The 115343-nt window shown below is 55.1% G+C and carries 95 protein-coding genes and 6 pseudogenes (2 of these 101 cut by a window edge); 57 read left to right on the plus strand and 44 right to left on the minus strand.

The features are described 5' to 3' along the window. Positions 1-33 carry the 3' end of a VOC family protein gene (locus JOE33_RS25950; protein ID WP_275574511.1) on the plus strand. It extends 306 nt beyond the left edge of the window, so 33 of the gene's 339 nt are visible here — the last part of the coding sequence; its start codon lies beyond the left edge, outside the window; it ends in the stop codon at positions 31-33. Further along, the gene (locus tag JOE33_RS25955) at positions 30-329 is read left to right on the plus strand and encodes a VOC family protein (RefSeq protein WP_275574512.1); all 300 of its coding nucleotides are present in this window, start codon (positions 30-32) and stop codon (positions 327-329) included. The genes JOE33_RS25950 and JOE33_RS25955 overlap by 4 nt, the downstream gene beginning before the upstream one ends. A 76-nt stretch (positions 330-405) precedes the next feature. On the opposite strand, the pseudogene JOE33_RS00540 reads toward JOE33_RS25955, so the two are convergent. Beyond that, positions 406-786: pseudogene (locus JOE33_RS00540) on the minus strand (transposase); the annotation flags it as partial. A 115-nt stretch (positions 787-901) separates the two neighbouring features. Further along, positions 902-1234, minus strand: coding sequence for a transposase (locus tag JOE33_RS00545; RefSeq protein WP_010434651.1), 333 nt, complete (start codon positions 1232-1234; stop codon positions 902-904). A gap of 668 nt (positions 1235-1902) precedes the next feature. On the opposite strand from JOE33_RS00545, the gene ltrA reads away from it, so the two are divergent. Both ltrA and JOE33_RS00555 read left to right on the plus strand, forming a co-directional pair. After that, positions 1903-3189, plus strand: a complete 1287-nt coding sequence (gene ltrA / locus JOE33_RS00550) for a group II intron reverse transcriptase/maturase (RefSeq protein ID WP_024670769.1) — start codon at positions 1903-1905, stop codon at positions 3187-3189. A 147-nt stretch (positions 3190-3336) separates the two neighbouring features. After that, entirely contained in the window at positions 3337-3594 is a 258-nt protein-coding gene (locus tag JOE33_RS00555) for a hypothetical protein (RefSeq protein ID WP_010434655.1), read from the plus strand. Positions 3595-3767: 173 nt separating this feature from the next. Here JOE33_RS00555 and JOE33_RS00560 read toward each other — a convergent pair whose 3' ends face one another. Beyond that, positions 3768-4022: a DNA-binding protein gene (locus tag JOE33_RS00560; protein ID WP_080009277.1), complete on the minus strand. Its 255-nt coding sequence runs from the start codon at positions 4020-4022 to the stop codon at positions 3768-3770. Positions 4023-4189: 167 nt separating this feature from the next. Here JOE33_RS00560 and JOE33_RS00565 point away from each other — a divergent pair, with 167 nt between their 5' ends. After that, entirely contained in the window at positions 4190-4564 is a 375-nt protein-coding gene (locus JOE33_RS00565) for a histone-like nucleoid-structuring protein, MvaT/MvaU family (RefSeq protein ID WP_010434657.1), read from the plus strand. A gap of 681 nt (positions 4565-5245) precedes the next feature. Here JOE33_RS00565 and JOE33_RS00570 read toward each other — a convergent pair. Next, positions 5246-6442, minus strand: a complete 1197-nt coding sequence (locus JOE33_RS00570) for a hypothetical protein (RefSeq protein WP_050788910.1) — start codon at positions 6440-6442, stop codon at positions 5246-5248. A 449-nt stretch (positions 6443-6891) separates the two neighbouring features. Between JOE33_RS00570 and JOE33_RS00575 the strand changes: the two genes are divergently transcribed. From JOE33_RS00575 to JOE33_RS00585, 3 genes are all read left to right on the plus strand, one after another. Next, positions 6892-7512, plus strand: a complete 621-nt coding sequence (locus JOE33_RS00575) for a hypothetical protein (RefSeq protein WP_010434662.1) — start codon at positions 6892-6894, stop codon at positions 7510-7512. Continuing rightward, positions 7512-9407 (plus strand): caspase family protein, encoded by a 1896-nt coding sequence (locus JOE33_RS00580; protein ID WP_010434665.1) that lies wholly within the window; start codon positions 7512-7514, stop codon positions 9405-9407. Before JOE33_RS00575 ends, JOE33_RS00580 begins: the two co-directional genes overlap by 1 nt. Positions 9408-10266: 859 nt before the next feature. Then, positions 10267-11304, plus strand: a complete 1038-nt coding sequence (locus JOE33_RS00585; RefSeq protein WP_010434669.1) for a hypothetical protein — start codon at positions 10267-10269, stop codon at positions 11302-11304. Between the two features lie 84 nt (positions 11305-11388). Here the strand turns inward: JOE33_RS00585 and JOE33_RS00590 are convergent, their stop codons facing one another. From JOE33_RS00590 to JOE33_RS00605, 4 genes and pseudogenes are all read right to left on the minus strand, one after another. After that, entirely contained in the window at positions 11389-13236 is a 1848-nt protein-coding gene (locus JOE33_RS00590) for a UvrD-helicase domain-containing protein (RefSeq protein WP_010434671.1), read from the minus strand. Then, positions 13233-15587, minus strand: a complete 2355-nt coding sequence (locus JOE33_RS00595) for an AAA family ATPase (protein WP_010434673.1) — start codon at positions 15585-15587, stop codon at positions 13233-13235. The genes JOE33_RS00590 and JOE33_RS00595 overlap by 4 nt, the downstream gene beginning before the upstream one ends. A gap of 233 nt (positions 15588-15820) precedes the next feature. Next, on the minus strand, positions 15821-17869 hold the full coding sequence (locus JOE33_RS00600; RefSeq protein WP_010434675.1) for a PIN-like domain-containing protein: 2049 nt from the start codon (positions 17867-17869) through the stop codon (positions 15821-15823). 385 nt (positions 17870-18254) lie between these two features. Next, a pseudogene (locus JOE33_RS00605) lies at positions 18255-18671 on the minus strand (PfkB family carbohydrate kinase); the annotation flags it as partial. 491 nt (positions 18672-19162) lie between these two features. Between JOE33_RS00605 and JOE33_RS00610 the strand changes: the two are divergent. Further along, positions 19163-19414, plus strand: coding sequence for a hypothetical protein (locus JOE33_RS00610; RefSeq protein ID WP_157769320.1), 252 nt, complete (start codon positions 19163-19165; stop codon positions 19412-19414). Positions 19415-19582: 168 nt separating this feature from the next. Here JOE33_RS00610 and JOE33_RS00615 read toward each other — a convergent pair whose 3' ends face one another. After that, the gene (locus tag JOE33_RS00615; RefSeq protein WP_010434683.1) at positions 19583-20593 is read right to left on the minus strand and encodes a tyrosine-type recombinase/integrase; all 1011 of its coding nucleotides are present in this window, start codon (positions 20591-20593) and stop codon (positions 19583-19585) included. Between the two features lie 196 nt (positions 20594-20789). On the opposite strand from JOE33_RS00615, the gene JOE33_RS00620 reads away from it, so the two are divergent. Both JOE33_RS00620 and JOE33_RS00625 read left to right on the plus strand, forming a co-directional pair. Further along, positions 20790-21851 carry a DNA-binding protein gene (locus tag JOE33_RS00620; protein WP_010434685.1) on the plus strand — a complete coding sequence of 354 codons (1062 nt, stop codon included), beginning with the start codon at positions 20790-20792 and terminating at the stop codon, positions 21849-21851. A 290-nt stretch (positions 21852-22141) separates the two neighbouring features. Continuing rightward, complete coding sequence (locus JOE33_RS00625) at positions 22142-22834, plus strand: ImmA/IrrE family metallo-endopeptidase (RefSeq protein ID WP_010434688.1); 693 nt, start codon at positions 22142-22144, stop codon at positions 22832-22834. Positions 22835-22887: 53 nt separating this feature from the next. Here JOE33_RS00625 and JOE33_RS00630 read toward each other — a convergent pair whose 3' ends face one another. The 6 genes from JOE33_RS00630 to JOE33_RS00655 form a co-directional block, all read right to left on the minus strand. Then, entirely contained in the window at positions 22888-23904 is a 1017-nt protein-coding gene (locus tag JOE33_RS00630; protein WP_010434690.1) for a hypothetical protein, read from the minus strand. 145 nt (positions 23905-24049) lie between these two features. Beyond that, positions 24050-25330 (minus strand): Y-family DNA polymerase, encoded by a 1281-nt coding sequence (locus tag JOE33_RS00635; protein ID WP_209924005.1) that lies wholly within the window; start codon positions 25328-25330, stop codon positions 24050-24052. Continuing rightward, a complete protein-coding gene (locus tag JOE33_RS00640) occupies positions 25320-25751 on the minus strand; it encodes a S24 family peptidase (protein WP_010434693.1) in 432 nt (143 codons plus the stop codon). The genes JOE33_RS00635 and JOE33_RS00640 overlap by 11 nt, the downstream gene beginning before the upstream one ends. A gap of 541 nt (positions 25752-26292) precedes the next feature. Next, positions 26293-27480: a hypothetical protein gene (locus JOE33_RS00645; RefSeq protein WP_245227863.1), complete on the minus strand. Its 1188-nt coding sequence runs from the start codon at positions 27478-27480 to the stop codon at positions 26293-26295. Between the two features lie 95 nt (positions 27481-27575). Then, the gene (locus tag JOE33_RS00650) at positions 27576-27740 is read right to left on the minus strand and encodes a hypothetical protein (RefSeq protein ID WP_080009278.1); all 165 of its coding nucleotides are present in this window, start codon (positions 27738-27740) and stop codon (positions 27576-27578) included. A gap of 172 nt (positions 27741-27912) precedes the next feature. After that, entirely contained in the window at positions 27913-28227 is a 315-nt protein-coding gene (locus JOE33_RS00655; RefSeq protein ID WP_010434695.1) for a hypothetical protein, read from the minus strand. A 114-nt stretch (positions 28228-28341) separates the two neighbouring features. Here JOE33_RS00655 and JOE33_RS00660 point away from each other — a divergent pair, with 114 nt between their 5' ends. Next, complete coding sequence (locus tag JOE33_RS00660) at positions 28342-29163, plus strand: NADPH-dependent oxidoreductase (RefSeq protein ID WP_010434696.1); 822 nt, start codon at positions 28342-28344, stop codon at positions 29161-29163. Between the two features lie 124 nt (positions 29164-29287). Here JOE33_RS00660 and JOE33_RS00665 read toward each other — a convergent pair whose 3' ends face one another. After that, on the minus strand, positions 29288-29818 hold the full coding sequence (locus tag JOE33_RS00665; RefSeq protein ID WP_010434697.1) for a hypothetical protein: 531 nt from the start codon (positions 29816-29818) through the stop codon (positions 29288-29290). A gap of 270 nt (positions 29819-30088) precedes the next feature. Between JOE33_RS00665 and JOE33_RS00670 the strand changes: the two genes are divergently transcribed. Next, a complete protein-coding gene (locus JOE33_RS00670) occupies positions 30089-31324 on the plus strand; it encodes an MFS transporter (protein ID WP_275574513.1) in 1236 nt (411 codons plus the stop codon). Between the two features lie 407 nt (positions 31325-31731). On the opposite strand, the gene JOE33_RS00675 is transcribed toward JOE33_RS00670, so the two are convergent. The 3 genes from JOE33_RS00675 to JOE33_RS00685 form a co-directional block, all read right to left on the minus strand. After that, positions 31732-32613 carry a restriction endonuclease gene (locus tag JOE33_RS00675; RefSeq protein WP_010434704.1) on the minus strand — a complete coding sequence of 294 codons (882 nt, stop codon included), beginning with the start codon at positions 32611-32613 and terminating at the stop codon, positions 31732-31734. A 403-nt stretch (positions 32614-33016) separates the two neighbouring features. Further along, positions 33017-35749 (minus strand): ATP-binding protein, encoded by a 2733-nt coding sequence (locus JOE33_RS00680; RefSeq protein ID WP_157769321.1) that lies wholly within the window; start codon positions 35747-35749, stop codon positions 33017-33019. A gap of 111 nt (positions 35750-35860) precedes the next feature. Beyond that, a complete protein-coding gene (locus JOE33_RS00685; protein WP_010434708.1) occupies positions 35861-36592 on the minus strand; it encodes a hypothetical protein in 732 nt (243 codons plus the stop codon). A gap of 180 nt (positions 36593-36772) precedes the next feature. Between JOE33_RS00685 and JOE33_RS00690 the strand changes: the two genes are divergently transcribed. Continuing rightward, positions 36773-37945, plus strand: a complete 1173-nt coding sequence (locus tag JOE33_RS00690; RefSeq protein ID WP_157769322.1) for a hypothetical protein — start codon at positions 36773-36775, stop codon at positions 37943-37945. Between the two features lie 202 nt (positions 37946-38147). Here JOE33_RS00690 and JOE33_RS00695 read toward each other — a convergent pair. After that, a pseudogene (locus JOE33_RS00695) lies at positions 38148-38315 on the minus strand (aminotransferase class I/II-fold pyridoxal phosphate-dependent enzyme); the annotation flags it as partial. Between the two features lie 7 nt (positions 38316-38322). Here JOE33_RS00695 and JOE33_RS00700 point away from each other — a divergent pair. The 9 genes and pseudogenes from JOE33_RS00700 to JOE33_RS00740 form a co-directional block, all read left to right on the plus strand. Then, positions 38323-38679, plus strand: a pseudogene (locus JOE33_RS00700) (IS21 family transposase); the annotation flags it as partial. Continuing rightward, positions 38662-38778, plus strand: a pseudogene (locus tag JOE33_RS00705) (AAA family ATPase); the annotation flags it as partial. The pseudogenes JOE33_RS00700 and JOE33_RS00705, both read left to right, overlap by 18 nt. Before the next feature lie 177 nt (positions 38779-38955). Continuing rightward, complete coding sequence (locus JOE33_RS25685; RefSeq protein ID WP_275574514.1) at positions 38956-39171, plus strand: Mu transposase C-terminal domain-containing protein; 216 nt, start codon at positions 38956-38958, stop codon at positions 39169-39171. Between the two features lie 187 nt (positions 39172-39358). Then, entirely contained in the window at positions 39359-40468 is a 1110-nt protein-coding gene (locus tag JOE33_RS00715) for a hypothetical protein (RefSeq protein ID WP_010434718.1), read from the plus strand. Between the two features lie 273 nt (positions 40469-40741). Then, positions 40742-41980, plus strand: coding sequence for a hypothetical protein (locus JOE33_RS00720; RefSeq protein ID WP_010434720.1), 1239 nt, complete (start codon positions 40742-40744; stop codon positions 41978-41980). A 437-nt stretch (positions 41981-42417) separates the two neighbouring features. Beyond that, positions 42418-42873, plus strand: a complete 456-nt coding sequence (locus JOE33_RS00725) for an RES domain-containing protein (RefSeq protein ID WP_010434723.1) — start codon at positions 42418-42420, stop codon at positions 42871-42873. A 162-nt stretch (positions 42874-43035) separates the two neighbouring features. After that, a complete protein-coding gene (locus JOE33_RS00730; protein ID WP_010434724.1) occupies positions 43036-43728 on the plus strand; it encodes an ImmA/IrrE family metallo-endopeptidase in 693 nt (230 codons plus the stop codon). A gap of 29 nt (positions 43729-43757) precedes the next feature. Further along, on the plus strand, positions 43758-44834 hold the full coding sequence (locus tag JOE33_RS00735) for a DUF4062 domain-containing protein (RefSeq protein WP_010434725.1): 1077 nt from the start codon (positions 43758-43760) through the stop codon (positions 44832-44834). 221 nt (positions 44835-45055) lie between these two features. Further along, positions 45056-46714 (plus strand): RNA repair transcriptional activator RtcR family protein, encoded by a 1659-nt coding sequence (locus JOE33_RS00740; protein WP_010434726.1) that lies wholly within the window; start codon positions 45056-45058, stop codon positions 46712-46714. 96 nt (positions 46715-46810) lie between these two features. Here JOE33_RS00740 and JOE33_RS00745 read toward each other — a convergent pair whose 3' ends face one another. Then, positions 46811-47878, minus strand: coding sequence for an HNH endonuclease signature motif containing protein (locus JOE33_RS00745; protein WP_010434728.1), 1068 nt, complete (start codon positions 47876-47878; stop codon positions 46811-46813). 737 nt (positions 47879-48615) lie between these two features. Between JOE33_RS00745 and JOE33_RS00750 the strand changes: the two genes are divergently transcribed. After that, positions 48616-48873 (plus strand): hypothetical protein, encoded by a 258-nt coding sequence (locus JOE33_RS00750; RefSeq protein WP_209924006.1) that lies wholly within the window; start codon positions 48616-48618, stop codon positions 48871-48873. A gap of 221 nt (positions 48874-49094) precedes the next feature. Here the strand turns inward: JOE33_RS00750 and JOE33_RS00755 are convergent, their stop codons facing one another. After that, positions 49095-49331: a hypothetical protein gene (locus tag JOE33_RS00755; protein ID WP_209924007.1), complete on the minus strand. Its 237-nt coding sequence runs from the start codon at positions 49329-49331 to the stop codon at positions 49095-49097. A gap of 73 nt (positions 49332-49404) precedes the next feature. Then, entirely contained in the window at positions 49405-49737 is a 333-nt protein-coding gene (locus JOE33_RS00760; protein ID WP_004404656.1) for a helix-turn-helix transcriptional regulator, read from the minus strand. A gap of 161 nt (positions 49738-49898) precedes the next feature. On the opposite strand from JOE33_RS00760, the gene JOE33_RS00765 reads away from it, so the two are divergent. From JOE33_RS00765 to JOE33_RS00805, 9 genes are all read left to right on the plus strand, one after another. Further along, on the plus strand, positions 49899-51026 hold the full coding sequence (locus JOE33_RS00765; RefSeq protein ID WP_209924008.1) for a phage/plasmid replication protein: 1128 nt from the start codon (positions 49899-49901) through the stop codon (positions 51024-51026). Beyond that, positions 51023-51253, plus strand: a complete 231-nt coding sequence (locus tag JOE33_RS00770) for a hypothetical protein (RefSeq protein WP_209924009.1) — start codon at positions 51023-51025, stop codon at positions 51251-51253. Before JOE33_RS00765 ends, JOE33_RS00770 begins: the two co-directional genes overlap by 4 nt. Before the next feature lie 87 nt (positions 51254-51340). Then, positions 51341-51595, plus strand: a complete 255-nt coding sequence (locus JOE33_RS00775; protein ID WP_209924010.1) for a hypothetical protein — start codon at positions 51341-51343, stop codon at positions 51593-51595. Between the two features lie 11 nt (positions 51596-51606). Beyond that, complete coding sequence (locus tag JOE33_RS00780; RefSeq protein WP_209924011.1) at positions 51607-51918, plus strand: propanediol utilization protein; 312 nt, start codon at positions 51607-51609, stop codon at positions 51916-51918. A 271-nt stretch (positions 51919-52189) separates the two neighbouring features. Beyond that, positions 52190-52423 (plus strand): hypothetical protein, encoded by a 234-nt coding sequence (locus tag JOE33_RS00785; protein WP_209924012.1) that lies wholly within the window; start codon positions 52190-52192, stop codon positions 52421-52423. A gap of 74 nt (positions 52424-52497) precedes the next feature. Then, a complete protein-coding gene (locus tag JOE33_RS00790; RefSeq protein ID WP_209924013.1) occupies positions 52498-53964 on the plus strand; it encodes a hypothetical protein in 1467 nt (488 codons plus the stop codon). A 10-nt stretch (positions 53965-53974) separates the two neighbouring features. Next, the gene (locus JOE33_RS00795) at positions 53975-54322 is read left to right on the plus strand and encodes a DUF2523 family protein (protein ID WP_209924014.1); all 348 of its coding nucleotides are present in this window, start codon (positions 53975-53977) and stop codon (positions 54320-54322) included. A gap of 16 nt (positions 54323-54338) precedes the next feature. Continuing rightward, entirely contained in the window at positions 54339-55649 is a 1311-nt protein-coding gene (locus JOE33_RS00800; RefSeq protein ID WP_209924015.1) for a zonular occludens toxin domain-containing protein, read from the plus strand. Between the two features lie 273 nt (positions 55650-55922). Further along, positions 55923-56180: a hypothetical protein gene (locus tag JOE33_RS00805; protein WP_209924006.1), complete on the plus strand. Its 258-nt coding sequence runs from the start codon at positions 55923-55925 to the stop codon at positions 56178-56180. Between the two features lie 221 nt (positions 56181-56401). Here JOE33_RS00805 and JOE33_RS00810 read toward each other — a convergent pair whose 3' ends face one another. Then, positions 56402-56638 (minus strand): hypothetical protein, encoded by a 237-nt coding sequence (locus JOE33_RS00810; RefSeq protein WP_209924007.1) that lies wholly within the window; start codon positions 56636-56638, stop codon positions 56402-56404. Between the two features lie 73 nt (positions 56639-56711). Then, positions 56712-57044 carry a helix-turn-helix transcriptional regulator gene (locus JOE33_RS00815; RefSeq protein ID WP_004404656.1) on the minus strand — a complete coding sequence of 111 codons (333 nt, stop codon included), beginning with the start codon at positions 57042-57044 and terminating at the stop codon, positions 56712-56714. 161 nt (positions 57045-57205) lie between these two features. Between JOE33_RS00815 and JOE33_RS00820 the strand changes: the two genes are divergently transcribed. The 9 genes from JOE33_RS00820 to JOE33_RS00860 all read left to right on the plus strand — a co-directional run bounded on the left by JOE33_RS00820 (position 57206) and on the right by JOE33_RS00860 (position 63485). Then, the gene (locus JOE33_RS00820; protein WP_209924008.1) at positions 57206-58333 is read left to right on the plus strand and encodes a phage/plasmid replication protein; all 1128 of its coding nucleotides are present in this window, start codon (positions 57206-57208) and stop codon (positions 58331-58333) included. Further along, positions 58330-58560, plus strand: coding sequence for a hypothetical protein (locus JOE33_RS00825; protein WP_209924009.1), 231 nt, complete (start codon positions 58330-58332; stop codon positions 58558-58560). Before JOE33_RS00820 ends, JOE33_RS00825 begins: the two co-directional genes overlap by 4 nt. Positions 58561-58647: 87 nt before the next feature. Further along, positions 58648-58902: a hypothetical protein gene (locus JOE33_RS00830; RefSeq protein WP_209924010.1), complete on the plus strand. Its 255-nt coding sequence runs from the start codon at positions 58648-58650 to the stop codon at positions 58900-58902. A gap of 11 nt (positions 58903-58913) precedes the next feature. Next, on the plus strand, positions 58914-59225 hold the full coding sequence (locus JOE33_RS00835; protein ID WP_209924011.1) for a propanediol utilization protein: 312 nt from the start codon (positions 58914-58916) through the stop codon (positions 59223-59225). A gap of 271 nt (positions 59226-59496) precedes the next feature. Further along, positions 59497-59730: a hypothetical protein gene (locus JOE33_RS00840; protein ID WP_209924012.1), complete on the plus strand. Its 234-nt coding sequence runs from the start codon at positions 59497-59499 to the stop codon at positions 59728-59730. Positions 59731-59804: 74 nt separating this feature from the next. Further along, positions 59805-61271, plus strand: a complete 1467-nt coding sequence (locus tag JOE33_RS00845; protein ID WP_209924013.1) for a hypothetical protein — start codon at positions 59805-59807, stop codon at positions 61269-61271. Between the two features lie 10 nt (positions 61272-61281). After that, positions 61282-61629 (plus strand): DUF2523 family protein, encoded by a 348-nt coding sequence (locus tag JOE33_RS00850; RefSeq protein WP_209924014.1) that lies wholly within the window; start codon positions 61282-61284, stop codon positions 61627-61629. A 16-nt stretch (positions 61630-61645) separates the two neighbouring features. After that, positions 61646-62818: a zonular occludens toxin domain-containing protein gene (locus JOE33_RS00855; RefSeq protein ID WP_209924016.1), complete on the plus strand. Its 1173-nt coding sequence runs from the start codon at positions 61646-61648 to the stop codon at positions 62816-62818. A gap of 409 nt (positions 62819-63227) precedes the next feature. Beyond that, positions 63228-63485: a hypothetical protein gene (locus JOE33_RS00860; RefSeq protein ID WP_209924006.1), complete on the plus strand. Its 258-nt coding sequence runs from the start codon at positions 63228-63230 to the stop codon at positions 63483-63485. A gap of 221 nt (positions 63486-63706) precedes the next feature. On the opposite strand, the gene JOE33_RS00865 is transcribed toward JOE33_RS00860, so the two are convergent. Next, a complete protein-coding gene (locus JOE33_RS00865; protein ID WP_209924007.1) occupies positions 63707-63943 on the minus strand; it encodes a hypothetical protein in 237 nt (78 codons plus the stop codon). Between the two features lie 73 nt (positions 63944-64016). Next, positions 64017-64349: a helix-turn-helix transcriptional regulator gene (locus JOE33_RS00870; protein ID WP_004404656.1), complete on the minus strand. Its 333-nt coding sequence runs from the start codon at positions 64347-64349 to the stop codon at positions 64017-64019. Between the two features lie 161 nt (positions 64350-64510). On the opposite strand from JOE33_RS00870, the gene JOE33_RS00875 reads away from it, so the two are divergent. From JOE33_RS00875 to JOE33_RS00920, 10 genes are all read left to right on the plus strand, one after another. Continuing rightward, positions 64511-65638, plus strand: a complete 1128-nt coding sequence (locus tag JOE33_RS00875; RefSeq protein WP_209924008.1) for a phage/plasmid replication protein — start codon at positions 64511-64513, stop codon at positions 65636-65638. Next, positions 65635-65865 carry a hypothetical protein gene (locus JOE33_RS00880; RefSeq protein WP_209924009.1) on the plus strand — a complete coding sequence of 77 codons (231 nt, stop codon included), beginning with the start codon at positions 65635-65637 and terminating at the stop codon, positions 65863-65865. The genes JOE33_RS00875 and JOE33_RS00880 overlap by 4 nt, the downstream gene beginning before the upstream one ends. Positions 65866-65952: 87 nt before the next feature. Beyond that, the gene (locus JOE33_RS00885) at positions 65953-66207 is read left to right on the plus strand and encodes a hypothetical protein (protein ID WP_209924010.1); all 255 of its coding nucleotides are present in this window, start codon (positions 65953-65955) and stop codon (positions 66205-66207) included. An 11-nt stretch (positions 66208-66218) separates the two neighbouring features. Further along, entirely contained in the window at positions 66219-66530 is a 312-nt protein-coding gene (locus JOE33_RS00890; protein ID WP_209924011.1) for a propanediol utilization protein, read from the plus strand. 271 nt (positions 66531-66801) lie between these two features. Then, the gene (locus tag JOE33_RS00895; RefSeq protein WP_209924012.1) at positions 66802-67035 is read left to right on the plus strand and encodes a hypothetical protein; all 234 of its coding nucleotides are present in this window, start codon (positions 66802-66804) and stop codon (positions 67033-67035) included. Between the two features lie 74 nt (positions 67036-67109). Further along, positions 67110-68576 (plus strand): hypothetical protein, encoded by a 1467-nt coding sequence (locus tag JOE33_RS00900; protein WP_209924013.1) that lies wholly within the window; start codon positions 67110-67112, stop codon positions 68574-68576. 10 nt (positions 68577-68586) lie between these two features. Further along, positions 68587-68934: a DUF2523 family protein gene (locus tag JOE33_RS00905; protein ID WP_209924014.1), complete on the plus strand. Its 348-nt coding sequence runs from the start codon at positions 68587-68589 to the stop codon at positions 68932-68934. 16 nt (positions 68935-68950) lie between these two features. After that, positions 68951-70261: a zonular occludens toxin domain-containing protein gene (locus JOE33_RS00910; RefSeq protein ID WP_209924015.1), complete on the plus strand. Its 1311-nt coding sequence runs from the start codon at positions 68951-68953 to the stop codon at positions 70259-70261. A gap of 920 nt (positions 70262-71181) precedes the next feature. Next, complete coding sequence (locus JOE33_RS00915; protein ID WP_187625759.1) at positions 71182-72564, plus strand: gluconate:H+ symporter; 1383 nt, start codon at positions 71182-71184, stop codon at positions 72562-72564. 149 nt (positions 72565-72713) lie between these two features. Further along, a complete protein-coding gene (locus JOE33_RS00920) occupies positions 72714-73160 on the plus strand; it encodes a GNAT family N-acetyltransferase (RefSeq protein ID WP_122578267.1) in 447 nt (148 codons plus the stop codon). Positions 73161-73306: 146 nt separating this feature from the next. On the opposite strand, the gene JOE33_RS00925 is transcribed toward JOE33_RS00920, so the two are convergent. Next, complete coding sequence (locus JOE33_RS00925) at positions 73307-73771, minus strand: DUF3429 domain-containing protein (RefSeq protein ID WP_010434732.1); 465 nt, start codon at positions 73769-73771, stop codon at positions 73307-73309. 331 nt (positions 73772-74102) lie between these two features. Then, positions 74103-74216: pseudogene (locus JOE33_RS00930) on the minus strand (glutathione S-transferase); the annotation flags it as partial. 349 nt (positions 74217-74565) lie between these two features. On the opposite strand from JOE33_RS00930, the gene JOE33_RS00935 reads away from it, so the two are divergent. Beyond that, positions 74566-75636: an alpha/beta fold hydrolase gene (locus JOE33_RS00935; protein WP_122591170.1), complete on the plus strand. Its 1071-nt coding sequence runs from the start codon at positions 74566-74568 to the stop codon at positions 75634-75636. 211 nt (positions 75637-75847) lie between these two features. On the opposite strand, the gene JOE33_RS00940 is transcribed toward JOE33_RS00935, so the two are convergent. Then, positions 75848-76234: a DUF4260 domain-containing protein gene (locus tag JOE33_RS00940; protein WP_054994113.1), complete on the minus strand. Its 387-nt coding sequence runs from the start codon at positions 76232-76234 to the stop codon at positions 75848-75850. Between the two features lie 98 nt (positions 76235-76332). On the opposite strand from JOE33_RS00940, the gene JOE33_RS00945 reads away from it, so the two are divergent. Continuing rightward, complete coding sequence (locus JOE33_RS00945; protein WP_235810018.1) at positions 76333-77253, plus strand: LysR family transcriptional regulator; 921 nt, start codon at positions 76333-76335, stop codon at positions 77251-77253. A 176-nt stretch (positions 77254-77429) separates the two neighbouring features. Here JOE33_RS00945 and JOE33_RS00950 read toward each other — a convergent pair whose 3' ends face one another. From JOE33_RS00950 to JOE33_RS00970, 5 genes are all read right to left on the minus strand, one after another. Next, the gene (locus tag JOE33_RS00950) at positions 77430-78344 is read right to left on the minus strand and encodes an SGNH/GDSL hydrolase family protein (RefSeq protein ID WP_054994111.1); all 915 of its coding nucleotides are present in this window, start codon (positions 78342-78344) and stop codon (positions 77430-77432) included. 369 nt (positions 78345-78713) lie between these two features. Continuing rightward, positions 78714-80039, minus strand: a complete 1326-nt coding sequence (locus JOE33_RS00955) for an FAD-binding oxidoreductase (protein WP_096138979.1) — start codon at positions 80037-80039, stop codon at positions 78714-78716. A gap of 40 nt (positions 80040-80079) precedes the next feature. Continuing rightward, complete coding sequence (locus tag JOE33_RS00960; RefSeq protein ID WP_187625758.1) at positions 80080-80748, minus strand: haloacid dehalogenase type II; 669 nt, start codon at positions 80746-80748, stop codon at positions 80080-80082. Positions 80749-80939: 191 nt separating this feature from the next. Then, positions 80940-82295 carry an aspartate aminotransferase family protein gene (locus JOE33_RS00965; protein WP_122529502.1) on the minus strand — a complete coding sequence of 452 codons (1356 nt, stop codon included), beginning with the start codon at positions 82293-82295 and terminating at the stop codon, positions 80940-80942. A 26-nt stretch (positions 82296-82321) separates the two neighbouring features. After that, positions 82322-83407, minus strand: a complete 1086-nt coding sequence (locus JOE33_RS00970; RefSeq protein ID WP_187625757.1) for a phosphotransferase — start codon at positions 83405-83407, stop codon at positions 82322-82324. A gap of 298 nt (positions 83408-83705) precedes the next feature. On the opposite strand from JOE33_RS00970, the gene JOE33_RS00975 reads away from it, so the two are divergent. After that, positions 83706-84389, plus strand: coding sequence for a GntR family transcriptional regulator (locus JOE33_RS00975; protein ID WP_010434739.1), 684 nt, complete (start codon positions 83706-83708; stop codon positions 84387-84389). A gap of 154 nt (positions 84390-84543) precedes the next feature. After that, the gene (locus JOE33_RS00980) at positions 84544-84984 is read left to right on the plus strand and encodes a TspO/MBR family protein (protein ID WP_187625756.1); all 441 of its coding nucleotides are present in this window, start codon (positions 84544-84546) and stop codon (positions 84982-84984) included. 131 nt (positions 84985-85115) lie between these two features. Here JOE33_RS00980 and JOE33_RS00985 read toward each other — a convergent pair whose 3' ends face one another. From JOE33_RS00985 to JOE33_RS01010, 6 genes are all read right to left on the minus strand, one after another. Further along, positions 85116-86294, minus strand: coding sequence for a DUF2252 domain-containing protein (locus JOE33_RS00985; protein ID WP_010434742.1), 1179 nt, complete (start codon positions 86292-86294; stop codon positions 85116-85118). Positions 86295-86511: 217 nt separating this feature from the next. Beyond that, positions 86512-87249, minus strand: coding sequence for an NUDIX domain-containing protein (locus tag JOE33_RS00990; RefSeq protein WP_010434744.1), 738 nt, complete (start codon positions 87247-87249; stop codon positions 86512-86514). Between the two features lie 222 nt (positions 87250-87471). After that, entirely contained in the window at positions 87472-89100 is a 1629-nt protein-coding gene (locus tag JOE33_RS00995) for a methyl-accepting chemotaxis protein (protein ID WP_010434746.1), read from the minus strand. A 468-nt stretch (positions 89101-89568) separates the two neighbouring features. After that, positions 89569-92601: an efflux RND transporter permease subunit gene (locus tag JOE33_RS01000; protein ID WP_187625755.1), complete on the minus strand. Its 3033-nt coding sequence runs from the start codon at positions 92599-92601 to the stop codon at positions 89569-89571. Beyond that, entirely contained in the window at positions 92598-93701 is a 1104-nt protein-coding gene (locus JOE33_RS01005) for an efflux RND transporter periplasmic adaptor subunit (RefSeq protein WP_187625754.1), read from the minus strand. The genes JOE33_RS01000 and JOE33_RS01005 overlap by 4 nt, the downstream gene beginning before the upstream one ends. Then, positions 93698-95128 (minus strand): efflux transporter outer membrane subunit, encoded by a 1431-nt coding sequence (locus JOE33_RS01010; protein ID WP_187625753.1) that lies wholly within the window; start codon positions 95126-95128, stop codon positions 93698-93700. The genes JOE33_RS01005 and JOE33_RS01010 overlap by 4 nt, the downstream gene beginning before the upstream one ends. 276 nt (positions 95129-95404) lie before the next feature. Here JOE33_RS01010 and JOE33_RS01015 point away from each other — a divergent pair, with 276 nt between their 5' ends. Next, entirely contained in the window at positions 95405-96739 is a 1335-nt protein-coding gene (locus tag JOE33_RS01015) for a diaminobutyrate--2-oxoglutarate transaminase family protein (protein WP_187625752.1), read from the plus strand. A gap of 216 nt (positions 96740-96955) precedes the next feature. Here the strand turns inward: JOE33_RS01015 and JOE33_RS01020 are convergent, their stop codons facing one another. The 3 genes from JOE33_RS01020 to sypC all read right to left on the minus strand — a co-directional run. Further along, on the minus strand, positions 96956-98917 hold the full coding sequence (locus tag JOE33_RS01020) for a MacB family efflux pump subunit (RefSeq protein ID WP_054994104.1): 1962 nt from the start codon (positions 98915-98917) through the stop codon (positions 96956-96958). 2 nt (positions 98918-98919) lie between these two features. After that, entirely contained in the window at positions 98920-100077 is a 1158-nt protein-coding gene (gene macA / locus JOE33_RS01025; RefSeq protein WP_010435601.1) for a macrolide transporter subunit MacA, read from the minus strand. Between the two features lie 63 nt (positions 100078-100140). Beyond that, positions 100141-115343 carry the final stretch of a syringopeptin non-ribosomal peptide synthetase SypC gene (sypC, locus tag JOE33_RS01030; RefSeq protein ID WP_209924017.1) on the minus strand. It continues 25399 nt past the right edge of the window, so 15203 of the gene's 40602 nt are visible here — the last part of the coding sequence; its start codon lies off the right edge, out of view — the gene reads right to left on this strand; it ends in the stop codon at positions 100141-100143.

Below are 115343 nucleotides of genomic sequence, written 5' to 3' on the forward strand. Positions count from 1 at the left end.
TCGCAGAGGTCGTCGGCCATGTGCAGACGATGAGCCGAGGCGAACTGTGCTGGGATATTACAATTTTAGCGGACGGCAGACTGCCTTTGGAGGGGGCCGCTCCCAGCCTGATTCACTCGGGACAGCCGGTGCACCTTGCGACGATGCTTGAAGATAAAGGCTGCTCATTGCAGGTGCTCGATATCTTTCATCCTTCGCCAGAGAGGGTTAGCCACCTGCTTGACACCATGAATTTTTCGGGGCCAGTTCGACTCCATAGGTGCGATAGCATTGAGGCGTCACGCTTGGTTTCCTATATCGAAACTCCAAGTGGCCTCAGGACTTTATAGGGCAAACATCGCACGCGAGGGTTAGTTGTAATCGATTCACGCTGAATGGTAGCCCGCCTAAATCACCTCGCTTACGTCAGAAAGGCACCCACCGATGCGGCAGCAGTTGATCAATCTCACTGGCACGATGCGTCGGCAGCCGCGTCAGCACATCCTTGAGATAGGCATACGGATCGTGCCCATTCATACGCGCCGACTGGATCAGACTCATGATCGCCGCCGCCCGCTTGCCGCTGCGCAGCGACCCCGCAAACAACCAGTTCGACCGCCCAAGCGCCCATGGCCGGATCAAGTTCTCGATCTGGTTGTTGTCGATGGGCACAGCACCATCTTCCAGGTAGCGCGTCAGCGCTACCCAGCGTTTGAGGCTGTAATCCAGGGCCTTGGCCGTGGCCGAACCTTCGGGCACAAGTTCACGCTGGGCCAACATCCACTCATACAGTTTTTCAGCGATGGGTAAGCACAGTGCGGCTGAGCCGCACCGAATACCGCGATCACCCTGGCCAATGCCGTCTCGGTACCGGCGCGCATGTCCATCGGCTCGGTGGCGAGCCAGATGGAGTCGATGCGAATCATCGCAGAAGGTCTCGAAGAAAGGTCGCGCAGGCAGCAGCATCTTCAGTGGGCCAGTTCACTTTGACGGCGCCGCGCGGGTGCTGGATTTCAATACAGATATTCGAGGATGCTGGGTGCAAGTTTTGCCCGGCCAGCGGCATGGGTAACGGAATGAAGGCAGTTTGCAGCACTGTGCTTTTCTGCGCTTGCAGCCGAATCCATTTGTGGACGAGGTTTGCGTTGAGGCTATGGTTGAGTGCGATGCTGGCAATCGAAGCACCGGGCTGGGCACACTCTTGCATGACTTGGGCTTTGAAGGACTTGGAATAGGAACGGCGTGTTGGCTGCATGAAATACCCGCTCAAAAGGCTAGAACTGGTGCCCACTTAAATTTAAGTGCACACCATGTCTTGGCTTTGCGGGGATGGGTAGATGACTTGGCCGGACGCATAGTGCGCCAGTTAAAGCTGGCAGAGGATAGTCGATGAAAGTTCGATACTGGTAAGAAATGGCGAATCAACCTGACCCCGAGTCATGCATGTTGCACCGCGAGGTGCAGGGTGAAGCGTTGACAGGGGAAACCGATGGGCCAGCCATTGAGCCGCGTAATCAGGAATTCGGGATGCCGATGCTGTTATGCGAAGCAGAAGGCAATACGGAGCATGGCGTTATACGCCAGTCATGCTCTGATCCCGCGCGGTCGGAGACCCTGTGCACGTCGGGAAGTCCTTTGCACAGAAACTGGGAGATCTCAGCGGTGCCCGGTGCGCAAGCACCGGGCGGAGCAGGAAAGGCCAAAAGCCGTAACCCTGCTGCCTACGCCGCTGAGAAGTCGGATACGTCCGTAGTATCTGAGAAGCCGTCGAACAAAGGGCCTAGCCCTGCGGAGATAGTGGAGGAAAGGGACGTAGCCAAGGGAAACACCGACAGGCCTCCCGTGCCCCGGACACAGAGCCGGATCAGTTGCGCGTCGATGGGACTTGAAGGTGTACGTGAAGCAGCCCGCAGGAACAAGGGCATGCAGTTCACGGCATTGCTGCACCACATCACACCACAGTTATTGGCGCAGAGCTTTTATGCGCTGCGCCGCGATGCTGCGGTGGGCGTGGACGGCCTGTCGTGGCGAGACTATGAGGAAGGTCTTCTCCAGCGTGTGACCGAGTTGCACGGAAGGCTTCACAAAGGAGCTTTTCGAGCAACGCCATCGCGGCGGGTCTATATTCCCAAAGCTGACGGCAGGCTGCGTCCGCTGGGCATTGCCTCTCTGGAGGATAAGATCGTACAACAAGCAGTAGTCACTGTTCTGAATGCGATCTATGAAGAAGACTTTCTTGGATTCTCGTATGGGTTTCGGCCGGGACGTAGCCAGCACGATGCGCTGGATGCATTAACGGTCGCGCTGAAAAGCCAAAAGGTGAACTGGATACTTGATGCGGATATCACGTCGTTCTTTGATGAGATCGACCATGAATGGATGCTGATGTTTCTGGGACACCGAATTGCAGACCGGCGCTTGCTCGGGCTTATCTGCAAATGGCTTCAAGCGGGCGTTGTGGAGGATGGCCGTAGGGTGGCTGCGACCAAGGGGACGCCCCAAGGCGCAGTGATATCGCCGCTGCTGGCAAATATCTATCTTCACTACGTGCTGGATCTATGGGCAAGGCAGTGGCGCGAGCGCCACGCCCGCGGCGATGTGATTGTCGTGCGCTACGCGGATGACAGTGTGGTGGGGTTCAGGACGAAAGTGCAGGCTCAGCAGTTTCTGGTGCAGTTGCAGGAACGGTTGGCCAGGTTCGGCCTATCGCTCAACGCCTCGAAAACACGACTGATCGAGTTTGGTCGTTTTGCTGTGACGAATCGCAGGAAACGAGGTTTGAGAAAACCGGAGACTTTTGATTTCCTGGGTTTCACCCACTGTTGTAGTGTCAGCCGACGGGGTGACTTCCAAGTACTGCGACTGACCGTCAAAAAGCGTATGCGTGCGACGCTTCTTGCTATCCGCGAGGAGTTGAGTCGCCGGCGTCATGACTTTGTCCGGGTTCAAGGGCAATGGCTCAAACGTGTGGTAAGCGGTTACTTCAATTACCACGCGGTACCGGGGAACCTGATACGTCTTGGTGGTTTTCGTTTGGCGGTGTGCCGTCTCTGGCGGCAAGCCCTTAAGCGTCGCAGCCAGCGTAATCGGCTTCAATGGTCACGTTACGGACGCCTTGCCGATCTCTATATCCCGAGACCTAGAAATGCACACCCTTACCCTGAGGATCGCTTTGCGTCACATACCCGAGGCAGGAGCCGTATGCGGTAGTTCCGCACGTACGGATCTGTGCGGGGGGCGGCAGGTAACTGCCGTTCCTACCGCGACCCTCTCAGGCATTCTCAAAAGCGATTTAATAGCCGCCATTGGCTTTGAATGGATGCTTCGTTACCCTTCGAACACGGAAGAGGAATCAAGATGACAACAGGTGCTACAAACGCCCAGGTGATACGCGATCTTGTAGGGATCAGCTCTGACCTTAAATGGTCATCAGTTGAGCTTTCGCGAATCGCTGACCGCCTTGAGGCTGCTGGAAACTCTGCTGATGCCCAAGCAATACTTCGTATGATCCAAGTCTTCCAAGACGGTGAACAGCGCTTGGCGCTGATAGCCAAAAAGGTGAAGTCCGGCGCGGTCGGATTTCCACCTGAGGAGCGGCTTTACGTCGAGCGGTGAAGGAGAATGTCGGGGCTCTTGTATGGCGTTACAGAGTCCCGCAGGTGCAAACCTCTTACTTAGTTAATGATTTACATAGCACTCCACCAGGGACGACCTGATTAAGGGCTATCACGTTCTTCCTCCTAGTCGTAAGTGGCAACGCGTTGGCCGGTTGCCACCTCAAAAACAGATCAATGCATCACGGTTGGCTTCGACAGGTTTGGGCCAGAAACGCATTGTGGTAAGTCCTCGTTGGACAGGTCTGGCTTGATGCCAAGCGCAACCGCTGCCTGATGAGCCTTGCCTCGCAATCCCTTTTTTCGTCCATCAAGCACTTGATAGCAAGTAGCTGCGTCCAAGTCATGTGCGAGCGCAAAAGCCTGTACTGATATTCCATGGTTTTGTAACCAAAGCTTGGCTTGCGCAGGTGTGCGTAACCTGTTCATATTTATTACTTCCATGTGGTGATAGATTTAAAGTAGTTGGGGATTTAGATTTTGCCGAGTGTCGCGATGAAAGGCGGGCCGATAGACCTATTTGGAATAAATGACTGGACTCGTGGTTATGATTTAGTATCTATTAATAGGCTATAGCCCACCATCTAAGGAATACTATGTCTCGTTTAGCTGAATACCGAAAACTCGAACAACAGTTAGCCGCTCAGCTCGCCGAGCTGGATGCCATGAAAAATGACTCCGGTCTCAAGGCCGAAATGGAGTTTGAGACCAAACTGCGCGGCCTGCTCGCTGAGTATGGTTATAGTCTGCGTGACGTGGTCAACTTGCTGGATCCTGCGGCTGCGAAACGCGGTAAGTCAGCACCGCCGGCGCCGTCAGAGAAGGGCACACGGAAGGCGCGTTCGTTGAAGGTCTACAAGAATCCGCATTCAGGCGAAATCGTCGAGACCAAGGGTGGCAATCACAAGCTTCTTAAGGCTTGGAAAAATGAGCATGGCTCGGATGTTGTAGAGTCTTGGCTCTCCAAGTAATTCGGGCGATGCGAAAAGCCGCTTTTGGCGGCTTTTTACTGGCGTGAAGAAATCTCTATTCTGAATCGCGCAAATCATTGCAACATCAGCTTTTGCCTTGTCGTGACCGCTCTAAATCAAAGGCTGGGTAGGTATAGATACAGGTAACCCTGCGTGTCGGCAATGAGTTTGAAGGCAAAACGTTTGAGCTGATCCACGAAGCCGACACGCTCAGCAAGCTTTTGGCAGAGCAAGACGCAGTGAAGGCGGCCAAGAAGAAATACCGATATGTCCAGGTCGTGTCGGTTAAGTCTATGTGAGAGGACGGCCCAACAGTGCTGGATGGGACTCAATCTCGGGCCGTTACAAGTTATCCAGAAGCTGATTTTGGGCAACCACACGAATCATCAGGGCATGTCCTGTGCGCCCTCCAGGCATTAGAACAGGCCTAAAAAAAGGCATGTTCTACGGATGGCTTAATTCCTGTTGCTTCAGGGGGGCGACCAACGTCGCCACTGTACCATCTTCAAATTTGAGCACTTCACACCAAGATGCGATGGTATGTAGTGCTTCGACTGCCGACCAGTCATTTTTTGAAACGTAACTGACGGCAGCAGATCCCCCGCATGAGTCTGCAGTACTCAATCGAAAGTCATTTTGGGCACCTGGGCAATCGTACGGCCAGTCGTGATCTCACTCGTGTCACCTGTCGCCTTCAGTCGCTTTATCGGCCCGGGCGTTGATCTTTCGGGTGAGCTCGTCAGGGGTAGGGGGTAAATGGATGCTCAACACTTTGAGCTTTTTCACCACAGGCGAGCCCATGACGATTTCGTTGACGGAAATACGCCGCTCCTCACATGGTTCGTCAGCGGCCTTCCAGGCATCATCAAACGCGATCTTGACGGTGTAGACATGTGAAACCTCGCAGGAAACTCGGTAACTGCGTTCCTGTTGCTTCCAAAAGTCCGACTTTCGAAGGATTTCGACTTGTGAGGGATTCCAACCTTCTTGAATTGCTCGTTGTTTGAAGGCTTCTTCGATGCACGTCGTTATGGGTTGAGACGTCTCACTTAAAGCTGATTGAAATGCGACCTGCCACTGCTCATATGGTGGAGAAGGGCAGGTCAATTCTGCGGCGTGTTCTGTGATGCCCTTTTTATAATTTTGTGCAAGAAGTGCGTCAGAGGAGCCGCCAGGGTCGCGAGAATGCTTAGCCGCTGAAGCCTCCAATTGCTTAAGTGTGCTATTGGCGAGGTCAAGGGGCTGTACCTGGGTCGATTTCAATTTTTGAGCGACAGCGTCTGGCGCCTTCTCATCGAAGATATCCACCGAAAGTGACTGCCAGGTTCGTTGCAACATGAGCCCCAGACTGCTCGGCAACTCCTGCTGTCCTAACAGGCTTGAAAGCTTCAGGTTGTAGTGCTGGCTCTGAAGCCTGGCCAAAGTTGACTCCGCTGTCATCGCCTCCGCGACAGCTTTCTTTGCCCGAGCCTTGGCATCACGCTCGGATTTTTCAGACGCTGCAATTTTCTGGTTTAGGGCAAGAATCTGGCCCTCAATGGCAGACCTCTCATCAGCCAGCGCTTTGTTTTTGGCTTCACCGGCCAACAGCGAATCTGTTTGCTTCTCCATCTGTTGTTGAAGCTTGCGCTGATCAATTTGTAGACGGGCAAGATCTTCGGAAATGACTTCTTTCTGGAAGACTGGCCTAACGGTGTAGACGTAGCCGACCACTACGACTGCCAACATGAGCACCTGGGAAAGGTTGGCTGCCAGGCTTGAGTACGACACGCTTTTTGTTAGCGTCGAAGAGGAATGCGCTGGGAGGGAAGCCTGGCTCTGTACCGCCGCATTTGTTTTTTTGTGGAAAAAGCGAGCGTACCGATTACGAGTTGCCACAGAAAATCCTGTTCAGATAAGTGGTAGTGAATGTATGGGTGTCTGCATAAAGCGGCTGAATGGTACAAAGATCTCGTGAAGTTGCTATGGGCTGTTCAATCGCCGGACGAGATGTGTTTCGTCTGGCGTACAGCGAAGGCCTCCACAAATGCTTCTCCTAAATATTTTGCCACTGCAGTCAGTAGCCTGGGCATGGATTCCATCGGTTGCCGGTCTGGTGCATGTCATCCACCTGCAAAATCCGGCGCTTCAGGCCTATGGAGTAAGGACGGCGCTTCAGCAATAGATGCCATACTATGGCCATCCCGTACCAAAATATCTTTAGGAGATCGTGGAAGTGGCGAGTCCGCAGTCGCGCTGGGCTTGAGGTAGAGGCCGCGGCGGATCCCTTGCGATCGTGTGAAATAATCTTGCTGAGCGGGCATAGGTTGATCAATTAGGAGTGAGACATGAGGGGTAAAGCCCATCCTTTCCCGTTTGATGCGCAGGCGGAGCTGGTCATGAGAGCGTTCATCAAAGCAACGGGGGAAAGGCTCGATCAAGCGCGCAAACAACTGGGTGGTGGCGATGAAGTCCAGCGCTTCAGCCACGGAGGATCGTGGCAGTCACATCACAGCTATGCTCCTGACCGCGTCGACCAGATGCAGACCATTGAGCATGAAACAAGGTTGCGATTTGAGGACATCATGGAGGGCCGCCTCGACGTCATTGAGCGCACGGTAGATGAAATTTCTAACGGCATGGCGAACAGCTTTGCCAAGGCGTTTTACCAGATGATTTCCGATACGTGCGAAGAGAGCGGCAACGTCATAGATGGCTCAACAGGGAGCTTGGGCGAGCAGATGCTCAAAGCCATCGAGCGAGTCGCATACTCGGTGGGTCGGGATGGGCAAGTATCGCTTCCAGAGTTTCGCATGCACCCTAGCCTTGCCTATAGTCTCCATTCTGATCCGTCGCTCCAGGAACCGGAACTGCTGGCGAGGGTAGATGAGGTCACGAAGCTTAAAACAGCCCAAGCGTTGTCAGAGGAAGCCACGCGAAAATCCAAATTTCGTAGCAGGGAGCAGTGATGTCCAAGGTTTTGCTGTGCATCGGTTGTGACGATTATCAGTCTCTCGATAAGCTATCTGGAGCCGAGCGTGACGCGCTTGCTATCCATACCGCGCTTTCCACGGGGCCATTGAGCAATATCAAACCAGCGGACGCCTATTTGCTTGACTCTCCGGCCCGGCATCAGCTGGATGCTACGCTGCTTGATATTCAAGATCGGTACGATGAAATCGAGAGTTTCACGCTCTTTTTTGCAGGCCACGGCGGAGAAGCCAATGAAAGTTATTTTCTTTGCCTGAGCGATACTCGAGCCGATCGCCTTTCAACCACTGGGTTTGCGCTCAGTCGTTTGTTCGAGTTTTTCAACGAGCTCAAAGCAGCGCACTGTAACGTCATCATTGATGCCTGCAATGCAGGCGGTATGGTTTCTAATTTGGGCATCCTGCTAAAACCCGAAGTGATTGGTAAGGCCAAGACATTCGGCGTTTCTTTTTTTGTATCGTCTGCGGCTGATCAGTACGCGGGCGAAACCAGTCGTGGTGGGTATGGCACCCTAGCATTGCTGAAAGTGCTGGATGGAGAGATCGACACGGGTTCTCGGGCGAGGATGCTTGATCTGGTCGATATCGGCCGACCCGCAGCGCAATATGTGGCAGAGCAGACCCAAGGAGGGCAAATGCCGTCCGTATGGGGCGTCAACCTCTACGGTCATATGCCGCTGTTTGGCAATCCGCACGCTACTGACAATCCAACATCCTCTTTGCTAGGGCTCACCGGGATATCACCGGCATCCCTAGGTGGGCAAGCCATCAGCAGTCAATCTGCCGAGCTCTACGCGCTCATGTTCGCCCCGGAGCACGAGCTCACTCCGGAGAAGCTTTTTCCTGTCCTCACCAAGTTTGTTGATCGATTGGCCGACATACCCAACTCAGTTGCGCCCTTCATTGGCGGGATCTGGCAATCATTGGAAAAGAGTACAGGGCGTCACGCTAATAGTTTCTCACGGGTAGAGCTAAGCGCTACTTGCATAGCTCTGCTCCTTGGTACATCGCACAAGTACAGCACCTCGCGCGACGGCATAGAGGGGCTCGCGCACGAGATCGTAGGGGAGGTTGAGCATCTGCTCCGCGACATCGTCCAAGGACTTCAGGAAAACCCCAGCTCGTTGTGCCGTCATGGCATTCCAGATCTGTTCTACCTTCCGCAACGCATATCGCGAATATTGGGTTGGGCCGGCGCAGCGGTGCATCTGGCTCGGGAGCTCGGCATCAGTAATGCTCCACTCAGAGAGGCACTGGAGCAACTCAGCGTTTTTCTGATGGAGCACTACGCAAGTGTGTGTGCTGGCATGAGCGAAGACGAAGCGCCGTACTGGGCCGCGTTCCTTACAGCCATCAAAACCGATGACCTGAATGGCCTTGGCGAGCTGGTCGTCAGCACACTAATCAACGCTCTCGTGGAGCATGAGGGCCGGCTTGCCAGGCCCTTGCTGCCGGGGAAGGATGCGTACGCGTATCTCAAGGCACGCGCTGATAAGGACTCGGCTGCCTTGAAACCCTTGTGCAACTCGCCTTCTGAGACATTATCGCTTGTCTTTCTCATGAGTGGACGACATTCGCTGGAAGAGGAATTGGACTACAACCTGACGAGTCTCGATCACGCGCGCCTCAATATCTTCATTCCCCAAAGTTACCTAGAGTTCAGCCAGCCGTTCGTTCCTAATGGGATAAACCATGTTTTCCAGATCGGCCATAAGGTCTGGACGGTGGCAGATGTTGCCGAGCGTTGGAAGACTGCGTGCATCCCGCAAATGGAAAACGACACATCGCTGCGCCATGCTACAACGAGAATCGGCGCGCTTTGCGCGTCGCTAATCTTTCCGGATCGTGTGCCTTGGTTCCTTCTCAGAGATTGAGGCAGGAACGGGCGGCCGTGCCGACTACTCGACTGTGTGGCTGGTCAGCCTCAATCGGAGCTAGAGTCTCATCGGAGCACTCCTGCCACAGATGGTTTGATAGTTCTGAAGAAACAGTCCATTACTCCAACAGCCCTCATTCTTACGATCGGCGCATGGGATAATCACCGCATCCTAAATGTCCTTCGAGATCGATATGAAAACTGCTATGGGAGTAAAGATTGCTGTTGGAGCATCATTGGTGTTTTCGATCTTCGCAGCGGTTGCGTTCTCTAACGCTGTGATCCTGAAGGGCGCGACCCCAGCAGTTCAGGCGTTCATGTATCAGGCCAGCATTCTGCTCGTATAAGTTGGAGTAGAGTCGTGCCGTAAGGCAATCAACGTCAACGTAACGCTCAAGGTCTTCTACAGTGAGCTATCGGAGCCGGTACAGACCTGTTTTCCTTGCTGAAATAACCGCCCGGTGAGCTTCGCGTCACAGCTCTTCGCTGGAGGCGCGAAGCCGCTAGTATCAGTTCTCGCAACCCAACTGGTGAAGCGCCATGACCGTAATGCTGTGTCCGAACCACATTGCGGGGCCTGGGCACAGCGACCAAAACGTTGCCGATCTCATCCGTCAGAACCTACCCGCAGATGGATGTCACCAGATCGACCATGGGTTGCGCCCCTCGCATGTCCGAGATGATTTCCGACCGCTACTAATCAAGAATCGGCGCGGTGAACCGCGTAAAGTCTTGCTCCATCCCCGGTTCGTATGCTGAACGGGGTTCGTGCAGGGCTAAAACCGAATGAGGCGCTCTAGGTCAAAGGCTGCGGCTCCTCTTGAACAAACAAAATCCATCAGATCATGGAACCATGCATGTCAAAACCTCCTGAGGTACACGAGCCGCTTTCAGTCACGGTGTGCAATCCCTACATCCCGCCTAGTGAGTATCGCGAAGAGATGGTTAAAGCTTTGGAGTGCATCGGCCAGCATCTGACCAAGTCAGAATTTGAAGACCTTGTGCTCAAAAAACTCCGCCTGGAAGATTCAAAGCCTAGCGAAGCGCAATACCTCCAAGCGGCCGTTGAGCTCACGGTTTGCGCACACTACGCACGATTTTTTCCTGAAGGGTTCTTCTACGAAGACAAGGTAGCGCCGCCTAGAGATGTCGACTGCTCATTCCAAAACGAGGGCTACAAATTCAACGTTGAAGTGAAGTGCGCTGACTTCACCGCGAAGCAAAAAATTGACGAGAGTGGCGCATTCATCATGAGAGCGGTCGGCCGGATGCCCGACTACAACGACGCTGCTGCTAAGCTAAAGGAGACCTTTGCAAGCGGGGGCAATGAGCTTGTGAAGGGGCTCCATATGGACAACAAACTTAAGGCGTATCTGATGGACGCCCATGACAAATTTCCTGATCCGACCCGGCAGGACGAATATAACGTCTTGGTTGTAGGCTGCGATGATCAAAATGACATCATGCAATGGGAAGGTTATCTCACTGGAGCTCATGGGCTTTTCACTGAGCAGTCCTATGCGCCTACGGATGACTACGACAATGTCGACATGGTCGTCCTTACCAACCTCTATCACCGTCATAAGTCGGTAGAAAAAAAAGACAAGTTGACTGGCCATTGGTGGTTCGGCGAATCGTTTTCGTTGCTGTACCAAAATCCTCGCTCCACTAAGCCTCAAGAGATGGCGTTAGCGTTTGCCAAGACCTTGCGGTTTTACAACAATGAGATTACGCAGCATCGAATGGAGGGGGATGCCCCCGACTGGCTCAAGAAACGACTAGCTATACCGCACTATGTGGGAGACGTCCTGATGCGCAACGGTCAGTACCTATTTCAACCGGGCAAGAAAGGGAAGTCGTCCCCAGGCAGCGAGGCCATGCAAATAGAAGTCTAGATACTCCTGATTTCGGACTCTCGATAGTACTATGCACCCACAACTTCCGAGACCGCTCACGAGCGGCCTCAAAAACAAGCAGTGCTACATGATCGATATCTCATGCTCATGCAGCCAGCCTGCTTTGACGATACTGGTCATGGCTGCCTCAGGATCAGATGTGTAAAACACGATTGCCAAGCTTTCCTGAGCGCGACTGCAGGTTACGTAAAACAGTCGGCGAGTACGGGTCAAAGCGTTGTCCTCGCCATCTGCTTCTTTTTGGCGGTCGCCTGGCGAGGGCGGTACAACCCCGAGGGCTTTCTCATAGCTCCATAAGAACCCAGCGGCCTCTTTATCGTCGATGATGACCATTACTCTCGGAAACTCGAGACCCTTCACCCCTTGATGGGTGCCGTAAGGTGAAAGCTCGCTACAGTATCTCGCGTAGGCCGCGAGCTGTGAGAAAGGGCTTCGAATCAGCAGGCGGTAGGCATGGACTTCAAGCACTTCCCGGTCGCCAGTGTCTGGGAAGTCCTCCTCGGTCGGCCCCATATCAAGCGCTGTACGGAGCCGATCCGGCAACTCCAGAAAATGTGTATTAGCGATCACTCCTACGACATCGCTGATGGTTGGATCAGCGTCTGCAAATAGAGCGAGGAGTGCGTCGGCGCCTCTACCGGCCTGCGCTATCGTAGATGCTTGATCGAGCGACGCTGCCAGCCGATCGCGGGTCAGTAAGGGCGAACGAAGCCTCACGGCTTCCATCAATCTGAAACTGTCTACTTGGGCTGCATCCAGGATCGGCATCACGCCTTCAACAAAAACTCGTAATGCCGGGAGGGTGCCATCGAGCAGACCGGTTTTGAGGTGTTCTACCTGATATAACGGTACGAATACACCATCGAATCCCATCCGACGGCTAGCCATCTTGTGTTCCAAGATCAGAGTCTTCCTACCCTCCATCCCTGAACTCCAACTACTGTCGCCAGTCAGTTCGGCCATGCGCTTGGCAACTTCGTCTTCTGTCTGAAAGGTAGATGTCGGTTCGCTTCTGATGCAGTACATCCGCACCGTTCCCAATGGAGCATCGTCACGGGGCTTTTGCTGGTGCGTATCCGCCGGGGCTCTTATTGCGTTGATCAGCTCAACTACGCGTATCGGGCATCGCCTGTTCAAAACTTTCTCAGGTTTAGCCCAATCCATCGGCACCGCTGACGCAAGATTTTGCATGCCGTGACCATAGATGCTTTGCATTGTGTCCCCTAGCAATCCAAGGCAAAAACGATTAGATGCCTGAGACTGCACTGCTAGGAAAGCTTCCATCAACCGAGCCATGGTGTCTTGGCTTTCATCGATTAGCAGTACCGGGTGTTTATCCACCAGAACGTCGAGGAGAGGGCGCTTTTGTATAAAGTCAGCAGCTAACCCAATCACATCAGAGTGATTGAGCGCCTGATGGCCTCGGTTGTCGCCTGTTGGGCTGTATGTGAAATTGAAAACATGCTGAATGTTCTCAAGCCGCTTAACTTTGCGATCCCGGTCGGCCTTATTAGCTCGATAGGTCTTGTTCTCCCCACGAGCCTTGGCTAATTTTTTCTCCAGCTCAGCAATGTCAATTGCCAGCTTGATCTTGAGCCATGCCCGAATGTCGTCATTGAATCCTTTGATCATCTCCCATGCGAAGGAGTGAATTGTGGATACCCAAACCAACGGGTCATGCTCCAGTCGTCGCATGACCTCTTCCGCTGCGGCATTGGTGTAGGTGATGACCGCGATCTGCCGACCTTCAACAGCTAAGCGCTCGGAAAACCTTGCTTTGAAATTTCTTACTGCCTCCACAAGCGAGTAAGTTTTACCCGACCCAGCGCCCGCGTATAGGAAAAAACTCGTGGGGTTATCGAGATTCAGGCATTGCTTGATCACCTGGTCGGCGTCTGGCAGTGAGCTCATACGATCACCTCTGCGGGAGTGGTCGTCACGAGCACTAGCTCTGACTGTTTCTTACGCAGCTTTGATTCAAGCCATTCCAAGCCTTCGCGAATATATTCGGGCACGGTCAATGAAGGGAAGTCACTCGCACCGAGTACCTCCAGCGCGAACTCCGCCTTATTGCCGTCTCGCAGCGCGTCGAACATGGAGTCTCCAAGTTCCTCAGAAGTCTTGGCCGACTGGAGAGCCCGGGCGAATTGGCCGACCAAGCCGCGACCGGAGCGTGAAGCAAAATGATGCGCATTGGTGAGTACCAAGCTGTCTTCAAAGGTGTTCGCCAATACCTCAACGGGTGCTCCCCCTGCCGCAGAAAGAATGACTGAAATGGGAGTCTGGTAGGCGAGTCGAATAGCAAAAAGCTGATCAAGCTCTTGGCATTTCAGCTCATCGGCCATCTCAAGGAGATCGTCCACTTTGGCCGATGCATCTTTCATCCTAAGCCAATGTTTCAAGGTGGGGTTGTTGGTCGAGAGATCGGCACCGCGGCGAACCGGCCTAGCTGCTTTGGCCTTTCCAGCATCAAGGTCGGTGATGACCAAGGTGACGATGCCAAGTGCGTCTATGAGCGGACGGAGCCTATGTGCGTGACTCCCCCCAATGTCGAGGATGCTGATGTAGCACTGATCAAGAAACTTGAATTGGGCGCGCATAAATTGCGGCAGCAGCATCCGCTCGGCAGCTCCCTCCACCAAGATTACCGCGTCGGCAAAGAAGAGTTCTGCATGCTGAGCTCGAAGATAGCGAGTCACAAATTTCTGAGTGTACGAACCCTCTCCAAACACCGAAGATAAATTGGAAACAGTGGACACCGGTACCTGCACACCGTCCATACCAGCTGGTAGGCGCCGGAAATAGCGAAGATGCTGGTACTCAACCTCGTGGGTGACGTGGCTGGAGTGGGTGCTTACGAGCAGTTGTGTTTTTAGGTTTGGATAGCGGGTGATCAAGTCGTCTTCACAGAGTACTTGATAGGCGTGCCGCACAAAAACCTGCTGGACTTGCACGTGGAGATGCGCTTCAGGTTCTTCAATCAACACAAGGTGAATTGGCTCGATCCCTGTTGTGGTTTGTTCATCAGGATTGCGGTGTTTTTTGAGCCAGTCGTCTCGAAAACTCATCAAACGAAATATCATCCAGATGAGATTTTGATACCCCAATCCATTGGATGTCTCCGGAAGCCGCAGCACGGCTGACAAAGAGTTTGTGCGTTTGGAGTCAACCTCGAATAGAACCGCAGCCTCGTGGTTCAGTCCATCTGTCGCAGCGAGCTTAGCTTGGAGGGTGATAGTGGGATCGCTACGCCCGGGATATCCCAGCGTCTGGACTTGCAAGAGCGCCGGCCCGAAACTTGTACTTAGTCGGGTATTGAATACCGACTGGGCGGTCTCGATTGCGCGCAACGCTTCCAGGTCTGACACCTCTGGAGAATCACCAGGGTCGAGATGCTTTTCGTAGTAGCTGCGAAGCTGTTCGGAAAGCTTTTTGCCCCCTGATGACTTGGAGTCGTTCTGCCCTTCATCCCCATGATCTCCAAATCCGCGCTGAGCATTAATCTCGTGGATCTTGATCAGCCCTTCGATAGGGTTTTTTTCGAGAGGGATCGCGTGCTCTGAAAGCCTCTGAGGTGATGCCCTGCGCATCATGCCACCTGGTGTATGCAACTTTACCGGATCCAGGCGGTACGGCCGTATTGTGAATAGCTTACCAAGCCGTCGACTGAGGTAGTCGGTCAGATTTTGAGGCCAGAGACTCAAGCTCACTGGGTGTTGTCTTGAGTCGCCGCTCTCAGCATTCCTACTCTGAGGATTGTCGTTGTGGGGAATTTTCGCATCCGCATCCGCTGCTAGGACGGCGATCAACTCCTGCACGCGCTCGCGCTGTTTTCGGTAATCCATGAAAACCTCTGCGACATCCTCTGGCTCTAATCGAAACCGCATGCCGACTAGACCTCCATCCCATTCGAAATTTGGGATCAAATCTCGAACGTAATGGTACTCACCTGATTCTGCGCTGATCCAGATGTCAAGGTGAGGAAGCCAATCATCCCAGTCGTTAGCTGTTGGGAGTAGATCGCCAGGACTGGCCATCTCCCATGAATGGCCGATCTCGTCTATGCGATCGAAGTGACAGAGCGTGAGATCCTGCAGTCGAATTGCAGACGCCTTGCCGCCTAAAAATTTGCGCAAAGCGAGCATGGCAGATGACTTTCCGCTGTTATTAGCACCCACAAGCAGGGTGGTCTCAGCGGATAAATCTATTCGTACGGAGTGGAGCTTGCGGAAATTGGCTATTTCCAAGTGTTTGATTTGCATTCGTCTTCCCTGAACAGTGAAGCGGAGATGTTACGGTACAGGCGAATGTAGCTCGAAAAACGCTAGTGACCAACCTGTGACCCTGTGACCCTGTGACCGACTGAGGGTGAGTCACAGGTGTCCTTAAGTCACCTGGGCCGCATCCGCAATATTATCGGTTTCCCGAACATACGAAGCGCGCTTTGCTGGGGGCGGCGCAGATGGCTTCAAGCTGGAAAAGTCGCACCTGAATGTCAACCGTCCGACTGAGCCTCCATGTCTTCCACGGTCACAATCCCAGGCTGCAGCCAATGATCATCCGGGATGACAAATCGAACGTTAGATTCCGTCTCTGGGTTCATCTCCAAACTCAATGCCCAGCGAGGGATCGACAAAGCAGAGCTCACGTCAGCCACTACATCCGCGGCAGAGTAGGACGTTCTATACCGAGTCAACCAACGATCCGATTCCGGTGGCACATCCACAAGAATCTGGCGTCCTTCCAGCGTGACCGCGGTTAACTGGCGGCGCTTATCTGCATCCATCAGATCTTCAGTTTCGAGGGGTACAGACTCAATAACGAGGGCGTGCTTGCTCTTGTCCCCTGGAGTGAAATACAGACGGGCGCCTGCTGCCACCAACCGCGCCCTGATGAACACGGCGACATCTGAATATTCGTCATTTGCGAGGAGGGCGAGAGGCTTGGCCAGGTAGCCTGCTTTGGGGGAGTCTCGCAAAGTGCCTTGGGCGTCGAAGTAGATTTCGTACACCATACCCGCGAGTACATATCGTGCAACAGGATCGGGGAAGCGCTTTAGGCGTGTCTCTAAGTTTGCCATGAAGTCCATGGCTTTTTGAGCGTTACCACACGCGGCCTGATAGATGTTGCGCCCGAGGACAAACCAAGACGTTGGAGGAAACTCCTCATCGACTATTGCCCTGAGCTTCTCGATGGCCGGATTCTGAACATACCAATTGTGGGACTGAAGTGAACTAATGATCTCATTGAGTTGGGTAGGTGCGTCAGCCTGGTAGGTTGCGTCATGGTAACCCTCCCGCTCGATAACCGCTGCAATATGATCTTCAATCGCGGATTGAGGCGCGTGAGCGTCGGGTTGAATATCCTTCAGCGGATTTTGCTGAGCGTCTGCAACAGCTTCTTCTGGAGCTTCAACCGCCTGGCCAGTCTCCTGCGCGTGGACTGGCTGCAAAGATGGATCTTCCTCTCTAGCTCCTTCGGGCTGCGGCGGTGGGGGTGCCTCTTCAACTACAAGGGGAGATCCATCAGGTGCAGCTACGGAGTTTAGTTCCGGCGGCGTAACAGTTTCGGTTGAAGTGGGGAGTTCGTCATTAGCCACCAACTCGATCTGAATCGCTGCTGCTAGCTCAGTGACAATCGAAGGATCGGTTTTCGATAATCCTTGCACTAGTAGGGAAAGAGTGCAGATCGAGACATTCGCATGACCGATTAGCTGGTCAAACTCAGAAATCAACCGAGGGTCAATAATCTTCAGTTTGGGATTGATATTACCAACTGGGATGGTACCCCTGCGGGTATGTTCAAGACGCTTCGCAGGAGCATAGACCCAATCGGGTTTCTCATCATTGGTCAGGAAAAGTACCTGCTTGAAATCAGCCTTTCGGGTAAGGCTGTACTCAAGTATCTCCATCCAAACGATGAGATCTCCGAGGCGATTTTCGGGTTTTCCATCATCCCGAAAACCTGGTGGCAAACGATGCTCTATTCGTGAGGGGCCCTCTTTTGCTGCACGATCGCATAGGGATGCTATCGCAGACTGAAGCACCGCTGGCCCTAGATGCTCTTCAATCTCAGCGTGGATTTTGTCTGGATCAAACTGGTGCTTGAATGCTTGGGTGTACTGCTTGAGTCCATCTATCGCCACTCGAAATCCCGAGAGGTAATCGTTACGTGAACCTAAAAAACTGGTCGATCTGAGCACTGTGTCGTCGACGAACAATGCTGCTGTATCCAACATCGCCTCAAGGGCTTTTCTCGGTTGGTCGTCACCTTTGCTCTTCGGGGTGTAGGAGTGCAGGGAGCTCTCTCGAACCTTGGCCAGGTACTCTCCCGCGCACCATGCCGGTAGATACAGCCGCTGCTGATTTATCGCGGACACTGCCCAATCGAAAAACTCTTGCCGGGCACCTGCATGAAGCTTGAAGAGGTATGCCAGTATGTTCGTATCAATGAATATTAGAGTTTCTGGGGACTTGGCGAGATTGGCTAGATCCGTGAGAAATTCGTCCTTGGTCTTCTTTAACAGATTGAGCCCGAGCAGCATCGTCTTTCCTTAGCATGTGCATGTGAACATGGAGCTTAGCTCCAGGGCAAAAAGGAGTCTATAGCAATGAATGGCTCCACATGTGTTGTCGATTCGGGCTTCCTAAGTGTCTGGTGAATACACGCTCAGAATCCCCTGACTGCGGGCAATGGTTTCCGCGTCAACGAAGCTCTGATCCAAAACCCTCTAAAGCCCTAGCCATGAAGGAATGCCTATCCGGATCATGTCCAAAACTGCTGACTACGGTTAGTACTGCCACCTGTTCGCTCCGAATAACCGCTGATTACAAGGTGGAAGGGATGGGTGGCGGTCTCACTCCGTTTCGCTCGGCTACTGTGGACGGTGGAGGCGGACAGTCACAACGTGCCGCGTACCCGAGAACTCCTCACACTCCGCCGGACAGCAAATCTGTCACCTTTTCACGGCTTGGCGCGTAAGCCCCGGAATGCATGCAAGACACCGACGCGCAGGCTTCCGAAAACTGCAGACGTGCCTGGGGTTGCTGAATCCCTAAGAACTGCGAGGCCAACCAGCCGGCCACGCTCGCGTCGCCAGTGCCCACAGTGTCAGCAACCTGAACGGCAATCGCTGCCTGTTCAACCTTGGCATTGTCTTCATACAACACCATGCCTTCAGCTCCGCGGGTAAACAAGATCTGCGCAGCGGAGTTCATAGCCCGCAGCTCCTCGAGCGCTTGTTCCTCATTCAGCCCGGGATAGATCTGGCGCAGATCTTCATCGGAAAGCTTGATGATGTCGGCAAGCCCCACCATGGCGGGGAACGTCACCTCGCGGTAGCGGCTACCGGAGGCGCCCGGGGCTCGACGACCCTACGCGAATTTATCAGTCCAGCATGGAGTCATCAGCCTTTCAGGCGTTAGCTCGCGCGTTCATAGCCAATGATCACTCCGGCCTTTGCCTGGAGAATGGCTACATCGAATGCGGTCAGGGCTTCGCTGGCATCTCAGCCGGCGTTTGCAGCAAATTCTCATCGAAGACCAGCATGCAACAGACGCGATGCGTGACAACTACTTCTCGGCAGACCTGGGGCTGTAGGGCGTCATCTGCCGAGCTCCGTTCGTCCTATGGCCGCTATCGTGGCCTCCGAGTCATATCCGCTACCTACGGAGCACCATCCAAACCACGCCCATGACTTGCCTGCGGCACCCCCCATGGCTTCTACGTAATGCTGTTGAAAAGGACTCCACAAGAGGAGAGGCGCGTGCGTCTCTGGCCTGAAGGGGAGAGGGTCAGCTCTGGAGTGCACGCACGCATACACACTCACGACAGTCACGTGAATAGCCGTCTCTTGAAAGGAAAGCTTACCAACGTCAATTACCACGCTCCAGAGGTAAGCACAGGAGGCCATCCGCTGTATGAGGTTTCATATGGTGGTGACAAATATGTCAAAGGCACTGCTAACCTGCTGCGTCGAACAGGCTCCCGGCTGCACATCGAGGAAGCAACACGCCTCGAATTGATTGCGGGTGACCGCTACATGGTCGAGCGGCAAACCTTTCACGAAGCGATCGTACCTGCCAACTAAGTCACCATCACCTTGATCCGCCTGCATGGTCATGAGGCTGGGCCCGTCAAAGTGCTGGGCGTCGATGGTCACCCTGAGGAGATTCAGTTTGAGCGCACCGACGTTCACCCTCATGACCTGCTGTACGCTTTCTAATCCGCCCCGTGCACAAGTGCCAACCCGCACTTTTCAAATCTGCTGCTGTTTGCCCTTGGGCTCGGCTCCACGTTTGACTCCATCCAGCGCGGCCTGATCCGAAGCCTCCAATCGCGAGGGGGCAGCCCGCACAGCCAAACCGCCAAACGAAATGCCTGCATCCACATAGCGCAACGCCGACTTCATATCCTTCCATCCCACATAGCTCATCAGCCCCTTGATGTCCCACCCGTTGGCCGACGCCCAGGTCGCAAAGCCTCGTCGCATCGAGTGGGCGCTGTACAGCTCTTCAGGCAGCCCAGCCTCCTTGAAAATGCGGCGAAGCATGGGAATCAAGCTATGAGGTTGGATGGCCTTGTCCGCCAAATTTCCCCACCGATCCAAACGGCGGAAGACAGGGCCCTTCGCGAGGCCTGCCACGGTAATCCAGTTGATATAGGCCTCGACCGGACAAAGCATTGTCAGCGCCGGCGTCTGAAAGGTTGTCCCCTCGTGCAGGCGATCACCCTTGGTGTGAGCCAAGAAGAAAGTAATGCCCTCACCGCTATAGGCTTTTGTGTTCTCCACCGTGAGCCTGGCCAACTCATCTCCGCGGAACCCCCGCCAAAATCCGATTAGCACCATGGCAATCGACCGGCGGTGGCGCAGCAGCGTCTTGTAGTCGCCCCGGTCAAGCGCAGCGGCCGCCTCAGATTCCAGCCATTCAACCGCCTGCTCGAGATGTCTGATCAAAAGGGGGGCGGCTTGCTTCACTTGAGCGGGATGCACGACGCGGATGCCCTTGATCATCTGGCGCACGTTGGGCGTCTTGGTTGGGTCTGGGAACCCCTGGGTGATATGCCACTGTGCGAGCGCCGCCAGACGCTGCTTGAGCGTGCTGATCGCATGCTTGTCGGCGTACTCCGCTAAGTAGCGGACGATGCCATCCCCAGTCGTAGGCAGGTAGCCACCCCAAGTCACTTCGAAGTGCTCGACCGCAGCTCGGTAGCTTTTGCGGGTGTTCTCCCTAGTGCCTGCCTTGAGGTACCGATCAGCCTTTTCCATCGCCTTTTGCCTTCAAAATCTGCGTGATTTCAGCATTCCACACTTTCGGCGGCAGCTAAACGCCTTTTTGAAAGTCAAGAAGCCATAAGACATTATTATAGCTTTTCAGAATTAGCATTATAGAACAGTTTATTTTCTGATAATGTGTCACGTAAATACATGACACGTAACACACCACGAAATCGTAGGAGCTCCCATGGCGCGCGGCGGCATAAACAAGGCAGTAGTGCAAAAAGCTCGGCAGTCCTTGCTCGCCAAGGGCATGTACCCGAGCATTGACGCCGTGCGCGTTGAGCTGGGTAATACCGGCTCGAAGACCACGATTTCCCGGTATTTGAAGGAGATAGAATCCTTCGATCCGCGCCCGCAGTCCTCCCGGGAACGGATGGGAGAAGAGCTCTCAGCGATGGTTGCTAGCCTTCTGGATCGGCTAATGGAGGAGGGCGACGAGTCGATTGAACAGGCTCGATCAGCTTTCGATTTGCAACGCGTCGCGCTCGAGGCACAGATCGCTAATCTGCAATCTGAGCTGACATCTGCGCGTCGGCAGCTGGACACTCAGCAAGCCGCTATTGAGGCTCAAACAGCTGACCTTCAAACCACGCAGTCTTCGCTTCAGGCCGAGCTCACGCGCAATGCCGGGATCAGCCAGCGCTGTACTGATCTTGAGGCTTTGGTCGGTGACAGGGATAAACAGATCCAATCCCTCGAGGAGAAGCATGTTCATGCGCGTGGCGCCCTGGAGCATTACCGGGAGTCCGTGAAGGAACAGCGCGATCAAGATCAACGACGCCATGAATCCCAGCTGCATGAGTCTCAGGTGGAACAGCGCAAGCTCCAGGAGACCCTGGTGCTGAAACAGGATGACCTAACGCGCCTGAACCGTGACAACGAGCGGTTGCTGGGAGAGTCCCGTCAGCAGGTCAAGACGCTCCACGCACATGAGGCCCGCATTCAGGGTCTGACGGGAGAGATTCAAGGTTTGAAGTTGGCCGAAGCGAAATACGCCGGCGTCAACGAGCAGCTTCAGGAGCAGATAGCTGCACTTAGGCAGGACGCAAAGGCTCTCAATGAGGCCGCAGCCAAAAGTAGCGAGCGCGAATTAGAGGTAAGGCTGCTGCTTACGTCTGCTCAGGCTGAAAATCAGCAACTGCGGCGTGATCTGACCATTGCGGAAGAACGGAGGGAGATCGATGGGGCAGCCGCTTCTACACCTCCAAGACCAAGCAACAGGCCCTCAAAGACACCGAGGAAGTGAGCATGAATGTATACGCGTCGAATCTCAAAAGTGCCGAAGCCATTACGCTGAAGCACGCCCATCAGCAACTGGCAGGCATGGTATCGAATGGTAGATTTCCGTCAGTGTTCATGTCCTGTGCAAGCCGCATTAAAGCGGGGGGTGAACGGCCAGCCTGCATTGAGCTTCGCGCGTATAAGGTTGAGTAGCTGGGGCCCAGAGATCATTCTCGGCAATATGCTCACAAAACGCTTGTAAACACCACATCTAGGGTTATGATTAAGTCGTAGCCACTACATGCGGTGATTTGCATGGGCATGACGAATATCGAAAAAGAAGCGTCCGAGCTGCTGCGCATGCTGTGGCGCGACCGATACCATCTGTGGGGGGATCGGGAAATTACCCCACTGCAAGCGCGTGATCCAAGGAAGGCAGCACTAGCTTACGGCTTTGAGTATCGTGAGTTTGCTGATCTGGGTGATCCCAAGTTCATCCGAGGTGGTTCTGGCCCCAAGATTGCCGGTTTGATTGATCGCCAGGCCAATCGCATTGCTATCTCTCAAGAATTCTCGCCGACGGTAAAGCTCTTCACAGGGGCGCATGAGATCGGGCACCTCTTCCTGCATCAGGGTGAAGTCATGCATAGGGATAGGGCGCTAGATGGCCGCCCTGTGAGCGGGCCCCGCGACCGAGAAGAGCGCGAGGCAGATTTCTTCGCTGCTTGTTTCCTGATGCCAGCGAAGCTAGTTGCTGACCGTTTCCGACGCCAATTTCTGTGCGGTGAACGCCTGCACTTCAACGATACAGTCGCTTACCACCTCGACCCCCATAATATCGAGGGTTTGCTGTACGCGTCTGCTGACTCTCTGGAGCGTGAGCTCGCGCTGGCGCGATGCCAACGCTTCAACAATATGAATGTCGTTTCGCTGGCCGCGCAGTTTGGGGTGTCTGACTCGGCTATGGCGTTAAGGCTCAAGGAACTGGGTCTGGTTCGGTGGCCGTAGCTCCGAACGGCTTTCCCGATTGCTGGTGAACAGCGCGTCAGGACTTGGGGATGTCATAGAGGAAAACGCACTTTCATTGACGCACCAAACGCCGCAAGCTTGTCATAGCAATCGCTTTTGAGTTTGGAGCGATCTGTTTCTGCAACAAATGATGAAGCCCGGCTGTGCCCCAGGAGCACGCTCACGAAGGCAAGGAATACCAACATGATGAACAGCCGATAGAAGTTGATTGGCTTGTTGAAATCCATGGACAAACCATGCAGAACGCTATGCCGGTTCATATCGATGGCCCCCTCGACCTCAGAGGTCTTTTCGTAAAGACGGGTAGTGAAATACTCTCTGAAGTTATCAACCAAGCAAAGTTGTTCGTCAAAGCCCAGCATGTACTCTTTGAGCCGCATGAACCCTGGCACCTCAACACCTGGGTAGGCCTTGGCCACCAGTAAGTCTTCGATTTTCGTCAGGACGTTTGTGAATTGATCCTTGCTGGTGATCCCTTCAAATCTGCTGTCAATCTTCGCGCCGATCTCTCGCAATATGCCCTCGGAGGCTAGGATAAGTCCGGAAACCGCAACGGACACATAGCCGAACAGATACGCTCGGATGCATTCGTCAATGTGTTGCATGTAGGGCCTGAATGAATCGATCTCGCTGAATAGCGACTCGAAGTACCTGCCCATGTCGCCGGGCGTGTAGATGCTGGCCAAGCAGAAATCTACGGTTAAGCCGTCGGGTTTTGTCTCGTTCGCCCTGATCGCGTCGCAAATCAGCATCATGTGGCGGGGCATCAGCAGCGGGGGAACAATTAGATCCTTGCTCGCCAGCAGAGGCGCAAACGGAAATGGGCCAATAGAGGAGGGAGGCGTCTTGCTCTGCGGTATGAAACAGGTGACACCCTCCCTGATAAACCTGTAGCCCAAAATCGAGCTGAAATGACTCAGGGTGTAGGGGGCGGCTCCACAGTTCTCACCGTAATGTGATTTCAAAATGTTCACGACAGCCGCGGGGCCTTTGAGAAAAGCCCCTGTGTGTTCGCACTGGTAGAAAACGGCCTCAATGGATTTTTGCATGGGCACCCCTGTAGTACGTCCATCGGTATTCTTACCACGTTGAGGATGCGACTGACACCGCCCGCCAAAAGTAACGTGGCTGGTTGACCAAACCATAGGGATGCTCGGCTCTCGACTGATCTCAGTGGTACCGACGGCAGACCGGTTAAGTAGCCTGAAACCGCATGAGCTGGTCGATACTGGTCGTGTAGCTCTTGCTCATCATTTCGCGCTTCATCGCCCACGCCGCTTCGATCGGCATCCGCCCGGAGTGCAGGGCATTCTTTCCGAACCTCACGTTGATACGATCCAGCACGCGCATCAGCTCGTCCGACCTGGCTGGCTGTGAAGGGGTAAACAGGTCTCCTGTAAACTCGCCACGCTTGCGAAGATCCATCAGCAAGATCTCCGCCTTGCTGTATCGGTACCCATCGCGCCAGATGACCTCCAATCCCTCCATCGCGGCGCGGGTCAAAAGCAGCACATCGTCGGTCGGGTAGGGTGGATAACACATCACCGAGTTCGCATACTTCGGCCCGTCACCGAATGGCGATGTGAGTACAGCGACCCGGAACACGGCCGTCAGGGACTGTTGCTTGCGAAGTTTCTGAGTCGCTCGGTGCATGTAGCTGGCCACTGCCTCCCGCATAGCCTCAAGCGTCGTCACGCGCTCCCCGAACATTCGAGAAGTACAGATCGCCTGGCGATCGGGCTCGGCTTCCTGCAGCTCGATGCACGGCTCACCGGTGAGCTCGCGCACCGTGCGTTCGAGCACAACGCCATACCGCTGGCGAATCGTCTTGGGATCGGTGTTCGCGAGCTGCCAAGCTGTCGTGACCCCATCAGCCTCGAGCCTCACAGAGATCCGTCTCCCCACGCCCCAGACCTCTTGCGTCGGCATCCGTTTGAGGAGCCATTCGACCGCGTGATCTGCGCGCAAGTCGACCACACCGCCGGTGCGCTCTTTGTATAGCTTGCTCGCGTGTTGTGCAGCCTTGGCCAAGGTCTTGGTGTGGCCAATACCGATGCCCACCGGCATTCCCGTCCAGCTCCGGACACGCGCCTGGATCTGCCGCGCGAAGTCCCCAAGCGGCTCCGCAATGCCAGTGAGATCCGCAAAGCTTTCATCGATTGAATAGACCTCGACCCGCGGGGCCAAGGATTCAATGGTGCGCTGCACGCGTGAAGAGATATCACCGTAGAGCTCATAGTTGCTGGAGAAGGCGACCACGGCCTTTGCTTTCAAAGCATCCCGGATCTTGAAGAACGGATCGCCCATCTTGATCCCGAGCGCCTTGGCCTCGGGTGTCCGGGCAATCACGCAGCCGTCATTGTTGCTGAGTACCACGGCCGGGACTTGCCGAAGCTCGGGACGGAACAGCCGCTCACACGAGCAGTAGAAGCTGTTGCAGTCCACCAACGCGTAGGTCGGCCTTTTAGGGGACATGGAGGGTCAGACTCCAGGTCACCACACCAAAGACTTCGATCTCCTCGAGGCCCTGGATCGGGGGGTACTTGGGGTTGTCGGAGCTCAGCATCCAGCCACCATTGAGCTGTCGATCGAGACGTTTGACCACGGGTTGATTGTCGATGTAGGCGACGACCACATTCCCAACCTGGGGCGTCCGTGCTCTGTCGATGACGAGCTTGGTACCGTTCAAGATGCCCGCCGGCGACATGCTGTCACCCTCCGTTTCACCGAGCCAGACGTGCGGGGCTCTAAGGTCTACCAGGTCGTCTAGGGAAATCGGGGCTTCGTAGTGATCGGCCGCTGGGCTGGGAAAGCCGCCCGAGGCTCGGCCTGACAGAACCTGGAGGAGGGTGGGGAGCTCAGATTCGGTGATTTGGCGTAGTGAAATGAGGTTCATTGGGAGTATTTCTTGTGATACTGGATAGATATACAGTACACGGGAAAAAGGCTATCAGCCACTTTCGAACGACGGCTGGACGACCTTGCTCCAGAGGTGCCGTGTGCGCAGAAGGTGGTTGCGCATCACAAACCTGCCAGCGTCCTGGAAAAATTCTATCGGACTACATCGCCGTTATTCTGATCTGAACCAATGTTTCCGGTGGGTAAGATCATCGGATCAGCAAAGTCGCGCTCAAAATTTCTGCTGTTGTCCTCGAAGCATTTGCGAAATGGCGACCTCCCTATTGCGGTCATGCGAGTTGCGGATGTGTCTACGTGGTAGCTGAGTCACGTGGCAGCTTGGTGCGCAAATTTGGCGGAGGAGTACATTTGTACTCCAAGGATTGCCCACCCCCAAACCGACATCACCCCATATAGCGCCGATCTCAATCCGCTGCGGATGGCGTCAGACATTTTTTGGGGGGGACTGCCTTGAAGTCGTTCGCCTCAAAACACTGGCGCCCCCACCTCGACTCAAGGCGCCGCAACGGCTGGGTAGTCTAGATACCCTTCCTCTCCCTGCGTGAACCACTTGCCCATCCAAGCGATCGCACGAGTCTCGATGTGGGGTCATGGTAATCCGTTGACCCACTTCGATTAAGGCGGGCATCCGACCGAACCCTGGCTGCGTAGGCACCGTAGTGACTCTCAATCCATTGAACGACGTCGTCGGGGACGTGGCCGTCGTCATCTCTGTGGCTCAGCAAGAGCTCGCTCGCATTGTGGCGTTTGCTCTCAAAAAAGGCCCAGAAATCTGGGGCCGTCTTTATCCCAAGCTCTACCCGTTCAAATGCTTCGGCCTGACCTCTTTTATCTGTTCCCACTTCCACAAGATGATGGGCCAGTCTCGACGCGACCTCTTCGTTGAGCTGGCTCATGTACGCATTGATTTCAGCCCTTATCCAGCCGTAATAGAGTCGGATTTGGCTGAGGATATTGATCAGGTATTCGGTGCCCAAGTGCTCCTTGATATCTTTCGAAACGCATGTGGTGATCCTTGCGATAACGGCGCAGGTCACAATACCGTCTTGAAGTCTTCGCTCGACGGGTCTCCCGATCGACGACAAAGCTTGGAACGAATCCTCCAGGATGCTCACAAGCGTCGGCACAGATGGCAGGTGCTGTCCGTTTTTCCAACTCCTCACCGCCCGCTCATTCTGCTTAAGCTTCGTCGTATCACCGGCCACACCAATTGGATCATGGAAAGTGGCCAGGGTGAGACCGCAAGAGGCGTAAGCCCAGGCGAGCACTTTATCCAACGGAGTTGAAAGCTTGCCCTCGACGCTGGAAGGAAGATACCAGCAGGGCTCCATAGGCTGGGGGGCTGCATAGATATAGCCTTGGAATACCACCCAATTGCGCGACAGTGACCTCACCGCAACGTCAACGGCATAGCTAGTCAGGAAGAAGCGCGTGGTGTCCCGTTTAGTCATCATGGTACCCATGTTTTTGACCATGGACGCGTATGACCAATACAGCTCATTGAGGAGGCCTCGAATCTGCTCGGCCCAAAAGGGGCAACGAATATAGCGCCCCAACGAATCGGTCAGCAGTTGAGCAATGTCTTCAAAGGCTTCTTGTAGGTTGCAGTCCTCCTTCGCCAGCCGCTGCATACGCTTCTGATAAGTTTTGGCCGTGCTTTCATCAAACTCTGTTTCGTCATCTCGGTTACGGGCTTTACGGGGCATTACGCCGCAAGCCGCCACGGCGTATCGAGCAACATCGCCAAGGGTAGGGGAGGTGTACTGTCGTTCCATCGATAATGCCCCGAAGCCGCTATTACTTATTGCTGGTTAGGGTTGAGTTGCTTGCCCCGATTGCCATGCACTCGAGAGTTGGTGATGTTCGACCCGCTCGTTCCTTTGTTAACGTTCAGGGCATCCGAACGATGGTTCGCCTGGGTACGCTGGGACGAAGACTGCTGTGAGCCTGAGGTTTTCTTAGTCATGGTGAAGCTCCTGAGAGGAGCGCTTCAGGCTAGCTGCATGCGCTCTATGGTTGGTGCACTCAGGTTAACCAGCGAGCGAGAACGTCTCTAGGTCGAAATTGGCGACGTGTTTTTCTGATAGCCGCGGCGGCGAGGTATCCGACAGCGCTTCCAGCTCTAGTCGGGCGGCCAACTACAGTTTGCTGACCAGCTTTTCCAGCTGAGCATGCTCCCAGGTGCTTAGAAGCTCTAAAGGGTCAGTACCAAATTGCTGCGATGAGTCGAAAGTGTACGCACGACCGTCTGGGCAATAGCAGCTATCGCAGTAATCCAGCGACTCGCAGTCGTTGTAGAACGTGATGACCCAGCCATCGGTTTCAACGGTCATCATGCCGCTGTACATTTCAGTCCATGCCTTCTCACCCAAGCGGCGCATGGTGCGGACGCCCAAAGCGATGTCGCGAAGCACCTGATAGGCCTCGCGGGCAGTAAGCTGTTTTGCTGACAATCTAAACGTGCCTTTGGGGGACTCTGTGGGCCCCATGGTATATGAAACTTCGCGCGGGAAGCGTGTCGCACTGCTGGCGATTTGGTAGCCTCGGGCTCTATTTGGAGATCTCGAATGACAGTCAACGCACAATCAAAACTGGCTTCCCGCTACGGCGCCGCGGACATCTCGCCTCTCATGCCCTGGAACGAGACGATCGATCAGTTGCTCGACCATCGCAGCGTTCGTGCTTTCACTGATCAGCCACTGCCTGACGGCACCATCGAGACTCTGGTCGCTGCGGCGCAATCAGCGTCGACCTCGTCAAACCTGCAAGTCTGGAGTGTTGTCGCTGTCCAGGACAGTGATCGGAAAGCGCGCCTCTCGGCACTGGCAGGAAACCAGGCCTACATCCGGCAGGCGCCTCTGTTCTTTGTATGGCTAGCCGACCTGTCTAGGGTCACCCGCGTTGCTGAGCAGCAGGGTGCAGAACTCGAAGCATTGCCTTACTTGGAGAGCCTGTTGCTCGGTACTATCGACGCGGCCTTGGCCGCCCAGAACGCCGTGGTTGCTCTGGAGTCTCTGGGACTTGGCAGTGTTTACATCGGCGCAATCCGAAACGACATTGAAGGCGTGGCCAAGGAGCTTGGTCTGCCTCCACAGGTCTATCCGGTTTTCGGTCTCTGCGTAGGTTATCCATCTACCGAGCGACCAGCGCAGGTAAAACCACGCCTGCCCCAAGGCGCAGTGCTTCACCACGAGACATGCTCGGCAGCGGCAGATGTGGAAGCAGTGGCTGAATACGATGAGCGCCTGGGCGCGTTTTACCAGCGTGAGGGCATGAAGGCTTCCGGGTGGTCGGAGCAGGTGGTCAATCGGCTTCGCAGTGTCTCGAACCTGCACGGGCGGGAAGAGCTGGTTGAGGAGCTGAAGCGGATGGGGTTTGGGCTGCGCTGATCGGCTCCGTCCTGCTTTTGAACGTGCACGGCTCACTGTGAAGAATGTGATTACTGTAGGTGCTTGAGCACTCAGGGGGCTAGGGCCGCCGCGGCCCGTTTGCGTGCGGCGGCTCCTTCGAGTTTTAGGCGGGCGAGTGGTCAGGGCTCTCGAGTTTGAAAATCAACTGGGGCCGGTCAGGGCTGCCGACATAAGCGCAGATGTTGAACTCAGCGGCATCGTCGTAGGCGCTAGCGCTAGAAGCCCATTGCGTGGCTTCCTCGTTAAAACCCGGGCTACAGAAATCGGTGTTGGGCCAGTAGTTGTGCAGATCGCCGTAATCAAGCTGTTTGGCGATAGCTCGCTCATCGGCCCCGATAACGCACCAAGCGGCAAGCATTCGGGTTTTCCAGTTCGGGGCCGTGAGAATGTGAACCGGGTCATAGCGGTCGAAACCCAAGGCTGCAACCTCGCCATCAAAACCAAATATCGCGCTGATTGAGCGACCTGGATCTGATTCATCTTCCGCGAGCGCGTCTACCCAACACAGTAGATAGCCGAGCGCCTGAAATCTGCTGAGCTTGCGGCTCTCTTTTTTCTCGATCAAATGATCTGCGACTTCATAGTCGCCCTTCCTGGACGTTGCGGTGCGGAAGGTGAATGTTGTCTGGGCCATCTTGTGCGTCCTTTTTATTACTGTTTTTGTTGTTTTTATTTTTATCAGTATACGAAGGGAGCAAGGGCTGTTACTACCTTTTAATAAATTAACGAATCTATCTAAGCGATGCTTTTTACACTCGTGAGTTTGTATATCTCGAACGCTGCCATTGGCAATAGCAAACAATACGCGCTAGATATCAATCAGGTCGAATAGTATATTGGATTGATCGTTTCACCCCCTATACCCTTCAGGCTATCTTGAGCCTGAAACTTCTGAGGTATCCCATTGAAACCCGCAACCGCAACATTCGGGGACGCATCTGCATCGTTCATCGAAAAAGGAACAGCTGAGTTTATGCGCACGGCCTTGGCGTTGTTTGCCGGCGGATTCGCAACCTTCGCACTGCTCTACTGTGTGCAACCCCTGATGCCAATCTTGTCCCACGATTTTTCACTAAACGCCGCCCAGGCGAGCCTCTCACTTTCCATCTCCACGGGGCTTATGGCGATCGGCATGCTGGTCACCGGCCCCATTTCCGATGCGGTCGGACGCAAGCCAGTCATGGTCGCCGCACTCTTCAGCGCGGCCTTGTGCACGCTGCTCAGCGCCGTTGTGCCTACCTGGACAGAAATTTTGATTATGAGAGCGCTGGTCGGGTTGTCGCTATCGGGACTGGCGGCGGTTGGGATGACCTACCTCGGCGAGGAGATCCATCCCAAGCACACTGGCCTGGCGATGGGTTTGTATATCGCGGGGAACGCCGTAGGCGGAATGAGCGGCCGACTCATCAGTGGCGTATTGGTCGATTTCACCACTTGGCGCGTAGCCGTGCTGATCATCGGCGGGATCGCGCTAGCCTCAGCCATCCTATTCGCCAAATTCTTACCTGCATCGCGTAATTTCCGCCCGATCCGTCTGAACCCCAAGGCATTGATCGATGGGTTTTCTGTGCATTTCAAGGATGCAGGCTTGCCATGGTTGTTTCTCGAAGCGTTCCTGCTGATGGGAAGCTTCGTGACAATGTTCAACTACATTAGCTATCGGCTATTGGCCGAGCCTTATCACATGAGTCAAGCGTTGGTAGGGTTGCTCTCCGCGGCCTACCTGGCCGGCATCTACAGCTCCGCCAAGGTCGGATCCCTGGCTGATAAATACGGCCGCCGCTCGATGTTCATGGTATCGATTCTGGTCATGGCCGCGGGGCTAGGGCTGACCATGGCGTCGCCGGTGGCCGTGATTTTACCAGGGATGGTTGTGTTCACATTTGGCTTCTTCGGGGCTCATTCAGTTGCAAGCAGCTGGATCGGCCGACGCACCGTCCGCGCGAAAGGGCAGGCATCGTCTCTGTACCTCTTTTCCTACTACGTCGGGTCGAGCGTCGTAGGTAGTCTTGGTGGCTTTGCTTACCACGCAGGCGGGTGGAATGGGGTGGGCGCGTTCATGGGGGCATTCCTGTTGGTCGCGCTGGTGATTGCACTCAAACTGAAAAAACTACCAACCACCTCAACCGATTTGGGTTGATCAGTCTAAAATCTGGCACGTCCTTCACGGAGGGACACTCCTACGTAATGCCAAGGCTCATGCCGCGAACAAAGCGGAGCTATGGGCCTGGCTAGCTGGCAACCGCGTCATGCGAAGGTCAAATCCCAGCGGCTCATGTGCAAGGCCACAGGCGCATGAGAAACGCTGGTGGCTTGCACGTTCGCATTTCTACGTCGAGCTTGGTTATCGCCTGCAGCTGCTCATCAGCAACTATCTGTTGAGTACGATTTTTCTTGAACATCAAAGCGAATCGGCTCAGAGGGAGCTCTCGTTTCCGGCGATGTAAGCTCGTAAAAAATGGCACTGCGGAGCTGTTTAGAGCCCCGACTTCACTCGCGATCACCGCCCCCATTGAGACTGTTTGAACCGTCCTGATCTTCCCCGCGTCACTGCGTTACTGGTTTGCCTCTTTTCATTGCGCCTGGCATCACCCGCCGAACTTGAAGCTGCTCTTTGTACAGCTCACAGTATTCATCGATGAGTATCTGTCGGGGCATCACGCTGAACATGTTGCTGTCGTCCGCCAGTTCGTGATTGGGCGGAGGGGCGGTCACAAAGCTTCCGTTCATTGCATCAACGACAAGGATGTAGGAAAAGAGATGGCGCGCCTCCAGCCCACGAATCTGCCAGTTCGCTGCTAGTTCATTGCGAGCCTGGTATTTGGCGGCTTGGTTTTTCGACCAAAATAGGATCGCATGGACATCTTCCTGATGCCCTAACCCAAATGGTGCTCCGGTCTCTAGGTCGAAGAAAGTCCAGAAAGGCATTCCCACGTTTAGCTCCGTCGGTATTGTGTTGTGACGGAGCCGCATTCCCAGCAGTTGCCCAATTGAAGGGATTTCTTCGATACTCAAGGCAGTAATTCGGTTCCGCTCCGCAAAGTCCTTGGCGCCTGACTGGAAACCGCTCGCAGAGACAATGACTCCGATCACATCAGAAAACTCACCAACCTTGGCTTTGAAGGCCAGCATGTCATTGCGTTCCAGGCGTCTTTTTTTATTCTTACACTCAATGGCAACTCGATGGCGTATCCCTGCCACTTCAAACTCGTAATAAACGTCAATCTGATACTCAGCGCCCTCTCTGCCCATCAAACAAGCATCCTTCGCGACGACGATGTTGTGGCCGCCAAGATTCAGAAGCGTCTGATAAACGTATTGAACGTGATCCTCAAAATCCTTCCAGTTTAGTTTGTTGGGGGGCTCGTTACGTTGCTGCTCAAGGGTTTCTATTAGGCCTAGGATTGACGGTTGGGTTGTCTTGGGCATGGCGGTTAGGGTTCGAGTTGAATACCATTGAAAGCCGACGCAAACACGTCGACGCGCAGGCCCGTATCCTATCTGAAGCACTTCGAATGAGCATGTATAGCGTGGAACGCCAGCTGGCACGGGTACGTACCAAGGAGTCCCCCTGATCAACACATGCCATCGTGCATTCGGCAGCGTGAGGTACTTACGCTACGCCATCCGTCTATGTCTGCCTAGGGCCGTGTGAAGAGGCATGGCCGAAAGAGATGGTTTGTTCATACAAGCAGAGCTGTTGCCAGCTTTCAACGTGGGGGATACACGCCTGCTCAAACGCAGAGTTGACTGGATTCAAGTCGATCGCGTCGGCAGGCCCTCGCTGGAATGGTCAGCTCACCGGCGATGAGTATAAAAAGCACGCCATACTCTACTCCGACGTACCTCCGACTTGTTCGTGATACCTCGCGAGTTTGAGATTGAGGCGTTGTTGCTCTTGTCCAGCCTCACTCAGGGCTATTGCGGCGATTAGCTCAGGTTCGGGGTCTACCCCCTCAATTGCTGACATGAAATCAAATCGATGCTCATGGAAAACGCATCGGAACTTCTCATGTTTAGGCTCGAGGTTTTCAAATGCCTTCGACATCCAGAACAAAGCCTCGTTGGGATTCCCCATCTGGTGCTCGGCCAGCGCCATTAGTCGTTGAACGAATGGGGCCGATGCCAGATCACCTCTAACCTCCAGCAGTTGCTTCGCTTCAACAGGCCTATTCATCAGCAGTAGAAGCTCGGCATGTCGCTGCTGGTGGAAAGGCTTAGGTGGTAAGCTCTCAAAATACACCAGCGCTTCCGACTGCAGTCGCAGGGCGGAGTCGCCAGCAGTGCGTGACGCCTCTAAAAGCGTATCACCCCAATCGAAGCGCTTATCGGATTGAGGAATGTCATCGATCAGAGGGCGTGGAATCTTTCCCAATAGCCGGCTTAGAAACACGGGTGCTTCCCGAGACAGGTAGCGTGCAATCGACGAAAGCGTCTGTACCGCCTGAGGCATCTCTCGAAGCGCCGCCTCTACCAGCCATTTTTCAACGGTACGCTCATAGCGCAAGAGCAAGTCGCCGCGTCCGAGCCAGGCAGCATGCTCAACGGCAGCAAAAAGTACCGAGTGCGATACAGGTTCTGCAGATTCTGCGGCACATAGGATGCGTTCGACTATTCGTGAGGCCTCCACCTTCTCCTCGGCGGTGCGGTGTCTGAGCAGTCTCATGATCTGAACCTCACTTTCGGCAAGTGGATGTTCGCCAGCCATGACAGATCGGAAAATACGGAGAGCCTCACTCTTTTGCTCGAGTCGATTTAGGGCTTTGCCTTTATGGTGAAGAATTTCCGAACGCTGCTTTAACATCAGTCCGGGAGCATTTTCTAGTTCGTCGAACATCGGCATTCGTAGGGTCAACTGATCTTGAGCGTATTGCGTCCCGGTGATTTTGTCGCACAAATACAGCTTCTCGACTGTTTCAAGCAGGGCCATTGTTGTGATGATGGGAGTAGGGGCTGTTCCTGCCCTGACGAGCCCCGCTAGCTTCACTGGATCACCAAGAAGCGCGGGTTGTACTTCTGCAGGTGACCAAACCAGGGCAATGGCGTAGATGAAGGCTGGGTGGGATTCTCCGCAATTCACCAAATGCTGGATTCGGCGATGAAGGTTCACCGCAGCAGACCAAAAGGACAGGCCCGTTTTGCTGGCAGTGTGACCTAAATAATCGCAGACCTTCTCAGTGATCGCTGCCCGCTCTTGGTCAGTCCACCATGGCTGGACACTCAAACTGTTAAACACAACGTCATGCAGCCGGACAACGTTGGGGCGATCAGCAGCAACCAATCCGTGCTTTTGCACCAGCCGGATCGCACTGGGCGCCGTCAGCGTTTTCAGCAACTCAGCATCCACATTGGGTTGACCCGCCCACTGAAAAACAGAGAGCGGCGATTGAACCGCAGCACGCAACCTGCCTAGCAGTATATCTGCCAGCGTCTGCCCATTAGAGTCCAGGATACCCGGGGCGCGACAGTCTAGTTCGATGTCATCCCAGGTCGTGCCTTCGGCAACTGCTGCGTTAATGAGGCTGATTGTCAGCGCGTGTCCGCCAACTGCCTCCCAGATTTTCGGGAATACCTCAGGCGGGCAGTGTTCAACGTCCCTGTTCACCAGGGTCAGTGTCTCATCTTGACTCATCAATGGGAGCCGATAAACACCTTCCGAGGCAGCTCGCCTCGTGACCACGATGTTCGATCCCGGAGCGCAGAGCGTTGCAAGGCTCTCGATTCTGAGACTCTCACTGGCATCGTCGATAATGAGCAGACAGCGCTGGTGCTTCAGAAGGCCCGTTACATTGCGCAGCTCACCAATCCTGCTGATTGCCACAGCCGACAGCTTTTCAATGGTTTGTACATCTGCCCCAGCAAGCCAGATCACTGTTTGATATTGAGATCGGTTGCGATGTGCGAGGGCAGCAGCAGTGTCTGACTTGCCAGTTCCGGCCATCCCCGAAATGACGATGCATTTTTGCAGGGACAAAAGGTCATCCAGGTGTTTATCCACTTGGGGTCTGGACAGTCGGCGCGCATCAGGCATGGGCACTAACGCTTGGGCTGCTTCCTCATCAGCAAATTTTGTTAACGATGGCAAATACGAGCTCATCTTGAGGACGATGTCGTCACTAAACAGCCCCTGGTCGACGATGCTGGTTGCGATTTCTTCGGCACCAAGCAGGTGTAGTACCCGCCCCTGGAGTGGTGGACTGTTCATTACCGCATCAACAAATTTTTGGGCGATCTGAGGACGTTTCTTGCTGCCGGCGACCAGATAGATTTCCCTGGCACTCGGGGCTTTGCGCAGCACGTGCTCCAGATCTTTGCGAGCTTTGGCCATGGAGGAGGTGAAGTAACCTTTCTCGGCTGAATATTCAGCAGCGATCAACCCGTCAGCTGATACGCCATCCACTACCCCAGCTACAGGAAAGCCGCCTGCGTTAACACCCTGTGATCCAACCGGTACGTTGAGCACCAGCCTCAAAAACAAGCCCCCAAAAATCTCAAAAGGCTGACCGATCAAGCTGATTTCCTTGGCCAGTTGATCGATGTAGAGAGTGCGTTTTTGAGCTTCCATGGTCATCCGAGCTTAAGAAAATTGGGCGAAATAAAAAGTGCCGCCAGGGCTGCGCACGAGCGCTCTAGCAGCAGCTCAGAGGGCGTTTACCCGGCTGACCTTGGTTCAGGATCAAACTCGATACTCCAGTTCATGGTTGCCGAGAAAGCATATCAGCAGATCTTGTAGCGCCATGGATTCCTCTTCAGTCAGGTCGAAGGGCTCGCAGTCTTCGATGTAGAACGTGTGCCGCTCGTAGCGGAAGTCCCGCACCTTGCTTCCTACAAGCTTTCCTTTCTGAAAATGCACTTTGCCACGGCTCGATGGATGCAGCTCGCTGAGCAGGTTGCCGATGTCCCGCGCATTCAGGATGTAGGGGGTCTCATCTATTTTGAAGTGAAGGTGAGGGCCTTTCCAGCACATGCCCGAGAATCTGTCTCGCGATCTGCTGCCCACAAACCCGAAAGGTCTGAGCATTGTGTTCGCACTACGAAACTGCTCATAAAGCTCGGGTAAGTCAGGCAAGCCCTGAACGTTAGAGAGGTCGGAGTGAACAATCTTGTTTCGCCAGGTGTTGAGCTTTATCGCCTGGGCTACAAATTTTGGCCAGAGCTCAGGAATTTCTGGGTGCATATCGAATTTGGGGAGCTCGTCCTTGATCAATGACGCGAGACTTTGGTGCTTGGGCCATTTTCCCGTTTTGCGCTCGATATAGCCCTTGACCATCTTCTCGAACTCAAGCGCTTCGTAGCGGACATCATCTACCGAAGGCCCCAAGCTACCCGGCAGATCCTTGTAATCTGCACCGGGCCTATAAAGGGGGATCACAGTGGGGCTTTTCTTTCGTCGGAACCAGTTAAACATGCACAGCAAGCCTTGAAGTGAGGAGGGGTTGATTGCGGTGAGCTCGATCTCCGGCACAAGCCATCCGAATGACCTTTCTGCCGAAGTAAACCATGTCCATTTCCATTAGGGCCTAGTTACACACCTCGCTTTCCAGAGACAGTAAACTCCCGACCTGACACGAAGACCATAGGCATCACATTGTCCATCGAGAATTCATCAGCAGAACCCACACCGGTACCTGGGTGTGACGATCAAGAGGCTAAGCCGTTTGCACTGACCGACGGTAAGCGGCGACTGATTTTGGACGCGCAAAAAGAATACCGTCGCCGCAAGCGTCGAGAGCGACGTATCGAATTTGGCTGGTTCTCCTGGCTTTTCGACGAATTCCCAAGCGATGAATTCTACAGACCTCCACTTGGAGAGCGACGCAACACGCGTCAGGAAATGGCGTATCACAGCTTCAGGCAAATGATGAGCTGGTCGTTCTGGTCTGGAATCAAATCGTCCACCGGTATCAGGCTCGCAGCCGTAGCAGGCTTGGTAGCCGGTTTTCTCCAGGCAGCGCCATTGCTGAAGGGGGGCGAGGTTGCTGTAGGGCCCTTAGGCTGGTTGCTGGTCAGTGCCGGATTCTATCTGCTCGCGGTGCTCTGGTTTGAGTGCAGGTGCCCCGTTCTGCTCAAGCGAACGCTTGCAGGGAAGCAGGAGTACTTGGGAATTGAAGGTCGACGCTGGCTGCTCGCTTTAGTGGAAGATGAGTTGCGAAGGTGGTGGGGCATCAAACCTTACGACCTGAAGTCGGGGAGGGCCCATGTCAATGCTGATACCTACCAGGTGGCTCTCGAAATCGTTCAGTACGGGAACGTACCCGCCTACGGTGGCTTCTACGACTATGCCGCAGCTCGGATCGAACACGCCCTTGATGAGTATGCCCAGTTGACGTCTACCATGATTTGGCGGGACGAGGGACGGCCAAGCGAATTGCGCAGGTTCTCTCCTGGTTACCGCCTTTGCCCGTTGAACGCACCTCTTCGTAGTCTTCATTTGTCCGTCATGGATGAAAGCAAGGTGACAGCAGCAGCAATTGGCAAGGAGGGGGATTTGGTGATCCGCTGGTTTGACACGCCCTTGACCTTCATCACCGAGCTGCCGACCTACCGTAACCTGACGGTATCAAGCTATACCGAAGGTCTGGTCTATCTTTTTCGAAATGACTCGTCGGCGCTGACGTTCACTCGAATAGTCGCGCAGTGGCAGAACACAATGCGCCCTTTGAGTCGGCTCGTCCTCCTCGGCCTGTTTGCAGCCAGCGGGGCATGTTTTCTGTGGTTTGTCCTCCAGCAGCTGAAGATACTTGCGCCAAATTTGCTCTGACGTCCACCGAGCGATGTTCAGCATGTCCTCATAACCATGCACCAGGACACCCATTCCACTGATGTCCAAGTGTCCGAGGTCGGCCGGGAAGAGTAGTCCTGGTCGACGTTTTTGACGAGGTAGGTCGTGCTCGCATCTATCGGCTTAAGCTTAAGGCGCTAGCAAAGCGTTTCATCAATGAAGCGTTAGGTACCGCTCCTCTTCATTCCCGCAGAGAAGTACAAAAAGCGTGAATGGCTTCGCAAGCCTGTGTCAGCGATGCCTCATCCAAGGCATAAGCAATGCGAATATAGGGCCCTAACCCGAAAGCGCTGCCTTGCACGACGGCGACATCGGCTTCATCCAGCAGGGCATGGGCCACATCTTCGTCTACCCTGCGGGTCTCTAGTACCTGCCTGATCAGCGTGGCGCGCAATCGTTACTCGGTGCCTTGCGAGCGCGTCATTCAGTGGGTCAGCAGTCGTTTATACCCTTCGCGGGTGGTGGTCGTTGCCGATGAGACAACTATCGCCAGTCATGAACGGCTTTTTGATCGAGACCAGGTCAGCTACGACTGGCAGCACTACATACCGCTGATCGCGCGCAAGCCTGGCGCGCTTCGCAATGGCGCTCCGTTTGCCGATTTGCCCAAGCCATTGCGCCTGCTCAGGCGTGGCCTGCGGCGTCACGTGAACGGTGATCGCTTCATGACACAAGTCTTGGCTGCGGTGCCCATTACCGGCCTGGACTCCGTTCGGCTGCAACACAGCACTCTAGCTGACCAGACAAAGATCAAGACACGAGAACGAAAGCGTAAGGAAGATGATGTTGCTGAGGACGATGAGCCATTTTGATCTTGATCGTAAGGTGCCCTGTCACACGCATCATGTGGTAGGGCTTCGATCTTTAGAGGTCGGACAGGACTGCTACGCTAATACACAATTGCTGATGACGAATCGACAATCTGCCCTGGGTCATTTTTCAATCGGCAAGGTGGGTCAGTTTTCAATCAGCGCCGACACACCACACGAATTGTGACTTCTCAAGGTATAAGGTTTAACAACCTACTGTATAGGTCGGATGCACTCAAAACTATTGTAGGCCAACGTGTGAGGCTCAAGTTCGATGGCCCAGCGGGGGATCGTGCCGTAGTGATCTGGGGAGAAAGCATCCATCTGGAAAGGTCAACAGGAGGGGAGGTCGAAAATCTCATGAATTTTGCAAAACTGGTGCTTGGTTTAGGCTAAGGCGTTTTGTTTGGGTGTATTCGCTGTCGGTGCGAAGTCTGTACGATTGAGCTGAATCGTAGCTGGCGTCGGCGTGTCTTACTCCGCGAAAATACCCACGGATTGCGGGACATGACTCTGGTAACGCGCCGCGGTTTAAGGGCAGTTTTTGGGCGGCAGACGAAATTTCAGAGTCAGGGAGGTTGGTGTGAATATCGAAGACCTGTTCCAACGCTGGAAGGACACGTTGAACCGGCGCTACGGGGAAGGGTTCCCAGCGGATTTCGTAGACAAAGCTCATGAAAACCTGAAGGTCGCATTCGCCAGCTTTGTCGACAGCAAATGCGCCGACGCTCACTTTCAAGTGGAGCTTCGCTCCGTAAATCCCAATAAATCTGCTCAGCGCCTCGGTGAAATGCTGCTCTATGAGCGTCTGACGCATGCAGGCTATCACCCAGAGCCATCGCTTGCTGGCCGGGGGCCGGATTTTCTGTTGCATCAGGACGGCAGGCGAATCTGTCTAGAAGTGATCACTCCCTCCATCGGTGATGACGTAGATATCACTAACCTATTCAAGTCTCACGATCCTCTGAATCCTTCTGCTGAAGCAGCCACTGAACTCAGGCAGAGGACGCTACTGCGCATGACAGCTGCAGTTGGCGAAAAGCTGAAAAAATACGAAGGGTATCTGACAGATAATGTGGTTACGCCTGAGGATATTCTCGTCATCGTGGTGAACGATGCGCTTCTCTGTCCTGATTCATTTTTTTATGGCGTGAGTCACAACGCTGATACCGGTGTAGGTGGCCAATCTCTTGCTGAACATGCCGTTCATGGATTCGGCCACTCAATCTGGGAGCCAACCGCTGATGGGGCAAACCACGTTCTGAAGAGCACGTTCAGGGATCTTGTAGATAACAGGCCTGAGCCAAGAAGGGACGGAAGCGGGCGTGGGCCTGTACCTGTGAATCTGTTCGGAAGCCCCGTGGACGCAATGGCGGCTGGATTCGCACGACGTGCATCAATAATTTCCGCAGTGCTGCAAGTAACGTTGCGCGAGGATTACGGGGTATTGATGAGTTTGCGGGAAAAGGCTGAAACTGAAGAGCGACTAATTGAAGGGTTACTGAATCCCGGTATCCTTGTTCCCAATCCACGAGCTAATAAGTCGCTCGACCTTCACAGCCAGCGCAGGCTAATGAAAGTCGTTGATGCCCCGGCTCTAACCGCAAAGGAGCTATGGGGTCTTACGAATCGTCATCTGAAGATGCTGTTGGGTGAGAGCTATGCAGAACAGCCTTTCCCTGGGTTGTACTGACACCGCCAGCTAGAGAATGGAAGATCCCCACAACCATCCAAGCAGGCTCCTGTCGTCCTGCTATGCCCGGCCCTATGAATCATAATCAGTTGGAATGAGCCAAAAAAAGGCCGGCGCGAGCTGGCCAAAGAGGGAGCGCATGAAAAGGTATGGGCAATCAGCTCCAGAGGTGCTTGCCTAGGAACGTCAGCGTACGATCCCAAACCGCCCTCGCCCAAACTGCATCGTAATAGGTAGGTGTGTGCTGAAAATTTACCAAGAGCGTACTTTTCGATGATAACTGAGCTTGCGGATTACGATTTCAAAAATCTTTACGCCAAATTACTGCAAAACTTTCCCGACCAGCCTTGGGTGAAAATAGTTGGCGACCTGCAACATGAAATCAACGAAACCCCGACCTTTAAACAGCTGCTTTGGAAACAGAACATCATCGCGTATGGTCTGAAAGCGTTTGGAGAGTTCGGCATGGCTTCGCTTGAGCGGGAGGGGGGAGAGGCTGTGATGGCCGGAATGATTTTCGCGTCGCAGGTTATGCATCTCCTGGAGATTAGTAGCCCGAATAACGCTCACAAAGTGTGCGGGCGGGTAAGGGGTGCCCTCAAGAAAACGGACGCCATGCGAGGCTTTCTGTGTGAGCTGATGACAGCGACTCATCTGACTAGAGAAGGGTGTACGCTCGATTGGGTAGATGAAGATCAGGGTGACGAGACCTTTGACTTGCTAGCGTCTGTACCGGGAGTCGGTATAGTCGAGGTTGAGTGCAAAAGCATTGCGCTGGACAGGGGGGAATCCCTAAAGGAAAAAACCTTCTACAGCTTGATTCACCATTTGATTCCCTTAATCGAACCCGTGCTACCCAAACTCACGCCTCGGCCCTACTACTGTATTTCAATCACCTTGCATGCTGCTGTTCCCGAGTCGAGACTTGGCCGCATGCAGCTCGCAGAACGGTTAGCTACTACGGTGGCGGATAAAGGAGTTGGTATAGCGGGTCTCTGCTCAATCACGCTCAATTTATGCAACCTTTCCGAACTTTCCGGCGACATTAATACAGGCCAACTAGAAGAATTCGCTAACAAGATCATGGGGAGCGGGGATGGGTACCGAGTCATCAAATCACTGGGAGATGATTCGTACCTTGCCATCGACGTCCAAAGCTCCGTTCCAGGCAAGTTTGAAGCGGCGCTCGCCGAGGTAACCAAAAAGGCAGTACGAAAGCAGATGACAGGCCAGCGTCCTGGCTGCTTGATTGTTCGGCTAGAAGGCCATTCTGGACAATCATTGGGAATGGTTTCCAGCGAAGCCGCTAACGGCCTCGCAGGAAGGGCGGAAAAATTACTATCTGCCCCCTCACATTCGCACCTATCCGCGGTGGTTTTCTTGAGCGCTGCGGCCTGGGAGAAGGTGAGCGCCCACTCTCAGAGCCAACAGAGCACCGCTTATATCTTTGAAAGCTCGACAGGCCGATACCCGAACCTGGGACTCGGAAAGTTGTTCGGCCTCAGGAGCTGACAGAAAACATCAGCGCCTAGGCTTGACGATCAGGAAACAGAAAACGAGCAGGCTGGTCAATTGCTCAATCGCCCAAATCAGATCGCGCAATAGCTCGGATTTTATAGAGCTCTAGGGGCACCTCGTGCAACCTGAAAATGAATGAGTTGGTTAAGAGAATATATAAAAATAGGTTAGATTTTATTTACACCGGCTTGACAAAGACGGTGTCCGACAACCCCGCACCTGAGTTTGAGGATAGAGATCAAACCACTGGTGGGCCGTCAGCTGGTATCGGACTCTTCGGGGCAAGCGGAGCGCGCAGGCACGAAGGGTGGAGCCCTGAGGGCCGAGACGCCTGGTCGAGGGTGACTCGGTTTACGACAACCTGACGGATAGGCGCGCTAACACCGTCATGAGCTCTCTACAGCCCAAAAGTCTTACAAAGCCAACTGACCATGCCGGTCATGCCTGACTCAGCGGAAAGCGGTTATCTAATCACGCAGGCGATTGCCGATTTTCTGGCTACACACCAAGGTCTCAACCTCGACGGGATCTTGTTCCCGTCTGCACAGGTGCCGAAGGATGCCTCACCGGGCCAGAACGTGATTCTTTTTCACAAGGCAAGCGGGGTTGAAAGGTTGGAGGACTCACAGGAGGCGGAGTACGTGAGCCTGTGGGAGTCGGATGAGGATCGGTGGGTGTACTACCCTGAATTTTGGGAAGCCGGGCCGAAAAGCAGAGATGAACGCTCTCAGTATGTGCCGCTTGTACCGCATCCCGAGCCAAGCCTGCGTCTAGCCAGAGATTGCATCGTGATTCACCAGAGCCAGGGTGTTCGATTTAGCAGCGCGGTTGATCCCGTTCTATATGTTCCTTGGTCGAAAGACAGGAAATTTACAGGATTCAGGTAGACCCTCTTCCATGCAAAGGTTCTGAGCTGCCCGGCACCTCCCGCATCAGAAGCACTTATGCTACCGCTCATCGGCAAACCCCACATCTAGGGATTTTGGCATACTGGCATCACTACATATTGGGTTAATTTATGTCTAAGAGCCTAAATCTGGTGTTTTGCCATGAACGAAGCCTATATCGAGAAAGCAGCGACTGATCTGCTCATGCAAATCTACCGAGACCGCCGCTACCTCTGGCCAGATCAAGATACCCAGCCAATGATGATGCGCAGCCCTCAAATCGCTGCTTTGGTCTGTGGCTATGATTACCATGTCTATCCCACGCTGGGGGATACCAAGTTCAACCGGCATAACACCGGTACCCGAATCGCGGGCTTGATTGATCGTCAGGCTAACAAGATTGCCGTTGCGACCGAGTTTGGTGACAAAGTCCAGCTCTTCACTGGCGCCCATGAAATAGGCCATCTCGTGCTGCACGAAGACACCGTCATGCATCGCGACCGAGCCTTCGACGGCGGCCCATTGCATTCACCTCGGCCTCTCGCTGAGAGGCAAGCCGACCGCTTCGCAGCGTGCTTTCTGATGCCTCAAAAGCTGTTGAGAGAACGGTTCGAATTCATGTTCTGCTGCAAAGGACAATTGCGCTTCAGCGACGTGATCGCCTTTCACCTCGACCCTAACCACCCGGATCGCCTGCTCTATGCCTCAAAGGACTCAGATGAGCGCGAGCAGGCGCTGGCGCGGTGCACCCAATTCAACAATCGGAACTTGGTGTCATTGGCCCAGCAGTTCGGGGTTTCGGATTCGGCCATGGCTATTCGGATCAAAGAGCTAGACTTGGTGCGCTGGCCCTAAAGCGGCCTATTGCAAACACCTAAGCTCGGATGAAGCTGTGTGGGGGGTTATTTGTGAAGGTTTTTATCAGCTCCGTTGTACGTGGCTTCGAGGCATATCGAGCCTCTGCCCGAAAAGCCGTAGGGCTGCTCCAGCATCAGACCATCATGTGCGAGGATTTCGGTGCTCGACCCGACTCGTCAGAAGTCGCATGCATGACCGAGGTCGACCAGGCTGACGTGGTCATTGTGATTCTGGGGGCCGATTTTGGCTTCAAAACTCCAAGCGGGGAGTCGGTGACCCAGCAGGAATTTCGTCGTGCGAGGGCAGGTGGGAAGAGGGTGCTTGCCTTCCTTCAGGACGTTCCGGTCGAGGGGCCGCAGGAGGCGTTCAGATGGGAGGTATCGGACTATGTCGATGGGCTGTTCCGGGCGACCTTTTGCAACGAACACGAGCTGTCAGACGCTATCGTTCAGGCGCTGCATCAGCTCAACGTGACGCGTGCCGCGATTTCAGAGCACGAGTTTGTTGAGCGCCTTCAGCAGCACCAAGGTCATGGCCAGAGGCACTGGAATAATTGGAGTCGCGATACCCGCATCGAGATAGCCTTCCTACCTCAGCCAGAACTTTCCGGTACTCTGCGCCAGGTGCATTCCGAACACGAAACGTTCTTCCTCAAGCTCTGCCAGGCGGGCTTAAGCTCAGTGAAGGACGGGTACAAGGATTTCGATCAGGGCGATTTAACCGGCATAGATGCGGGCACTGTGGCATGGCGTCACCATGATTCCGGAATGGCCTGGTTCACGGCTGCCCTCACTGTCCCCACATCCAACCATGACCCTTTTGCCGGCCATTACATTTCTCCTAGCCGAGTGCGAAAACTGGCCGAGGCTGCATTCGGACTGATCACGCATGGCCGAGGAGGGTGGTTCCAGCTTTCCCTGACTGACATCTCCTACAAGCTTTTCCAAGAGCCGCCGACCGTCGTATCGAGCAGTCTCTCGATGCCGCATCGACAAGAGGAACACATTGTTGAACGGCAGTTGCTCATCCCAGCGTCACAAGCGGCCTATAACCGCTGGCTTGATGACGTGTTTTTCAGGATGGGACGCAATCTCGCTGGCTGACCGCTGAATGACCTCTTCAATATTCAGTTAAGTCATGGATTCGATACCCTCAGCGGCCTGCAGCAGAGCAAAGCGAACTGGAGCCTTCGTGGGTGCAGTCTGGTGCCCAGCAGCTGTACCAGCAGCACGATGCCCAATGCACGAAAAAACCTCTACGAGGTTCGGCCGTCGGCATGTTTAACTCTGGGGCGCACTAGCGTAGGGGATAAACAAGGCGGCATATGTCAAAGTCGATCATGATTTCGTATCTCAGCACTTCTCTGGACGGTGGTACCAGCGAAAAACGCCTGACCAAATGGCGTCCCAACCCCGGGGTCGCAACGGCCAGCGAACCGCCGATTGATCGATTGATTCTTCTCTACGAAAAACGTGACGAAGCCTTGGCGACCTTGGTTGAGGAAGATGCCAAGCGCATGCGAAGTGATTTTGACGTTCAATTGATAGAGATGCCACTGAGCCCTCCAAGCCTGAACGCGACGTACATGACCTTGCTCCGATTTGCTAACGATTTCCAGTTTGACCGTGCTCACCGTTACTACCTCAACATTACGACCTGCACGCCGATCCAGCTGATGTGCTTCTGTACCCTTGCCGCCACCGACCGCTGGCCCGTGAGGCTTGTTGAGTGCCTCGATGCGAAGACAGATGATCTCGCCTCAAAGGTGGAGCTCATCGATCCGGATCTCTCGAGATACGATGCCATCCTCAATCAATATCCCCTCGGCAACGCTGCTGGTATCGAAGTACTCAAGGGCAATATTGTCACGCACAACAACGCCTATAACGAGATGGTCGTCAACATTCAAGCCACTGTGTTGCGGTCGCGCAGTCCAATCTTGCTTACGGGCCCTTCGGGCTCCGGAAAAACAGCCATGGCGCGTCGGGTACATCAGGTTAGGGCGAGAAGTAACCTGGTAGTCGAGCGTTTTGTTGAAGTGAACTGCATTGCTCTGAAGGATATCTCGGCAATGTCTGCGCTGTTCGGTCACAAGGACGGAGCTCTGATAGGCTTCACAGGCTCGGCAAAGGGCGAGCTACGATTTGCACACGAGGGGATCTTGTTCCTCGACAACATCGATGAGCTCGGGCTGTCCGAGCAGGCGGTGCTCCTCCAAGTGATGGAGGACAAGCTGGTCACGCCGCTGGGCTCTAGGGCTCCCGTCAAATGCGACTTTCAGTTGATTGCAGCTTCCAACAAGAATCTTCATGAGTTGGTCAAAAAGGGCCAGTTCAGAACAGACCTGCTGGCCCGTCTTTCAACTTGGGAGTTTCGGATGCCGTCGCTGCGTGATCGCCCTGAAGACATTGAGTCGAACCTCGCACATGAGATCCGGAAGTCGACAAACCAGTTGCCGGATGACCAGCGGTTTTCAGCGAAAGCGCTCAAACAGTACCTGGCATTCGCGACGTCAGATGAAGCTCTGTGGACGGCAAATTTCCGAGATTTGTCGGCTTCTGTCGAACGCATGATTACGCGCTCTGTTGACGGAGTAATCTCCGAAGTTATCGTTGATACAGAGATCCACACGCTGAGGGCCAAATGGCGGGCGCCTGGAGCAAGCGGTCACCTTGAAGCTGAACGGACGACTTCCTCGAGCTCTGACAAGTCAGCCACGGTTGATTACGTCAGCATTGTCCTCCCGGCTCATGAACTGAATCTGTTCGAGCAGAACCAGTTAAACTACGTCATCGGTGTGGCTTTGACCTCAAATAGCTACGCAGATCTTTCCAGACGCATTTATGGAGAAGATGCTGGCACTAACCCAGCGCAGAAATCCCGCTCCTATCTTATTGGATATGGACTGAACTTGGAGATGATCAAGGCGACAGTCAAGGCATTGGGCGACCGAGCAATTGAGCGAGGGGACGAGAACTTTTAATCAGGAGGCAATCGAGCAGGGTTGATGCGGGGAGGAATCAGTGGAGCAGGGGTGTCGTACGCTTTATTATGACGCTAATACTTCATACGATTCAATCTAGCCTTTCACTCGATCACTCGCACTTCTTATAGCCAGAACATTACCAACAATACAGTACGTGGTACCAACGTACCCAGCCTGGGTCACCAAGATGATGCTGGCCATCTCTTTTTGGCCGCAGAGCCACATTGTTTTAGCCAGTTTTGAGGTGCTTTCATCTAAATCAAAGACGAAGCTGACTTCCATACGCCTGAACCTACTTGTGCTTCGAATCAGGTGCCGATCGGTGTTCACGGATGGGAATTCTTCGAAAACATGCTCTCCCTGAAAGCAGATCAGATTCCCTTTTTTCACTGTTCCAACCACCGAAGACTGTCGATCTGTAGAATAGATACTCCTCAAAGATTGTGTTCCCAAGAGTTCGAACAAGACCTCAAACATATAAGCGTACAGGGCCAAGCCGCCAGTGCCTTGGTAGAGGGAAGGTGCATTGGGCGCTTGAACCGGGATTCCTTCTTCGTTACACAAGCCATTCTTGAATACCGAATGGAAGCTTGGGAGTTGATTCAACTGAGCTTTAGCTTTAACAATTTCACAAAGCTCCAACAGGTTGAAGTACCACCAGTTAACTTCACCGGGCCTGCTGGCACGTTGCTTTACTGAAACCAAGTCCGGCTCTTCGTAATAGTGTTCCCAAGTTTTCTTGGCAGAGACCAGCCGGTCGATGGTCGGAGGAATTCCAACGGAACGAGTTCTTTGAGCCTCGCTGAGTGCCTCGATGTGATGATACTGACATAGGATCGCTATGTTTTGCGCTGAGTGGCTGCCGCCGGCGTCCAGCGGGACAATAGTGTGAGCTACGATGATTTGATTGTGCAGTCGACAGATACAGCACATTGCGCGGTTAGCTTCGAGCACCTCACTCAGCGTGTCTACTGGTATGGCTGGAGGATCACACAGCTGAAGGGATTGCCTGATTTCAGCGCTGATCCCTAGCTGCATCAGATCCCAGTCACTTTGCTTGCGCAGCTTTGGGATCGTCCATTCAGCGGCTTGAAGGGTTTCAGCCAGCGTTGAATCCATCCCCAGCGCGAACAGCTCGAGTACAGCGCGGGTTCTTCGCATGCTTCATCACGGGAGTCGGTGAGTTTGGATCAGTATGCACCACCAACATAGGCTGAACACAAGCCATTTGCTGCGTATTACTGCGCATTAAGTGGTGAATCATGCTGCAATCTGACAGTAATCAGTCGAAATGAGAGCAGGAAATAGATTCGTATCAGTAAAGATTAGAAATGGAAGGAGAAAACCGCGAATCTTGCCAGCAAAGACTCGAAATGGAAGGAGACGCTCGAAATCATGTCGGTAAAGAGTCGAAATGGATCAGGAAACGGTAGTCGCTTGGCTAAAGCTATGATTTATAGGATTTTGTTAGGATTGGCCAGTAAAGAGTCGAAATGGAGGGAGACGCAAGGAAGTGCGTCAGTAAAGATTAGAAATGGGTCAGATGGCTTGATTTCAACCGATCACTTCACGTTTTATGTGCATCTTTACTTCCGAGCACTGCCTTTTCCTGCTGAAATGCGCTGGGCACTGGCCTAGATTACGTAACATCTAGTTACGCATAATGTGAGGACGTTATGGTACTTGCGGCCAACGGCCAGAATCGATCGTCGGGACTATTGCGCAGCCCCCGGCGATCGATTTACCCATAACGTCAATTATGCGTATCGGTACCATTATGTTTCTCCTGGTGCGACAGCCGGCGCGTTTTTTGGTACCAAACCACGTGTTCTATCGATAAGATTTGGTACCATTAACTCGCCCAGGATCTTCACCTGGTTAACTGGAGTGGTACCAAAATGCTCATCAAAATCACTGATGCTGATCCTGACTTCGTTGAAAAGCTGAAATCACTTACCAGCAAGAACACCGGCGCTAAGGCCTACGCTCATGCCGCTGAGTGTTATGGAATGTACGTCACCGCTAATGCCTTGGCTGTTCTTGAGATTGACCAACTCAAGGATGAAATATCACGCCTTAGAGCTGTTATCGAAGGTGCTCGATCTGCTGCCGCGCTTCTGCTTGAGAAAACCGGCCAACTTGATCTGCTTGATTGATTTGGTACCACTGAGTTCGCCGATCGGCGCATCGAGGTCGTTGCCCAGGAACGGATTTGGTACCGTTCCTTCGCTTCACCATCCCTTCACTGATTACCAGGCTTTACCGCAACGGACCCAAAACTTACAGCACAGTCGGTTGTCGGGTCCCGTAGGCAATTTCCTTGCAGCACCTGGGGCTTCAGGGGCTAGCCCCTGTTCGTAGCGAAGGCGGAGGGCTTTTATGCTCTTACGGCTTTTGCGGTTTTGAATATTTCGTGAGTTGTGTTGCGCAGAATCGTTGCCAGGGCTTCTGCTGTTTCACGGTTAGGCAGCGTGATTGGTGCCTCTGGTGGCTCGTCTGAGCGCGTCATGAAGCCTGTTGCTGGTCCGCATCTGATTGTTACTCGGCACTCCTCTATCGAGATCTGTATCAGCTCTACGGCGTCTTTTCCGACGATTTTCCATTGCTCCTGCATTTGGCGTTTTCCTGGTTGGCGGGTGGGGGTGCTGTTACACCCCCACTTTACCGAAGACTTCTTCGGTCTTTCATCATTGCGATAGGTCCTCTTGTTGGAAAACCATTACCAGACCTTTTATCGCCCTTTTAACCTCTGCCTGTTGGCATTCAGGCAGTGTTGCCACGACAGAAAACAGCTTTCTGAGTTCCGCTTTCACCGACCGTTCGTCTGGTTCCATCAGTATCTCATCTGTTGAAACTCCAAAACCCTTCGCCATGGCCCGTATTGGATCCGCAGTCGGCAGGCTAGAACCCGCCTCGTATTTGCGATATGTGCCCAGTGGTATTCCACATATGGACGCAGCTTCTTCTATCTTCAACCCTTTGTTTTCTCGGGCCTTTTTGATGTTTTCTGCGACTGACATGTCCGTCAAGCCTTGCTCAGTGGTTGTAGTCAATGATCATACCCTCCGTCTTTTCGGTTGCTTCCAAATGCGGGCATTCTACCGTCCACATATGGCTTGACACCACCAATCCATATTAGGTAGCTTTGCACCCCACATATGGACCTTGACGGAATTTTTGGATGTTCATCGACTGGCTCAGCATTTCTCAGGAACACGACCACGACCTACCGGTTGTGTGTGACGTTCAGTTCCTGACTGTTGATACGCTTAGCGGTGACGTTATCAGTACCAAGCAACCTAAGTTTAAGCACACTGAGTCTTATTCAACTTCCGTTACTATTCATGTTCAAGGTAGGAAAATTCGTATAGATGGAAATCCTAGTCGTATAGGAAGACTTGATAACCTTTTTGGATTTACTAATATTGACCAATGCGTTTCTGTTTATAACGCTCTTCTTGCTCAATATGGCCTTCCTCCGTTTACTCGCTGTACTAAAGTTTATCTGCGTGACGGTGCTTCCGGCGCAAAATCCGGTGACCTTGTTGCTGATGGTGCCAAGATAGAGCGTATTGATTTAACTACCAATATAGCTCTTGGTGAAGGCAACTGCCTTGCTTATCTTCGTGGTGTGTCTTCCCAAAGAATTGGACATAGTATTGGGTTTCTTTATCCTAACGGTCGAACCGTTACATGGACTCCGAAAGGTAATGGCCAAGGTGGTAGACTTCAATATCGCAAGTCTTATGATAAGTCTTTTGAGATGGATCAAAATAGTCTTCCTAAAATTAAACGTTCTTTTGGTGAAAATTCCCAAGAGTACGCTTATGTAAAGCAAGTCCGTGATTATTGCGCCTCTAACGGCGTTGTTCGTATGGAACAAGAGCTTAAAAACGAATATCTCAAGCGTGAAGGACTCGCCTATTGGGGCATGTTTAATGAGTCTCGCTTAATTACTATACATAATGAATTTCTTGGTCTTGATCAACGAATGAAGGTAACTGCAATGGACCTTATGAGTATTGCTGATAAGCTTATCGAGGAGGGCGTTTGCAAGGGTAGGGCATCAGCTAATGCAACTGCTTCGCAGGCCATTCTATGGATGTCTGGAAGTCCTCACGGCATATCTCAGCGTGCCTTTGAAACTCATGCAGCCCGCTTGAACAGGATTGGTATTAACATACGTAACGCTTGTGATACTTCGCGTTACGCACCTGTTTTTGTCCGTCAATGTCGTGAAGTTACAAAAAGTTCCCTCCCTGTTCCGGCTTGGTATCGTAGGCCTAATCATTTGCAGTTGGCAGCATGAAGACTGTAAGCCTTCAAGGCATTCAGCTTTCACCTGGGCAACGTCGCATGCTCGATCAGCAGCGTCACGTTCGTGAGTTTATGAACCCTGTTCTGACCCAGCAAGTTACTGAAACACTTGCTGTAATCGAAGCTCGGAAAGAGCATGGCACTAAACCTGAGCGTATCTGGTTTCTTGATCGCCAAAAAAAAGGTACTCCTTCAATGGCTGAATGGATGGGTTATTAATGGAATTTTATATAGCCACTTGGGGTACTACCTTATTAACTGTCGCTGTCAGTTCTTGCTTTGTTCTTTGGTATATGGAGCAATAACATGGACCGTCTCTCATACCAGCAACTTCGTTATGCCGTGGAGTCTGAGCTTGTTAATTTTAACTCTGGCAACGCTGATGATAGTGCTTTCGTTAACTCGCTTATGCGTCTGTTTTTACAGGCTGCATCAGCTGAGCAAGTCAAGTCTCAATTAGCCAAGCGTAAGTTTTTAACGTTTCGCCGTATACCTAATTTAACACCGCCCGGCTGGGCATATCGCAATCCGAGCTTGAGTTCTCGGCTTCCCACACTGTAAGGGGCAACATAATGTCTACTGCATCTGCTGTAAAGTTTCCAACTCTCATGGTCGAAGTTACCGGCATTGCCCGTAGTGGTACTGCTGCTAAATCTGGCAAGCCCTATACCATGTATCAGGCGTTTGTTCACCTTCCCGGTATCCCTTATCCTCAGAAGACTGATTTCTATGCCGAGAGTCAATCGCAAGTTCCTCAGCCTGGCACTTACGAGTGTGACGTTATCGCTGATATTCGTGATGGTCGGCTGGAGTTCACTTGCGACCCTCGTCAAGGTCGTCGTAAGGACATTCCTCCGCTTTCTGATGCTATGAAGCGAGCTTAATCATGCTGCCACTCTGCGTAGGTCTCGACTCGGACAATCGTCTTGTTGCACTTGGCGAATACTCCGCTGAATGCGCAGGGTACGTTCTACAGACTCCAGCAGACTTTGCTGGATCAATGACAATTGCGGGCCTCTTTGGCTTTCCTGATCCGGTAGCGTTCGGGCTCGCTTTTTCAACGGCATTCGGCCTTGTAATTTTCTTGGCCGCCGTTGCTTCAACTGTCGGAGAAGTCTCCGGCTTTTTCTCAAGCACCACTCAGGTAGAAGAACTATGAAACAACTCAAAGCGCTGTTCTCCATGTCCAAAACTCAGTTCGCTGTTGCTGCATCTGCAACCGCACTGGTCGTTTCCACTGCTGCCTCGGCCGCTGAACCGGACTACGGTTCGATGATTTCCGATGTTGCCTCGACCGGCGCTGTTGCCGCTATCGTTGCGATGGGTGTCGTCAAGATCGCGCCGAACTTCGCAAAATGGGCTGTCAACAAAGTTGCCAGCTTCTTCTGATCCCCGCTACAGCGTCCAGAGGGTTCCTCCGGGAGCCCTTTTTTATTCTTTTAATATACTGGTGAGTAAATGATATGGCTCGTTTTGGCAACGTTTGGCGGCTTCTTAGCGGGTGGTTGCTGCTGTGTTGCGTTCTTCCGGTCGTAGAGGCTGGTACAAAAAACGTAACGCTTCCTTCTCTTGCTCAACAAGTTGCAAAAGGCACTCCGTCTATTACCGAGGGTCGTCTCACGCTTAGTACCGCTATTGAAGGCGAGTTTATTCCTGCACCCACTAAGAATATTCCTGTTCGCGGAATACTTGGTGGTCCTTCCTTCGGTTTAAATACTATTAAGGGTGCTGCAAAAGGTCTTGTCAGAGGCGGAGTTCCTGCATTACTTGCCGGTGTTGCTATGAGTGGCATTCTCTCTGGTCTTGATTGGGTTATGAAAGATGGTGCAGTCGTCAAGACCGGCTCTGGCGTTCCCGGCCCTGTAACAAACTTGCCTGCCCAATACGGATGGCGATCAAGTCAAGCTGGTGGTCCTGATATTCGTTACGGAGCTAGTTCTGCCTTAGATGGATGTAGGGCTATGGCATCCGAAATGTTTCCTGCCGGTAATGTTCGTGTTCTTGGTATTTATGGTTTTCAGGCCCAGTGCGAATGGGTTAACGCAGATAACCCTATGAATATTAACCAGTGGAATACCTCTAGGGCTGGTGAAGGTTGCCCGGCTAATAGTACTTATGAGGGTTCAACTGGCGCGTGTATATCCGCCCAGCCTCAAGCTGGTCCGCTTACCGATACTGATTTTGGTCTGATGGATAACTTCATCGACGCCCAGAATTCTGAATTTGTCAAAAACCTGCTTAAAGAAGCATGCCAAGGTTCTAATAATCCTAACGGCTGCTATCAATCGCTTCGCGATCAGAGTCCAAAGAACGATAATCTTGTAGGCCCTAAAACTGTTGATGGTGGCACTGTAACAAAGACCACTACAACTGCTAACCCAGATGGAACTACCTCCCAGACTGTTACCAATACCACCACCACTTACAATATGTCTTATTCGCCTAGTTCCTATACCTTCAATCAAAGCAGCAAGAGTACTACTGTTAAAAACGGCGTCCCTGTTGAAACCACTACTCAGGAAGAACAACCGTCTGATGAGGCTACGCCGGAGGAAACTCCAGAAGATGAGCCAGAAGAAGATATTGCCGCTTCTCCGTGTGTAGGTGAGAAATGTGACGGACCTGCATATAAAAAGCTTTACGAAAAGAGCAAAGACACTAAGGAACAGAAGTTAGACAGTTACGCAAGCCGTGTTGCTGCCATTCCATTGTTTGCTGCTGTTACCGGTTACTTTACCGTCACGGCTAGCTCTGGATGTCCTGTATGGGAAACACCGGTGAGCTTCGCTGTTTTTCAATCCTCTTTTAGTACCGACCTTGTATTCGACTTTCACTGTCAGTCATGGTTTACAAGTATCGCGTCTTCTGCGTCTGTTGTTATGTTGATTGTTTGTTCCTTCTTGGCATTCCGCCAAGCATTCTTAGACTGAGGTTAATATTATGTCTCAGATTATCTCTACAATAGCCAGTTGGTTTTCTGCTTTATTGGCATGGTTCGGCCGCATCTTTGAATGGCTCGGCGGCATATTCATTGACTTCATGGCCTTTCTGTCAGATTTGCCATTACAGATATTTGGTGGCTTTCTCGATGGTGTTATATATCTTCTGAATAAGATACCTGTTCCCGGCTTTCTGACTCAGTACAGTTTGCAGACGTTGTTTAATGCGCTGCCTGATACTGTTCTTTACTTTGTTAGTCTCTTTGGCATCCCGCAGGCTATCGGTATTCTCGGCCTTGGTGTTGCTTTCCGTTTAACACGCAAAGCTCTGACACTTGGTCAGTGGTAAGGGTAGGGGATAGGTCATGATATTTGGCAGTGAAGGTCTTCCGCGCTCAGGCAAAAGTCTTGAGTCTATGCAGCATATTGTCGACTCTCTTATCAAGGGTCGCACTGTAATTACCAATATTCACGGCATCAACAAGGCCGCCATATCTGAGTATTGTGTTATCCCTCTCCCGACAGTTGAACGTCTCTTGATTACGCTTGAGCACCCGTTTGAAGATGGTGAGGAAGAGAAAGTCGTACCCTGGGTGAAGGAACAATTTCTTAAGCATGTCGTCACTGATTCGCTCTGGATATGGGATGAGATAAACCAGTTCTGGCCCCCGGATCGCCAGCCTCTTGCTGCTGATTGGGCAAAGTTCGTTACTGAGCATGGCCACTTCGGCATTGATATTCTCATCATGGGGCAGGACCTCACAGAGCTGCATACCACTTGGCGCAAGCGCTTGCAGCGCTATACCCGCTATACAAAACTAGACATGATGGGTAAGGAGGACATGTTCCACTGGGCCAGCTATAGCAATGCCGGTCGTAACAGATTCAAGCGCACTGCCGAAGGCAAGAAGCCATATAAGAAAGAGTTCTTTCCGCTTTATAAGTCTCATCGCGATGAAACTCAAAACAAGGACAATTACAAGGATAGTCGTTATGGCGTCTTTCAGACAAAGCACAAAGTATATGGGTTTATATTTTGCTGCTTACTCGCGTATTCCATGTATTACGTTTGGGGCTTTTTTCATAAGTCTGATGTGGCTCAGAAGTCCACTCCGATTGTTCCTGTTTCTGGGCAAGTACCTAAGACCCCTGTTTTGCCTGCGTCTGAGGTTTCCAAGGTTACTCATGATGTCGTATCTACTTCGCTGTCTACTGACGCAACCAAAGAGCCAAAGGAAGAGCCTCTTGATTACTTTGACAAGTTCGCCAGTAAGTACGACTTGAGGCTTGCTGCCGTCCTTGAGCGCACGCCGTATGAGGGTGATGTTCGCCCATGGCTTGAGTTCAAGATTGATGCCCTCGACGCTTCCTATCGCATCAAAGAGTCTTTTAACCGCGCCGCTGTAGCATCCCTCGGATGGACCATTGAGCGTACCGAGTACGGCATCAAGCTCAGTAAGCAAGGCGTGGTCTACGTGGTTCGTTCCTGGCCTCTGGACAACTTTGGCAAGGTTCCTCGCCAGACCATTTCTGACCTGAAACCGATGCGCGAGGCGTCTCAGCTTGCTGAGCCGTCGAGAGCGTCGGTATCTACCTCAACGTCTCCAGCTTCAACCGGCCAACGTTTTACTGTGGTCGAGGATTCGAGCCGCGCTGGCCGCGACGCGTCGAAGTGATCACCTCGACGTTCAGGTAAAATCCAAGGGTACGCATAATGTGAGGACGTTATGGTACTTGCGGCCAACGGCCAGAATCGATCGTCGGGACTATTGCGCAGCCCCCGGCGATCGATTTACCCATAACGTCAATTATGCGTATCGGTACCATTATGTTTCTCCTGGTGCGACAGCCGGCGCGTTTTTTGGTACCAAACCACGTGTTCTATCGATAAGATTTGGTACCATTAACTCGCCCAGGATCTTCACCTGGTTAACTGGAGTGGTACCAAAATGCTCATCAAAATCACTGATGCTGATCCTGACTTCGTTGAAAAGCTGAAATCACTTACCAGCAAGAACACCGGCGCTAAGGCCTACGCTCATGCCGCTGAGTGTTATGGAATGTACGTCACCGCTAATGCCTTGGCTGTTCTTGAGATTGACCAACTCAAGGATGAAATATCACGCCTTAGAGCTGTTATCGAAGGTGCTCGATCTGCTGCCGCGCTTCTGCTTGAGAAAACCGGCCAACTTGATCTGCTTGATTGATTTGGTACCACTGAGTTCGCCGATCGGCGCATCGAGGTCGTTGCCCAGGAACGGATTTGGTACCGTTCCTTCGCTTCACCATCCCTTCACTGATTACCAGGCTTTACCGCAACGGACCCAAAACTTACAGCACAGTCGGTTGTCGGGTCCCGTAGGCAATTTCCTTGCAGCACCTGGGGCTTCAGGGGCTAGCCCCTGTTCGTAGCGAAGGCGGAGGGCTTTTATGCTCTTACGGCTTTTGCGGTTTTGAATATTTCGTGAGTTGTGTTGCGCAGAATCGTTGCCAGGGCTTCTGCTGTTTCACGGTTAGGCAGCGTGATTGGTGCCTCTGGTGGCTCGTCTGAGCGCGTCATGAAGCCTGTTGCTGGTCCGCATCTGATTGTTACTCGGCACTCCTCTATCGAGATCTGTATCAGCTCTACGGCGTCTTTTCCGACGATTTTCCATTGCTCCTGCATTTGGCGTTTTCCTGGTTGGCGGGTGGGGGTGCTGTTACACCCCCACTTTACCGAAGACTTCTTCGGTCTTTCATCATTGCGATAGGTCCTCTTGTTGGAAAACCATTACCAGACCTTTTATCGCCCTTTTAACCTCTGCCTGTTGGCATTCAGGCAGTGTTGCCACGACAGAAAACAGCTTTCTGAGTTCCGCTTTCACCGACCGTTCGTCTGGTTCCATCAGTATCTCATCTGTTGAAACTCCAAAACCCTTCGCCATGGCCCGTATTGGATCCGCAGTCGGCAGGCTAGAACCCGCCTCGTATTTGCGATATGTGCCCAGTGGTATTCCACATATGGACGCAGCTTCTTCTATCTTCAACCCTTTGTTTTCTCGGGCCTTTTTGATGTTTTCTGCGACTGACATGTCCGTCAAGCCTTGCTCAGTGGTTGTAGTCAATGATCATACCCTCCGTCTTTTCGGTTGCTTCCAAATGCGGGCATTCTACCGTCCACATATGGCTTGACACCACCAATCCATATTAGGTAGCTTTGCACCCCACATATGGACCTTGACGGAATTTTTGGATGTTCATCGACTGGCTCAGCATTTCTCAGGAACACGACCACGACCTACCGGTTGTGTGTGACGTTCAGTTCCTGACTGTTGATACGCTTAGCGGTGACGTTATCAGTACCAAGCAACCTAAGTTTAAGCACACTGAGTCTTATTCAACTTCCGTTACTATTCATGTTCAAGGTAGGAAAATTCGTATAGATGGAAATCCTAGTCGTATAGGAAGACTTGATAACCTTTTTGGATTTACTAATATTGACCAATGCGTTTCTGTTTATAACGCTCTTCTTGCTCAATATGGCCTTCCTCCGTTTACTCGCTGTACTAAAGTTTATCTGCGTGACGGTGCTTCCGGCGCAAAATCCGGTGACCTTGTTGCTGATGGTGCCAAGATAGAGCGTATTGATTTAACTACCAATATAGCTCTTGGTGAAGGCAACTGCCTTGCTTATCTTCGTGGTGTGTCTTCCCAAAGAATTGGACATAGTATTGGGTTTCTTTATCCTAACGGTCGAACCGTTACATGGACTCCGAAAGGTAATGGCCAAGGTGGTAGACTTCAATATCGCAAGTCTTATGATAAGTCTTTTGAGATGGATCAAAATAGTCTTCCTAAAATTAAACGTTCTTTTGGTGAAAATTCCCAAGAGTACGCTTATGTAAAGCAAGTCCGTGATTATTGCGCCTCTAACGGCGTTGTTCGTATGGAACAAGAGCTTAAAAACGAATATCTCAAGCGTGAAGGACTCGCCTATTGGGGCATGTTTAATGAGTCTCGCTTAATTACTATACATAATGAATTTCTTGGTCTTGATCAACGAATGAAGGTAACTGCAATGGACCTTATGAGTATTGCTGATAAGCTTATCGAGGAGGGCGTTTGCAAGGGTAGGGCATCAGCTAATGCAACTGCTTCGCAGGCCATTCTATGGATGTCTGGAAGTCCTCACGGCATATCTCAGCGTGCCTTTGAAACTCATGCAGCCCGCTTGAACAGGATTGGTATTAACATACGTAACGCTTGTGATACTTCGCGTTACGCACCTGTTTTTGTCCGTCAATGTCGTGAAGTTACAAAAAGTTCCCTCCCTGTTCCGGCTTGGTATCGTAGGCCTAATCATTTGCAGTTGGCAGCATGAAGACTGTAAGCCTTCAAGGCATTCAGCTTTCACCTGGGCAACGTCGCATGCTCGATCAGCAGCGTCACGTTCGTGAGTTTATGAACCCTGTTCTGACCCAGCAAGTTACTGAAACACTTGCTGTAATCGAAGCTCGGAAAGAGCATGGCACTAAACCTGAGCGTATCTGGTTTCTTGATCGCCAAAAAAAAGGTACTCCTTCAATGGCTGAATGGATGGGTTATTAATGGAATTTTATATAGCCACTTGGGGTACTACCTTATTAACTGTCGCTGTCAGTTCTTGCTTTGTTCTTTGGTATATGGAGCAATAACATGGACCGTCTCTCATACCAGCAACTTCGTTATGCCGTGGAGTCTGAGCTTGTTAATTTTAACTCTGGCAACGCTGATGATAGTGCTTTCGTTAACTCGCTTATGCGTCTGTTTTTACAGGCTGCATCAGCTGAGCAAGTCAAGTCTCAATTAGCCAAGCGTAAGTTTTTAACGTTTCGCCGTATACCTAATTTAACACCGCCCGGCTGGGCATATCGCAATCCGAGCTTGAGTTCTCGGCTTCCCACACTGTAAGGGGCAACATAATGTCTACTGCATCTGCTGTAAAGTTTCCAACTCTCATGGTCGAAGTTACCGGCATTGCCCGTAGTGGTACTGCTGCTAAATCTGGCAAGCCCTATACCATGTATCAGGCGTTTGTTCACCTTCCCGGTATCCCTTATCCTCAGAAGACTGATTTCTATGCCGAGAGTCAATCGCAAGTTCCTCAGCCTGGCACTTACGAGTGTGACGTTATCGCTGATATTCGTGATGGTCGGCTGGAGTTCACTTGCGACCCTCGTCAAGGTCGTCGTAAGGACATTCCTCCGCTTTCTGATGCTATGAAGCGAGCTTAATCATGCTGCCACTCTGCGTAGGTCTCGACTCGGACAATCGTCTTGTTGCACTTGGCGAATACTCCGCTGAATGCGCAGGGTACGTTCTACAGACTCCAGCAGACTTTGCTGGATCAATGACAATTGCGGGCCTCTTTGGCTTTCCTGATCCGGTAGCGTTCGGGCTCGCTTTTTCAACGGCATTCGGCCTTGTAATTTTCTTGGCCGCCGTTGCTTCAACTGTCGGAGAAGTCTCCGGCTTTTTCTCAAGCACCACTCAGGTAGAAGAACTATGAAACAACTCAAAGCGCTGTTCTCCATGTCCAAAACTCAGTTCGCTGTTGCTGCATCTGCAACCGCACTGGTCGTTTCCACTGCTGCCTCGGCCGCTGAACCGGACTACGGTTCGATGATTTCCGATGTTGCCTCGACCGGCGCTGTTGCCGCTATCGTTGCGATGGGTGTCGTCAAGATCGCGCCGAACTTCGCAAAATGGGCTGTCAACAAAGTTGCCAGCTTCTTCTGATCCCCGCTACAGCGTCCAGAGGGTTCCTCCGGGAGCCCTTTTTTATTCTTTTAATATACTGGTGAGTAAATGATATGGCTCGTTTTGGCAACGTTTGGCGGCTTCTTAGCGGGTGGTTGCTGCTGTGTTGCGTTCTTCCGGTCGTAGAGGCTGGTACAAAAAACGTAACGCTTCCTTCTCTTGCTCAACAAGTTGCAAAAGGCACTCCGTCTATTACCGAGGGTCGTCTCACGCTTAGTACCGCTATTGAAGGCGAGTTTATTCCTGCACCCACTAAGAATATTCCTGTTCGCGGAATACTTGGTGGTCCTTCCTTCGGTTTAAATACTATTAAGGGTGCTGCAAAAGGTCTTGTCAGAGGCGGAGTTCCTGCATTACTTGCCGGTGTTGCTATGAGTGGCATTCTCTCTGGTCTTGATTGGGTTATGAAAGATGGTGCAGTCGTCAAGACCGGCTCTGGCGTTCCCGGCCCTGTAACAAACTTGCCTGCCCAATACGGATGGCGATCAAGTCAAGCTGGTGGTCCTGATATTCGTTACGGAGCTAGTTCTGCCTTAGATGGATGTAGGGCTATGGCATCCGAAATGTTTCCTGCCGGTAATGTTCGTGTTCTTGGTATTTATGGTTTTCAGGCCCAGTGCGAATGGGTTAACGCAGATAACCCTATGAATATTAACCAGTGGAATACCTCTAGGGCTGGTGAAGGTTGCCCGGCTAATAGTACTTATGAGGGTTCAACTGGCGCGTGTATATCCGCCCAGCCTCAAGCTGGTCCGCTTACCGATACTGATTTTGGTCTGATGGATAACTTCATCGACGCCCAGAATTCTGAATTTGTCAAAAACCTGCTTAAAGAAGCATGCCAAGGTTCTAATAATCCTAACGGCTGCTATCAATCGCTTCGCGATCAGAGTCCAAAGAACGATAATCTTGTAGGCCCTAAAACTGTTGATGGTGGCACTGTAACAAAGACCACTACAACTGCTAACCCAGATGGAACTACCTCCCAGACTGTTACCAATACCACCACCACTTACAATATGTCTTATTCGCCTAGTTCCTATACCTTCAATCAAAGCAGCAAGAGTACTACTGTTAAAAACGGCGTCCCTGTTGAAACCACTACTCAGGAAGAACAACCGTCTGATGAGGCTACGCCGGAGGAAACTCCAGAAGATGAGCCAGAAGAAGATATTGCCGCTTCTCCGTGTGTAGGTGAGAAATGTGACGGACCTGCATATAAAAAGCTTTACGAAAAGAGCAAAGACACTAAGGAACAGAAGTTAGACAGTTACGCAAGCCGTGTTGCTGCCATTCCATTGTTTGCTGCTGTTACCGGTTACTTTACCGTCACGGCTAGCTCTGGATGTCCTGTATGGGAAACACCGGTGAGCTTCGCTGTTTTTCAATCCTCTTTTAGTACCGACCTTGTATTCGACTTTCACTGTCAGTCATGGTTTACAAGTATCGCGTCTTCTGCGTCTGTTGTTATGTTGATTGTTTGTTCCTTCTTGGCATTCCGCCAAGCATTCTTAGACTGAGGTTAATATTATGTCTCAGATTATCTCTACAATAGCCAGTTGGTTTTCTGCTTTATTGGCATGGTTCGGCCGCATCTTTGAATGGCTCGGCGGCATATTCATTGACTTCATGGCCTTTCTGTCAGATTTGCCATTACAGATATTTGGTGGCTTTCTCGATGGTGTTATATATCTTCTGAATAAGATACCTGTTCCCGGCTTTCTGACTCAGTACAGTTTGCAGACGTTGTTTAATGCGCTGCCTGATACTGTTCTTTACTTTGTTAGTCTCTTTGGCATCCCGCAGGCTATCGGTATTCTCGGCCTTGGTGTTGCTTTCCGTTTAACACGCAAAGCTCTGACACTTGGTCAGTGGTAAGGGTAGGGGATAGGTCATGATATTTGGCAGTGAAGGTCTTCCGCGCTCAGGCAAAAGTCTTGAGTCTATGCAGCATATTGTCGACTCTCTTATCAAGGGTCGCACTGTAATTACCAATATTCACGGCATCAACAAGGCCGCCATATCTGAGTATTGTGTTATCCCTCTCCCGACAGTTGAACGTCTCTTGATTACGCTTGAGCACCCGTTTGAAGATGGTGAGGAAGAGAAAGTCGTACCCTGGGTGAAGGAACAATTTCTTAAGCATGTCGTCACTGATTCGCTCTGGATATGGGATGAGATAAACCAGTTCTGGCCCCCGGATCGCCAGCCTCTTGCTGCTGATTGGGCAAAGTTCGTTACTGAGCATGGCCACTTCGGCATTGATATTCTCATCATGGGGCAGGACCTCACAGAGCTGCATACCACTTGGCGCAAGCGCTTGCAGCGCTATACCCGCTATACAAAACTAGACATGATGGGTAAGGAGGACATGTTCCACTGGGCCAGCTATAGCAATGCCGGTCGTAACAGATTCAAGCGCACTGCCGAAGGCAAGAAGCCATATAAGAAAGAGTTCTTTCCGCTTTATAAGTCTCATCGCGATGAAACTCAAAACAAGGACAATTACAAGGATAGTCGTTATGGCGTCTTTCAGACAAAGCACAAAGTATATGGGTTTATATTTTGCTGCTTACTCGCGTATTCCATGTATTACGTTTGGGGCTTTTTTCATAAGTCTGATGTGGCTCAGAAGTCCACTCCGATTGTTCCTGTTTCTGGGCAAGTACCTAAGACCCCTGTTTTGCCTGCGTCTGAGGTTTCCAAGGTTACTCATGATGTCGTATCTACTTCGCTGTCTACTGACGCAACCAAAGAGCCAAAGGAAGAGCCTCTTGATTACTTTGACAAGTTCGCCAGTAAGTACGACTTGAGGCTTGCTGCCGTCCTTGAGCGCACGCCGTATGAGGGTGATGTTCGCCCATGGCTTGAGTTCAAGATTGATGCCCTCGACGCTTCCTATCGCATCAAAGAGTCTTTTAACCGCGCCGCTGTAGCATCCCTCGGATGGACCATTGAGCGTACCGAGTACGGCATCAAGCTCAGTAAGCAAGGCGTGGTCTACGTGGTTCGTTCCTGGCCTTGGACAACTTTGGCAAGGTTCCTCGCCAGACCATTTCTGACCTGAAACCGATGCGCGAGGCGTCTCAGCTTGCTGAGCCGTCGAGAGCGTCGGTATCTACCTCAACGTCTCCAGCTTCAACCGGCCAACGTTTTACTGTGGTCGAGGATTCGAGCCGCGCTGGCCGCGACGCGTCGAAGTGATCACCTCGACGTTCAGGTAAAATCCAAGGGTACGCATAATGTGAGGACGTTATGGTACTTGCGGCCAACGGCCAGAATCGATCGTCGGGACTATTGCGCAGCCCCCGCGATCGATTTACCCATAACGTCAATTATGCGTATCGGTACCATTATGTTTCTCCTGGTGCGACAGCCGGCGCGTTTTTTGGTACCAAACCACGTGTTCTATCGATAAGATTTGGTACCATTAACTCGCCCAGGATCTTCACCTGGTTAACTGGAGTGGTACCAAAATGCTCATCAAAATCACTGATGCTGATCCTGACTTCGTTGAAAAGCTGAAATCACTTACCAGCAAGAACACCGGCGCTAAGGCCTACGCTCATGCCGCTGAGTGTTATGGAATGTACGTCACCGCTAATGCCTTGGCTGTTCTTGAGATTGACCAACTCAAGGATGAAATATCACGCCTTAGAGCTGTTATCGAAGGTGCTCGATCTGCTGCCGCGCTTCTGCTTGAGAAAACCGGCCAACTTGATCTGCTTGATTGATTTGGTACCACTGAGTTCGCCGATCGGCGCATCGAGGTCGTTGCCCAGGAACGGATTTGGTACCGTTCCTTCGCTTCACCATCCCTTCACTGATTACCAGGCTTTACCGCAACGGACCCAAAACTTACAGCACAGTCGGTTGTCGGGTCCCGTAGGCAATTTCCTTGCAGCACCTGGGGCTTCAGGGGCTAGCCCCTGTTCGTAGCGAAGGCGGAGGGCTTTTATGCTCTTACGGCTTTTGCGGTTTTGAATATTTCGTGAGTTGTGTTGCGCAGAATCGTTGCCAGGGCTTCTGCTGTTTCACGGTTAGGCAGCGTGATTGGTGCCTCTGGTGGCTCGTCTGAGCGCGTCATGAAGCCTGTTGCTGGTCCGCATCTGATTGTTACTCGGCACTCCTCTATCGAGATCTGTATCAGCTCTACGGCGTCTTTTCCGACGATTTTCCATTGCTCCTGCATTTGGCGTTTTCCTGGTTGGCGGGTGGGGGTGCTGTTACACCCCCACTTTACCGAAGACTTCTTCGGTCTTTCATCATTGCGATAGGTCCTCTTGTTGGAAAACCATTACCAGACCTTTTATCGCCCTTTTAACCTCTGCCTGTTGGCATTCAGGCAGTGTTGCCACGACAGAAAACAGCTTTCTGAGTTCCGCTTTCACCGACCGTTCGTCTGGTTCCATCAGTATCTCATCTGTTGAAACTCCAAAACCCTTCGCCATGGCCCGTATTGGATCCGCAGTCGGCAGGCTAGAACCCGCCTCGTATTTGCGATATGTGCCCAGTGGTATTCCACATATGGACGCAGCTTCTTCTATCTTCAACCCTTTGTTTTCTCGGGCCTTTTTGATGTTTTCTGCGACTGACATGTCCGTCAAGCCTTGCTCAGTGGTTGTAGTCAATGATCATACCCTCCGTCTTTTCGGTTGCTTCCAAATGCGGGCATTCTACCGTCCACATATGGCTTGACACCACCAATCCATATTAGGTAGCTTTGCACCCCACATATGGACCTTGACGGAATTTTTGGATGTTCATCGACTGGCTCAGCATTTCTCAGGAACACGACCACGACCTACCGGTTGTGTGTGACGTTCAGTTCCTGACTGTTGATACGCTTAGCGGTGACGTTATCAGTACCAAGCAACCTAAGTTTAAGCACACTGAGTCTTATTCAACTTCCGTTACTATTCATGTTCAAGGTAGGAAAATTCGTATAGATGGAAATCCTAGTCGTATAGGAAGACTTGATAACCTTTTTGGATTTACTAATATTGACCAATGCGTTTCTGTTTATAACGCTCTTCTTGCTCAATATGGCCTTCCTCCGTTTACTCGCTGTACTAAAGTTTATCTGCGTGACGGTGCTTCCGGCGCAAAATCCGGTGACCTTGTTGCTGATGGTGCCAAGATAGAGCGTATTGATTTAACTACCAATATAGCTCTTGGTGAAGGCAACTGCCTTGCTTATCTTCGTGGTGTGTCTTCCCAAAGAATTGGACATAGTATTGGGTTTCTTTATCCTAACGGTCGAACCGTTACATGGACTCCGAAAGGTAATGGCCAAGGTGGTAGACTTCAATATCGCAAGTCTTATGATAAGTCTTTTGAGATGGATCAAAATAGTCTTCCTAAAATTAAACGTTCTTTTGGTGAAAATTCCCAAGAGTACGCTTATGTAAAGCAAGTCCGTGATTATTGCGCCTCTAACGGCGTTGTTCGTATGGAACAAGAGCTTAAAAACGAATATCTCAAGCGTGAAGGACTCGCCTATTGGGGCATGTTTAATGAGTCTCGCTTAATTACTATACATAATGAATTTCTTGGTCTTGATCAACGAATGAAGGTAACTGCAATGGACCTTATGAGTATTGCTGATAAGCTTATCGAGGAGGGCGTTTGCAAGGGTAGGGCATCAGCTAATGCAACTGCTTCGCAGGCCATTCTATGGATGTCTGGAAGTCCTCACGGCATATCTCAGCGTGCCTTTGAAACTCATGCAGCCCGCTTGAACAGGATTGGTATTAACATACGTAACGCTTGTGATACTTCGCGTTACGCACCTGTTTTTGTCCGTCAATGTCGTGAAGTTACAAAAAGTTCCCTCCCTGTTCCGGCTTGGTATCGTAGGCCTAATCATTTGCAGTTGGCAGCATGAAGACTGTAAGCCTTCAAGGCATTCAGCTTTCACCTGGGCAACGTCGCATGCTCGATCAGCAGCGTCACGTTCGTGAGTTTATGAACCCTGTTCTGACCCAGCAAGTTACTGAAACACTTGCTGTAATCGAAGCTCGGAAAGAGCATGGCACTAAACCTGAGCGTATCTGGTTTCTTGATCGCCAAAAAAAAGGTACTCCTTCAATGGCTGAATGGATGGGTTATTAATGGAATTTTATATAGCCACTTGGGGTACTACCTTATTAACTGTCGCTGTCAGTTCTTGCTTTGTTCTTTGGTATATGGAGCAATAACATGGACCGTCTCTCATACCAGCAACTTCGTTATGCCGTGGAGTCTGAGCTTGTTAATTTTAACTCTGGCAACGCTGATGATAGTGCTTTCGTTAACTCGCTTATGCGTCTGTTTTTACAGGCTGCATCAGCTGAGCAAGTCAAGTCTCAATTAGCCAAGCGTAAGTTTTTAACGTTTCGCCGTATACCTAATTTAACACCGCCCGGCTGGGCATATCGCAATCCGAGCTTGAGTTCTCGGCTTCCCACACTGTAAGGGGCAACATAATGTCTACTGCATCTGCTGTAAAGTTTCCAACTCTCATGGTCGAAGTTACCGGCATTGCCCGTAGTGGTACTGCTGCTAAATCTGGCAAGCCCTATACCATGTATCAGGCGTTTGTTCACCTTCCCGGTATCCCTTATCCTCAGAAGACTGATTTCTATGCCGAGAGTCAATCGCAAGTTCCTCAGCCTGGCACTTACGAGTGTGACGTTATCGCTGATATTCGTGATGGTCGGCTGGAGTTCACTTGCGACCCTCGTCAAGGTCGTCGTAAGGACATTCCTCCGCTTTCTGATGCTATGAAGCGAGCTTAATCATGCTGCCACTCTGCGTAGGTCTCGACTCGGACAATCGTCTTGTTGCACTTGGCGAATACTCCGCTGAATGCGCAGGGTACGTTCTACAGACTCCAGCAGACTTTGCTGGATCAATGACAATTGCGGGCCTCTTTGGCTTTCCTGATCCGGTAGCGTTCGGGCTCGCTTTTTCAACGGCATTCGGCCTTGTAATTTTCTTGGCCGCCGTTGCTTCAACTGTCGGAGAAGTCTCCGGCTTTTTCTCAAGCACCACTCAGGTAGAAGAACTATGAAACAACTCAAAGCGCTGTTCTCCATGTCCAAAACTCAGTTCGCTGTTGCTGCATCTGCAACCGCACTGGTCGTTTCCACTGCTGCCTCGGCCGCTGAACCGGACTACGGTTCGATGATTTCCGATGTTGCCTCGACCGGCGCTGTTGCCGCTATCGTTGCGATGGGTGTCGTCAAGATCGCGCCGAACTTCGCAAAATGGGCTGTCAACAAAGTTGCCAGCTTCTTCTGATCCCCGCTACAGCGTCCAGAGGGTTCCTCCGGGAGCCCTTTTTTATTCTTTTAATATACTGGTGAGTAAATGATATGGCTCGTTTTGGCAACGTTTGGCGGCTTCTTAGCGGGTGGTTGCTGCTGTGTTGCGTTCTTCCGGTCGTAGAGGCTGGTACAAAAAACGTAACGCTTCCTTCTCTTGCTCAACAAGTTGCAAAAGGCACTCCGTCTATTACCGAGGGTCGTCTCACGCTTAGTACCGCTATTGAAGGCGAGTTTATTCCTGCACCCACTAAGAATATTCCTGTTCGCGGAATACTTGGTGGTCCTTCCTTCGGTTTAAATACTATTAAGGGTGCTGCAAAAGGTCTTGTCAGAGGCGGAGTTCCTGCATTACTTGCCGGTGTTGCTATGAGTGGCATTCTCTCTGGTCTTGATTGGGTTATGAAAGATGGTGCAGTCGTCAAGACCGGCTCTGGCGTTCCCGGCCCTGTAACAAACTTGCCTGCCCAATACGGATGGCGATCAAGTCAAGCTGGTGGTCCTGATATTCGTTACGGAGCTAGTTCTGCCTTAGATGGATGTAGGGCTATGGCATCCGAAATGTTTCCTGCCGGTAATGTTCGTGTTCTTGGTATTTATGGTTTTCAGGCCCAGTGCGAATGGGTTAACGCAGATAACCCTATGAATATTAACCAGTGGAATACCTCTAGGGCTGGTGAAGGTTGCCCGGCTAATAGTACTTATGAGGGTTCAACTGGCGCGTGTATATCCGCCCAGCCTCAAGCTGGTCCGCTTACCGATACTGATTTTGGTCTGATGGATAACTTCATCGACGCCCAGAATTCTGAATTTGTCAAAAACCTGCTTAAAGAAGCATGCCAAGGTTCTAATAATCCTAACGGCTGCTATCAATCGCTTCGCGATCAGAGTCCAAAGAACGATAATCTTGTAGGCCCTAAAACTGTTGATGGTGGCACTGTAACAAAGACCACTACAACTGCTAACCCAGATGGAACTACCTCCCAGACTGTTACCAATACCACCACCACTTACAATATGTCTTATTCGCCTAGTTCCTATACCTTCAATCAAAGCAGCAAGAGTACTACTGTTAAAAACGGCGTCCCTGTTGAAACCACTACTCAGGAAGAACAACCGTCTGATGAGGCTACGCCGGAGGAAACTCCAGAAGATGAGCCAGAAGAAGATATTGCCGCTTCTCCGTGTGTAGGTGAGAAATGTGACGGACCTGCATATAAAAAGCTTTACGAAAAGAGCAAAGACACTAAGGAACAGAAGTTAGACAGTTACGCAAGCCGTGTTGCTGCCATTCCATTGTTTGCTGCTGTTACCGGTTACTTTACCGTCACGGCTAGCTCTGGATGTCCTGTATGGGAAACACCGGTGAGCTTCGCTGTTTTTCAATCCTCTTTTAGTACCGACCTTGTATTCGACTTTCACTGTCAGTCATGGTTTACAAGTATCGCGTCTTCTGCGTCTGTTGTTATGTTGATTGTTTGTTCCTTCTTGGCATTCCGCCAAGCATTCTTAGACTGAGGTTAATATTATGTCTCAGATTATCTCTACAATAGCCAGTTGGTTTTCTGCTTTATTGGCATGGTTCGGCCGCATCTTTGAATGGCTCGGCGGCATATTCATTGACTTCATGGCCTTTCTGTCAGATTTGCCATTACAGATATTTGGTGGCTTTCTCGATGGTGTTATATATCTTCTGAATAAGATACCTGTTCCCGGCTTTCTGACTCAGTACAGTTTGCAGACGTTGTTTAATGCGCTGCCTGATACTGTTCTTTACTTTGTTAGTCTCTTTGGCATCCCGCAGGCTATCGGTATTCTCGGCCTTGGTGTTGCTTTCCGTTTAACACGCAAAGCTCTGACACTTGGTCAGTGGTAAGGGTAGGGGATAGGTCATGATATTTGGCAGTGAAGGTCTTCCGCGCTCAGGCAAAAGTCTTGAGTCTATGCAGCATATTGTCGACTCTCTTATCAAGGGTCGCACTGTAATTACCAATATTCACGGCATCAACAAGGCCGCCATATCTGAGTATTGTGTTATCCCTCTCCCGACAGTTGAACGTCTCTTGATTACGCTTGAGCACCCGTTTGAAGATGGTGAGGAAGAGAAAGTCGTACCCTGGGTGAAGGAACAATTTCTTAAGCATGTCGTCACTGATTCGCTCTGGATATGGGATGAGATAAACCAGTTCTGGCCCCCGGATCGCCAGCCTCTTGCTGCTGATTGGGCAAAGTTCGTTACTGAGCATGGCCACTTCGGCATTGATATTCTCATCATGGGGCAGGACCTCACAGAGCTGCATACCACTTGGCGCAAGCGCTTGCAGCGCTATACCCGCTATACAAAACTAGACATGATGGGTAAGGAGGACATGTTCCACTGGGCCAGCTATAGCAATGCCGGTCGTAACAGATTCAAGCGCACTGCCGAAGGCAAGAAGCCATATAAGAAAGAGTTCTTTCCGCTTTATAAGTCTCATCGCGATGAAACTCAAAACAAGGACAATTACAAGGATAGTCGTTATGGCGTCTTTCAGACAAAGCACAAAGTATATGGGTTTATATTTTGCTGCTTACTCGCGTATTCCATGTATTACGTTTGGGGCTTTTTTCATAAGTCTGATGTGGCTCAGAAGTCCACTCCGATTGTTCCTGTTTCTGGGCAAGTACCTAAGACCCCTGTTTTGCCTGCGTCTGAGGTTTCCAAGGTTACTCATGATGTCGTATCTACTTCGCTGTCTACTGACGCAACCAAAGAGCCAAAGGAAGAGCCTCTTGATTACTTTGACAAGTTCGCCAGTAAGTACGACTTGAGGCTTGCTGCCGTCCTTGAGCGCACGCCGTATGAGGGTGATGTTCGCCCATGGCTTGAGTTCAAGATTGATGCCCTCGACGCTTCCTATCGCATCAAAGAGTCTTTTAACCGCGCCGCTGTAGCATCCCTCGGATGGACCATTGAGCGTACCGAGTACGGCATCAAGCTCAGTAAGCAAGGCGTGGTCTACGTGGTTCGTTCCTGGCCTCTGGACAACTTTGGCAAGGTTCCTCGCCAGACCATTTCTGACCTGAAACCGATGCGCGAGGCGTCTCAGCTTGCTGAGCCGTCGAGAGCGTCGGTATCTACCTCAACGTCTCCAGCTTCAACCGGCCAACGTTTTACTGTGGTCGAGGATTCGAGCCGCGCTGGCCGCGACGCGTCGAAGTGATCACCTCGACGTTCAGGTAAAATCCAAGGGTACGCATAATGTATATTATGTTAAATTGTGTATATTCTTAGGTTGGAAATCTCTGAGCAACTCGTATATGCGACTCGTCATGACCAGGCGTAGCTTTGTTTCGGTTCGGACGGTGGATCTCATCGTCATCGGGATGTTCACGCAGAACCGCTGCAACCTAGGTGTGATGCTCCAACTGATCGAGTTCTGCTTTGAGCCGTTGTTCAGACCGTTCGTTCTCCCCCTCCAGCTTCTAACGCAGCCACCGTTGCACGTGGCGAGGTACCCAGGCGCAACAGCGGCTTTCGGGATGAAAAATCAGTGCTGCCGGAACTCGACCCACACCCATCAGGCCACTCTTGACAATTTCTCATCGTCCGACAAATACTTCACCTTGATTCATATAAATGACTATATAACAAGGTGAATCACTCAATGAATGCTGTGCACAACGATAGCTGTATGCCCCTTTATCAGCGCCTTGATGACCCCTTGGCTCAGCAGATTGCAAACATTCGGGGGTGCTCCGGCGAAGCTATTCCCACGGAGACGCCGCGTTCAGCTGAATACCTGCTAACGACCTGCACCGTACCCAAGGCGGTAGATGCGCGGGTCAACGCAGGTTTGCTGGGGCGTCAACAAGGGCGCCGTACATTCGTCCGCCGACCTCTTCGCTTGCCAGACATCAGAGGCCTCAACCTTGGTGCTGCACCTGCCCGCGCCCCTATTCGCTTCACACCTAAATTACCTGACAGCATCGGCATAGCAGCAGGATACGACGTGTTCGCCTTCCTTAACGCGACCGTTGCACGCGGATGCTCCCAAGCTTGATTTTTAGCGTGCTTCGGCAGCGTTACGACTTTTTCCAAGGCTGAGTACAGCCTCAGCGCTCCCATTACTGAGACCTCTTCATGACTACCCTAGATATACAACTTCTAATGACAGCGCTTGTCAGCGTCTTGGTGCTGGTGGCACTGATCGTGTCGCGACTCAAAATGCACCCGCTTTTGGCCCTGTTGATCGTTTCCGTTGGAGTGGGCTTTGCCACCCAAATGCAGCCCGAAAGTATCGTCGCTCATTTGATCGCCGGTGCCGGAAAGACATTGGGGGCAGTCGGGATCGTAATTGCGCTTGGCGCGATGCTTGGCAAAATCCTGGCTGATGCTGGCGTCACGGAGCAAATAGCTGAGGTCATCCTTAAGCGCACCTCGGATCGCATGATCCCTTGGGCAATGATGATGGTTGCGTTTGTAATTGGCATACCCATGTTCTTCGAGGTGGGTCTGGTGATCATGCTACCGCTGATATTCAGTGTGGCGCGAAAGCTGGAAAGCCAGGCTCGTTTCAAAGGCTCGGCGTATGTTTATGTCGGTGTTCCTGTGATTTCGGCGCTCGCCGCTATGCATGGCATGGTGCCTCCCCACCCTGGCCCATTGACGGCCATCGCCGCGCTTAAAGCCTCAGTAGGTCCGACAATGCTCTACGGCTTTATCGCGGCTATTCCAGCCATGATTCTGGGCGGACCACTTTACGGTGCGTTTATTTCGAAGCGCATGAGCACCAGGCCTGACCAAGCATTACTTGATCAGTTTACTCTGGCTGAAAAAGCCGATAATAAACACCGCCCCGGCGTTTGGCTCGGCGCACTGGCAGCCCTGCTACCGGCGATCCTGATGCTGATAAATGCCGTCGCCGAGATGCTGCTACCCAAGGGCAATGCGATCCTGCAGATGGCCAGTTTCGTGGGCAACCCTCTGATATCCATGCTTTTAGGCGTGCTTTTCGCCGGCGCAAGCCTGGTACTGGCGCGCGGTGGCAACGCTGAAAAGCTGCGCGATTCGCTGGGTAAAAGCCTCAAACCTATTGCCTCCATCATCATGATCATCGCAGGAGGCGGTGCATTTCAGGAGCTGCTGACGAGTGCCAAGGTAGGTGATGCCATTGTGCATTTGACCCAGCAGTCTGCGTTCCCTCCGTTGATCCTGGGGTGGCTGATTGCGATGTTGCTCTCGGTTTCTACAGGTTCCGCAACTGTGGGTATCGTAGGCGCTGCAGGCTTGCTGGCGCCGCTTGCGGGTGCCGATCCCAGTCTTAACCTGCCCTTGCTGGCATTGTCCATCGGCTGTGGTTCGCTGTTTTTCAATTATGCAAATCATGCAGGCTTCTGGATGGTAAAGGAGTCTTTTGGCATGACAATGGGAGAAGCGACGAAGACGATTTCGGTGGTTCAATCCATTGTGGCTGTGGTCGGATTGATTGTGGTGTTGATCCTGAATGCGGCTATTACAGTTTAAGCGCCCCGCCTCGCCTCGCCCATGCGGCTGCGCCCTCAAGCGCATGGGTGACCGGTGATGAATCGGTTGCATGCTTCGATGGTCGCCCAGCGTGACGTTGTGCCCGAAGGTTCGGCTATCACCAGATAGAACTCCTTAAGGAAAGCGATATGATCCGGATAGCCGAAGCAAGTGACGAGTCCGATATTAAAAATTGCGCTGAACAAGCCTACGCTCGCTATGTGCCGGTGATCGGGCGCAAGCCAGCGCCGATGATCGCCGATTTCATCACGCAGATAGCCACAGGGGTAGTCTATGTCGCGACAGACGACCAAGCCCGGTTTCAGGGCTTTATTGTGTTCCATGAAAAGGATGGGTATTTCTTATTGGAAAACGTGGCAGTCCTCCCGAGCGCTGCCGGACGTGGGGTCGGAAAGGCGCTGATTAGCTTTTGTGAAAATGCCGCACGACAGCGTGGTATGAACGCCGTTCATCTGTATACCAATGCAAACATGGCAGACAATCTCTCGATATATCCCAAGCTTGGTTATGTGAAAGTGGCAGAGCGCACGGAGGATGGATTCAATCGCGTTTACTTCGAAAAAAAACTTACATAACCGCATGCTGAAAAGGTGATCGAGCGCCTGAAAATCACTCCTTGCTCGATGTGGGTATCGCAATACGGCTACTGGTCTTGACCTCGCGTAATGCCAGGCTGGACTGGAATCATTAGACCACTACAGCTCTCTGATTTTGAGAGGCTTCATAAATGAAGCACCTCAACTACCGCAGTAAGCAGCAAGCAGACGCTAGCCACGACGGTAAGCCGTAATCGCATCGGAAGGTACCAGGCGGGCAAGCTGATAACCCGCGAGAGCTGCCTGTCCTGCCAGAGGTGGGCAACAAAGCCGATGACCAACAGCAAGCAACCCAATGGCATTGGCAGTAACGTGGCAATCCAGGCAATAAGTGCAGGAATCACACTCCAGATGAACCGGCCGCTGCGCTGCTCGGTTTTCATGTCTTGCGCGGTCATGGCGAAGCCCCAGTGCAAGGCGCCGACGAAGCTCAGGATGACGGCTCCATAGTTAACAAGCGCAATCGCAAGCAGCGGCCGATAGTCGCTAGAGAACGGGATCAGCAGCGCCAGAGAAATAAACGGCAAAAGACCGCCATAACCCAACAGGCTGACGTGCTTTGGCAGAGAGGTTGAAGGCAACGCGTTCATTTGTATTCCTTGCAGTGAGCGACACTCAAGACTGTAGGCCCAAAAGCCCCGCTTGAGCGAGACATTGACGGCAGGTGGGCCCCGCCTTATTACCCGGTCTTCAGGGTAACCTCATATCGTGATTGAGCCGAGAGCAGTTGGGTAAATTGAACGAGATCCCGCATCGGTCCCCTGCCCGGTCTATCCCAATCAAACCCAGCATCCCTGTTTGATAACGCAAGCACAGTTCTATGATCGCCATGGTTCCTGAATAGAATGAGTGACATCCACTATGAGCGCTATGGTGTATGCACTATCCCTGACTCGTTAGCTCTTCGGTGCCCCTGCTCAACTAGCGGCGCCAAGTCTGGATGCTCGGGGGCTCCTGCATTTTTGCGTGCCAGGCTTTGAGAGCAATGCATTCCTCTGGCACTGCAAGCTTCACCAGTGATGCGAAGATCATTCCACTCCCGAGGCCAGCCGCTGACACGTCAACGAAACACGCCGCCTGGTGATGTGGCGTCGGACTGGATGGTCCGCTATCTCCTTTACAAGCAGGTAGACGATGATGCCGGCATGTTAAATAATGTTATATAAAAATTAACTTAACATTATCTGATCGTTGGCAGATTATCTCTCCAACACCCATGACGCCCTGAAAAAAATACAAAACAGGATGGGAGCAGAGACCCCACGGTATCGACCCCCGGCGACGTTGCGCTCTGGTTGCCTCGCCCTGAGGATTAGCCAAGTGATCACTCCTGCAGGCATCGGAGCGCAGGACCTCCTAAAACAAAAACAATAGGACATGACCCATGCGTAGACTCATTTCGCATCCCGCGATCGGGCTGCTGTTTTCTGTAGCTATCCTCGGCTCCGCCGTCGATGCCGCGCCCTTGCCCGCCGCGACCGAGGGCGACTGGGTTGCACCGCAGTTCACCTTCCATACCGGTGAGAAACTCGCCAACCTCAAACTGCACTACATCACCCTTGGCAATCCCAAGAACCCCGCCATCCTCTTCCTGCACGGCACCTACCGGCCAGGCAGCGATATGCTGAGCAAGGATTTTGGCGGGGAGTTGTTCGGCCCCGGTCAACCGCTGGATGCCAGCAAGTATTACATCATTTCCACCGATGGCATCGGCGTGGGCCAGTCCAGCAAACCATCGGACGGCCTGCGCACCCGGTTTCCGGCGTACAACTACGACGACATGGTTCAAGCCCAGTATCGGCTGGTTACCGAAGGTCTGGGTATCAAGCACCTGAGGCTGATCATCGGCAACTCCATGGGCGGCATGCAAACCTGGATGTGGGGTCAGACCTGGCCGCAGATGATGGACGCACTGGTGCCCATGGCGTCCCAACCCACTGAAATGTCATCCCGCAACTGGATGATGCGCCGCTTGCTGGTGGAGTCGATCAAGCAAGACCCGGCCTGGAACAACGGTAACTACAGCACGCAACCACCCTCCCTGCGCTTGGCAAACGCGATGTTCAGCGTCGCTACCAGTGGCGGCACCCTGGCGTATCAGGCGGCTGCCCCGACCCGCGCCCAGGCCGACAAGCTGGTGGATGAACGTCTCAGCGCTGCACAAACCGGTGACGCCAATGACTTTATCTATCAATGGCAATCTTCCGCCGACTTCAACGCAGCCCCCGGCCTGAAAAAAATTCAAGCGCCGGTGCTGGTCATCATTTCGGCGGACGATGAGCGCAACCCTCCGGAAACAGGCCTGATGGAGGCGTCGATGAAAGAGCTCAAGCACGCACGGCTATTACTTATCCCCGCCAGCAACGACACCCGTGGTCACGGCACCACGAGCATGGCGAAGTTCTATAGCACGGAGCTCGCACAGTTCATGCGCGAGACTGAAAAAGCGAAATAGATCCAGCCGCTGATCTGTCACTCACTGCAGCGAATCAAGGTCTGGATATTGGGAAAGTACTGCCACCTGCGATGTGCAGTGGCTTAGCCCGTAGTTCATGGCTGGCCATGTCAAGAAAGCTCCTGAATGGCTTGGATTCTTATCGAGCCAGGCAAGCAACTGCCTCCCGACGTTTAAAAAAGAGCAAGCCACGTAAGCGCTGCGAGTTCTCTCAACGGCCGATCACACCCAAGTGGGTGAAAGTGAAACCTTGTGGCAGCTTCAGACCGTAGCCAAGCATGCGGTCAAAGCCTGAGTGAGCGAGCCATAGGGCACCTACCGCGGCGAGATCAGGGATCTGCCATATCGCCCCAGCCGCAAGCAAAACGGCACCAGACGCATACAAATGAAGGGCGTTATAACAATAAGCTCCAACCTTGGGCCCTAATGCATAGCCCAGAATGCTCAAGTCGGGCATGAGAAAAATTGCCACCACCTCCCACCATGAAAAGTCATAGCCAGTTCGCAAAAAAAGTAGAAGACAGCTGGTAAATAGAAGTCCCCCCTCTACACGTTGCCACATAACGGTATGCGGTGCTGATGGCGCTAAATTGGACATGAACGCTCTCCAAGGATTGAGCGGTCTATTCTGTACGATACGCCTGTAAATATAATCGTATAAGCTTGCATGCTCACCATACAAAAATGGATAGCATTGTGATTCAACATGAGCCGAGCTGGGAATGGTATCGAACTTTTCTTGCCGTGCTGGAAACCGGCTCCTTGTCGGCTGCGGGGCGTGCCATAGGCATCAGTCAACCGACAGCTGGACGTCACATTGACGGCCTTGAATCTGCTTTGGCCCTTAAACTTTTTACCCGTTCATCAGATGGATTTAGTCCCACCAGCGCTGCTTATGAAATCGCGCCTTACGCCGTCAATCTGGCGGCAATGTCGGCGGCATTGTTGCGCAAGGCAAGTGAAGGCAGCACCCATATCGGTGGGACGGTGCGTCTGACCGTCAGCGAAGTGATCGGCGTTGAAGTATTGCCGCCGATTCTGTCGGCATTGCGCAATCAACACCCTGAGCTCGTTGTGGAGATGATTCTCTCTAACCAGGTTGATGACCTGCTGCGTCGGGACGCAGACATCGCTATCCGGATGTACAGGCCGACGCAAAATGCGCTAATCGCAAGACAGGTGGGTGGTATAGAGGTCGGGCTCTATGCTCATCGCAGTTATCTGGCTACTCACGGCAGTCCCGATTCTCTTGAAGACCTGGCCAGCCATACCCTTATTGGCTTCGACCGAGAGACCGCCTTTATTCGTGGATTCCTGAAACAGTTCCCGACATTTGCGCGCCCGGGCCTGGCGTTTCGTGCCGACAGTGAACTTGCGCAATTGGCAGTCATGCGAGCCGGTTTCGGAATTGGCGTGTGCCAGTCAACAGTTGCAGCCCGCGATTCAGCGTTGATCAGGGTGCTTCCATCAGCATTTTCGGTGCATATGGACACATGGGTCGCTATGCATGAAGACCTCCGTAACAGCGCTCGCTGCCAGGTGGTATTCAATGCCTTGGCGGAAGGGCTACGCATGCACTCACAAAACTGTCAGGTACCCATGCCAAATGTTTGCTGAAACGGACGCGTACATCCGCGACATCCGCCAACATCAACGTCCTTATGCTCTATACACGGGCGGTGCATTGCGGTTCCCCCTGCCCCGTTACCAATAAAGCCCCAGCAGTGTTTCGTAGATGTGGCCTCCCAAATGAGCCCTGAGCGTGCTTACCGACTATGACCTGATAAAGAACCTCACCGGCTGGCTTTTAGCGTTTCAAGCATCGCCTCGGCGGCAAGCATGTGAACTTTGCGGGTCGGGTGCCATTCATCCCAGTAGTAATGGGTATCTGGATTTTCACATGCGGGCTTGACGTCCGGATAGGTGGGTTGGCACGGGGTATCCAGATCCTTCAACCCTGCAACATCGGGTGCCGCGCGAAGCTTGTTGCTGAAGGCCAGGTGGTCAAAGTAACTAACACTGACCTGATGGGCTTTAGCCAGTGTTGTCAGCACGGCTGGCAGTTTTTGTTCGAGTATCTGCTGGTACTCTTTTGCATTCTCGACTTGATTGCCCTGCACCACAGCCGGCACACGACTCACATCCGTAGTCCCCACGACCATCACGTGCTTCGCGCCTGCTGCAATCAGCGCCTCGGTGGTCTTCTGTATGTTCGCCACGCTGTTCTGGCTTAGCACATCAATCGATTCCGGGTGCGAGAAGTCGGCCCATTCAAAAAAGTCGTTGGCTGAGACGAAAATAAAATAGAGCGCATTCGGATCCGCTTTGTGTGTTTCAGCGGCTTTCAGATGATCGGCGATTTGGCCGAAAACCCCAGTGTCGCGAGATGGCTCCATCCAGGCATAGTAGTTGCCGTTGCCGCTCTTGGCGCCGCCGATCGCGTAGTCGGTCAAAGGGATTTTCAAGGCGTGAGCCAGGTTCTCGACGGCGGTGGGGCCATTGCTCCAGCGCCCCTTCCAATACAGCGCACCGGGTAGCTCCTGTGCATCTTTGACCTTTTGCGCGACCAATGTTCTGGTGAAGGCTTCACCCGCACCAGCATCAGAGTAGCTGTCACCGAAAGCATAGAGATGATCGTAATTGGGGGCGCCAAAGGCAGTTGATGCCGTCAGTGTCAATAGAGCGGCCAAGCAAGCGCGTCGAGTCATTGAAAGTCTCCCAGGTTGTCGCCTCAGACTACCGGCGCTGACGTTTTGCCTTGCCACGGCTGCAACCCATATCCAGTTAGTCCAGCAATGGCAGGCGCAGTCTCGGGTTCTGCACGAAAAATCCGAGTGAGTATAAACGAGGTTAGAGTGGGCATGGTCGCGACAGCTCTGGAAAACCGCTGTTGCGTATGAAATGCGCCTTCAGCGACAGACTGTCGCTGAAGGTTTACTGGCCAGAGAGCAGAATTCAGCCTGCAATAAAAAGAGCGCCGTCGATGGGGTGTTCATTTCGCGCAGGTGCTGGTTCGAACTGACAATTGAAGCGCGAAGGCGCGCTCTAAAGACTTTTCCAACAAAAACGGCCTCAGCTCAAAAATCCGCCACCTTGCCCCAGGCGGAGGTTTGAAAACGGTCCGGGTGATAAGGACGCGGATCAACAATGGGGCTCGCACCGCTGACAATATCGGCAATAAGATGGCCCGCGCCCGGACCAATGCCAAAACCATGCCCGCTGAACCCGGCCGCAATCACCAACCCCGGCAGGCTGGCCATTTCGCCGATACCGGGAACGCCGTCCGGCGTGCTGTCCACGTAACCGGCCCAGGACGCCTGGATTGACGTACCCTGCAGTGCCGGCACCAATTCCACCGCGCGCTTGTACGTCAGTGCAACTGCGGAGGCGTCAGCGCTTGGGTCGAGAATGCGCATTCTCTCCATCGGCGTGGGCTGGTCCAGGCGCCAGCGCTTCAAGCTTTCGTGGCCTGCGTGCCAGCCTTCCAGCCCCCCAGGGGCAAGGTTGCGCCAGCGGCGCTGAAACATTGGCAAGAATTGTGTAGAAAACCTCAGCAACTGCGGAGTGATATCGACTCGACCCCGGCCACTGATCGCCAGCGTGTAACTACCATCAAAGCGGCGAGTCATGGACGCGCCAGTGGTATGCAGTGCGCTTGGAATTTCCTGGCTCGGGGCGGTAACCGAAAGTACGGTCTGACGAATCGTCGCTTGCGGGAAGCGAATACCATACTGGCGGCAGAATGAGGACGCCCAGGCGCCTGCGGCAAGCACTGCGAGCCGGGTGCGGATGGTGCCTTTTTCGGTGACCACTGCCGATAATCGACCGCCTTCGGTCTCGACGCCCCGCACGGCGCAATCCTGATGCACGCTACTGCCCAGGGCCATGATCGCGCGCGCGACTGCGGGGGCTGCGCGGGAAGGGTCGGCAATGCCATCGGTGGGCGCAAACACCCCACCCTTCCAAGGTTTGCCAGTCGCCCTGCCCCGTTCGGCGGCCTGCTCGGCATTGAGCATCTGGGTCTGCACGTTGACGGTCCGCGCAAACTCGCCCCAGCGCGCCCATCCTTCCAGCTCCTGCTCGTTGTTGCTCAGGTAGAGTAAGCCGCACCGCGTAAAACCGGTCTGTTCACCGGATTGCTCGGCGAATTGCTCCCACAGTTCCAGGCTTTTGGTGGCCATCGGTAATTCACGCGCATCGCGATTCTGCTGACGGCACCAGCCCCAGTTACGGCTTGACTGCTCGGCGCCTATACGGCCCTTTTCGACCAGCGCGACCTTCATGCCGCGCTTGGCAAGGTAATAGGCGGTAAACGCGCCGATGATACCGCCGCCGATCACAACCACATCGGCTTCCGCCGGCAGATCTGCAGAGGTATGCACGGGAGTTAAAGGTGCTGGCATATTCTGGTTATCCACATGAGTTCAGAAGAATGACGTGTTGCTATAGCCCGACCAGTCCGGCCAGCCCGCCGATATCCGCGATCTGGTGGTAGCCGAAGGCAGCATTGGCCGGCTGTTCATGACCCCGGGCCACGAAGGCCTTGTGCTTGATCTTCATGTCGTGGGCCGACATCAGGTCATAGCGAAAGCTCGACGAAACGTGCAGCACATCCTCCGGCCCGCAGCCCAGGTTATCGAGCATGAATTCGAAAGCCGCCAGACGTGGCTTGTAGGCCTGGGCCTGCTGGGCGGTGAAGACCTTGTGAAAGGGTGCGCCGAGCTTGTCGACGTTGGACATGATCTGTTCGTCCATGGCGTTGGAAAAAATCACCAGGGGAATCTTGCCAGCGATTTTCGCCAAACCCGCCGGCACATCAGGATGTGGCCCCCAGGTTGGCACAGCGTCGTAATACACCTGGCCTTCGTCGCGGTATTCGATACCCCAACGCTTGCACGTGCGCGCCAGGGCTATCTTGAGAATCTGGTCATAAGGCAGCCAGTCGCCCATGACCTGGTCCAGGCGATAGGCTGCGTAGTCCTTGATGAATTGTTCCATCCGCTCTGCCGGTACGCGATCGGCAAACAGATCGCGCGTCAGGGCTGCGGTTTTGAAGTTGGTCAATGTGCCGTAGCAGTCGAAAGTAATGTACTTGGGGCGAAGAGCGCTCATGAGTGCGGTCCTTAATCAGTGATGAGATCATTACGGCACAAACCGCTGTGGTGTGCCGAGCATCTGGCCCTCATGGGGTTATTACACCATCATGAGGCCGTAAATAAGCGGTTAAATACAGGGCTACTCGGTACAAACCACCGTTTAAAAGGCACGCCTCGGCAGACTTTATCGAGGCGCCCGGGTGGGCTTTACAACTCGGCAAACGCGCTTTCCAAGGCGTCAAGCAGTCGACCCGCCTCCCTTGCTGTCCAGATCAAGGGTGGGCGAATTTTCAGAATGCTTGCATCGGGTCCGGTGGCGGAAATGAGCACCCGTTTTTCCCGTAGATGGTTGACCAGGCGCAGAGCGGTCTGCATGTCAGGCGTTTTGCTGGCCCTGTCCTTTACCAGCTCGACGGCGAAGTACATGCCGGTGCCTCGTACGTCGCCAATGTGCTCATACCGCGCAGCCAGGTCCTTGAGGCCCGCCATGATCAGGCTGCCCACACGGTTGGCGTTGGCCATCAACTGCTCTTCGGTAATCACATCCAGCGTCGCCTGAGCGGCTGCAATCGCAACACTGTTGCCGCCAAAGGTATTGAAATAGCGCATGTCGCGGCCGAAGCTTGCGACTACCTCCGGACGCACCATCAACCCTGCCACCGGGTAGCCGTTACCCATGGGTTTGCCCATGGTGATGATGTCCGGCTCCACCGCGTGGCGTTGATGCCCCCAGAAATGTGTGCCGCTGCGACCAAACCCCGACTGGACCTCATCGGCGATGAACAGGCCTCCTGCCTTGCGCACCACCTCGGCGATCGGTCCGAATACGTCGACCGGATCACAGAAAACGCCATCCGACGAGAACAGGCAGTCGGCAATGAATGCTGCGACGCCGCCGCCATGGCGTTGGATATCGCGGATCTGCGCCGCAACCTGGTCGGCCATGTAGCGACCCAGTGCTTCACGTGGAATGCGATAGGAGTCCGGAGCAGGCACCCGGCGCACGAACGGGTCGAGCTTGGCATTGATGCCCAGCGACGGCGAAAAGGCTGCCACGGTCGCCGAATTGCCGTGGTAGGCCTCGGCGGTGACGATGACTCCCGTATTGCCGGTGTGATGCCGTGCAATGCGGATGGCAAGATCGTTGGCTTCCGAACCACTGCACGTGAACATCAAGTGCCCCTCGGCGCCCATCTCTCCGTCGGCCGTGGCGCGCAGCTGTTCGGCATAGTCAAGAATGCCGTCCTGCATGTAACGAGTGTGGCTGCACAGTTTATTCATCTGTTCAGTGATCGCGGCGATAACGCGCGGATGGCAATGCCCCACCGACACCACGTTGTTGTAGGCATCCAGGTACTCGTTGCCGTCCTTATCGTACAGATAAGCCCCTTTGCCACGCACGACACCCACCGGCTCGTTATAGAACAACCGATAGGCAGGCCCCAGCAAATCGATCCGACGCTGAATATGTTCACGTGCAGCAGGGTCGAGGCGATCGACGTTGGCAGGGTTGAAGCCGTTTGGCATGTCACCACGGACAGCCTGGATGTTTGAGTTGCTCATTTAAAACCCCCTAAGCAGTGGATGAATCAGTGGGCGAAGCGCATCAAAAGCGCTGACATCTGTGACGGTGACCGGCTAAGCATCCAGTCCAGCTGCCCCCATCCCGGCGCGGCGTTCCTCAGGATGTAGGCACTGTTCTGTGGGAAAAGCTGCGAGCGCCAGGTGGTAATCAACGCTCTGGCAACCAGCCGCGCCATGGCCAGGTGCGGGATAAGGGCCAGTTCCTCAGGCGTGAGGTCGGCAACTTGCAGGTACCCTTTGAGCAGGTCCTTGGCGGGGGCAAAAATATCGAGGTCTTGACCGGGGTGCGCCGCGAGCAACTGGTTCATCATGGCCGTGGACACATCGATGGCAATGGCGGTCTTGACCGTGTCGCCGAAATCGATGATCGCCCCGACACACTGCGGGCGATGCGCATCGATGACGATGTTCGAAGTATTGAAGTCGTTATGCAGTACTTGTTGTCGGCACCCGGCGATCAAACCCTCCACCTCGCCAAAGCGCTCAAGCGCCCGCTCCAGCGAGTGCCGGCGCGCGGGCTCGACGACGCCGTTGAGCAGGGGCTCAAGTATCCGCAGGTGCTGCACATCCCAGCACACCTTGCGGGACTCTGCCGGGTGGGCAAAGTCGGCAGTGGCCAGCCTGAGGTGGGCAAGCAATTGGCCGATCTGCTCGCGCCCCTGGGCGTTGAGGGTGGTTTTATCCAATGGCGTACCTGGCAGAAAGCTCAGAAGCCTCACCTGCCTTGACTCACCGCTTTCGGTCATGACTGTGGTCAGGTGCCCGCCGTCCAGCGCGGGGTAGACCCTGGGAATCGGCAACTGGGGTGCCCTGCGCCCGATGTGCTGCATGACTTCGATTTGCAGCGAGAGCTCAATGGGCGACTCCTGCGGGTTGGCGATCTTCAGCACATAGGACTGACCGCTTGAACAATCGCAGCGAAACGTATCGTCTTTTTCCGTGGCGAATCGTGTCAACTGCGCGCTGATACCAAATTGCTCCAGCACGATACGCCGCCCTTCCTCCAGCGACACTGGCGTGAAAGGCGCCGCCAAATCGCCTTGTAAAGCGACAAGGCTTTCGCTGAACCCATCCTTCCCAATCACTTGCATCGCTGGACTCCTGGACGTGGCAAGCCATGCATGGCACGACATCGATGCGAAGATATTGTGCTACAATTATTTTTATTGGAAGCAGATATTTCGGTTGAAAAGCTAATTGACAGGCAGGACTTTTTGAAAAATTCTTAATAATCATAGACTTAACAGTGTACAAAAATAATTCAGATAGCCGTTGAAAATATTATTGTTGTACAACTCAAAAGAATTCCCGCTGCGTCTCTGGTGCGCGCCCACCCATGCGTACTAGAATCACGCGCTCTACCGAGTTCCAACCCTCGTCGTGGTCAACATGATTTTTTCCAGCGCGAACATTGAAACATCCCCGGTCAGGCTCTCGGCGGTCGAAGCACTGGCTGCGAAGCTCAAGGCCAGGATCCTGAACGGTGACTTCGAGCCAGGCGAATTTCTGCGCGACGTCAAGATGGCTGATGAGTACGAAGTGGCGCGCAACACGTTTCGCAGTGCGGCACAGTTGCTGGTGTCATTCGGCTTGTTGCTGAAAGTGCCTAATCGCGGATTCTGCATACCCGAGTTCGGCCCGGACGACATCGTCGACATTGCCCGGCTGCGTGGCGTGCTGGAGACTGAAGCGGTGCGCATGATTATCCTCAATGGCACGGTCCCGGCTGATGCGCTGGACGCCGTAGAAAGACTGCGCAATACCGCACCCGATACCCCACGCTCAGACATTGTGACTGCTGATGGTGACTTCCATCGGGCGATCATCCGCGCCAGTGGCAGCGCACGCCTGCAGCGCAGCTACGCGATGCTGGAGAGCGAGATTGAGCTGCTGTTGGTACTGCAACAGCCCTGTTATGAGGACCCCAAGCAGATCGTCAAGGACCATGAGCACTTGATAGCCTGCCTTCGCAGTCGCGACTTCGAAACGGCCCGCACAGCGTTTGTCGAGCATTGGGAGGATTTGAGCGCCAAGCTTTTACGCGCACAGTTCGAACGACGACAATCGCTGTGATCAGCGCAACAACATTCGTCATTCAACGCTGGGAAATTGCACCCCTGCGCCCTGCCCCTCACATCAAAAAAACGGATCTTTTCAACGCAAATGCGTCCAACCTGGGTATCGCTACCACCGATCAGCCCCATAAGCCCTCGACCCAGGACACCCCATGACCTTCTTCATTTTCCTTCTAGCCTGCTGCGCCGCCGGAGCAACCGGCATCATTTTCAAGCCGGGAGCATGGTACGAATCTCTTAAAAAACCGAGCTTCACCCCGCCCGACTGGGCCTTTCCGGTGGCGTGGACGACGATTTATCTGCTTCTCGCCTGGGCCGGCTATCGCTTGACGCTGATCCCCGGCAGCGAGATCGTGCTGGCCCTGTGGGCGGCTCAAATTGCGCTGAATACGTTGTGGACGCCGGTGTTTTTTGGCGCGAACCGTCTGGTTCCTGCGATGGTGATTCTGGTTCTGCTGTGGATCGTGGTTGCCGCGATGATCGTAATGGCCTTGCAACTGGACATCATCACTGGGCTGATCCTGTTCCCTTACCTGGTCTGGCTCTCGGTAGCAGCGGCGCTGAACTTCTCCATTCTGCGCCACAACCGATAAGTACCGGGCACTTACTGTCTTGTGCTTCGCCGGAGAGCTTGAGCGGAATACTGGTTAACCGAAGCCTGTGCGCCAGGGACGGCCAACATAAGCCACTAATCTGTTCCGCTCATTTCGGCATTTATAAGATGCTAGAGCGCGTAACGCCGACAATGCTCAAGATAGCCTTGCTCGTGACTCCCGACCAGTTGAACGACGCTCGACCATAGCCAGGAGGGAGCGTCCAGCGTATCGGACCGATTGGCTTGCAGATCCCTGATCCACGCCGCGCGTGTGGCCAGATCCATCTGTCTGGCGTGGGCGTTACCAACAACTTTCGCGAGATACGCTGCGGCCTGCATGGCCTCTTGCTCAGTGAGCTCGTCAAGTTCCAGCTTCATGTCTTGAGGAAGCAGCTCACGTATGAAGAACGAATGATCCAGCATTCGCACGGCAACCATTCGGCTACCCAGGCCGGGCGACAGGTTGCGGGCGCCCTCCACTACCCGTTTGCCATTGTCTCTGGGCATGCGAGCCCTCGCCGTACGTGGGGCCGCTGCTGCGACGGCTTCCTTGACGTCGAGCAGGCAGAACTCTTCATCCTCTTCATCGCCAACACCCATCAGCACCGCATAGCGCAGCAGCCCCAAAGAGCTGCATCCTTTTACCCAGTAGGCGGAGTCGAGTAAACGCACACGGTCATCCTGGGATCTGCCTTTGAGCGATGTCACCAGCGCATGAATCTCCGGCGTCTCACAAAGCTCCTTGATTGCATCGCGTTCCGCACGTGACAGTTGCCAGAAATGCTTGCCAAGCGGAATGGTCGGTTGCGTACCTTCGAAACGCTCCTTGGCAAGGTGCTTCCAGGTGCGTTGTACCGCACTACGCATGCCAGCTTTCACTTGCGCAGGACGATCGGGCTCTTCATCGTCGTCGCCCATAAACGCCTCTTCGTAGCCCTGCATCATCTCTTCCAGCATTCTTGCCGTGGTCACTCCAGGCAGATCCGAGCCACGAGCAGCCGTCGCCAACGACAACCCCAGCCTCACCAGGTCGTGTGCGGGATTGCCGATGACGGCTTGATCGAGGTCGCGGATATGCATGTCGATGCGCCCTCTCGAATCCCCCGTGGGCCCCAGGTTGCCGGCGTGACAATCCCCACAGATCCAGACTGGCGGACCGCTGGGCAGACGTCTGCCCGACTGACTGTGAAGCCACTCATAGAACTGGGCGGTATTGCCTCGAACGAATGCGTGCGCAGACCGCGCCATCTTTAAATTGCGCAGGTTGATGAGGGATTTGAGACGTGTGTCGGGGCGAGGCGTTTTCATCGGAAAACCTTGAAGAGGGTTATTCCATTGACTCGTGATGTGACACGAATGTTTCAAGATATTTCAAATTTGATCAGCAGGTTGCATCCAGTGCTCAAGCCCTGCTCAGGCTACCCCGCTTCATTTCGCCAGGCATGCGATGCACAGATTTTGCCCTGCTAGCCGCAGTTCAATCCGCATGTTTTCCCATATACCTAAAGGCAGAGTTTCCGGTTGATCAGCCAGTTGTCGTGAAAATCTCCTGTTTTTTATGAGGTCCGATATTGGCGGAGTACTCGGTGGAGACTAGACCTTGGCTGAATGCGACATCTTTGAGCAACTGCCGGTTGGACAGGCTATTGCTGTCGTCTGCCAGGTAGGATTGCAATGCTACCCATTTAGCTTCTTCGATTTCGGCGGTGTCCAGGATGTTTATACGCTGCGTCAGGGCCGTCATTCGGCAGATGAAGTGAATATTGGATTTGCCAAATTGGTAGGGATGTCTGGTGGTGAACGCCACGATGGATTTGCACTTCGATTCGATCCCGGTCTCTTCCAGCACCTCGCGCTCGATCGAATCCTGAATTCGTTCGGCGCTGTCTACATGCCCTCCCGGCAGCTTGAACCCCTTCGTGCCTCGCTCCTTCACGACAAGGAGTTCCCCTGCATCGTTAATCACAATGGCCCCCGCTCCTACAGTATGGGTGGGTATGAACGGAACGAATGCCTGCTCGAACGGGCGGCGCACCAGAGTCAGTTGATCGCTCAGGCAGCTATGAAAGGAGAAACCGGCAGCGGTGAAGACCGGAATGCTCTGGGCATTGCTGATGGGCAGTGTGACCCAGGCCAGCGCCAGGCGCTCGTTTTCGATGAGGGTAACTAGCGCGTCGACAGTGTCACGCAACGCTTGCGGGTCATTTGGCAGTGAAGCTGCGTCGACAATGACCCCGTTGAATCTGTCCCGTGTGAATTCCAATGTGCACCTTTGGATTGGCCTGTCTGCCGGGATTGTAATGAGGCGGGAGCAGCTTTGCGAATGCTCGCGGCTGGACAGGTCGACACTCTCAAGCGAGTCGACTCGGCAAACTCGCTGGGGCGACCCGTAGACAGTAGACAAGAGACGAATCAGGGAAAGCAGCGTGTATTCCCGGTCAAATTGTCAAACGACCGGACCGGAAATACACCTGCACACGCAACGTTACAGCTTGAACTGCGCAACCATGGTGTTGAACGAAGTCGCCAGCCGTGACAGTTCCTGACTGGACGCGCTCGTCTGGTTGGCGCCTGCTGCCGACTGTGCGCTCAGTTCCTGAATATTGACCAGGTTGCGATCCACTTCGCGTGCCACCTGGGCCTGCTCTTCGGACGCCGATGCAATCACCATGTTGCGCTCGTTGATCATTCCTACGCCGCTGGTGATTTTTTCCAGTGCGCTGCCTGCGCGCAGGGCAAGTTCCTGGGTGTTGGTGGCCGTCGCCAGGCTTTTGCTCATGGCCGCTACCGCACCGTCGGCACCGGACTGCACGGTGCCGATCATGCCTTCGATTTCCACCGTTGAAGCCTGGGTGCGATGCGCAAGGGCGCGCACTTCGTCGGCTACCACGGCAAACCCTCTGCCTTGCTCACCGGCGCGTGCAGCCTCGATGGCAGCGTTCAGCGCGAGCAGGTTGGTCTGTTCCGCGATGCTGCGGATGACCTCAAGCACTTTGCTGATATCCCGGACGTGGCCAGCGAGCGTTGTGACCGACCCCGTCGACTCGGTGATCTCACTGACCATGGTGCCGATGCCCTTGACGGTGTTATCCACCTGGCCCCGACCGTTAGCGGCGTCGGTTGCCAGTGCTTTCGACTCCTCCGACGTAGACACCGCATTGCGGGCTACCTCTTCAACAGCCGCAGTCATTTCGTTCACTGCCGTTGCCGCCTGTTGAATCTCGTCATTTTGCCGAGTAAGACCGCGGGTGCTTTCTTCAGTGACCGCGCCAAGCTCTTCGGCAGCGGACGCAAGCTGATCGGACGCGCTGGAAATCTCCTGAATCGTCCGTTTCAAATTGCCCTGCATCGTACCGATCGCATTGAGCAGGTGCCCTGCTTCATCGCCTCGGGTGCTGGAGACGCTCTGGGTCAAATCACCCGATGCAATACGTTGTGCCACTTCGATAGCGCTTCTCAGCGGTCCGGTAATCATGCGAGTGATCAGAATCCCCAACATGATCGCCACCACAAACGCGATGACAATACCTGCGGTCAGCATGAATACGGAGGTGCTCTGCAATCTGTCAGCGGCCTCTGCACCCTCTTTGATCTGACGCTTGTTGGAGTCGATCATGACCTGTAGATAGCCGCGAGCCTTGTTGAACTCTCCGTCCGCCAGTGCGTTGAGACGATTGCGCGCTTCTTCCAGTTTGCCGGCCTGCTGCAGATCAAAGATGTTCTGGGAGGCTGATATGTAAGCGGGCATCAAAGTGTCGTACTGGTCACCCGCTGCGCGTTCGTCGTCCTCTAGCGGAGTGGCACGGTAGATGGCATAGACTTTCTGCGCACGCTCCAGCTCACCATTGATGCTTTGGCGCATTTTTTCCGCCGTGGCCTTGTCCTTGGCATCGAGCAAACGGTAAAGCCCGCGGTTATGAGTGGTCAGGGCGGTCATCGTCTCGTTGGTGTTGGCCACGGAAACCAGATTATTCGAGAACGTCAGTTCGAGGGCATCGGAAAGCCGGTTGATACCGAGCATGCCCAAACCACCCACAGCCAACGTGATCATGGCGCAAACGATGAACGCGGCCATGAGTTTTTTAGCGAAACTGGTGCGATTTATCAGGTTCATTGATTATCCATCATCGTTAAGTAAGGGATCACTTTTGTCCGGAAGCCCTACTGCACTTGAGGCAAGTAGTGACGCGTGGATTTTGCGCACTTTTGCTCTAAGCGGTTCGTCGGACTGCAGAAAGGGTCATCCAATTTCTGTGCCAGAGCAGCACCTGCTTCTAATAACAAACTAACCGTGGCGTAGTAGGTATCTGCCGCCAGAACGTGAGCTTTACAGGCCGCGAGGGGGAAAGTGCTGTTCACTGCACTCCAACTTTTCGCGCTCCCTGTCTTTATCGGCATGGGCCGGATTTTATGAATAGGCGCGGGGGCGTTACTGACTAAAAAGTTGGCGACTGGATGAAAAAGGGGCACTGGCGCGCTGCGTGCACTCAGTGGAACCCCAGGAGGAAATATGTCGGAATGCAAAGTAATCTCTGGTACTTATCCCTGTCAGGGAGCCTGCTCCGACGCAGCATTACACTGTTTATCGAGGCAGGCGAAACCACTTTTTAAGTGTCTCATGGCCATCATCCACATAAGTAAAGATAACGGGCACCACCAACAGGCTTAGTACAGTAGAGGCCAATAGTCCGCCGATGACAACCACCGCCATTGGCTGGCGGAAACCTGATTCGCCACCCCATCCCAGTGCGGTCGGCAACATGCCGGCACCCATTGCAATGGTGGTCATCAGGATCGGTCGGGCGCGTTTGTGACAAGCGTCGATCAACGCTTCATAGCGGCGCACGGTCGGTGCACGGCGAGTCATGATTGCGTACTCCACCAGCAGGATCGAGTTCTTGGTCACGATCCCCATCAGCATCAGCAAACCGATGACCGAGGCCATGGAAAAACTCATCCCGCCGATCAACAGTGCCAGCAGTGCGCCGCCGAGCGATAGCGGCAGCGCCGAAAGGATTGTCAGCGGCTGCATGAAGTCATGGAACAGCAGCACCAGCACCGCGTATATACAGAACACACCGACGGCCATCGCCAGGCTGAAGTTGCCAAACAACTCGCTCATCAGTTGCAACTCGCCCTGCTCCACCAGTTTTACTTGTGCTGGCAGGTTCTGCATCACGGGCAACTGCCTGGCCTGCTCCATCACTTCGCCCAGATTGCTGCCATTGAGTTCGATGGACAGGGTGATATTGCGCAAGCGATCGATACGATCAATCTGCGCGGGGCCGCTGCCCATGCTGAGTTCTCCCAGTGACGCCAGCGCGATCTGGCCATCACGCCCGGTGACCCGTAACTGAGCGAGGCTCTGCAGGTCGGTGCGTACTTGCGGCTGCATGCGCACCCGCACATTGATCTGGCGCTGGGACAGATTGATCTTGCCCAGGGAGGAGCTATATTCGCCATAGGTGGCCATGCGCAAGGCGTCAGCGATGTCCTGGCTACTGATGCCCTGCTCTGCCGCCCGGAAAACATCCGGGCGCATCTGGATCTCCGGCCGTTGCACCGCAGCACTTGAGGTGACATTGCCGATGCCTTTTATCTGGCGCAACTGCGGTTCAAGAGCGGCGGCGGTACGCTCCAGCAGGTCGCCATCATCGCTGGCAAGGACGATGTCCAGCCGTTCGCCGCTGGCGTCACCACCGACAGTCACCCGCACACCGGGCAAACTGCGCAAACTCTCACGCATGCTCGTTTCCACCTGAGACTGTTTCAGTGCGCGCTGGTCTCGCGGTAGCAGATCGACGGTCAGTATCGCGTTGCGATTGCCTGTACTGCCCGCATCGCCGCTGCCGGCCACAATGAAAACGTGGGCCACTTCAGGAATCGCGCGTAAACGCTTTTCAGCCTGCAAGGCAATCTCGCCGGTCTGAGCGATACTGCTGCCGGGCGGCAATTCCAGGCTGACAGTGCTGCTGGCAATATCCTGGGCAGGCAAAAAGCTGGTCGGCAGCAACGGAATGAGTGCCAGCGAGCCGATGAACAAAGCGCCAACAATGGCAATGGTGGTCTTGCGGCGGCTCAGGCTGGTGTGAATCCAGCCCAGGTAACGTCTCATCAAGCCGCTGTCTTGCTCGCCATGCGAGCGAGCCTTGAGAAAATGTGCCGCCATCATCGGTGTCAGAAGACGGGCGACCAGTAACGAAAACATCAATGCAGCGCTGGCAGTCACGCCGAATTGGCGAAACAGTTTGCCGGAAACCCCGCCCATGAAAGCGGTCGGCAGGAACACCGCGACCAGGGTCACGGTGGTCGCCAATACCGCAAGGCCGATCTCGTCGGAGGCCTCGATTGCCGCCTGCCGCGGGGTTTTGCCCATGCGCAGGTGTCGCGCAATGTTTTCAACCTCAACAATTGCATCGTCCACCAGGATGCCGATCACCAGCGCCAGCGCCAGCAGCGAAACGGTGTTGAGGCTAAAGCCGGCAAAATACATCACACCGAAGGTCGGGATGATCGACAAAGGCAGTGCCGTGGCCACGATCATGGTTGCCCGCCAGTCACGCAGGAACCACCAGACCACCAGCACCGCCAGCAACATGCCTTCGTAGAGCAGCGCCATGGAGCCGCGATAGTTTTCCATCACCGGCTCGACGGCATTACTCGCCTCTTCTATATGCACATCAGGGTGTTGCCTGGCGAACTCACTGACGGCCTGACGCAAATCCCTGGTCACGCCGACGTCGGAAAAGCCCAGGGAGCGGATGACCTGAAAACCAATCACCGGTTTGCCGTCGCGGTAGGCCAGAGTGGTGCGCTCGGCATGGGTATCACGCACGGTGGCCAACTGCTGCACAGCGAGCATCCGGCCATCGCTGACGGGAATGCGGATAGCGCCCAGCGCCGCCGGATCGTCAATGCCGCCAAGGACGCGCAGCGCCTGTTGACCGCTGCCCAGATCGCCCTGGCCCCCGGAGTTGTCTTTTTGCATTGCCCGCAAACGGTCCGCGATGTCCGTCACGCTCAGACCCAGACCGGCCATCAGCGCGGGATCAAGGTCAACCTGGACTTCGCGGTCCACACCGCCCACGCGGCTGATCTTGGCGACACCACGCACGGTCAGAAGCTGTTTGCTCAACTCATTGTCGACAAACCATGACAACGCTTCTTCATCCATGCGTGGCGCATCGACCACATAGGTCAGCAACGGCGTGGTATTGGTGGTCAGACGCGTTACCGAAGGCGTGTCGAGGCTGGCTGGCAACTCGGCGGCAGCGCTGTCCACCGCATTGCGCACTTCGTTGAGGGCTTCGTTGCCATCCTTGTCGATGTCGAAGATCACATTGATGATCACGCTGCCTTCGGCAATTTGCGTGGTGACATGCTTGAGCAGGCGCAGCGAGGTCAGCTTGTCTTCGAGCTTGCGCGCGACTTCGGTTTCCAGTTGCTCGGGGGCGGCGCCTTCCAGCGAGGCACTGATGACCACTGCGGGCAGATCGGTGTCGGGAAAGTCCTGAATACCGAGACGCTCGAATCCGAGGACGCCAAACAGCGTCAGCATTAAAAACAGCATGACCGCCGGAACCGGGTAACGGATCGACAACGCGGAGATATTCATTGCGTGCGGGCCTCGGCGTTGACCAGTGTCACGCTGGCCCCGTCATTGAGAAAGGCCCCGCCGCTACGGACGATCTGTGTCTGCTCTGCCAGGCCGCCAAGGATTTCCAGCGCCGATCCACGACGCCGTCCGACCTCTACCACCTGCTGGCTGACGCGCATGTCCTTGCCCAGTACAAACACATAAGAGCGTCCATCGCGCAGAATCACGCTGGTGTCCGGAACCGTCAGCGCCGGGCTGGACGGCAGCTCGATGCGGCCGCTGGCGTACATGCCGGCGCGCGCCATCGACCCTATCGGCAGGGAGACATAGACCAGCGCCCTGCTGGTCTTGCCGTCGAGCATCGGCGAGACCAGCCGCACGCGCCCTTCGACCTCAATGCCACCCGGCAACATCACGCGGGCCAACTGACCGGCCTTAACGCCCGGCAACTGTTGTGCATCCAGTTCCGCCTGCCACTCGATGCGGCCATCACGGATCATCCTGAACATTTCGCTGCCCGCCGACACCACATCGCCAAGCAAGGCCTTGCGCCCGGAAATGATCCCGTCATCCACCGCGACGATGCGCGTCTGCGCGAGCTTGATCCGGATGCTGCGCAGATCGGCGTTGGCCGAGGCCAGGTTGGCTTCGGCGGTCTGCACCTTGACCCGGTAATCTTCCAGTTGCTGCTCGGACAGCGCCCCGCTTTGTCCGACCAATGCCGCACGTCGCGCATTGGAGCGGGCTTCCTGCAATTGCGCAGTGGCCTGGGCGGCTGCCGACTTCTGCTTGTTTTCCTCGGCCAGCACGCTGTCATCGGCCAGCGTCGCCAAGACCTGGCCCTTCTTCACCTGATCGCCGATATCAGCCTTCAGGCTGGCGATACGCAAGCTTCCGGTCTCGGCACTGATCACGGCTTCCTGCCACGGCGCGAGCGCACCGCTGGCCACCCTTTCCTGCGGCCAGTCTTCGCGACGTGGTTGAACCGCCTCGACCGTCAGGCTGGTGGCTGGCGCTGCAACGGCGGCCGGTATCGGTTCTGCACGGCCAAACAACAGCCAGCCCGAGATACCCAAGGCAGCCAGCGTCAGCAGACCATAAACACGTATCTTCCTCATACGCCGCCCCGCTTCGGTGTCTCACCGGCCAAACCGTCGCGACTGCCCTGCCATCCACCGCCCAGGGCCTTGTACAGGGCAATCCAGTAGCGCACCTGATTTTGCTGCACGGTGATCAATTCGATTTGCGCCGAGAGCGCCGAGCGCCGCGCCACTTCGCGGTCCAGCAGGCTGGCATTGCCGGCCTGCCAGTTGCGGTCTGTGGCCTCGAACGACGCTTCATAACCGTCGCTGGCCCGCTGCGTACTGGCTTGCGAACGCCGTGCCGCGTCCAGACGTACCAGTGACTGCTCGACCTCCATGACCGCGGTGCGCAAGGTCTGCCGATAGGTCGCCAGCGCCGTGTCGTACTCCGCCCGCGCCGAGTCCACTGCTGCCCGCCGCTTGCCTGCGTCGAACAGCGGAACAGTCAGTTGCGGGCCAAGGCTCCAGTTGCGGCTGAAGATTCCGGTGGTGGTCCCCACCTCGAACGCGCCGACCAGACTCAGGCTGGGCAGGCGATCAGCCTGGGCCGCGCCGATCTGCGCATTCGCGGCGGCCAGTTCGCGCTCGCTGGATGCCAGGTCCGGGCGCTGGCGCACCAGGTCGGCGGGTATTTCCCGTACATCCAGCAACGCGGGCTGCGGCAGTCGCGCGGGGGTATGGCCGAGCACTTCGCGCACCTTTTCCTCGTCGCTGCCGGTCAGGGCCACCAGGCTTTTGAGCAGCACGTCGCACTCGCTTTGTTGTTTGATGAGCGTCGCATTGCTGGCCGCTGCACTGGCATCGCTCAACGAGGAATCGGAGGCTGCGGTGAACCCGGCCTGAAACGACACGCGAGTCAGACGTGCGGTCTGCTCCTGGGATTGCGCCTGATCACGGTAAGCGTTCACCAGCATCTGGCAGCCGCGGTATTGCACAAAGTCATCGCCGACTTCGGCGGCCAGCGATACGCGAGCGTCATGCCAGTCATTGACACGTGCTTGGAGCAGATTGCGCGAAGCCTCGTCGGTGCGTCGCAGTTTGCCGAACAGGTCCAGTTCCCAGGACGCATCGAGGGTTGCGCCGGAGGTCGTACCGCTCTGTTGTAATCCGCTCTGAGTGATGCCGGCGCGTGACTTGCTCACGCCGCCGCTCACTTGCGGCAGCCTGTCGGCAAAGCTGCCGTCCAGCGTCGCGCGTGCCTGGGCAATGCGCGCCAGGGCCTTGTCGAGGGACGGGCTGTCTGCCTGTGCCAGACGCAGCAGGGTTGCCAGTGCCGGGTCATTGAACTGTTGCCACCAATCCTCCAGCCCGACCGTCGACGCGCCATGAGGCAGCGGCGCATGCCACTGGCGGGCGACCTCCACCGCAGGCAACTGGTAGTCCGGGCCTAGCGTGCAGCCACTCAGCAATGAAACCAGAAACATCGAAGACAGGACGTGGCCAGCAGGTTTGCCAATAGACATAAAGCTCTCGAAGATTCCGGAACAGTGGTGTCTTGAGAAAGGAGGCAACGGGGCAAGAATCCGGACGATCAGGAACATTGTCGCGAGGTTTCTTACAGCACCACAAATCCCTTTCGTAGCATGCATTTAACGCCTGAGGCCGCGAGATGTCTGTCGTGGAATACGGGGACAGTCCGGCGGCGATAAGTTGGCGATCACCCTGAGGTTCTTACAGAATCGGGCTCTGCTCGAAGCGAGTAGCAATGAATCCGTACCTGTGCCAACAAGGGATCGACTATGGAAGAGTTAAGCAACCTCAAGAAACTGGAGTCGAATGCGCGCACCTACGCAGCGACCTTCCAGCAGCTGTTTGTCAGCGGTAAAGGCATGCGAGTCAAGGACGCCAACGGCCAGGAATACCTCGACTGCCTGTCGAACGCTGGCACGCTTGCATTGGGTCATAACCCACCGGTGGTCCGCGATGCGGTGATCGAATTTCTGAACAGCGATCATCTGCAGCAGGCTCTCGACCTGGCCACACCGGCCAAGCACGCCTTCGTCGAAGAGCTGTTCGCGACGTTGCCCGCCAGCCTGCGTGACAACAGCAAAATCCTGTTCTGCGGCCCCAGCGGTTCTGACGCAGTGGAAGCCGCCATCAAACTGGCCCGCCACTACACCCAGCGCTCGCCGTTGATGTCCTTCCACGGCGGTTACCACGGCATGACCGCTGGCGCGTTGTCGGCTATGGGAAACCTCAACCCCAAGGCCGGCCTGCTGGCCCAGGGCACCCACTTCCTGCCCTACCCCTATCGCTTCCGCTGCCCGTTCGGCACCGATGGCGAACACACTGACCGCCTCTCCACCGAGTACATCCGCACGGTACTCAGCGACCCGGAAAGCGGCGTGTCCAAGCCGGCGGCGGTGGTCGTCGAGGTGATCCAGGGCGAAGGCGGCTGCATCGCGGCATCGGCCGAGTGGCTGCGCGCCGTGCGGGATATCACCCGCGAGTTGGGTATCTTGCTGATTATCGATGAGGTGCAGACCGGGCTCGGACGTACCGGCAACCTGTTTGCCATCGAACATTCCGGGATAACGCCGGATATTCTGGTGCTGTCCAAGGCCATCGGCGGCGGCTACCCGATATCAGTGATCGTCTATGCCGAGCACCTGGATACGTGGGGCCCAGGCATGCACGCAGGTACGTTCCGTGGCAACCAGGTGGCGATGGTGGCCGGGGCAGCGACCATGCGTCATATCAAGGAACACGACCTTGCAGGCAATGCCTCGCGCCGGGGTGAGCAGTTGCAAAGCGGACTGGAGGATATCGCCCGGCAGTTCCCGTTTATCGGCGATGTGCGTGGCCGTGGGCTGATGCTCGGGGTGGAGATCGTCAAACCGGCTAGCGGATCGCGTCCGGGGGTTGGCGACGGCACACGTGCGCGGGCGATCAAGCTGGAGTGCTTCGACAACGGCATGATCATCGAGACGGGTGGACGTAACAGCGCAGTCCTGCGCTTCCTGCCACCGTTGAACATTACCGAGTCGGAAGTGGGCATGGTTCTCGACCGCTTCGAACAGTCCCTCAAGAGCAGCAGCGCGGCACGGGTCTCCAGCGTCAGTGCGGTAGGCTGAGCACCCGCAAAAGCTTGCTCGAGAGGCTAATGCAGCCGACAGATAGCCGTCGGCTGTATGAGCCCCTCACGAACACAATCCCTGTCCTGAAGCCTCCTGCGTCGAGGTGTCATACGCCGATCTTTTTCACTCCGGCCGCAGGCGTCGTTCAGTGCGCGGTCGCGTACAGGCGTTACTCTCCGTTGGGTAGGACATCCCTGTCCTGCAACCGCCCTGTCAATCGCGTGCCAGTGCCTCGATCGGATCGAGCTGTGCCGCGTTACGTGCCGGTACGAAGCCGAAGACGATGCCGATCAATGTCGAGCAGATGAACGCAGTGACAATCGAGCCCACGGAGAACACCATCTGCCATTCCTTGACCAGCAGTGAAAATACATAGCCGATCACGAATGACAGGCCGATGCCGATCACCCCGCCTATCAGGCAGACCATCACCGCTTCCACCAGAAACTGCTGACGGATATCCGACTGGCGTGCCCCGACCGCCATGCGAATGCCGATCTCGCGCGTGCGTTCCGTGACTGACACCAGCATGATGTTCATCACCCCGATACCGCCGACCGCCAGTGAGATGACCGCGATCAACGACAGCAACAGGGCCAGCGACTGGCTGGTCTTCTGCACCGTTTGCATCACGCTGTCGAGGTTGTAGGTAAAGAAGTCCTTGGTCCCGTGCCGCTTTTGCAACAGCTTGTTGACGTTGTCCTCGACCACCTTGCTCGGCTGCCCGTCCTTGACCCGCACGGTGATGCTGTCCAGGTAGCTCTGACCCAGCAAGCGGCCAGAAGCGGTTTCGTAGGGCATCCAGATATTCAGGTTCTTGCTGGTGTCGAAGATGTTCTTCTTGTTCTCGGTCACGCCGATCACCGTACAGGGCAGGTTACCCACCAGGATCACCTGGCCCAGCGGGTCGGCCTTGGGGCCGAACAGGCGAATCCGGGTGTTGTAATCGATCACCACCACTTGCGCCTGCCGCCTGGCGTCATCCTTGTTGAACCCCACCCCGGAGCCCATCCTGGTGCCACGCACCTGGAAATAGCTCGGGCTGACCCCGCTCACCGTCGCCGATACGTCGATGTTACGGTAGCGCACCAGCAAGTTGCGGCCGATATTCGGCGTGGCACTGTCGATGTAGTACTGACTGCTCAACGCCGTCACATCGGACAGCGCCAGGGTCTGGATATCCATTGACTTGGTGTCGCCAAAGTCACTGCCCGGGAACACCTCGATAGTGTTGCTGCCGATGGCCTCGATGTCCTTGAGCACATAACGCTTGGCCCCTTCGCCGATTGCAACGATCGACACCACCGAGGTGATGCCGATGATGATCCCGAGCATGGTCAGCAGCGTGCGCATGCGATGCGAGATCAGCGCCACCCACGCCATGACGAAGGCCTCCTGGAACAGGCCGATGTTGGCCATCAGCCGGTTGCCCTGCCTGGGTTTGCTCGGCAGGCGCTCGGTGGTTTTTTCGTTGATGATCGGGCGAGCGGTGTTGACCCGGTCGGCGATGATCTCGCCGTCACGCATTTCGATGATGCGCTCGGCGTGCGCTGCAACCTTCTCGTCGTGGGTCACCAGAATTACCGTGTGCCCGGCGCTATTGAGCTCGAGAAGGATGTTCATTACCTCCTTGCCGCTCACACTGTCGAGGGCCCCGGTGGGTTCGTCGGCCAGAATGATCTCGCCGCCGTTCATCAGCGCCCGGGCGATACTCACCCGCTGCTGCTGGCCGCCTGACAACTGGCTTGGCCGATGCTCCAGATGCCCGGAAAGGCCCAGACGCTCGAGCAGCTTCTGCGCGCGCTCCACGCGCATGCTCTTGCCGGTGCCTGCGTAGATAGCCGGCATTTCGACGTTCTGGATCGCCGCCAGGTGCGGTAACAGGTGATAACGCTGAAAAATGAAACCGAAGTGATCGCGGCGCAGCTCTGCCAGCTCATCCTCGGTCAGCGTACCGGTTTCACGTCCGTCGACCTTGTAACTGCCGCTGGCGGCGTGGTCCAGACAACCCAGCACGTTCATCAGCGTTGACTTGCCGGAACCCGAGGCTCCGGTAATGGCAATCAGTTCGCCGGCATTGATCGTGAGGTTGATGTCATTCAGCGCGATGAAGTCCTTCTCGCCGGCCACGAAACGACGGGTGACACCCTTGAGTTCCAGGAGAGCTCGACTCATGGTCAGGCCCCCGTTGCCGCTGGTGTGGCCGACGGCTCACCGATCACCACCTGGTCACCCTCGGCAAGGCCACTCTTGATTTCGACCCGCACATTGTTGTTGATGCCGGTCTGCACATTGCGGCTCTGGGCCTGGCCCTGCTCGTCCATCACGCGCACCGGGAAGGTGCCGTCGCCGTTCTTGTCGCCCAAGGCTGCAACAGGCACAGTCAGTACGTCCCTGGCCTTTTCACGCACGATATGCACCTGGGCGGTCATCGAAATACGCAGACGGTGATCCGGGTTGGGGACGTCGAACAATGCGTTGTAGAACACCGCACTGTTCGGCTTGCTGGCGTTGCCGGACTGCGCGTCGAGGAAGTTCTGCGGCGCCGGTTCCGTGCCTTTCAGCTTGGCGTAATAGCGTTTTTCGGCATCGCCTAGGATGGTGAAATAGACCTCTTGCCCGGGGGTGATATGAATCACGTCGGCCTCCGAGACCTGCGCCTTGACGGTCATGGTGTCCAGATCCGCCAGTTTGAGAATCACCGGCGTCAGTTGGCTGGCGATCACGGTCTGCCCTTCCTGCGTCACGATACCCACTACATCACCGCTGATCGGTGCGACGATGCGGGTGTAGCCCAGGTTGATCCTGGCGGTCTCGATCTGGATTCTTGCGTCGCGCACTTGTGCCTCCAGCGAGCGCAGGTTGGCACTGCGGACCTCGAAGTCCGATTGCGCCGTATCAAAGTCCTTTTGCGAGATCGCGTCATCCGCACGCAGTTGCTTGTAGCGTTGGTAAATGGCTTTGGCGTCCTTGAGCTGTGCAACAGCCGCGTCCTTCTGGGCGATCAGGTTCTGTTCGTTGACCTGCGACTGGCGCAGGGTGTTCTGCAGCACCACGGGATCGATTTCCGCCAGCCACTGACCTTGCTTGACCTTGTCACCCAGATTGACCTTCAGTGACTTGAGCTGGCCCGAGACCTGCGCGCCGACGTCAACCTGCTTGATGCCCTGCAGCACCCCGCTGGCCAGCACGGAGTTTTCGATATCGGTGCGTTCGACCTTGGCAGTCAAGTACTCCGGTGGCTTTTCCGGGGACTGGATGCTGTAGGCAATACCCGCTGCCAGAACCAACAGCACAACAACAATGAGCACTTTGCGAAACTTCAACTTTTTCATAGAAAGCCACGAATGTGTTGAGGATTGACCCGGCGATCAGCCGCCGGGCTTGAAGAAACGACGCTATTCATGGGGTAGCCACCAGTTCGCCAGATGCTGCACATGCTGTGCCTTGAGGATGGTGAAATGGTTGCCCGGCCCACGCCAGACAGTGAGATCCGGGGCACACCGGCGCCAGCCGCTGACCATCGCCTGTTGTTCGCGCTGATTGCCCGCCGCATCCAGCACCGGGTCATCAGCGAGCACCAGACGCACCGGTCCGGTGTAGATTTGCGACGGCTGATAACGAGTGCGCAACGCCGTACCGAAGGCTCGCGCAGGCCCGCGCATCGCGTCCGGCGACGAACGCTGCGGCAACATCCCTGCCCGCACCATTCCGGCATGCAACAAACGCATCTGGCCGATATCGTCCTGGGTCCGGAAGGCCGTACGATCAATGCCCAGCGACTTGCCCGCAGCCAGCTCCATGGTTTCGATCAAACGTTCCAGTACGCCTATCGCGGTGTAAGGTTTGCCCACCACGCCGTTACCGCCCGGCGACTCACTGTCGATCAGTGTCAGCGAAGCCACTTCGCGGCCACGTGCCGTCAGGCGCTGGGCCATTTCAAAGGCCACCCAGCCGCCGAACGAATGACCGAGCAGATGCACCGGCCCTTCGGGATGAGTGCTGTCGAGTGCTTGCAGGTAAGCCTCGGCGGCGGTTTCCACCAGGCTGTAAGGCACCGTGCGCCCATCCAGCCCGCGCGGTTGCAGCCCGTGGATCGGCCAGTGCGGCCCCAGGGCATTGGCCAGGCCGATGAAGCCGGTCACACTGTCCCCTGCCCCCGGTACGCAGAAAATTGGCGCGTGATCGCGGCGTCCGCCCTGAATCGTCAGCAACGGCCGATGGGCGTTGTCAGCACCCCGTGGCCGATCGGGCAGTTCAGCCAACGCCTGGCTGATCGCCTGACCCAGGCCCTCGATATGTGGCGGCTTCATCATGCTCAAGTGATCGCCCGCGACCTTGATGCTGCGCAACTGACTGACGGGCAGTACGTCGTCCCAGCCCAGGTAACCGCTGTGTCGTTGTGAGTCGGGTTGCCACTCCATGGCCGTGAACAGGTGCAGCGGCACGCTGTTGGGATAAACCGTGTAATTGGCCTGCGCATGACCGTGGGCAACCTCTCGGTCGAGGTACTGGCAAAGATCCTCGTTCGTGTAGATTTCCAGCTCCGGTGGCAGCACACCCTGTTCACGGCAGTGCTGCAGGAGCCCGACGAAATCAAAGGCCTGCCGGTCTGCACGCACTCGCTCAAGGGCCTCCAGGGCCTGTGTGCATTCACCTCGGGCTCTCCAGAACTGCTCGCAGTGTTCCAGCAAGTGCTGGCGGTGGGCCGTCTGCAGGTCCCAGCGCTCGCGACCCTGATCCACCAGACGCGGCATGTAAGTGTCGAGCATGCCGATAAACTCGACCTCCTCGTCCATGCCCTCCAGCTGGATGGCGATTTCGTAGGCCAGAAGCCCACCGAACGACCAACCCGCCAGACGATAAGGCCCGTGCGGTTGAACAGTGCGCATCGCACCCAGCAAGCGCGTTGCCAGGCATTCCATGGTCCGCAACTGTTCCTGACCGAGCGGGATGCCGCTCAACCCGTAGACCGGAATATCGCTGTCGATGTGTACCGCCAGCGCCGCGAAGTGCGCATCCTGGCCGGTGAACTCGTGGACCAGAAACAGCGGACGCTGGTTGCCGGTGGTGCGCACCGGCACCAGTTGCTCATGCAGCTGCGCTGCAACCTCTTCGCTGCGGCTGCCCAGCAAGCTGGCCAGGGCCGCGACGCTGGCGTGCTGGAAAACGTCGGCCAGGGAAACCGACAAGCCACTCTGCACCAGTTGGTTGACCAGACGCACCGCCATCAGCGAGTGACCGCCGAGACTGAAGAAGCTGTCATGACGTCCCACCTGCTGCACCTCGAGTACCTCCGCCCAGGCTTGCGCCAGACGAATCTCCAACTCCCCTGCCGGGGCTTCAAACGCACTGCTCGTGAACTGATCCGCTGTCGGTGCTGGCAGTGCCTGGACATCCACTTTGCCATTGAGCGTCAGCGGCAAGTCTGGCAGGCAGATGAATACGCTCGGAACCATGTATTCCTGCAAGCCGGCGCTCAGGTGGGCACGCAGTTCCTCCGCTTCGGGTGCCTCAACGTCCGCATGCACGGTGTAGTAAGCCACCAGACGCGTGTCGCCCGGGCTGTCTTCGCGTGCCACCACCACGGAGTTGCGCACGCCATTGCACCCATGCAGGCTGCTTTCGACCTCACCCAGTTCGACGCGGAAGCCGCGGACCTTCACCTGGCCATCGTTACGCGCCAGGTAGTCGAGGTTGCCATCCGGCAACCAGCGCGCCAGGTCGCCGGTGCGATAGAGCCGCGCGCCCGCCTGCTGGCTGAACGGGTCGTCGCTGAAGCGTTCAGCGGTCAGTTCCGGGCGGTTCAGGTAACCCAGCGCGACCCCGACACCGCCGATGCAGATCTCGCCGACGCTGCCCATCGGCACCGGCTCGCCGCACGCGTCGAGCAGATAGATGCGCACGTTGGCGTTGGGTTTGCCGATCGGCAGGCTCAGGGTACCCGGCTGCACATCGAACACTTCGTAACGCGTAGCGCACGTCGTGCCCTCGGTCGGGCCGTAGCCGTTGAACAGGCGTACTTGAGACGAGTGCTCACGTACTCGGCGGAACGACGCCGGATCCGCCCGTTCGCCGCCGCACTCCAGCATGCGCAAGCCAGCCAGGGCCTCGGGAATCAAGCCGGCATACAGGTTGAACAAGGCGGTCGAGCTGAACATCACCGTGACTGCATGGCGTTTGAGCAAGGCAGCAAAGGCTGCCGGCTCAAGCACCACAGAGGGCTCGACAATTATCGACTGGCCGCCATTGAGCAACGCGCCCCATATCTCCGGGCTGCTGGCGTCGAACGCCGGGTTGGAAGAAAACGCCACGCGGTCATCGGCACGGAAGTCATAGTTGTCCCGCACCAGCCGCACAATGCCGTTGTGGGTCACGATCACGCCCTTGGGCAGGCCGGTGGAGCCGGAGGTGTAGATGATGCACGCGGGGGTCTCGCCTGCGCCTTCATCTGCAAGCGCGACTGGCCCCTGGTTGGCCGCTGACAGCTCCAGGGTGTCCAGATCGAGTCGCGGCGTCGTTTCAGTTGCCGTCAGCTCGCTGCGGGTCAGCAACAGGGTTGCTTCGCTGTCCTCGAGCATGAAGCGCACACGCTCTTCGGGAGCCAGGCGATCCAGCGCCAGATAAGCCGCGCCGCACTTGAGCGTGGCCAGCATGCTGGTCAGCAGCTCCACCGAACGATCCAGAAGAATTGCCACTCGGGTTCCCGCTTGCACGCCGCGTTGGCGCAAATGCTGAGCCAGGGCGTTGGCGCGGCTGTCGAGTTCGGCGTAGGTCAGCGTCTGCTCGCCCTGGCGGGCCGCAAGCGCCTGAGGTCGGGACGCTGCCTGCGCCTCGAAAAGGCGGTGCATCAACTGACCCTGAGGGTAAGCACGGTCGGTTGCATTAAGACCGGTCAACAGGTGCTGACGCTCAACTGCATCCACCAATGGCACGTGTTCCAGTATGCGGTGCTCATTGGCGACCATGGCTTCCAGCACGCGCTGGAAATAGCCCAGGTAACGGACCATGGTGCTTTCGTCGAACAGCGCGGTGGCGTATTCCAGCGTGCCGACCAATTGATCGCCGACTTCGGTCATGTCCAGCACCAGATCGAACTTGGCCGTGTGGTCATTTACCGCCACGCCTTGCAGGTTCATGTTGCCCAGCGCCAGTTCGGACGTTTCGTTGTTCTGCCAGGACAACATGGCCTGGAAGATCGGGCTATGGGACAGGCTGCGTTGTGGGCGAACCACCTCGACCACCTGCTCGAACGGCAGGTCCTGATGGCTCTGCGCTGCCAGCGTCTGACGCTTGACCTGCTGCATCAACGCTTCGACGCTGGGTGCGCCGGAGAGATCGATGCGTATTGCCAGGGTGTTGACGAAGAACCCGATCAGGTCCTCCACTTCGGCACGCAGGCGGTTGGCCACCGGTGTACCGATCACCACATCGTCCTGACCGGCCAGACGCCCCAGCAGCGAGGCCCATGCGACCATCACGGTCATGAACAGGGTGCTGCCATGCCGCTGGCTCAGCGCCTTGAGGCCACGGGTCAGCTCTGCATCGAGCACCAGGCCGCGAATGTTGCCGCTGTAGTCCTGTTGTGCCGGGCGTGGCCGGTCGGTCGGCAAGGTCAGCAAGGCTGGTGCACCGCCCAGGGTCTGCTGCCAGTACTGGCGCTGTTGCTGCAGCACGTCGCCGCTCAGCCAGTTGCGCTGCCACACGGCATAGTCGGCATATTGCACCGGCAAAGCGGGCAACGGATCGTCGGCACCGGCACTGAACGCGGCATAGAGCACACCCAGCTCACGGGTCAGCACATCCGCGGACCAGCCGTCGGAGACGATATGGTGCATCGTCACCAGCAACACATGATCGTCCTCGGCCATGCGCACCAGGCGTCCCCGTACCAGCGGGCCGTTGAGCAGATCGAAGCCTTCGTTGGCCTCTTCAGCGGTGATGGCGAGCAGTTGCTCTTCAGCATCCGCCTGCCCGTTCAGCACCTGCAGTTGCAGGCTGAAACCGATATCGGCCGCAGCAATGTGCTGCACCGGCTCCTGATCCTGCTCTTGCACAAAGGTCGTACGCAGCACTTCGTGGCGGGCGACGATACGATCCAGCGCTCTCTCCAGCGCAGGCTTGTCCAGAGTGCCACGTATACGCAGCCCTGCCGGGATATGGTAAGCCGCGCTGCCGCCTTCAAGCTGTGCAAGGAACCACAGACGCTGCTGGGAAAACGACAACGGCAAGGCCTGATCACGGGACACCGTTACGATCGGTGGCTGAACGCTGCCTTTGGCTTCGGCGAGTATCCGTGCCATGGCGGCGAGTTCCGGCTGAGCGAAGATATCCGCCAGGCCCAGCTCGACACCCAGGTGCTGGCGCACCTGGGAAATCAGGCGCATCGCCAGCAGCGAGTGCCCGCCCAGTTCGAAGAACTGGTCATGACGACCCACCTGTTCCAGATCGAGCAGGTTTTGCCAGATCTGCGCCAGCGCCACCTCGGTGTCACCTTGCGGTTGCACGTGTTCGCGACTGGCAAATGCCTCGGCTTGCGGCGCCGGCAAGGCGTTGCGATCAAGCTTGCGGTTCGGCGTCAACGGCAAGGCGTCTAGGATCACGAATGCGCTCGGCAGCATGTATTCAGCCAGTTGCGGCGCCAGTTCGGTACGCAGGCTGGCGGCCGTCAGGTGCATATCCGGCTGCGCGACTACGTAGGCCACCAGACGTTTGTCTCCAGGATTATCTTCCCGAGCAATCACCACGGCTTCCTTGACCCCGGCGCAATTGCCCAGGCGTGCTTCGATTTCGCCCAGTTCGATGCGGAAACCGCGCACCTTGACCTGGAAGTCGTTACGGCCCAGGTACTCGATCCGGCCATCGACCATGTAGCGCGCCAGGTCGCCGGTTTTGTACATCCTTGCGTCAGGGTCGTTGCTGAACGGATCTGTAAGGAAACGCTCTGCATTGACCTCGGCAAGGTTCAGGTAACCGCGCGCCACGCCGTCGCCACCGATGAAAATCTCACCGGCCACGCCATACGGCACCGGCTGCTGGTGAGCGTCGAGCAGGTAGATGCGGGTGTTGGCCATTGGCTTGCCGATGGTTGCGTTGCCGCTGCCTTCGCTGCCGGTCACGGCGTTATGACTGACGTAGGCTGCGGTGCAGGACACCGTGGCTTCGGTTGGCCCGTAAGTGTTGATCAGGCGGGTATGCGCCGGGCGCACCTCGTCCCAGAGTTTGAGCTTCTGTGCCGACAATGCGTCACCCGTGACATTGATCAGACGCACCTCGGCCAGACGCTGCATGGCAGCCTGCGGCTGGTTGTGCCATTCGGCCACCAACGTATGCCAATGCGCAGCGGTCAAGTGCAGTACGGTGGGTTGAATGCCGTGAGTTTCAGTCCCTTCGCTGCCGAAGATCTCGCGACTTGGCGCCAGCGTGGCGCCGGCCAGCAGCGCCGGGAAGATTTCCTCCACCGAGAGGTCGAAGTTCAAGGTGTTCTGTTGCAGCACGGTGTCGCTCTGGGACAGTGCAAACAGACGTGCTGCATCGACGCTGTAGTTGACCAGACCGCGATGTTCGATCATCACCCCCTTCGGATTGCCAGTCGAGCCCGAGGTGTAGATCACATACGCCAGGTTGCGCACGCCGAGGGCTTCCACCACCGGGTTGTCGTCACGCTCGGTAAAGGTGTTGCGCTGATCGTCGTCGAGCAGCACCAGCGGCAAAGCAAGGGTCGGCAAGCGTTTCTGCAGATCACGCTGGGTCAGCAATGCCGTTGGCTGGCTGTCATTGATCATGTAGGCCAGGCGCTCGGCCGGATACGCCGGGTCCAGCGGCACATAAGCCGCCCCTGCCTTGAGCACACCGAGCAGGCCGATCATCATTTCCACGCCGCGCTCGACGCAGATCGCCACCCGATAGTCCGGGCCGATGCCCAGGCCGATCAGGTGATGGGCCAGACGGTTGGCCTGACGGTTCAATTCGGCATAGCTCAGGCGCTGCGCCTCGAAGATCACGGCGATGGCGTCGGGCTGTGTCTGAACCTTTTCTTCAAACAGTTGGTGAATCGTGCAGTCCTGCGGGTAAGGCATATCGGTAGCGTTAAGCTCGACCAGCAGATGCTGGCGCTCCACCGCATCGAGCAACGGCACCTGTTCCAGCAACTGGCGGTCGTCGGCGACCATCGCTTCCAGCAAACGCTGGAAGTAGCCCATGTAGCGCTGCAGAGTGCTTTCGTCGAACAGTGCCGTGGCGTATTCCAGCGTGCCGATCAATTGATCGCCAACCTCGGTCATGTCCAGCGTCAGGTCGAACTTGGCCGTATGGCCTGCCACCGCGACGCCCTGCAGGGTCATGTCGCCCAGCGCCAGATCGGACGCTTCGTTGTTCTGCCACGACAGCATGGCCTGGAAGATCGGGCTGTGGGACAGGCTGCGTTGTGGGCGAACCACCTCAACCACCTGTTCGAACGGCAGATCCTGATTCGCCTGAGCGGCCAGGGTTTGCTGTTTGACCTGCTGCAACAGGCTTTGCACGCTCGGTCTGCCCGAGAGGTCGACGCGTACGGCCAGGGTGTTGACGAAGAACCCGATCAGGTCCTCTACTTCGGCACGCATGCGGTTGGCCACCGGCGTACCGATGACCACGTCGTCCTGACCGGCCAGACGTCCCAGCAGCGCAGCCCATGCGGCCATGACCGTCATGAACAGGCTGCTGCCATGCCGCTGGCTCAGCGCCTTGAGGCCACGGGTCAGGTCGGCGTCGAGCACCAGCCCGAGCAACTGACCACTGTAGTCCTGTTGCGCCGGGCGTGGCCGGTCGCTCGGCAAGGTCAACAAGGCTGGCGCACCGGCCAGAGTCTGCTGCCAGTACTGGCGCTGTTGCTGCAGCACGTCACCGCTCAGCCAGTTGCGCTGCCACAGCGCGTAATCGGCGTATTGCACCGGCAACGCTGGCAACGGATCCTCGGCACCCTCGCTGAACGCCGCATAGAGCAGGCCCAGTTCACGGGTCAATACACCTGCGGACCAGCCGTCGGAGACAATGTGGTGCATGGTCACCAGCAACACATGGTCGTCATCGGCCAGGCATACCAGGCGTCCGCGCACCAGCGGGCCATTGAGCAAATCAAAGCCCTGCTCGGCCTCTTCTGCGGCGATGGCGAGCAATTGTTGTTCCGCATCGGCCTGCCCGGTCAGCACCTGCAGTTGCAGGCTGAAACCGATATCGGCCGGGGCGATGCGCTGCAGCGGATCCTGGTCCTGCTCTTGTACAAAGGTCGTACGCAACGCCTCGTGGCGCGCAACGATACGGTCCAGCGCGCGTTTCAGTGCGTCCTGATCGAGGCTGCCGCGCAGACGCAGACCGGCTGGAATGTGATAAGCCGCACTGCCGCCATCCAGCTGTGCGAGGAACCAAAGGCGTTGCTGGGCAAACGACAGCGGCAAGGCCTGATCGCGAGACACCGGCACGATGGGCTGCTGGCTGCTGCCGGCAGCGTGCGCCACCACCTGAGCCAGCGCCGCCAGCTCCGGCTGGGCGAAGATGTCCGCCAGGCTCAGCTCGACGCCCATGCGCTGACGCACCTGGGAAATCAGACGCATCGCCAGCAGCGAGTGCCCGCCCAGCTCGAAGAAGTGGTCATGACGCCCTACTGCTTCCAGGTTGAGCAGGTTCTGCCAGATCTGCGCCAGGGCTTTTTCGCTGGTGCCTTGCGGAGCGACGTGCTCGCGACTGGCAAAGGCGTTGTCCGCCGGCGCCGGCAAGGCTTTGCGATCGAGTTTGCGATTCGGTGTCAGCGGCAGTGCATCAAGCAGCACGAAAGCACTCGGCAGCATGTACTCGGCCAGTTGCGGTGCCAGTTCGGCACGCAGTCTGGCGACGTCCAGGTTCGCTTGTGGCTGGGCGATCACGTAGGCCACGAGACGTTTTTCACCGGGATTGTCCTCCCGAGCGATCACCACGGCTTCCTTGACCCCTTTGCAACTGCCGAGACGCGCTTCGATTTCGCCCAGCTCGATACGGAAACCGCGCACCTTGACCTGGAAGTCGTTACGTCCCAGGTACTCGATACGACCGTCAGCCATGTAGCGCGCCAGGTCACCGGTTTTGTACATCCGGGCATCACGGCTGTTGCTGAACGGATCCGCGAGGAAGCGCTCGGCATTGACCTCGGCAAGGTTCAGGTAACCGCGTGCCACGCCGTCGCCACCGATGAAAATCTCACCGGCCACGCCGTATGGCACTGGCTGCTGGTGTTCGTCGAGCAGGTAGATGCGGGTGTTGGCCATCGGTTTGCCGATGGTCGCGTTACCGCTGCCTTCGCTGCCGGCCAAAGCGTCGTGACTGACGTAAGCCGCCGTGCAGGACACTGTCGCTTCGGTCGGCCCGTAGGTGTTGATCAGGCGGGTATGCGCCGGGCGCACCTCATCCCAGAGCTTGAGTTTCTGTGCCGACAATGCGTCACCTGTGACGTTGATCAGGCGCACCTCGGCCAGGCGTTGTTCAGCAGCCTGAGGCTGGTTGTGCCATTCGGCCACCAGCGTGTGCCAGTGGGCGGCGGTCAAGTGCAGAACGGTCGGGTAAATGCCGTGATTCTCAGTGCCCTCACTGCCGAAGATCTCGCGACTTGGTGCCAGGGTGGCGCCGGCCAGCAGCGCCGGGAAGATCTCCTCCACCGACAGGTCGAAGTTAAGGGTGTTCTGTTGCAGCACGGTGTCGCTCTGGGACAGGCCAAACAGGCGTGCAGCATCGACGCTGTAGTTGACCAGGCCACGGTGCTCGATCATCACCCCCTTGGGTTTGCCGGTGGAACCCGAGGTGTAGATCACATAGGCCAGGTTGCGCATGCCGAGAGTCGCTACGACCGGGTTGTCATCACACTCGGTAAAGCCCTGGCAATGATCGTCGTCGAGCAATACCAGCGGCATGCACAGTGCGGGCAAGCGCTCCTGCAAGCCGCGCTGGGTGAGCAACGCCGCTGGCTGGCTGTCGTCGATCATGTACGCCAGGCGCTCGGCCGGGTACGCCGGGTCCAGCGGCACATAGGCGGCACCCGCTTTGAGCACGCCGAGCAGCCCGACTATCATTTTCACCCCACGTTCGACGCAGATCGCCACCCGATCATCCGGACCGATGCCCAGACCGATGAGGTGGTGAGCCAGACGGTTGGCCTGGCGATTCAGTTCGGCATAGCTCAAGCGCTGCGCCTGGAAGGCCACGGCGATGGCGTCGGGCTGTGCCTGGACCTTTTCTTCGAACAGCTGATGAATCGTGGAGTCTTGCGGGTAAGGCACGTCGGTAGCGTTAAGGTCGACCAGCAGATGCTTGCGTTCCACTGTATCGAGCAGTGGCACATGCTCCAGTACCTGGCGGTCGTCGGCGACCATGGCATGCAGCAAACGCTGCAGGTAGCCCAGATAACGGGCGATGGTGCTTTCATCGAACAACGCAGTGGCATATTCCAGCGAACCGAACAGCTGGCCCTGGGCTTCGCCGATGTCCAGCGAGAGATCGAACTTGGACAGCGTATGGCCCGCGCTCAGGCTTTCCAGTTGCAGATCACCGAGGGCCAAATCCCCACCGCCCATGTCCTGCCAGCTGAGCATGGCCTGGAACACCGGGCTGTGCGACAGGCTGCGCACCGGCTTGATCACTTCCACCACTTGTTCGAACGGCAGGTCCTGATGGTCCTGCGCGCCTAACGTGTTGGTCCTGACCCGCGCCAGCAGCGTCTCTGCCGTGGGCTTGTCACTGAGGTCGACGCGGATCCCCAGGGTATTGACGAACAGGCCCACCAATCCTTCGGTCTCACTGCGTGTGCGGTTGGCCACTGGCGTGCCGATGACCACATCGTCCTGACCGGACAGACGTCCCAACAGTGCAGCCCAGGCGGCCATGACGGTCATGAACAGGGTGCTGCCGTGACGCTGGCTCAATGCCTTGAGGCCGCGAGTCAGGTCTTCGTCGAAAACCACAGGCAGCATCGCGCCGGCATAGTCCTGCTGCGCCGGACGTACCCGGTCGGTGGGCAACATCAGCAGCGCCGGAGCGTCTGCCAGGGTTTGCTGCCAGTAGTCGCTTTGTTGCTGCAACAGATCGCCGCTCAACCAGCGACGCTGCCACACCGCGTAGTCCAGGTAGTGCAGCGCCAGCGGTGCCAGCGGGTCGTCCTGGCCCTGACTGAATGCCGCATAGAGCGCGGCCAGTTCACGGGTCAGCACGCCAATCGACCAGCCATCGGAAACGATGTGGTGCATGGTGAGCAACAGGACGTGATGGTCCTCGGCCATACGAATCAGGCGGCCACGAATCAACGGACCCTGTTCCAGATCGAAGCCTTGCAGCGACTCTTCGCTGGCCAGTGCCTGAAGCTTCTCTTTGGCATCCACCAGCCCTTGCAGATCATGCAGTTGCAGGTTGAAGCCGGCATCCGCCGGGCTGATCCGTTGCAATGGCTGTTCGTCATCGCCCTTCATGAAGGTGGTGCGCAAGCCCTCATGGCGCGCCACGATACGCTCCAGCGCCCGCTGCATTGCCGCACGATCCAGTTCGCCACGCAGGCTCAGGCCGACAGGCATGTGGTAGGCCGCGCTGGCGCCTTCCATCTGGGCAAGGAACCACAGACGTTGCTGGCCGAACGACAACGGCCAGACCTGATCGCGTGCCACTGGCACGATATCCGGCAGGATGCTGCGTCCGGCCCGGGCGATGGCCAGTGCCAGGGCGCTCAGTTCGGGGTGGGCAAACAGCGCCGCGAGGCTCAGTTCGACACCCAGTTGCTGGCGAATCTGCGAAATCAGGCGCATTGCCAGCAGGGAGTGGCCGCCCAGCTCGAAGAACTGGTCGTGACGGCTGATGCGTTCAACCGAGAGCAAGTCGCTCCAGATTTCCGCCAGCAGGGTTTCGGTTTCGCCTTGTGGGGCTTCATAACCACGACGGATCAGTGCATCGGCGTCCGGTGCAGGCAAGGCCTTGCGGTCCAGCTTGCCGTTCGGCGTCAGCGGCAGTGCATCGAGCAGCACATAGGCTACCGGGATCATATGCGCCGGCAGTTGCTCCTGCAGCCAACCGCGCAGGCTGTCGATGTCTACCGAAGCATGCCCTGCGCTCAGGGTGTAATAAGCCACCAGACGCTTGTCACCCGGAACATCTTCGCGGGCGTTGACCACCGCTTCGTGAACGGCCGGGTGTTTGGCCAGGCGTGCATCGATCTCACCGAGTTCGATACGGAAGCCACGGATTTTCACCTGATCATCGTTACGACCGAGGTATTCGATATTGCCGTCTGGCAGGTAGCGGCCAAGGTCGCCGGTGCGGTACATGCGTGCCGCTGGTTGCTGGCTGAACGGGTCTTTGAGGAAGCGCTCGGCGGTGAGGTCATCACGGTTCAGGTAACCCCGCGCCACACCGGCGCCGCCGATGTAGATTTCACCGGCAACACCCAGTGGCACAGGCTGTTGCTGTTGGTCCAGCAGGTAAAACTGCGTGTTGCCGACCGGTTTGCCGATGTGCGCTGCGAAGCCATCTTTGCGGTCCATGGCCACCCAGCTTGAGTAGGTAGTGGTTTCCGAAGGGCCGTAGAGGTTGCACAGGCGCTGCACGCCGGTGTTCTCGAACAGGTTTTCCACCAGGCTGCGCTTGAGCGCTTCACCGGCCACGTTCACTGTGTGGACCGATTCCGGCAGGCCGTTAACGTCCAGCAGCGCTCTCAGCGCCGAAGGTACGGTGTTGATCAGACCGATATCGTGCTCGCCGTGTTGCAGCTCCAGAACATCCTTCACCACATTGATGCTGCCACCCGACGTCAGCGGCGCGAAGCACTCATAGACGGCGAGGTCAAAGTTCAGCGAAGTGGAGAACAGCGTTTTTTCCAGTACAGAGCCGTCGAAAGCCTTATGCGCCCAGGTCAGGAAGTTCACGGTGTTGCGGTGTTCGATCATCACGCCCTTCGGCAGGCCGGTAGAACCCGAGGTGTAGATCAGGTACGCCAGATGCGCCGAAGTCAGCCCCGGCACCTGCGGATTCTGGACGGATTCGTCCTGCCAATCGCTCAGGTCAAGATTGATCACAGGCACCGAAACATCGGCCAGCAAACCCTGAGTAGCAGTTTGAACCAGCACTGCGGCCGGCGCGCTGTCCTGCAACATGTAGGCAATTCGTTCTGCCGGATACGCCGGGTCCAGCGGCACATAGCCGCCGCCCGCCTTGAGGATCGCCAGCAAGCCGACGACCATATCCACGCCGCGTTCTACACAGATCCCGACCCGCGAATCCGGCTGCACGCCCTGCTTGCGCAAGGCATGCGCCAGGCGGTTGGCCTGCTCGTTAAGCTCGCCATAAGTCAGGCGCTGCTCGCCATGAACCACTGCCAAAGCATCCGGTGTGCGCTCGACCTGTGCTTCGAACATCCCGTGGATGGTCTGCTGCTGCGAGTAATCCATTGCGGTAGCGTTCAGGCCATGCACCAGATGCTCACGCTCCGCCGCCGACAGAACCGACAAGCCTGCCAGCGGCACCTCGCCGGACTGCTCCAGTGCGCTGACCACATTCTCCAGAGTGGTCTGCACATACGCGCAGACGCGTTGCGCGTCGATGCAGGCGCTGGCTTGAATGGTTAAACTGAAGCCCGTTCCCTCATCGTTTACTGAAAGGGTCAGCGGATAATTGGTGCGCTCTTCGCCACGCAGGCTTTCGATGCCTTGCCAGGCGTCCAGTGTCTGCTGGCTGGCCTCACCGGCGACATGTCGGTAGTTGAGCAAGGCGCTGAACAGCGGTGTCGAAGCGGACACACCACTGCAACGCTGTGCCAGTACCAACGAAGCGTGTTCATGGGCAAGCAGCCCGCTGAGCCTGGCGTGGGTTGCCTTCAGACCGCTGCGCACGCCCTGCTCGCCCAGCGTGACCCGCAGCGGCAAGGTGTTGATGAACATCCCCAGCGCCCGGTCAGACCCGGCACCACCCTGCAGGCGGCCGAGCAATACCGTGCCGAACACCACATCATCCTTGCCTGACAAAGCGCCCAGAACACGGGCCCATGCCAGGTGATACAGACTGGCGGAGCTGACCCCGAACTGACGGGCCTGCAAGCGCAGGCGGCGGCTCAGGTCCATATCGACCATCTGGTGCGCTTCCTCGATGCCGCGACCGTCGCCCTGCACGTCCAGCAGGCCGAACGGCAGCGTCGGCTCATCGATGTCACCGAGCATGTCGCGGAAAAACGCTTCGTGCTCCTCGCGGCTCACGCCGAGCATGGCTTGCGCCACGTAATTGCGGTAAGGCACGGACGGTGGCAGCGAGGCTTGCTGCCCCAGCATATAGGCCTCGATTTCGCTGCTGAGAGTGCGCAGCGACGTGGCGTCGTCCACCAGGTGATGGAACAGCAGCATGCCCAGCCAGCGATTGTTCACCTCGTCATGTGCATAACCGATGCGCAACATCGGCGCCTGACGAATGTCCAGGCGCGTGTGGCGAGGGGCCAGACGTTCGAGCAGTTGTTCGGCGATGTCGCCATCGGCCGAGTCCAGCACCTGTTCGTCCATGCCCAGGGTCGCTTCACGCCAGACCACCTGCACTGGAGCGTCGAGACGCTCCCATAGCACCGCGGTGCGCAGGATATCGTGCCGGGCGATTACGCCTTGCATAGCCTGGGCGAAACCGTGCAGACGCTCGAGGCTGTCAAAGGCAAACAGTGCGTATTGCAGGTACGGGTCACCCTCGGTCGCGGCAAGGTGGTGATACAAAATCCCTTCCTGCAGCGGTGCCAGGGCGTAGATATCCTGCACGTTGGCCAGACCGCCGGGCACGCTTGCCACCACGCGGTCGATATCATCCTGGCTCAGCGCTGCCAGAGGCAGCATGTCCGGGGTGATGCGCTCGCAGCCAGCGGTAATAAGGTTGGCGGGTACTTCCACTGCACCTTTGCCGCCCACCGCCGCCGCCAGGGCGGACAGGGTCGGCTGGCTGAACAGCACGCGGACGTCGGCAACCAGATCAATCTGACGCATGCGTTCGATCAGTTTCACGGCCAGCAGCGAGTGGCCGCCCAGTTCGAAGAAGTTGTCATGACGACCGACCTGCTCCAATTGCAGCAGGTCTTGCCAGATCCGCGCGATGGCCATCTCGGTATCGTTTTCAGGTGCTGCGTAGCCACGACTGGCCAGCGCCGAGCGGTCAGGCACCGGCAACGCCTTGCGGTCGAGCTTGCCGTTGGCCGTCAGGGGCAACTCATCGAGTTGCACGTAGGCTGCGGGCACCATGTGCTCCGGCAATGCGTCCTGCAGATGCTCGCGCAGGCTTTCGATGTCCAGCAGGCTTTCCGTCTGCTGCGCCGTGACATAGGCCACCAGACGTTTGTCGCCGGGCACATCCTCACGGCACATCACAACGGCATCGCGGACGTCAGGATATTCGGCCAGACGCGTTTCGATCTCGCCCAGTTCGATGCGGAAGCCGCGAATCTTGACCTGTTCGTCGTTGCGCCCCAAGTATTCCAGGCTGCCATCGGCCAGCCAGCGGCCCAGGTCGCCGGTACGGTACAGCCGCGCAGCCGGTGCTGTACTGAACGGGTTATCGAGGAAACGCTCGGCCGTCAGTGCTTCACGGTTCAGGTAGC

Origin of the sequence: Pseudomonas sp. PvP027, from assembly GCF_017833005.1 — a bacterium.
Lineage (GTDB): Bacteria > Pseudomonadota > Gammaproteobacteria > Pseudomonadales > Pseudomonadaceae > Aquipseudomonas > Aquipseudomonas congelans.

Bases quoted from the DNA above. Each gene is read 5' to 3' on its own strand.
- JOE33_RS00795 (WP_209924014.1), top strand. From the start codon at position 53,975: ATGTCTCAGATTATCTCTACAATAGCCAGTTGGTTTTCTGCTTTATTG.
- JOE33_RS00760 (WP_004404656.1), bottom strand. From the start codon at position 49,737: ATGTCAGTCGCAGAAAACATCAAAAAGGCCCGAGAAAACAAAGGGTTG.
- JOE33_RS00720 (WP_010434720.1), top strand. From the start codon at position 40,742: ATGATAACTGAGCTTGCGGATTACGATTTCAAAAATCTTTACGCCAAA.
- JOE33_RS01005 (WP_187625754.1), bottom strand. From the start codon at position 93,701: ATGAGGAAGATACGTGTTTATGGTCTGCTGACGCTGGCTGCCTTGGGT.
- JOE33_RS00820 (WP_209924008.1), top strand. From the start codon at position 57,206: ATGTTCATCGACTGGCTCAGCATTTCTCAGGAACACGACCACGACCTA.
- JOE33_RS01010 (WP_187625753.1), bottom strand. From the start codon at position 95,128: ATGTCTATTGGCAAACCTGCTGGCCACGTCCTGTCTTCGATGTTTCTG.
- JOE33_RS00935 (WP_122591170.1), top strand. From the start codon at position 74,566: ATGCGTAGACTCATTTCGCATCCCGCGATCGGGCTGCTGTTTTCTGTA.
- JOE33_RS00565 (WP_010434657.1), top strand. From the start codon at position 4,190: ATGTCTCGTTTAGCTGAATACCGAAAACTCGAACAACAGTTAGCCGCT.
- JOE33_RS00590 (WP_010434671.1), bottom strand. From the start codon at position 13,236: ATGAGCTCACTGCCAGACGCCGACCAGGTGATCAAGCAATGCCTGAAT.
- JOE33_RS01020 (WP_054994104.1), bottom strand. From the start codon at position 98,917: ATGAGTCGAGCTCTCCTGGAACTCAAGGGTGTCACCCGTCGTTTCGTG.
- JOE33_RS00905 (WP_209924014.1), top strand. From the start codon at position 68,587: ATGTCTCAGATTATCTCTACAATAGCCAGTTGGTTTTCTGCTTTATTG.
- JOE33_RS00615 (WP_010434683.1), bottom strand. From the start codon at position 20,593: ATGGAAAAGGCTGATCGGTACCTCAAGGCAGGCACTAGGGAGAACACC.
- JOE33_RS00845 (WP_209924013.1), top strand. From the start codon at position 59,805: ATGGCTCGTTTTGGCAACGTTTGGCGGCTTCTTAGCGGGTGGTTGCTG.
- JOE33_RS00885 (WP_209924010.1), top strand. From the start codon at position 65,953: ATGGACCGTCTCTCATACCAGCAACTTCGTTATGCCGTGGAGTCTGAG.
- JOE33_RS00915 (WP_187625759.1), top strand. From the start codon at position 71,182: ATGACTACCCTAGATATACAACTTCTAATGACAGCGCTTGTCAGCGTC.
- JOE33_RS00910 (WP_209924015.1), top strand. From the start codon at position 68,951: ATGATATTTGGCAGTGAAGGTCTTCCGCGCTCAGGCAAAAGTCTTGAG.
- JOE33_RS00835 (WP_209924011.1), top strand. From the start codon at position 58,914: ATGTCTACTGCATCTGCTGTAAAGTTTCCAACTCTCATGGTCGAAGTT.
- JOE33_RS00560 (WP_080009277.1), bottom strand. From the start codon at position 4,022: ATGAACAGGTTACGCACACCTGCGCAAGCCAAGCTTTGGTTACAAAAC.
- JOE33_RS00980 (WP_187625756.1), top strand. From the start codon at position 84,544: ATGACCTTCTTCATTTTCCTTCTAGCCTGCTGCGCCGCCGGAGCAACC.
- JOE33_RS00830 (WP_209924010.1), top strand. From the start codon at position 58,648: ATGGACCGTCTCTCATACCAGCAACTTCGTTATGCCGTGGAGTCTGAG.
- JOE33_RS00595 (WP_010434673.1), bottom strand. From the start codon at position 15,587: ATGCAAATCAAACACTTGGAAATAGCCAATTTCCGCAAGCTCCACTCC.
- JOE33_RS25955 (WP_275574512.1), top strand. From the start codon at position 30: ATGAGCCGAGGCGAACTGTGCTGGGATATTACAATTTTAGCGGACGGC.
- JOE33_RS00950 (WP_054994111.1), bottom strand. From the start codon at position 78,344: ATGACTCGACGCGCTTGCTTGGCCGCTCTATTGACACTGACGGCATCA.
- JOE33_RS00815 (WP_004404656.1), bottom strand. From the start codon at position 57,044: ATGTCAGTCGCAGAAAACATCAAAAAGGCCCGAGAAAACAAAGGGTTG.
- JOE33_RS00755 (WP_209924007.1), bottom strand. From the start codon at position 49,331: ATGCAGGAGCAATGGAAAATCGTCGGAAAAGACGCCGTAGAGCTGATA.
- JOE33_RS00580 (WP_010434665.1), top strand. From the start codon at position 7,512: ATGTCCAAGGTTTTGCTGTGCATCGGTTGTGACGATTATCAGTCTCTC.
- JOE33_RS01015 (WP_187625752.1), top strand. From the start codon at position 95,405: ATGGAAGAGTTAAGCAACCTCAAGAAACTGGAGTCGAATGCGCGCACC.
- JOE33_RS00995 (WP_010434746.1), bottom strand. From the start codon at position 89,100: ATGAACCTGATAAATCGCACCAGTTTCGCTAAAAAACTCATGGCCGCG.
- JOE33_RS00730 (WP_010434724.1), top strand. From the start codon at position 43,036: ATGAACGAAGCCTATATCGAGAAAGCAGCGACTGATCTGCTCATGCAA.
- JOE33_RS00645 (WP_245227863.1), bottom strand. From the start codon at position 27,480: ATGCCCCGTAAAGCCCGTAACCGAGATGACGAAACAGAGTTTGATGAA.
- JOE33_RS00725 (WP_010434723.1), top strand. From the start codon at position 42,418: ATGCCGGTCATGCCTGACTCAGCGGAAAGCGGTTATCTAATCACGCAG.
- JOE33_RS00985 (WP_010434742.1), bottom strand. From the start codon at position 86,294: ATGAAAACGCCTCGCCCCGACACACGTCTCAAATCCCTCATCAACCTG.
- JOE33_RS00555 (WP_010434655.1), top strand. From the start codon at position 3,337: ATGACAACAGGTGCTACAAACGCCCAGGTGATACGCGATCTTGTAGGG.
- JOE33_RS01000 (WP_187625755.1), bottom strand. From the start codon at position 92,601: ATGAATATCTCCGCGTTGTCGATCCGTTACCCGGTTCCGGCGGTCATG.
- JOE33_RS00770 (WP_209924009.1), top strand. From the start codon at position 51,023: ATGAAGACTGTAAGCCTTCAAGGCATTCAGCTTTCACCTGGGCAACGT.
- JOE33_RS00630 (WP_010434690.1), bottom strand. From the start codon at position 23,904: ATGCAAAAATCCATTGAGGCCGTTTTCTACCAGTGCGAACACACAGGG.
- JOE33_RS00545 (WP_010434651.1), bottom strand. From the start codon at position 1,234: ATGCAGCCAACACGCCGTTCCTATTCCAAGTCCTTCAAAGCCCAAGTC.
- JOE33_RS00875 (WP_209924008.1), top strand. From the start codon at position 64,511: ATGTTCATCGACTGGCTCAGCATTTCTCAGGAACACGACCACGACCTA.
- JOE33_RS00650 (WP_080009278.1), bottom strand. From the start codon at position 27,740: ATGACTAAGAAAACCTCAGGCTCACAGCAGTCTTCGTCCCAGCGTACC.
- JOE33_RS00925 (WP_010434732.1), bottom strand. From the start codon at position 73,771: ATGAACGCGTTGCCTTCAACCTCTCTGCCAAAGCACGTCAGCCTGTTG.
- macA (WP_010435601.1), bottom strand. From the start codon at position 100,077: ATGAAAAAGTTGAAGTTTCGCAAAGTGCTCATTGTTGTTGTGCTGTTG.
- JOE33_RS00800 (WP_209924015.1), top strand. From the start codon at position 54,339: ATGATATTTGGCAGTGAAGGTCTTCCGCGCTCAGGCAAAAGTCTTGAG.
- JOE33_RS00750 (WP_209924006.1), top strand. From the start codon at position 48,616: ATGCTCATCAAAATCACTGATGCTGATCCTGACTTCGTTGAAAAGCTG.
- JOE33_RS00960 (WP_187625758.1), bottom strand. From the start codon at position 80,748: ATGAGCGCTCTTCGCCCCAAGTACATTACTTTCGACTGCTACGGCACA.
- JOE33_RS00890 (WP_209924011.1), top strand. From the start codon at position 66,219: ATGTCTACTGCATCTGCTGTAAAGTTTCCAACTCTCATGGTCGAAGTT.
- ltrA (WP_024670769.1), top strand. From the start codon at position 1,903: ATGCAGTTCACGGCATTGCTGCACCACATCACACCACAGTTATTGGCG.
- JOE33_RS00855 (WP_209924016.1), top strand. From the start codon at position 61,646: ATGATATTTGGCAGTGAAGGTCTTCCGCGCTCAGGCAAAAGTCTTGAG.
- JOE33_RS00585 (WP_010434669.1), top strand. From the start codon at position 10,267: ATGTCAAAACCTCCTGAGGTACACGAGCCGCTTTCAGTCACGGTGTGC.
- JOE33_RS00785 (WP_209924012.1), top strand. From the start codon at position 52,190: ATGAAACAACTCAAAGCGCTGTTCTCCATGTCCAAAACTCAGTTCGCT.
- JOE33_RS00970 (WP_187625757.1), bottom strand. From the start codon at position 83,407: ATGCAAGTGATTGGGAAGGATGGGTTCAGCGAAAGCCTTGTCGCTTTA.
- JOE33_RS00895 (WP_209924012.1), top strand. From the start codon at position 66,802: ATGAAACAACTCAAAGCGCTGTTCTCCATGTCCAAAACTCAGTTCGCT.
- JOE33_RS00780 (WP_209924011.1), top strand. From the start codon at position 51,607: ATGTCTACTGCATCTGCTGTAAAGTTTCCAACTCTCATGGTCGAAGTT.
- JOE33_RS00870 (WP_004404656.1), bottom strand. From the start codon at position 64,349: ATGTCAGTCGCAGAAAACATCAAAAAGGCCCGAGAAAACAAAGGGTTG.
- JOE33_RS00965 (WP_122529502.1), bottom strand. From the start codon at position 82,295: ATGAGCAACTCAAACATCCAGGCTGTCCGTGGTGACATGCCAAACGGC.
- JOE33_RS00900 (WP_209924013.1), top strand. From the start codon at position 67,110: ATGGCTCGTTTTGGCAACGTTTGGCGGCTTCTTAGCGGGTGGTTGCTG.
- JOE33_RS00775 (WP_209924010.1), top strand. From the start codon at position 51,341: ATGGACCGTCTCTCATACCAGCAACTTCGTTATGCCGTGGAGTCTGAG.
- JOE33_RS00600 (WP_010434675.1), bottom strand. From the start codon at position 17,869: ATGCTGCTCGGGCTCAATCTGTTAAAGAAGACCAAGGACGAATTTCTC.
- JOE33_RS00625 (WP_010434688.1), top strand. From the start codon at position 22,142: ATGGGCATGACGAATATCGAAAAAGAAGCGTCCGAGCTGCTGCGCATG.
- JOE33_RS00575 (WP_010434662.1), top strand. From the start codon at position 6,892: ATGAGGGGTAAAGCCCATCCTTTCCCGTTTGATGCGCAGGCGGAGCTG.
- JOE33_RS00865 (WP_209924007.1), bottom strand. From the start codon at position 63,943: ATGCAGGAGCAATGGAAAATCGTCGGAAAAGACGCCGTAGAGCTGATA.
- JOE33_RS00765 (WP_209924008.1), top strand. From the start codon at position 49,899: ATGTTCATCGACTGGCTCAGCATTTCTCAGGAACACGACCACGACCTA.
- JOE33_RS00635 (WP_209924005.1), bottom strand. From the start codon at position 25,330: ATGTCCCCTAAAAGGCCGACCTACGCGTTGGTGGACTGCAACAGCTTC.
- JOE33_RS00680 (WP_157769321.1), bottom strand. From the start codon at position 35,749: ATGGAAGCTCAAAAACGCACTCTCTACATCGATCAACTGGCCAAGGAA.
- JOE33_RS00675 (WP_010434704.1), bottom strand. From the start codon at position 32,613: ATGCCCAAGACAACCCAACCGTCAATCCTAGGCCTAATAGAAACCCTT.
- JOE33_RS00840 (WP_209924012.1), top strand. From the start codon at position 59,497: ATGAAACAACTCAAAGCGCTGTTCTCCATGTCCAAAACTCAGTTCGCT.
- JOE33_RS00955 (WP_096138979.1), bottom strand. From the start codon at position 80,039: ATGCCAGCACCTTTAACTCCCGTGCATACCTCTGCAGATCTGCCGGCG.
- JOE33_RS00810 (WP_209924007.1), bottom strand. From the start codon at position 56,638: ATGCAGGAGCAATGGAAAATCGTCGGAAAAGACGCCGTAGAGCTGATA.
- JOE33_RS00825 (WP_209924009.1), top strand. From the start codon at position 58,330: ATGAAGACTGTAAGCCTTCAAGGCATTCAGCTTTCACCTGGGCAACGT.
- JOE33_RS00685 (WP_010434708.1), bottom strand. From the start codon at position 36,592: ATGTTTAACTGGTTCCGACGAAAGAAAAGCCCCACTGTGATCCCCCTT.
- JOE33_RS00920 (WP_122578267.1), top strand. From the start codon at position 72,714: ATGATCCGGATAGCCGAAGCAAGTGACGAGTCCGATATTAAAAATTGC.
- JOE33_RS00860 (WP_209924006.1), top strand. From the start codon at position 63,228: ATGCTCATCAAAATCACTGATGCTGATCCTGACTTCGTTGAAAAGCTG.
- JOE33_RS00620 (WP_010434685.1), top strand. From the start codon at position 20,790: ATGGCGCGCGGCGGCATAAACAAGGCAGTAGTGCAAAAAGCTCGGCAG.
- JOE33_RS00665 (WP_010434697.1), bottom strand. From the start codon at position 29,818: ATGGCCCAGACAACATTCACCTTCCGCACCGCAACGTCCAGGAAGGGC.
- JOE33_RS00735 (WP_010434725.1), top strand. From the start codon at position 43,758: ATGAAGCTGTGTGGGGGGTTATTTGTGAAGGTTTTTATCAGCTCCGTT.
- JOE33_RS00640 (WP_010434693.1), bottom strand. From the start codon at position 25,751: ATGAACCTCATTTCACTACGCCAAATCACCGAATCTGAGCTCCCCACC.
- JOE33_RS00740 (WP_010434726.1), top strand. From the start codon at position 45,056: ATGTCAAAGTCGATCATGATTTCGTATCTCAGCACTTCTCTGGACGGT.
- JOE33_RS00790 (WP_209924013.1), top strand. From the start codon at position 52,498: ATGGCTCGTTTTGGCAACGTTTGGCGGCTTCTTAGCGGGTGGTTGCTG.
- JOE33_RS00880 (WP_209924009.1), top strand. From the start codon at position 65,635: ATGAAGACTGTAAGCCTTCAAGGCATTCAGCTTTCACCTGGGCAACGT.
- JOE33_RS00850 (WP_209924014.1), top strand. From the start codon at position 61,282: ATGTCTCAGATTATCTCTACAATAGCCAGTTGGTTTTCTGCTTTATTG.
- JOE33_RS00805 (WP_209924006.1), top strand. From the start codon at position 55,923: ATGCTCATCAAAATCACTGATGCTGATCCTGACTTCGTTGAAAAGCTG.
- JOE33_RS00940 (WP_054994113.1), bottom strand. From the start codon at position 76,234: ATGTCCAATTTAGCGCCATCAGCACCGCATACCGTTATGTGGCAACGT.
- JOE33_RS00975 (WP_010434739.1), top strand. From the start codon at position 83,706: ATGATTTTTTCCAGCGCGAACATTGAAACATCCCCGGTCAGGCTCTCG.
- JOE33_RS00745 (WP_010434728.1), bottom strand. From the start codon at position 47,878: ATGCGAAGAACCCGCGCTGTACTCGAGCTGTTCGCGCTGGGGATGGAT.
- JOE33_RS00660 (WP_010434696.1), top strand. From the start codon at position 28,342: ATGACAGTCAACGCACAATCAAAACTGGCTTCCCGCTACGGCGCCGCG.